The following is a 112,539-nucleotide window of genomic DNA, read 5'->3' on the forward strand; positions in this document are numbered from 1 at the left end:
GGGCTTCGGTCTGCAACAGCTCCAACAATTGTTGCGCTGGAGCAAAGTCGTCGATGATCAGTTGCAATAAATGAGTGTCGTGCATGGCTGGCCTTGGGTCTTAAGCGTCCAAAAGCCTGGCGCAGGCGGGGGCCTAGCGCTGGGCTTCGAAGTTGAGCAGCTTGCTGGCTACACGGTTGCTGTCGACTTGATAGCTGCCATCGGCGATTGCTGCTTTCAACGCGGCCACGCGGGCGTTGTCGACGACAGGTTGATCGCGCAGCTTGTCAGTGACCTTCTGCAACTGTTGAGCCTCATTGCTGAGGTGTACCGATTCCCCGTTGCTGACAGTGGCGGCCTGGTCGGCTGGCTTGGATTTGTCGGTTTCGACGGTTTCCTTGCTGGCGCTGGTGCGCGCAGTGCCTGTCAGGGGCGAGGAGCTGTTTAAACGATTGAAATCGATGACCATGGTAAAAAACCTCTGGGTATTTGGACGCTTGCCATGTTTTCGGCCATCCCCAAAAAAACTTTAGGCTCATTTTTCAAATGAACGAGCGCACGTCCGCGCTTGCCTTCGTACAAGGCACAGTCTAGGGAACACCGAGGTCAAGCGCCAGCCTGTCTACCCTCCTTACAGCCTCTTACATAGCCACTTCCACCTGGCCAGGCGCTATCACCTGTGCCTTGATGACCCGTTGGGAATTGAGGTTTTTCACCCGAATCTGTTCGCGCATGCCACCGTTGGCCAGGGCCTCGCCGGGCATCCGCACGGCCAGGGTGCCGCTGCGAGCGGTGATGACCACCTGGTCGCCCTTGCGAACCACCTCGGCCTGTTCCAGATGCACCTGGGTCACCACCTGGTCGGCGACCATTGGTCGGACAAGTTTCTGCCCAATGGCCTCATCGACGGACGTCAGGAAACCCTGGCTGATCTGGCTGACGTCGCGCTCACGCAGCACCACGTCCTGCGGCTCGACGATCCCGGCCCGCTTGAGTGGGCGAGTGGTGGTGACAATTTCCCGGTACAGGCGCACTTGAGCGGGCACGAACACCGTCCAGGGCGCGGCGCTATCGCAACGAACCTTCACCGTGACGCGGCCCAGGGGCCTGGCCGGGCTCTCCAGCGAGGCAGTCAATTCCTTGTCGCACATCGGCATCCGCAGGCGCGGGTCGAGCTGGTTGACTTCAATCTCGTAGCGACCTTCGGTTTGACTGGTTGCCAGATAGTCTTCTACGGTGAACTCAAGAAAGCCCTGAGTGACGCCGATAAGGAGATCAGGCAAGGTTACCGCAGCGGCACCAAGGGCAGGACCGCCCGAAGCGAGCAGGCAGGCAGCCAGCAGTGCACCGAGCCAGTGGCGGCAGTGAGTGGTCAGGCGTCGAGAAAATGTCGTTTGTGCGTTCATGCCGGTTCAATAGCAAGCCCCGTGCCGTTTAGTGATGAATGCGCGTCGGACACATTAGCGTTAGGTAGGAGTCAGGGCATGGCGGGAGTGATGGATTCGGTAAACCAGCGCACACAGCTGGTGGGTCAGAATCGCCTGGAGCTGTTGTTGTTCCGTCTCGACGGCCGACAATTGTATGGGATCAACGTGTTCAAGGTTCGCGAGGTGCTGCAATGCCCCAAGCTGACCCTGATGCCGAAATCCAGTCCCGTCGTGTGCGGTGTGGCGAATATCCGGGGAGCGACCATCCCGATTCTCGACCTGGCGATGGCGACCGGTTCCGGCCGACTGCTGGACCAGAGCAATCCGTTTGTGATCATCACCGAGTACAACACCAAGACCCAAGGGTTCCTGGTGCGATCGGTGGAGCGCATCGTCAACATGAACTGGGAAGAGATCCATCCACCACCCAAGGGGACCGGCCGCGACCACTACCTCACGGCGGTGACCCGGGTCGATAACCAGTTGGTGGAAATCATCGACGTGGAGAAAATCCTCGCCGAAGTGGCGCCGACCCCGGAAACGATTTCCGTTGGCGTGATAGATGCCGAGACCCAGCACAAGGCGGTTTCCCTGCGGGTGCTGACCGTCGACGATTCCTCGGTGGCCCGTAAGCAGGTCACACGTTGCCTGCAAACGGTCGGCGTCGAAGTGATTGCGCTGAACGATGGGCGGCAAGCGCTGGATTACCTGCGCAACCTGGTCGACGAAGGCAAGAAGCCGGAAGAGGAGTTCCTGATGATGATCTCCGACATCGAGATGCCGGAGATGGACGGCTACACGCTGACATCGGAAATCCGCAGCGACCCGCGCATGCAAAAGCTGCACATCATCTTGCATACTTCGTTGTCTGGGGTGTTCAACCAGGCAATGGTCAAGAAGGTCGGCGCCGATGACTTCCTGGCCAAGTTCCGGCCCGATGACCTCGCTTCCCGAGTCGTCGAGCGAATCAAGTCAGCAGGCTAAAGGTCGGGCGCGTTGTGCGCCCGGCAAGTCAATACAGTGAAAAGAGGCGGTATTTTGTCTACGGGTAATTTGGATTTCGAACAGTTCCGGGTCTTCCTGGAAAAAGCCTGTGGCATCTTGCTTGGTGAAAACAAGCAGTACCTGGTGTCGAGCCGTCTCAATAAGTTGATGGAACAACAGGGCATCAAGTCATTGGGCGAGTTGGTTCAGCGTATCCAGACCCAGCCGCGCAGTGGCTTGCGCGAGATGGTCGTGGACGCCATGACCACCAACGAAACCCTGTGGTTTCGTGACACCTATCCCTTTGAGGTATTGAAGAACAAGGTATTGCCGGCGGCCATCAAGGCCAGCCCGGGCCAGCGCCTGCGGATCTGGTCGGCGGCCTGTTCGTCGGGGCAGGAACCTTATTCCTTGTCGATGTCCATTGATGAGTTCGAGCGCACCAACATTGGCCAGTTGAAAGGCGGCGTGCAGATCGTCGCCACCGACCTGTCCGGGACCATGCTCAACAACTGCAAGACCGGCGAGTACGACAGCCTGGCCATCGGCCGCGGCCTGTCGCCCGATCGCCTGCAACGTTATTTCGACGCCAAGGGACCGGGCAAATGGGTGGTCAAGGCGCCCATCAAGAGCCGCGTGGAGTTTCGCTCGTTCAACTTGCTGGACAGTTACGCCAGCCTGGGCAAGTTCGACATCGTGTTCTGCCGCAACGTGTTGATCTACTTTTCCGCTGAGGTGAAGAAGGACATCCTGACGCGCATCCACAGCACCCTGAAACCGGGTGGTTATCTGTTCCTGGGTGCATCCGAGGCGTTGAACGGCTTGCCGGACCATTACCAGATGGTCCAGTGCAGCCCGGGGATCATTTACCAGGCGAAGTGATTGGCTTGGATGGTAGAACGGGAGTCCCTAGGGGCTCCCGTTTTTTTTTGCGTGCTCATATTCAATCACCACTGTCCCCTGTGGGAGCGAGCTTGCTCGCGATAGCGGTATTGCAGACGACATCAACGTTGACTGACAGACCGCCATCGCGAGCAAGCTCGCTCCCACATTTTGATTTCCTTTGCCTGGATGAAAGCGGCAGAAAAGCGGCATCCGGCGGAAACCGATTGCCGCTTTTCTGGCATTGCCGCTTTGCCGTTGCCCGCAAAGCCCCGGTTTACGGGCTTTCGGAAAGTGGCACGGCGCTTGCTAAAGCCTTCGTACGTACATTCTGGTCACCCAAAGGTTTCCGACATGAGCATCAGCTTCGATAAAGCGCTCGGTATCCACGAACAGGCCCTGAGCTTCCGCGCCCAGCGTGCCGAAGTCCTGGCCAACAACATCGCCAACGCCGACACGCCGAACTACAAGGCCCGTGACCTGGACTTTTCCAAGGTACTCGCCGAGCAGAACGAGAAGACCAAGAACGGCCACTTCGCCTTGAACATGACCAACAGCCGTCATATCGAAGCCGAAGGCGTAGGCAGCGGCGACGAATCGTTGATGTATCGCACGCCGATGCAGCCCTCGGTCGACCAGAACACCGTGGACGCTCAACTGGAACAGTCCAACTACGCGGAAAACTCCGTGAACTTCCAGGCCAGCTTCACCCTGCTCAACAGTAAATTCAAAGGGCTGGTATCGGCCCTGCGTGGAGAGTAAGTCATGTCGATCGCGAGCGTTTTCAACATCGCCGGCAGTGCCATGAGTGCCCAGACCACTCGCCTGAACACCGTCGCCAGTAACATCGCCAACGCCGAGACCGTTTCGTCAAGCATCGACCAGACCTACCGCGCCCGTCACCCGGTGTTCGCCACCATGTTCCAGGGTGGCCAATCCGGCGGCAGCGATTCGCTGTTCCAGGACCAGGACGCGGCGGGGCAGGGCGTACAGGTGCTCGGCGTCGTTGAAGACCAGAGCAACCTCGAAGCACGTTACGAGCCAAACCATCCGGCCGCGGACGCCAAGGGTTATGTCTATTACCCGAACGTCAACGTCGTCGAAGAAATGGCCGACATGATTTCCGCCAGTCGTTCGTTCCAGACCAACGTCGAAATGATGAACACCGCCAAAACCATGATGCAGAAGGTCCTGACCCTCGGTCAGTGATAAGGGGCGATTCATATGAGCGTCACCAATACAACAGGCGGTTTGAGCCTCAACGAGATTCTGGCCAACTCCTCGGTCAAGACCAATACCAAGGCCGATGGCCTGGGTGCGGCGACCAATGCGGCGAGTGGCAACCAGGAATTGGGCAAGGATGCGTTCCTGCAACTGCTCGTGACCCAGCTGAAAAACCAGAACCCGCTGGAACCCCAGGACAACGGTGAGTTCGTGGCCCAACTGGCGCAATTCAGCAGCCTGGAAGGCATCACCACGCTCAACGAAACCGTGAGCGGCATTGCCGGCAACTACAACTCGTCACAAGCGTTGCAGGCTTCGTCCCTGGTCGGCCGCTCGGTGATCGCTCCGGGTGACAAGGCCGTGGTCGACACCTCCAAGAGCCTCAACGGCACCGTGGTGGTTCCGGCGGCGGTGTCCTCCCTCACCGTCAAGATCATGGACAAGGATGGCAAGACCGTCCGCACCATCGACCTGGGCAGCCAGAAGTCGGGCAACTCTGCCTTCATCTGGGACGGCAAGAACGACGCGGGCACGACGGTAGAGTCGGGCACGTACACCTTCGCGGCCTCGACCACCATCGATGGCAAGGCCACGTCGCTGATCACCAACCTGCCGGCCACGGTCAGCAGCGTGACGATCAGCCAGACGGGCGGTGAGCTGATGCTCAACCTGGCCGGGCTGGGCAGCATCGCCCTGTCCAAAGTACAAACTATTGGTATGTAGAGCCGACTAACCGGCAAAAGGAGTCAACATGTCTTTCAACATCGGCCTTAGCGGTCTCTATGCAGCCAACAAACAGCTGGACGTGACCGGCAACAACATCGCCAACGTGGCGACCACCGGTTTCAAATCGTCCCGCGCGGAATTCGAAGACGTCTACTCGGCCACCAAGCTGGGTTCGGGCAGCAAGACCGTCGGCAACGGCGTGCGCCTGGCCAACGTTTCCCAGCAGTTCGGCCAGGGTGACGTGAACAACACCGGCAACGTGCTGGACATGGGGATCCAGGGCCAGGGCTTCTTTGTCCTGAGCAACGACGGCTCCCTGAGCTACACCCGTGCCGGTACTTTCAAGACCGACAAGGAAGGCTACGTCACCAACAGCGATGGCACGGCTCGTTTGCAGGGCTATGGCGTGGATGCCAACGGCAAGATCCTCAACGGTATCCTGACCGACCTGCGCATCGACACCTCGAACCTGCCGCCGCAAGCCACCAGCCTGGTTTCGTCGACCATCAACCTGAACTCGACGGCGACGCCGATCACTGCCGCGTTCAACCCGGCTGACACGGCGACCTTTACCAAGCAGTTCACCACCCCGATCTACGACACCCAGGGTAACCAGCACTCGATGGACCAATACATGGTCAAGACAGGCTCCAATACCTGGAACGTCTATACCTTGATCGATGGTCGTAACCTCAATGGCAGCTTGCCGACCACGACCGGTGCGACCGCGCCTGTTCCTTCGACCATGAACTTCGATTCGAGCGGCAAGTTGACCACGGTCACCACTCCGCCAGCGACCGTCAATAGCGATCTGGTGTTGACCGGCTGGGTTCCGGGCACCGTGACCAACGGAACCTGGACCGCCAACGGCGCCGCCAGCGCACCGACCATCACGATTTCGATGGGCAACACCACTCAGTTCAACGCCGACACCGCTCGTTCGATTCCTGCCCAGAACGGCTACGCCACCGGCCAGATCACCAACCTGACCATCGATGGCAGCGGTGTGATGCTCGCCAACTTCAGCAACAACCAGACCAAGCCGATCGGCCAGATCGCCCTTGCCAGCTTCACCAACGAGCAAGGCCTGCAGCCAGTAGGCGGCACCAGCTGGAAGGAAACGTTCGCCTCGGGTATCCCGGGCTACGATGCTCCACAGACCGGCACCCTGGGGTCGATCGTCTCCAACTCCCTGGAGGAGTCCAACGTCAACCTGACCAACGAACTGGTCGAGCTGATCAAGGCGCAGAGCAACTACCAGGCGAACGCCAAGACCATCTCTACCCAGAGCACCATCATGCAGACCATCATTCAGATGGCTTGATGCCGAAGGTCGCTTGAAAGCTGCACAAGGAGCCCCTCGAAAGAGGGGCTTTTTCATGAGCTTCAGTTTTGTATTGTTTGGGCCTGCCTCTTCGCGAGCAGGCTCGCGAAGAGGCAGGCCCAGGCGCCTACTTTTCGCCAGGCAAAAGAAAACCCCCGATAAACCAGCGGTCTATCGGGGGCTTCTTTCAGCGGGCGCCTTTACGCGCCCACCCGCTCAGCTTATTGGCAAGCTTCGCAATCCGGCTCATCGATCGCGCAGGCTTTTGGCACTGGCGCAGGTCCTGCTGGAGCAGCCAGGACTGAGTCATCACCGTGGTTGCCGCCAGCGGAAACCGCGTTCAGCTTGCCGGTGTTGATGGTCGACTTCTCGGTGCTGGTGGCGGCCAAGGCACGGAGGTAGTAAGTCGTTTTCAGGCCACGGTACCAAGCCATGCGGTAGGTCACGTCCAGCTTCTTGCCCGAGGCGCCGGCGATGTACAGGTTCAGCGACTGAGCCTGGTCGATCCACTTCTGGCGACGGCTGGCGGCGTCTACGATCCACTTGGTGTCCACTTCGAACGCGGTCGCATAGAGCGCTTTGAGCTCTTGCGGGATGCGCTCGATCTGCTGCACCGAACCGTCGTAGTACTTCAAGTCGTTGATCATGACCGAGTCCCACAGGCCGCGGGCCTTGAGGTCGCGAACCAGGTACGGGTTGATCACGGTGAATTCGCCCGACAGGTTCGATTTCACGTACAGGTTCTGGTAGGTCGGTTCGATCGACTGCGACACGCCAGTGATGTTGGCGATGGTGGCGGTCGGTGCGATGGCCATGATGTTGGAGTTACGGATGCCTTTCTGCACACGGGCGCGAACCGGTGCCCAGTCCAGGGTTTCCTTCAGATCCACGTCGATGTACTTCTCGCCGCGCTGGGCGATCAGGATCTGTTGCGAGTCCAGCGGCAGGATGCCCTGGGACCACAGCGAACCCTGGAACGTCTCGTACGAACCGCGCTCGTCGGCCAGGTCGCAGGAAGCCTGGATCGCGTAGTAGCTGACCGCTTCCATGGACTTGTCGGCGAACTCGACCGCAGCGTCCGAACCGTACGGGATGTGCTGCAGGTACAGCGCGTCCTGGAAGCCCATGATGCCCAGGCCGACCGGACGGTGCTTGAAGTTGGAGTTCTTCGCTTGCGGCACCGAGTAGTAGTTGATGTCGATCACGTTGTCGAGCATGCGCACGGCGGTGTTCACGGTGCGTTGCAGCTTGGCGGTGTCCAGCTTGCCGTCGACGATGTGGTTCGGCAGGTTGATCGAGCCCAGGTTGCAGACCGCAATCTCGTCCTTGTTGGTGTTCAAGGTGATCTCGGTGCACAGGTTCGAGCTGTGGACCACGCCCACGTGCTGCTGCGGGCTGCGCAGGTTGCACGGGTCCTTGAAGGTCAGCCATGGGTGGCCGGTCTCGAACAGCATCGACAGCATCTTGCGCCACAGGTCTTTGGCCTGGACGACTTTGAACAGCTTGATCTTGTTGTACTCGGTCAGGGCTTCGTAGTACTCGTAGCGCTCTTCGAAGGCCTTGCCGGTCAGGTCATGCAGGTCCGGCACTTCGGACGGCGAGAACAGGGTCCACTTGCCGTCATCGAAGACGCGCTTCATGAACAGGTCAGGGATCCAGTTGGCGGTGTTCATGTCGTGGGTACGACGACGATCATCACCGGTGTTCTTGCGCAGCTCGATGAACTCTTCGATGTCCATGTGCCAGGTTTCCAGGTAGGCACAGACCGCGCCCTTGCGCTTGCCGCCCTGGTTGACCGCAACGGCGGTGTCGTTGACCACTTTGAGGAACGGCACGACGCCCTGGGATTTGCCGTTGGTGCCCTTGATGTACGAGCCCAATGCGCGGACCGGGGTCCAGTCGTTGCCCAGGCCACCGGCGAATTTGGACAGCATGGCGTTGTCGTGGATTGCGCCGTAGATGCCCGACAGGTCGTCCGGCACGGTGGTCAGGTAGCAGCTCGACAGCTGTGGACGCAGGGTGCCGGCGTTGAACAGGGTCGGGGTCGAGGCCATGTAGTCGAAGGACGACAACAGGTTGTAGAACTCGATCGCACGGTCTTCACGCTGCTTCTCTTCGATCGCCAGGCCCATGGCCACACGCATGAAGAAGACCTGCGGCAGTTCGAAGCGCACGCCATCCTTGTGGATGAAGTAACGGTCGTAAAGGGTTTGCAGGCCCAGGTAGGTGAATTGCTGGTCACGCTCGTGGTTGATCGCCTTGCCGAGTTTTTCCAGGTCGAATTCGGCCAGGACAGGGTTCAGCAACTCGTACTCGATACCCTTGGCGACATAGGCCGGCAGGGCCTTGGCGTACAGGTCGGCCATTTCGTGGTGGGTCGCGCTCTCGGCGACTTCCAGGAAGCTCAGGCCTTCGGCGCGCAGGGTGTCCATCAGCAGGCGCGCGGTCACGAACGAGTAGTTCGGCTCGCGTTCCACCAGGGTCCGCGCGGTCATCACCAGGGCGGTGTTGACGTCCTTGAGGGCGACGCCGTCATAGAGGTTCTTCAGGGTTTCGCGCTGGATCAGGTCGCCATCGACTTCTTCCAGACCTTCGCAGGCCTCGGTGACGATGGTGTTCAGGCGGCCCATGTCCAGCGGCGCGAGGCTGCCGTCGGCGCGTGCGATGCGGATCGAAGGGTGAGCCTGGACCGGCGCGTCGGCCGGCGCGCGGGTGGCGCGCTCCTTGGCGCGGGAGTCACGGTAGATCACGTAGTCGCGAGCCACTTTCTGCTCGCCGGCACGCATCAGGGCCAGTTCGACCTGGTCCTGGATTTCTTCGATGTGGATGGTGCCGCCCGAAGGCATGCGACGCTTGAAGGTCGCGGTGACCTGTTCGGTCAGGCGGGCGACGGTGTCGTGGATTCGCGACGAGGCGGCAGCGGTGCCGCCCTCAACTGCGAGGAACGCTTTGGTGATGGCGACGGTGATCTTGTCATCGGTGTAGGGAACGACAGTGCCGTTACGCTTGATCACGCGCAGTTGGCCCGGCGCGGTGGCGGACAGATCCGGGCTCGAATCGGCGGCCAGCGGCGCGGTGCCCTGCGGGTTCTCGCGAGTTGTGTCGGTGTGCATGGGTGTCTCCACGTTCTCTATGTTTATTTGGGCACCATCACGGTGCCCACCGTTCCGTCCTGAAGCACTACAACCGACTGGCGCCGGGTATAACAACTTCGGGACAGTAGGGCGCGGGCCTGCGGCGTCGCGTCCATCCGAAGTTCTTGGATCGCGAGCCTGGGCTCGGAACCTGGTTTATCAAGGTGGCAGCAAAGGACTGCAACACCCGTACCGTTCCGGTCGTTTTCGACCTTGGAAACGGTTGCCATCCGCAGGGGCGGTCTGGACTTGTGAAACAGCGGTGTTGCAGAAGGACAGAGGCGAGAAAAGCGCTTGAATTCTCTATCCGACTTGTGTTTGGTTTTTGGCCGAAAACCCTACATGTAGGGTTTTTTACGCGGCGGGCTACAAGATAATGCGTTTTCGGACATGAATCAACGTGCTGCCTGTGGATAAGCCTGTGCGTAATTTGTGTGCGAAACTAGGAACTCCTCTGTAGGCCGCGACCTAGCTGGAGCGAGCCTTTTTTCAACGATTCTGACGACTCGAAAACCGGCCGGAGTTTTTTGCGGGCGCGGACGTTACCACACAAATCCAACCCGACCGAACGCATTTGTCCGCTTGTTTTCTGCGCAAGCCGCGTTTATACAATCGGCCGGTGCATGGGCGTGTTTATCCTCCTTTAACATGACAAACGATGGAGGGGCGGTGGGCATTGTGGGAGCGAGCTTGCTCGCGATAGCGTCGGACCGGTAACGGTGATGCTGGCTGACCCACCGCCATCGCGAGCAAACTCGCTCCCACAGAGTTCCATGTGCCCCACAACAATAAGAGGCCCCCAGTGGAACAAGAAGCCTGGCAGATATTGATTGTCGAGGATGACCAGCGTCTGGCCGAGCTGACCCGCGAATACCTGGAAAGCAATGGCCTTCGCGTCGCCATCGAGGGCAACGGCGCGGTCGCGGCGCAGCGGATCATCGACGAGCAGCCGGACCTGGTGATCCTCGACCTGATGCTGCCCGGCGAAGATGGCCTGAGCATCTGCCGCAAAGTGCGCGAGCACTACGACGGCCCGATCCTCATGCTGACGGCGCGTACCGACGACACCGACCAGATCCAGGGCCTGGACCTTGGGGCTGATGACTACGTCTGCAAGCCGGTGCGGCCACGCCTGTTGCTGGCGCGCATCCAAGCCCTGTTGCGGCGCAGCGAGCCGGAGCCGTCCGTGCCGCAGAAACCGCGCCGCCTGGAGTTCGGGCCGCTGGTGGTCGACGACGCCTTGCGCGAAGCCTGGTTGCAGGACAAGGGGATCGAGCTGACCAGCGCCGAATTCGACCTGCTGTGGCTGCTGGTGTCCAATGCCGGACGCATCCTGTCTCGCGAGGAAATCTTCACTGCCCTGCGCGGGATCGGCTACGACGGCCAGGACCGCTCCATCGACGTGCGCATCTCGCGCATCCGCCCCAAGATCGGTGACGACCCCGACCATCCACGGTTGATCAAGACCATTCGCAGCAAAGGCTACCTGTTCGTTCCCGAAGCTTGCGTAGACGCCGCTCCGTGAACTCGATCTTCCTGCGCATCTATGGCGGCATGTGCGCGGCCTTGGTGTTGGTCGCGGTACTGGGCGTACTGGCGCTGCATCAGCTCAACCAGACGCGTGCCGAGCAGTACCGCGAGCGCCTGGCCCATGGCACGTTTTCCTTGATGGCCGATAATCTGCGGCCGATGAACGGCACGGAGCGCCGTCGTGCCCTGGCGGTGTGGGCGCGCCTGCTGGGCATCCCGCTGGAACTGCAGGCGCTCAGCCAGGCCGACCTCGACCTGGGCCAGCGCACCCGCGTGCTGCGCGGGCAGGTCCTGGTGGAACAGACCGGCCCCCACGCGGCGAAGGTCTATCGGCTGGTCAGCGACGGCGAGCAGTTGACATTGGTAGGGGAGGTTCGCCAGATCAGTGAGCAATTGGCCCGGGCGACAATCTATTTACTGGCCGACGAACTGGTGCGTTACCCGGTGGCCGAGCAGCCCGAGCGGCTTGCACAACTCAAACAGGAAAAGGGCTTCGGTTTCGATCTGCGCCTGATGACCGTCGACCAGGCGGACATGGACGAAGACCAGCGTCGTCGGGTGTCCGAGGGCGATACGGTGATGGCCCTGGGCAAGGGCGGCGACTCGATCCGGGTATTCGCCGGGATGGTTGGCACGCCGTGGGTCCTGGAAATCGGCCCCTTGTACCAGATGAATCCGTACCCGCCCGAATGGCTGGTGCTGATCGCGGCGCTGGGCTTGAGCCTGATCGGTTTGATCGTCTACCTGCTGGTACGCCAGTTGGAGCGACGGCTGCGCGGCCTGGAATCGGCCGCCACCCAGATTGCCCAGGGCAGCCTGGAGACCCGCGTGCCGGCCCGGGGCGCCGATTCGGTGGGGCGTCTGGCCGCTGCGTTCAACGCCATGGCCGAGCACTTGCAGCAGTTGTTGGCGATCCAGCGGGAGCTGGTGCGCGCGGTGTCCCACGAATTGCGCACACCGGTGGCGCGCCTGCGTTTCGGCCTGGAAATGCTCGGCAGCGCCAGCACGCCCGAGGCCCGGGACAAATACCTGGCGGGCATGGACCACGACATCGAAGACCTGGATCGGTTGGTGGATGAAATGCTGACGTATGCGCGCCTGGAGCAGGGGTCGCCGGCGTTGAACTTCCAGCGGGTGGATCTGGATGCGCTGGTCAATCAGGTCATAGAAGAACTGGGACCTTTACGCGCCGGGATCACGGTGGAGCGTGGCCTGTGCCTGTCGGCCGCCGATTGCGACGACGCCTGGGTCGAGGCTGAGCCGCGTTTCCTGCATCGCGCCCTGCAGAATCTGGTGGGCAACGCCATGCGCCATGCCCGATCACGGGTGACAGTGAGTTACCAGGTGGGCCAGTTGCGCTGCCGGGTCGACGTCGAGGATGACGGGCCGGGGGTGCCGGAGGCCGCGTGGGAACGGGTATTCAAGCCGTTCCTGCGCCTGGACGACAGCCGGGCCCGCGCCTCGGGTGGCCATGGATTGGGGCTGTCGATCGTGCGCCGGATCATTCATTGGCATGACGGCCGGGCCTTGATCAACAAGAGCAAAAGCCTGGGCGGGGCGTGTTTCAGCTTGAGTTGGCCGAGGCATCAGGATCGGTCCTGAAAGGTGCGGCGCCTATGCCGCCCCTTCGAGAGCAGGCACTGGAGGTCTCAGGCCTCGATCCCCACCAGGCTCAACAACTGCCCATCCCTCACCCCGAACTGCCCTTGCAACTCACTGCCATGGCGCCACTCGGGCGAAAGATCGGTCAGTAGTCGCAGCCGCACCTGCCCATCATGGGACCACTCCAGCACCTCGGCATGTTCGAAATAGAAACGTTGCCCAACGACCGGGTACAGCGCCTTGAACAGGCTTTCCTTGACCGAGAAGGTCAGCGTAACCAGCAGCGCACGATCATCGCGCGAGACGGTCGCCATGCGCAGCAGTTCCGCAGGCGTGAGGATTTCGCCCGCCAGGCGCTCGGCGCGTTCGGGGTCGAGCAGGTTTTCCAGGTCCATGCCCAGCCCTTGCCAACGCTGCTTCTTCGCGACAATGGCGGCCGCCCGGCCGGTACTGTGGGTGATCGAACCGCTGACATGGGCGGGCCACACCGGTGCGCGGTCTTCGCCGATGGCGGGAATACAGGCGATTCCATCAAGCCGATGCAAGGCCGCCCGGGCGCAGACTCGCCCGGCGAGGAACTCCGCCTGGCGCTTGGCCACCGAGCGCTGGATGCTCGCTGGCGGCTCGATAGCGCTGTTGGGGAAATCGGCGGCGACGAGCAGCAGCGGATCGAAACGCGTACTGAGCAGCACCGTATCGGCCAGGGCATCGGGCAGCAGCCACTGTTCATCCAGAGGCGAGCAGCAGGCGGGTAGGGCGGGGAGTGGGTTCATGCCCGGCATTTTGCCGGGTTGGCTTGAGGCTGGGTAGTGGGGGAGGCTGGGAGCCGGATGCTTTTGTGGCGAGGGAGCTTGCTCCCGCTGGGCTGCGAAGCGGCCCCAAGATTGTAGGCGACCGCTACGCAGTCGAGCGGGAGCAAGCTCCCTCGCCACAAGAACGGTATGTGTCAGAAAATCTTCTTGAAGAACTTCTGCATGTCCGCCCATGACTTCTCATCGGCTTCCTTGTTGTAGCCGATGTCCGGCCCGCCATGCTCGCCATGGCTCAGGCGGTCGGCGTCGGGGTTGCTGAAGCCGTGCTTGGCGCCGTCGAGGCTGACGAACTTATAGTCGGCGCCGGCCTTGTCCATCTCGCTCTTGAACGCGGTCACGTTGTCTTCGGTGACCATGCTGTCCAGCGCGCCGTGCTCCACCAGGATCTTGGCTTTGACACTGCCTGGGGTGGCCGGGGTTTTGGTGACGAGGGCGCCATGGAAACTCACCACGCCAGCCAATGGGACGCCCTGGCGAGCGGCGTCCAGCACCACCTTGCCACCGAAGCAATAGCCGATGGCGGCAAGTTTGTCCGGATCGGTCTGCGGTTGTTTCTTCAGGAGGTCGAGCCCGGCCTGAAAGCGCGCGCTAGCCGCCTTGCCGTCCTTGAGCGCGGCCTGCATGAAGGCCAGGGCGTCCTTGGGGTGCTCGGTATTCTTGCCGTCACCGTACATGTCGATCGCCAGGGCGCTGTAGCCCAGGCTGGCAAGGTCGCGGGCGCGGCGCTTGGCGTAATCATTCAGTCCCCACCATTCATGCACCACCACCACGCCCGGGCGCGGGCCCTTGACCGCGTCGTCGTAGGCGTAATAGCCGATCAGCTTCGTGCCGTCGGCACTGGTGTAGGGAATCTCCTGGGTCTGGATGGCGGCGTGGCTGGCGCTGCTCAAGGCCAGAAGTACAACGGCAAGCAATCTGCGCATGATCGATCTCCTTAAAAAAGTGGGTGCACACAGACTAGCCGATTCATTCAGCCCAGGTTCAGAGAACGTTCAAGGAGGGTTCAGGGAGCAATGGCTATCGTGGCGGCGACTTCACACAACCCTTGCTTCAAAAGGAACTGATCATGACTCATATGAAAAAACTGCTGCTTGCATTCACTGTATTGGGTGCCACTGCCATGGCCCATGCCGATGACAATTTCGCCAGCCTGACCCTCGGCCAGACCAGTGACAAGGTCAAGAAATCCAATGCGCTGGACCGGAACCTGGGCAATCCGAACGCCGATGGCGTCATTGGCAAGGACACCACCTACGGCCTGCGCCTGGGCCGGCAGAACGATCAAGGCCGCTACTACGCTACCTATGACAACGTGTCGGGGAGCCACAACGGCATCAAGTTGCGCCAGGAAAACCTGCTGGGTAGCTACGATGTGTTTTATCCAGTGACCAGCAGCACCAAATTGTTCGGCGGTGGCACGGCGGGGCTGACCAAGTTGACCCAGGACTCCCCGGGCTTCAGCCGCGACACCGACATCGGCTACGCCGTTGGCTTGCAGGGCGGCGTCCTGCAACAAATTTCGCGAAACACCTCGGTGGAACTGGGGTACCGTTACCTGCGCAGCAATGCCAGCACTGAGATGAGCCCGCACGGGGGCGCGAAGGTCGGCTCCCTGGACCTGACCAGCAGCGCCCAGACTTACCTGTCCGCGAACTACACGTTCTAGGCGGCAGGCAATGGAGACGTGCAGCCGGGTCGGCCCAAGACGACCCGGCGCCTTGTTCGATACCTGCTGTCTTGAATCGCCTGGGAGAGGCCCATGAAACTATTGGTTGTCGAAGACGAAGCGCTGTTGCGTCATCACCTGCAAACCCGTCTCACCGACAGCGGCCATGTGGTGCAGGCCGTGGCCAATGCCGAAGAGGCCTTGTATCAGGTCCGCGAGTTCAATCATGACCTGGCGGTGATCGACCTGGGCCTGCCGGGTATCAGCGGCCTGGAACTGATTCGCCGCCTGCGTTCCCAGGACAAGTCCTTCCCGATCCTGATCCTGACCGCCCGCGGCAACTGGCAGGACAAGGTCGAAGGCCTCGCCGCCGGGGCCGACGACTATGTGGTCAAGCCGTTCCAGTTCGAAGAGCTGGAGGCCCGGCTCAACGCCCTGCTGCGCCGCTCCAGCGGTTTCACCCAGTCGACCATCGTCGCCGGGCCATTGCTGCTCGACCTCAACCGCAAGCAGGCGTCCCTCGATGAAGAACCGCTGGCGCTGACGGCCTACGAATACCGCATCCTCGAATACCTGATGCGCCATCACCAGCAGGTCGTCGCCAAGGACCGCTTGATGGAGCAGTTGTACCCGGATGACGACGAGCGCGATCCCAATGTCATCGAAGTGTTGGTCGGCCGCTTGCGCCGCAAACTGGAAGCCCCGGCCGGCTTCAAACCGATCGACACCGTGCGGGGCCTGGGTTACCTGTTCAACGAGCGCTGCCAGTGATTCGTTCCCTGCGGCTGCGCTTGATGCTGGCCGCCATGACCCTGGCGGTGTTGTTCATGCTGGCGTTGCTGCCGGCGATGCAAGGCGCGTTCAGCCTGGCGTTGCAGGAATCCATCGAGCAACGCCTGGCGTCGGATGTGACCACGCTGATTTCCGCCGCCCGGGTGGAAAACAATCGACTGAAGATGCCGGCGCAATTGCCCGACGAACGCTACAACCTCGCCGATGCCCGGCTGTTGGGCTACATCTATGATCGCGACGGACGCCTGGTCTGGCGTTCGAAGGCGACCCAGGAAGAGCGCATCAATTACGTGCCGCGCTACGACGGGCAGGGCAACCAGTTCGCGCGGATCCGCGAGGATAACGGCCAGGAGTTCTTCGTCTATGACGTCGAGGTCAAGTTGTTGGGCGGCCAGAGCGCGGCGTTCAGCATCGTTACCCTGCAGCCGGTGCGCGATTATGAGGTCACCTTGCAAGGACTGCGGGACAATCTTTACCTGGGATTTGGCGCTGCCCTGGCGGTATTGCTGGCGCTGTTGTGGATCGGCCTGACCTGGGGGTTGCGCGCCTTGCGGCGCCTGAGCCAGGAGCTGGATGAAATCGAAGCAGGCACCCGCGAAAGCCTCAGCTCCGCTCACCCCCGCGAACTGTTGCGCCTGACCGGCTCCCTCAACCGCCTGTTGCACAGCGAGCGCGAGCAGCGCAGCCGTTATCGGGACTCCCTCGATGACCTGGCTCACAGCCTGAAGACCCCGCTGGCGGTGTTGCAAGGTGTCAGCGAAGACATGGCCCGGCGCCCCCAGGACCGCGGACAGGCGTGGGTGCTGCAAACCCAGATCGAACGCATGAGCCAGCAGATCGGCTATCAGTTGCAGCGCGCCAGCCTGCGTAAAAGCGGTCTGGTGCGGCACCAGGTGCCCTTGCGTCCAGTGCTGCAAAGCCTGTGCGACACCCTCGACAAGGTCTATTGCGACAAGCGCGTTCGGGTCGATTTCGATCTGCCTGAGCAGGGCCAGGTGCCGATCGAACAGGGCGCCCTCCTGGAGATGCTCGGCAACCTTTTGGAGAACGCTTATCGGCTATGCCTGGGGGAGGTTCGGGTCAGCATGCACCAGACCCTCGGCGGTACGGAGTTGAGCGTCGAGGACGACGGCCCGGGTGTGCCACCGGACCAGCGTGCGCGGATTCTCCAACGGGGCGAGCGATTGGATCGCCAGCATCCGGGGCAGGGAATCGGGTTGGCGGTGGTCAAGGACATCATCGAAAGCTACGGCGCGCGATTGACCCTGGGGGATTCGGAGTTGGGCGGCGCGGCGTTTCGGATTCTTTTTCCGGTGGTTTGAGTGGCGTTTCAGTGTGTCGCGGGCCCCTGTGGCGAGGGGATTTATCCCCGCTGGGCTACGCAGTAGCCCCAAATGGGTGGCGGTGGTGTGTCAGACAGAATGCAGGGGGCCGCTTCGCAGCCCAGCGGGGATAAATCCCCTCGCCACAGGGCAGCACACCACAGAAGTGGGATATCCCCCATCAGTTTTCCAACTCCCGATAAGCCCCCGGCGTCACCCCGGTCCACTTCTTGAACGCCCGATGAAACGCCGACGGCTCGGAGAATCCCAACTGTTCGGCAATCTGCTGCAACGACAGATCCGCCCGGCCCAAATGGTAGATGGCGATATCCCGCCGCAACTGATCCTTGAGCTCCTGAAAGCTGGTGCCTTCTTCGCGAAGGTGCCGGCGCAGCGTCTGGGCGCTGATGTGCAGGTGTGCGGCGACGGTGTCCAGGTCGGGCCAGCGCGCCGTGTCGCGGCTGAGGAGGCGGCGCAGTTGGCTGGTCAGGCTGTGGCCGTCGTCTGGGCGCGACAGCAGGTCGGCGGGGGAGCGTTCGAGAAAATGCTTGAGGGTTCGCTCGTCCTGCAGCAAGGGCATTTCCAGGTAGCGACCATGGAATAACAAGCTGCTGCGTCGGGCCTCGAAGACCAGCGGGCAAGGGAACAGCAGGTCGTATTCTGCGCCGTGGCTGGGCTTGGCGTAGCTGAAGGTGGCCTGTTCCAGGCCGATCCGTTGGCCGATCAGCCAACTGCCGAGGCGATGCCAGATGACCAGCAGGCTTTCCGCCAGGAAGTGATCAGGGTCGCGTAGCGTCGACTCGTCCAGGGTCAACCGTACCCGGTCGCCTTCGCTCTCCAGGATCAGGCTCGGCGCATCGGGAAACAGGCTGTAGAACAACAGGCCGCGTTGCAGGGCTTTGCCCAGGGTCCGACAGTGGATCAACGTGTGACACATCATGGCAAACGTCCCCGGTTTACTCGGGGCGCTGCCGAATCCCAGGTATTCGTCCCCCAACGCCACCCACAGCGCCTGCAACAGGCGGGCGAACTGCTCGGGCGCGATGCGTGCCCGCGGCTCGTCGAGCAACTCCGGGCTGATGCCCAGCTGTTGCAGCAGCGACGAATAGTCAAAGCCTTGCCGGCGCGCGCCACCCAGGGCTGCGCGGGCGAAATGGCTGGCAATTGTGCGTTGGCGCATGAGGCATAGATCCGTCCGTTAGGCGAGCGATGGTAGCAGGGCGTCTGCGCTGGACAAGGCGGATATCCGCCAAATCCAGGAGTGAGAAATGGAGTCTTGGCGGGAATCCGCCATCCTTCGCCACCTGTTTAATCGACGATGAATAAACAAAAACGTTATGGGACGCGGGTTGTAGGGCATTTCTTAAAAATGGCACGGGCCTTGCGATGTCCTGTGCAGGTCTGCCCCGTGCAGCCGACAAAACAAATCCCTCCAGTGCAGGAGGGTTCGCAATTGAGGTGTCGTGGACAACAGGTGGATGTTGTCATACGGGACTCTTGAGGAAGGTTTGCCATGACGACTCGTCAGCCCTTGTACAAATCCCTGTATTTCCAGGTAATCGTAGCCATTGCCATCGGCATTTTGCTCGGCCACTTCTACCCGCAGACCGGCGTTGCCCTCAAGCCGTTCGGTGACGGGTTCATCAAGTTAATCAAGATGGTCATCGCCCCGATCATCTTCTGTACCGTCGTCAGTGGTATCGGCGGCATGCAAAACATGAAGTCGGTCGGCAAGACCGGCGGCTACGCGCTGCTGTATTTCGAAATTGTCTCTACCATTGCCCTGCTGATCGGCCTGGTCGTGGTCAACGTCGTGCAACCGGGCAACGGCATGCACATCGACGTAACGACCCTGGACACCAGCAAGATCGCCGGCTTCATCAATGCCGGTAAAGACCAGAGCATCGTTGCCTTCATTCTCAACGTGATCCCTAACACCATCGTCGGCGCGTTCGCCAACGGTGACATCCTGCAAGTGCTGATGTTCTCGGTGCTCTTCGGTTTCGCCCTGCATCGCCTGGGTTCTTATGGCAAGCCGGTGCTGGACTTCATCGACCGTTTCGCCCACGTGATGTTCATCATCATCAACATGATCATGAAGCTGGCCCCGATCGGTGCGTTCGGCGCCATGGCCTTCACCATCGGCGCCTACGGTGTCGGTTCGCTGGTGCAACTGGGCCAGCTGATGATCTGCTTCTACATCACCTGCGTGGTCTTCGTGCTGGTGGTGCTGGGCGCCATCTGCCGCGCCCACGGCTTCAGCGTGGTCAAGCTGATCCGCTACATCCGTGAAGAACTGCTGATCGTGCTGGGTACCTCCTCCTCGGAATCGGCCCTGCCGCGCATGCTGATCAAGATGGAGCGCTTGGGTGCCAAGAAATCCGTGGTGGGTCTGGTGATCCCGACTGGCTACTCGTTCAACCTCGACGGTACTTCGATCTACCTGACCATGGCCGCGGTGTTCATCGCCCAGGCCACCGACACTCCAATGGACATCACGCATCAGATCACCCTGTTGCTGGTCCTGCTGCTGTCGTCCAAAGGCGCTGCCGGCGTGACCGGTAGTGGTTTCATCGTGCTGGCGGCAACCCTGTCGGCCGTGGGCCATCTGCCTGTGGCGGGCCTGGCGCTGATCCTGGGTATCGACCGCTTCATGTCCGAAGCCCGTGCCCTGACCAACCTGGTGGGCAACGCCGTTGCCACGATCGTGGTCGCCAAGTGGGTCAAGGAGCTGGACGAAGACCAGTTGCAGACCGAACTGGCCTCCGGTGGTCGCGGTATCTCCGACGTGCGTGAAGACGACGACGCGGTTGCAACGGCCGAAACCGCGCTGCCAACCAAGTAAGCTTCAGCCCGTAACAAGAAACCCGCTTCGGCGGGTTTTTTGTTGGGCCGTGCTTTCCGGGTGAAGTGCTTTTTGTGGCGAGGGAGCTTGCTCCCGCTGGGTTGCGGAGCGACCCCAGGATGTACCTGCCACTGAGGGGCTTCGTGTAATACGCAGGGGGCTGCTGCGCAGCCCAGCGGGAGCAAGCTCCCTCGCCACGACGGCCCTCTGGATTGAGCGGATTTGTCAGCCTAAACGACACGCTTGGTAATTGCCTCAACGCAAGCCCCTGCCTAGTCTTGGATGCACATCCGAAGCGGAGATTTTCCATGCAAGGCCCACTGGCATCGCTCAAGGTACTGGATTTCTCGACCCTGCTGCCGGGGCCGTTCGCCTCGCTGTTGCTGGCAGACATGGGCGCCGAGGTGCTGCGGATCGAGTCGCCGGACCGTCCGGATCTGTTGCGGATTCTGCCGCCCCATGACCAGGACGTCTCGGCCAGCCATGCCTACCTCAACCGCAACAAGCGCAGCCTGGCCCTGGACCTCAAGCAACCGGCTGCGCTGGAAATCATCAAGCGACTGTTGGACGACCATGACATCCTGCTCGAGCAGTTCCGTCCCGGCGTGATGGAGCGATTGGGGTTGGGGTATGAAGCCCTGAAGGCGATCAATCCGCGGCTGATCTATGTGTCGATTACCGGCTACGGCCAGACCGGCCCCTATCAGGCGCGTGCCGGTCATGACATCAACTACCTGGCATTGGCGGGTCTGGCGAGCCACACCGGGCGTGTCGGCAGCGGGCCGTTGCCGATGGGGATGCAAGTGGCCGACATCGCCGGCGGCTCTTTGCACGGGGTGATCGGGCTGTTGGCCGCGGTGATTGCACGTCAGCAGACCGGGCAGGGGCAACACTTGGACGTGAGCATGACCGATTGCGTCTTCAGCCTGAACGCACTGGCTGGCGCCGGTTACCTGGCCTGCGATGTGATGCCTGGGTGGGAGAATCATGTGCTCAACGGCGGCAGCTTCTATGACTATTACCGTACACGCGACGGGCGATGGATGTCGGTGGGCAGCCTGGAGCCGGTCTTCATGCGGGCCCTTTGCGAGACGCTGGGGCGGCCGGAACTGGCGGTCCAGGGGCTATCGCCCAACCTTGAACAGCAACAGGCCCTCAAACTGGCATTGCAAGCCGAGTTCGAGAAACACGACTTTGACGAGCTGTGCCGCTTGTTCGCGAGGGTCGACGCCTGCGTCGAGCCGGTGCTGAGCCTGGAGGAGGCCGTGGGGCATGCGCAATTGCAGGCTCGGGAATTGGTCAAGCAGGTGCCCCGAGGGGATGGTTCGACTCAGGCGCAGATGGCCTGTCCGTTGAAGTTTTCCGAAGGACTGCCCGAGCCTCGGCATATCGGCGCGAGGCTGGGAGCGCACACGGACCAGGTGTTGGGGGAGTTGGGGTTCAGTGAGGAGCGGATTGCCGGGCTGCGTGATGACAGGGTCGTTGTGTAGCGTCCTTTCTGGCCTCATCGCGAGCAGGCTCGCTCCCACAGGTGATTTGTGAACGCCGAAAATCCAGCGTGGTAGCGAGCCTGCTCGCGAAAGCGTCAGCCTGGACACTACAAGAAACAGCTACTCGACCCGCGTCTCCCCACTGAACACCAAAGTATTGCGGCAGCTACGGCACAAGTACCGCCGCCCCTGGCGCACCAGGCGGTGGCGTTGCGCCGTGAATGGGAAGTCGCTGCCGTCGCAAGGGCATTTGTAGATGTACCGGGTTGCGGTACGGCGTTTGATCTCGTAGGTGTGGCAACGGTTGGGTGGCAGTTCGTAGACCCCACGCATGATCAGTTGCCATTCCTCTCCATGGGCCTGGATACGGTCGCCAAACAGTTGGTGGGCGATCAGGTGCGCGACCTCATGGGCCACCGTCTGCTTGAGGAAATCCTCGGCGTTCTCCTGGTACAGCTGTGGATTGAAGCGCAGCAGATTTTCATGAAGGTGCGCGACACCGGCCTTTTGGCCGCGCAACTTGAGGCTGACCACCGGACGTTTGAAAGGACGTTTGAAAAAGGATTCAGCTTGTTGATAACACTCTTCGACGCGGGTATTGAGTTGCTCGAGCATGCTTTACGGGTCTCCAGAAAGCCGAGTATGCCGCAAGCGTTGGCCGTTGCGAATCGTTGAGGCGCCCAGCGGTCGTCCAGGCAGAACCACGCACAGAGGAAGGCCGCCTTGCGGCGGCCTGTGGTGGCAGATCGATTTTGGTTGGAGAGCCTTAATCCTTCAATAATCCTTCAATTGGTATAGACCGGGCCCACGCCCAGCCCCCAGACAATCACCGTGAACGCCATGATTGCCACCAGCACCACCAAACCCACGGCCAGCACCGAACTGGAAAACAGGAAACCTTCGTCCTGAGGGATGTTCATGAAGGTCGGCAGCCCTACGTACAACAGGTAGACCGTGTAGCAGATCGCCGCGGTCCCGACGATCATCCCCAGCCACATGTGGGGATAGAGCGCCGCCAGGCCGCCGATGAACAGCGGTGTCGCGGTGTACGTGGCGAACGCGACGCAGCGAGCCAGGCTCGGATTGGCGTCATAGGTGCGAGCCATCCAGTGGATGAACGCTCCCATCACCGCCACGCCGCCCAACATGGCCAGGTAAGACATGATGGTCATCCACAGGGCGCTTTCCTGGGTGAGCATGACCGGTGGACGATTGCCGATGACCCATCCTACCTGCGTGGTACCGATGAACGCCGATACCGCCGGGATGGCCGCCAGGATCAGCGTGTGGGTGAGGTACATGTGGCTGATGCTTTCCTCCTGATCGCCACGGATTTCCTTCCATTCTTGATCAGGGTGGGTAAAGAGCCCCACGACATGATGGATCATAGTCAGTCACTCCTTTGTTATTGCCATCGCCCCCCAACGGAGCGCCTACGAGCCAATTGGCCAGGTAAGTAAAGGTCTGTAAGTGTGTGCGACCTTATGCCGCAGTATAGGAAGGAGTGGCCCTCAAGGGGATGGGGCGCTTAGAGCAAATCGCGCTGTAGCGGGGAACGCTAATCGCCGTTAGGTCTGTGCGCAGGGTTGCGCAACCCGACGGGGATAAATCCCCTCGCCATAAAGGCACCTGTCGTCAGCCTTCGCCGACAGCCAGTTTTTTGCGTAAAATGCCGGCCTTTCGTCACACCTCACGGATTTCGCGTCATGGGCACTCTTACGGTCAACCAGAACAAACTGCAAAAGCGCCTGCGCCGCCTGGCCGGTGAGGCGGTCGCCGACTACAACATGATCGAGGACGGCGACAAGGTCATGGTCTGCCTGTCCGGCGGCAAGGACAGCTACACCTTGCTCGACGTGCTGATGCATTTACAGAAGGTTGCACCGATCAAGTTCGACATCGTCGCGGTCAACATGGACCAGAAGCAGCCTGGGTTCCCGGAACATGTGCTGCCGGCCTACCTCGAGTCGCTGGGCGTCGAGTACCACATCGTCGAGAAAGACACCTATTCGGTGGTCAAGGAACTGATTCCCGAAGGCAAGACCACTTGTTCGCTGTGCTCACGCTTGCGCCGCGGAACGCTCTACACGTTCGCCGACGAGATTGGCGCGACCAAAATGGCCCTGGGTCACCACCGCGACGACATCGTCGAGACCTTTTTCCTCAACATGTTCTACAACGGCTCGCTCAAGGCCATGCCACCCAAGCTGCGGGCCGACGATGGGCGCAACGTGGTGATTCGCCCGTTGGCGTATTGCAACGAGAAGGACATCCAGGCCTATTCGGATTTCAAGCAATTCCCGATCATCCCGTGCAACCTGTGCGGCTCCCAGGAAAACCTGCAGCGCCAGGTGGTCAAGGAAATGCTCCAGGAATGGGAGCGCAAGACTCCGGGCCGTACCGAGAGCATTTTCCGCGGGTTGCAGAACGTCATCCCGTCGCAACTGGCGGATCGCAACCTGTTCGACTTCACCAACCTGCGCATCGACGAAAACGCCACGCCGCGGTTCGTCAATGTGGTGAACCTGTAAGGTTGCCAACCGGTTTTATCCACGGCGCTTGCGAGCGCCGTTTCTTTTTCAATACCAGGAGAGGGCATGCGCGATTACAAGTGGCTGCACGAGTATTGTCTGAACCGCTTCGGTTCGGCGGCTGAACTGGAAGCCCACCTGCCTGTACCCAAGACCCCGGCGCAACTGCGCAAGATCAGCGACGACCGCTACCTCTCGACCATGGCCCTGCGGGTGTTTCGCGCCGGGCTCAAGCACAGCCTGGTGGACGCCAAGTGGCCGGCGTTTGAAGAGGTGTTCTTCAAATTTGATCCGGAGAAAGTCGTGCTGATGGGCGCCGAGCACCTGGAGCGGCTGATGCAGGACGCGCGGATCATTCGCCACCTGGGCAAGCTCAAGAGCGTACCGCGCAACGCGCAGTTGATCCTGGACGTGGCCCACGAAAAGGGCAGCTTTGGGGCGCTGGTCGCCGACTGGCCTGTGACTGACATCGTGGGCCTGTGGACTTATCTGAAGAAACACGGCCATCAACTGGGCGGCCTGTCGGCACCGCGTTTCCTGCGGATGATGGGCAAGGACACATTCGTGCCCAGTTATGACGTGGTAGCGGCGCTCAATGCCCAAGACATCATCGACAAAGCCCCCACGAGCCTTCGGGATCTTGCGACGGTGCAGGCAGCTTTCAATCAGTGGCACGAGGAGAGTGGCGGGCGGCCGATGTCACAGATTTCGATGATGCTGGCTTATACCGTGAATCATTGAGACCGGGTTGCGGCCATCGTCGGAACGCCGCCCGGAGCAAGCTCGCTTTCACAGGGGATTTTCGGCGTTTACAAGTCCACTGTGGGAGCGAGCCCTTCTCGCGAAGGCGGCGTATCAGGCGACGGCGATATCGCCTTCGCCAGCCAACCGCCGCTTCAACTGAAACCGCCAGCGTACGTACAGCAACGCCGAGCAGAACACCGCCACGCTCGCTGCCATTTCCAGCAAGCCGAACACATGCCGGTTCGGATCGTAGGCGGCCAGGGCGCCCTTGATGAAATACAGATTGACCACGAAACACATCCAGGAATGCCCGCGGGCGCTGCCGCTGAGCATGCCCGGCGCGAGGATCAGCAGGGGCACCAATTCGATCAGCAAGATCACCCACGGGCGCGCGCCGTGCAGGTCGGCGATGAGCAAGTAATACGCGCTGAGCAACCCCACCAAGCCGAAAAAGCACAGCAGGCTGACGGCGCGGGCGATGCGTACGCGTGGCTCCAGCCATTGGATGGGCGGCAGGATTTTCGGCTTCTTAGCCACGGCCGTTCTCCAGCAACAGGGCGGTTTTCGCCAGGCGCAATCCCAAGGCGCGGCACAAGGCAACTTCGTGTTCGTTCAAGCCGCTTTTGCCATCGGCGCCAGCATGGTGGCTCGGCCCGTAGGGCGTACCGCCGCCCTGGGTATCGATCAAGGCTGACTCGCTGTAAGGCAGGCCGGTGATCAGCATGCCGTGATGCAGCAGTGGCAGCATCATCGATAACAAGGTGGTTTCCTGGCCGCCATGCAGGCTCGCGGTGGAGGTAAACACGCCGGCGGGCTTGCCGACGAGGGCTCCGGTGAGCCAAAGGTTGCTGGTGCCGTCGAGGAAGTATTTCAGCGGCGCGGCCATGTTGCCGAAACGGGTCGGGCTGCCGAGGGCCAGGCCGGCGCAATTTTTCAAGTCATCGAGCGTGGCGTACAGCGGGCCTTGTTCCGGAATGTCCGGCGACACCGCCTCGCACTCGGCGGAGATCGCCGGCACCGTACGCAACCTCGCTTCCAGGCCGGCCTGCTCGACGCCCCGGGCAATCTGCCGGGCCATTTCGTTGGTGGAGCCGCTGCGGCTGTAATACAACACCAGGATGTACGGCGTGCTCACGGCAGGATCTCCAGAATCTTTTCCGGCGGACGGCCGATCACGGCTCTGTCGCCGGCTTCGAGGATCGGCCGTTCCATGAGCTTTGGATGGGCGACGATGGCAGCGATCAGATCGTCCTCGCCCAGGTTCTCGTTGGCCAGGTCCAGCGCCTTGTACTCGTCCTCGCCGGTGCGCAGCAATTGCCGCGCGCTGATGCCAAGCTTGCCCAGCAAGGCCTTGAGCTGCTCGGCGTCGAGCGGGGTTTCCAGATAACGAATGACAGTGGGCGTCAGGCCGCGGGCCTCCAACAGTTCCAGCGCACCGCGGGATTTGGAGCAGCGCGGGTTGTGATAAAGCGTCAGATCAGTCATGAGCAGGTCGCATCTTGCGTAAGGTGGCGGCTATTCTACTGTGCAGCGCGGCGCCTAGCACGTGATGGGCGGCCAGCGTTCACATTTCAGACAAGGATTGGCACATGACAAGGCGATTGGCGGCGGCACTGGCTTTTTTCGGCATTCTATTGCTCGCCGGCTGTGGAAACGATTATGGGGTGGACCAGAACGGCCAGCCGATCGCTTCGAAGCGGTTGGACAAACAATGGGTGGTGCTCAATTACTGGGCCGAATGGTGCGCACCCTGCCGCACTGAAATTCCGGAATTCAACGCGCTCGCCGAGCAGCTCAAGGGTCGAAACGTGGGCGTGTTCGGTGTCAACTTCGATCAGGTACAGGGTGAAGAGCTCAGGAGCGCCAGCGAAAAAATGGGGATTCGCTTCAGCGTATTGGCCCAGGACCCGGCCGAATTCTTCGATATCCCTCGCAGCGAAGGATTGCCGGTGACCTACATCATCGATAACCAGGGCAAGGTGCGTGAGCAATTGCTTGGGGAGCAGACGGCGGCGGCGGTGATGGCGAAGCTGGAGGCGTTGCAGGCGCTGAAATAGCGGGTTCAGTGGCGAGGGAGCAACTTCCTCGCCAGTGCCTGGTCAGGCAAGGCTTCAGCCTTCCTCCAACCACCAGCGCAGCGGCTTGCCCTGGGCGGGCCAGAAACGCATCTGTTCGATGGGGGAAACATCCCAGCGTTCGACTTTCTGTAGCGCCTGCAAGAATCGCGTCTCCTGCTCCATCACTGCCGGGGGGCAGAGTTTGCGGGTGCTGCCGATCTTGCCGAAACTCAGCCGGTCGCCTTCCAGGGTGTAGGGCGCAAACCAATGGTTGCAGCCGGCATTGCCATAGGCCCGGCCATCATCGCCGAGGGTGATGGTCAGGTGGCTGTAGTCCATCAATGGCCGCTCACCGATCCATTCAAGAATATAGCTGCGGTTTTGCTGCAGCTGCACCGGATCGGCGGCGCAACCCATCAGGCCAGCGCCGACCAGCGTGGCCAGGAACAGGCGTTTCATCAAGCGGCTTCCTGGCATTGGGGGCACAGATGCCTCTCGCCGACCGTCTGCCAGCCCAGCTCGGCAATGCGCGCGGTGGCGGCCGGTTTCTGGGCCTTGGTGCCGAGCTTGGCATCGACGGCGAATTCGAAGCTCAGTTCCTTGGTGCAGCGGTCGCAATTGACCTGCCAGGTGTGGATCGCCAGTTCGCCGAATACCGGGCCGGTAGTCATGGCGGTCCACTGGCCCATTGGCTTGAGCAGATGGCGAACGGTGTCCACGGTCAGGCGCATGGACAGGTCCTTGCTGCCCTTGAGGGTCACGAGCAATACGTCGTTGGCCTGGATCGAACCGCCATTGCCAGTGACCTGGTAACGGCCTGGGGCCAGGGCGCGGACCTCGGTCAAGGTGTGCTGCGGGTTCATCAGGGTGTAGCGAAAATCGTGTTCGGCCATGGGTCCTCCAAATAGGCGCGACATGCTAGCACGGGGCATGGCTGGGGCATGGACTCGATGAAAGGTTGGCCGACGAAACTCCATTCACTGTGGGAGCCAGCTTGCTCGCGATAGCGGTGTGTCAGTCACTTCAAAGCTGGCTGATCCATTGCTATCGCGAGCAAGCTCGCTTCAAAGAAAGGCGAGTCAGCTATCTATCAGGTTCTGCGGCGCGCCGGCGGCCCAGGCTGCGATGTTATCCAGTGTGGTCGTGGCGATGGCGGCCAACGCTTCGTGGGTCAGGCACTGATGCGAGCCTCGCTGGCCAGGCGATTGATGGCCAGCTCCAGGTCTTCCAGGGCCGCCGCGGCCTTCGGATCCTTCTGCTTGAGCAGGGTTTCGCTGCGCTGGCAGGCCGCGCGCAGTTGCGGTACGCCGCAGTAGCGCGTGGCACCGTGCAGGCGGTGGACCCGCTCGATCAGGGCGTTGTGATCGTTGGCTTCGCTGGCCTGGCGAATCGCCTCCCGGTCGGCTTCGAGGGATGCCAGCAGCATCGCCAGCATATCCGCCGCCAAGTCGGCCTTGCCGGCGGCCAGGCGCAGGCCTTCTTCATGATCGAGCACCAGCAGCTCACCGCTGCGATGGGCGTCCGCGCCCCGGTCCGGCACCTGGTTGCGCAAGGCCAGGCCGGTCCATTTGAGCACGACCTGGGCCAGCTGCCGCTCGCTGATGGGCTTGGTCAGGTAGTCATCCATACCGCTTTGCAGCAGGGCGCGTTTTTCGTTGGCCATGGCGTGGGCAGTGAGGGCAACGATCGGCAGCGGTGTGCAATGCCGCTCACTTTCCCATTGGCGGATCGCCTCGGTGCTCTGGCGACCGTCCATGCCGGGCATCTGCACATCCATCAGGACCAGGTCGAAGGTTTCCTGTTGCACCGCCTCGACCGCGGCGTACCCGCTTTCCACCGCCAGCACCCGGGCGCCCAGGTCCTCGAGCAGGGTTTGCACCAACAGCAGGTTCGCCGGGTTGTCGTCCACGCACAGCACCTTTGGCGCTCGGCTGGCCACCGGTTCATTGGGTTCGTTGCGCGTTGGGCGCGGGTTGACCAGGTCGGAAAGCGACCGCCGCAACTTGCGCGTGCAGGCCGGCTTGGCCTGCAATTGGCTGTGGGGGTTCGGGACGGAGAGGTGGTACAGCGTTTGTTCGGTGGTAGGGCACAGCACGAGGACTTTGCAGCCCAGGTGTTCCAAGTCCCAGATGTGCTGGTTCAAGCGCTCGGGTGGCATGTCGTTGCTGGTGATGCCGAGCACCGCCAGGTCGATGGCCTGTTCGGTCTGGTGAGCAACCGTGACCCCGTTGGTCAGGTTCTCCAGCGTGTTGAACGGCGTGACCTGCAAGCCACAGTCTTCGAGCTGGTGCTGCAAAGCCTGGCGCGCCAACTCGTGATTTTCCAGGACGGCCACCCGCCGGCCCAGCAACGGCGGGCCGGGGAGATCCTCGGCGTCGTCGCGGGTCTTGGGCAGGCGCAGGCTGATCCAGAACTCCGAGCCTTCGCCTGGCGTGCTGTCCACGCCGATCTCGCCGCCCATCTGTTCCACCAGCCGCTTGGAAATCACCAGGCCCAGCCCGGTGCCGCCGGGTTGCCGGGACAAGGAGTTGTCGGCCTGGCTGAACGCCTGGAACAACGCGCGAACGTCCTGGCTGGACAGGCCGATACCGGTGTCCTGGATGCTGATGCGCAGCTGCACGCTGTCTTCGTGCTCGTCTTCGAGCATCGCGCGGGCGACGATGGTGCCTTCCCGGGTGAACTTGATGGCGTTGCTCACCAGGTTGGTGAGGATCTGCTTGAGACGCAGCGGGTCGCCCACCAGCGACAGCGGCGTGTCCCGGTAGACCAGGCTCACCAATTCCAATTGCTTGGCATGGGCGGCGGGGGCGAGGATGGTCAGGGTGTCCTGCAACAGGTCCCGCAAGTTGAACGGGATGCTGTCGAGCACCAGCTTGCCGGCCTCGATCTTCGAGAAGTCGAGGATTTCGTTGATGATGCCCAGCAGGCTGTCGGCGGATTTTTCGATGGTGCCCAGGTAGTCGAGCTGGCGCGGGGTCAGTTCGCTTTTTTGCAATAGATGGGTGAAACCCAGGATGCCGTTGAGCGGCGTGCGGATCTCATGGCTCATGTTCGCCAGGAACTCGGATTTGATCCGGCTCGCTTCCAGGGCTTCCTTGCGGGCCAGGTCCAGCTCGATGTTCTGGATCTCGATGGTTTCCAGGTTCTGGCGCACGTCTTCGGTGGCCTGGTCGATGCTGTGTTGCAATTCCTCCTGGGCGTTCTGCAAGGTCCCGGCCATGCGATTGATGCCCGACGCCAATTCATCCAGCTCTTGACTGCCCAGCGGTGGCAGGCGGGTTTCCAGGTGCCCATCCTTGAGCTGCGCCACGGCCTGCTTGATCTGGCTCAGCGGACGGTTGATGGTGCGGCCCATGCGCAAGGCCAATAGCCCGGTGCATCCCAGCCCGGCGGCGATCAGGAGCAGGCTGGCGAACAGGCTGCGGTAACCGCGCAGCAACATGCCGCTGTGGGACAACTCCAGCTCGACCCAGCCCAGCAGGCGGTCGGCCTCTTCGGGGATCAGTTCGCCGGCCAGGTTGCGGTGCTTGCCGAACACCGGCAGCAGGTAGCGGGTGGCGTCGTTGCCGGTGCGTTGCAGCAGTTGACTGCTGTTGCCTTCCGGTGCCCGGTTGAGCATGGTCGGGCCGGCGTGGGCCAGCGGAGCGCGGTCGGGGGCCAGGAAGGTCACGGCCCGGACATCGGCTTGCTCGAGGGACTGGGTGGCGATGCGCTCCAGCAGTTCGGTGTCTTGGCGGCTAAGGGCGGGGGCGACCAGCGGCGCCAGCTGTTCGGCGATCATTTCGCCCCTTTGCAGCAGTTGGGCGTGCAGGTCCGATTGCTGCATCCAGGTGAAATAGCCGCCCAGAACCAGCGCCATCAGGCTGGTTGGCAACAGGGTCAGCAACAGCACGCGGCCTTTGATTCCCAGTTTCTTGAGCACACCTTGTCTCCTGCATCCAGCGGTCTGATTGAGCTTTGCGCGCATCCGGCACGCAACACCTGCGCAGTGTAGCGATTTGCAGGCGAGCCTTCTCCGTAAAATTCATGTCGCCGTGCATCCGCGTCGCTGCCAGGATTGAGCGGGGCGATACGCGGCGGTTGCCTGTAGGGAAGCGATCTTGAATAATTGCTCAACTGAGAATTATTTGCAGAAACTGATGAGCCCCCACGCCACCGTGCCGCCCCGTATCCTTTCCATAGAAGACGACCCCGTACTGGGTGCTTATGTTCATGAGCATCTGGGCCGCAGCGGGTTCGACGTCACTTGGTGCCAGAACGGCCAGGAAGGCCTGGAAATCGCCTGCCGGCAGGCTTTTGACGTCGTGTTGATGGACATCCTGCTGCCCGGCCTGGACGGTCTCGCGGTGTTGACGCATTTGCGCAAGCGCCAGGCGACGCCGGTGTTGCTGATGTCCGCGCTGGGCGCCGAAGCGGATCGCATCAGTGGCTTTCGCCTTGGTGCTGACGACTACTTGCCCAAGCCCTTCAGCATGGTGGAGCTACGGGTGCGCATCGAGGCCATCCTGCGGCGAGTCGCGCTGGACCGACGTCCGGCCCAGGTGGCGATCCTGCGCCAGAGCCAGGATCTGGGTTTCGACGAAGAGCGCAGCGATGTGCAGGTCCAGGGACAATGGGCGGGGTTGACGCGCAGCGAATATCGCTTGCTGGACGTGCTGCACCGCAGCGGCGAAGAAGTGTTGAGCAAGGCCTTCCTGTACCAGCACGTGTTACAGCGCGGTTACGCCCCCCACGATCGCAGCCTGGACATGCATGTCAGCCAGATACGCCGCAAGCTCAAGGCCATCGGCTATACCCAGCGCGAATTGCGCACGGTGTGGGGCAAAGGCTATGTCTTGAGTGTTGTCGATGAAATGGTCTGACCTGCCCGGCAGGCACTCGCTGTTCTGGAAGCTGGCATGCCTGCTGGTAGCGTTCTGCTTGCTGATGATCTGGCTGAGCTGGTCCTGGGGGCGCTACATGGAAGTGCGCAATCAGTTCCTTTCGGACGAAGCCCGCGGCACCCTCACGCGTTACGCCGCCGAAGCTGAGCAGGCGTGGCTGACCGATGGAAGCGCGGGCGTCGATCAATGGGTCTACGCTATGCAATATCGTGAAGCGAGCTGGGTAGGGGTGATTGGCGGTGACTTGCAGTCACTGAGCGAACACCCGCTCACGGACAGGGAAATCGAGCGCCTCACCTTTCTGCGCGGCCTCGATTGGCCCATCCACAAAAAGGGACGGCCGTGGTTGCGGGTGCCTTTCCCAGAGAATCCGTCCATCGGCAGCTTGGTGATCGAACTGCCCGAGCGTTTCCTGCCGGGACGTTATCGAGTGTTCTGGCGCGTGATCACCAACGGTGTCATTCCTGGGCTGTTTACCCTGCTGCTGTGTGTCGGGCTGTATCGCTTGCTGGTGGTGCCGCTCAATCAGCTGCGCGAACAGGCCAATGCCTGGCGCGCCGATCAGTTGAACGTGCGCCTGCCTGCCCGTACCACCGATCGCGCCGACGAACTGGGCGAACTGGGCCGCGCTTTCGATCAAATGTCCGAACGCCTGCAATCCACCGTCGCCCTGCAACAGCAACTGCTGCGAGACCTGTCCCATGAATTGCGCACGCCCTTGAGTCGCTTGCAGGTGGCGGGCGACAGTGAGCAGGACCTGATTCGCCTGCGCGAGCGCGTCGCCCGGGAAGTCGACTGCATGCAGGGGCTGGTCGAAGACACCTTGCAACTGGCCTGGCTCGATACCGACCGGGCGCCGTTGCCCGCCGAGGCGATCCAGGTCCAGGCGCTGTGGGAAATGCTCACCGAAAACGCCTGCTACGAAACCGGCTGGCCGGCGAGCCAGTTGCAATGCGCCGTCGACGCCAGCTGCTGGGTGCAAGGCAACCTCAATACTTTGGCTCAGGCCTTGGAAAACATCCTGCGTAACGCTATTCGCCATTCACCGCCCGGCGGCATTGTGCGCCTGGATGGTCGGCGTGAGGATGGGTTCTGGTTGCTGTGGCTGGAAGATGAAGGCGGCGGCGTGGCCGAGCAGGATCTCAACCGCATCTTTGATCCGTTCATCCGCCTGGATGGCTCCCGGCCAGGGAACGGCGGGTTTGGATTGGGGTTGAGTATCGCTCGCAACGCGGTGGAGCGCCAAGGCGGGCGGGTGTGGGCGCACAATGGCGTGAAAGGGTTGCGCTTGAATCTGCGGCTGCTGGCCGTTGAGCCGCACACCGCCGACGTGGCGAGGGAGCTTGTTCCCGCTGGGGCGCGAAGTGGCCCCTTAAAAACGGCCTGAAATACCGCGAAGTCCCGATTGGGGCGGCTTTGCCACTCAGCGGGAGCAAGCTCCCTCGCCACGGGACTGCACCGATTCCTAAAGGCTTATTCCCATAAGCCATAACCCCCTCACTTTGCGTGATATGGCCTCGCCCGGTTTGCCGGTATGATAGGCGCCCCCGCAGCCCGGATTGCGAATACGCCATGACTTTGCAGTACCCAACCATCGCCGATTGCGTCGGCAACACTCCGCTGGTTCGCCTGCAGCGCCTGCCTGGCGCGACCAGCAATACGCTTTTGCTCAAGCTCGAAGGGAATAACCCGGCGGGTTCGGTCAAGGACCGACCGGCGCTGTCGATGATCACCCGCGGCGAATTGCGGGGCCAGATCCAGCCCGGCGATACGCTGATCGAGGCGACGTCCGGCAATACCGGCATCGCCCTGGCGATGGCGGCGGCGATCAAGGGCTACAAGATGATCCTGATCATGCCCGACAATTCCAGCGCCGAGCGTAAGGCCGCGATGACAGCCTATGGCGCCGAATTGATCCTGGTAACCCAGGAAGAAGGCATGGAGGGCGCCCGGGACTTGGCCGAACGCATGCAGGCCGAGGGGCGTGGCAAAGTGTTGGATCAGTTCGCCAACGGCGACAATCCAGAAGCCCACTACACCACCACCGGCCCTGAGATCTGGCGCCAGACCGACGGCACGATCACCCATTTCGTCAGCTCGATGGGCACCACCGGCACCATCATGGGCACGTCGCGCTATTTGAAAGAACAGAACCCGAACGTACAGATCGTTGGCCTGCAACCAATGGAAGGCTCGGCCATCCCCGGCATCCGCCGCTGGCCCGAAGAGTATCTGCCGAAGATCTACCAGGCCGACCGCGTGGACCGCATCATCGACATGGCCCAGAGCGAAGCCGAGGACGTGACCCGGCGCCTGGCGCGAGAAGAAGGCATCTTCTGCGGCGTGTCTTCGGGCGGTGCCGTGGCGGGCATGCTGCGCCTGTCCCGGGAAGTCGAGAATGCGGTGATCGTCGCGATCATCTGCGACCGTGGCGACCGTTACCTGTCGACCGGCATTTTCGACGCGCCCAACTGATGGCCAAGCAAGAAAGAGGCTTGCGCTTCCAGCCCAGCGGCGGAAGCCGGGCCCCGCAAGTGCCCACCGGTAAAAAGCAGCGCTTGACCATCGAACGCCTGGCCAACGATGGCCGGGGCATTGCGTTTGTCGACGGGCGCACCTGGTTTGTCATCGGCGCCCTGGCCGGTGAAGAAGTCGAGGCGCGGGTGCTCGGTGCCCACGGCAAGGTGGTCGAGGCCCGCACTGAACGGGTGTTTTCGCCCAGCGAGCTGCGTCGTGCCGCGCCGTGTGTCCATGCCGGTCGCTGCGGTGGATGCAGCGTGCAGCATCTGCCCCACAACGAACAACTCGCCCTTAAACAGCGCATGCTCGCCGAGCAGCTGTCACGGGTGGCGGGCGTTGAGCCGCAAGAATGGGCCGAGCCCTTGAGCGGGCCGGAGTTTGGCTACCGGCGTCGAGCCCGCGTGGCAGTGCGTTGGGATCAGAAAGCGAAGAAGCTCGAAGTGGGTTTGCGTGCCGTCGGCAGCCAGGACATTGTCGCCATCGACCAATGTCCGGTGCTGGTACAGCCCTTGCAACCGATCATGAGCCGCTTGCCCCAGATGCTTCGTCGCCTGGGCAAGCCCCAGGCGCTGGGCCATGTGGAATTGTTCGCCGGCTCGTCCCTCGCGCTGCTGTTGCGGCATATGGCGCCACTGTCGGAAGCCGACCTGACGATTCTCAAGGATTTTTGTGCGTTCCACGAAGCACAACTGTGGCTGCATGGCGAAGGCGAGCCGCAACCGGTCGATCCGGGACGCTCCCTGGGCTATCGCCTGGAAACCTGGGACCTGGACCTGGCTTACCGGCCAGGGGACTTCATCCAGGTAAACGCCGCCGTCAACGAAGCGATGGTCGCCCAGGCCTTGCAATGGCTAGCGCCTCGCTCCGAAGAGCGGGTGCTGGACCTGTTCTGCGGCCTGGGCAACTTTGCCTTGCCACTGGCCAAAAGCGTGCGCGAGGTGGTGGCGGTGGAAGGCGTGCAAACCATGGTCGACCGTGCCGCGGCCAACGCCGTCAGCAACAATTTGCATAACACTGCTTTTTTTCAGGCCGATTTATCCCAGCCGTTGGCGGGTGCCGAATGGATCGGCGAAGGCTTTTCTGCGGTACTCTTGGACCCACCCCGTGACGGTGCTTTCGAGGTGGTGCGCAAGCTGGCATCCCTGGGTGCCAGACGGTTGGTTTATGTATCGTGCAACCCGGCAACTTTGGCGCGGGACACGGTCGAATTGATCAAGCAGGGCTACCGGTTAAAACGTGCCGGGATTCTCGATATGTTTCCTCAGACGGCGCATGTCGAGGCCATGGCGTTATTTGAAGCGAGCCAGGATGGCTTGTCCGACTGACCCGTTCGTGCACTCCGCCACGGCCCTGGGCGGAAACACGGGCAACGAAGGTCAGCGATGTTGACGCATTGAATCTGCGTCGTAGGGAAGGTAAGTAAAGATGGTACAGGTGAGAGCACACCAGCCGATCAACACTGACGGCAGTATCAATCTCGAGGCTTGGCTCGATCACGCGGTCAGTATCGACACGGCACTGGATCGCGAAGCCTTGAAGGCCGCTTGCGAGTTCGCTCGCGAGGCGGAGCAGCAACACAATGCGGCGAAGAACCTGTGGTCCGAAGGCACGTCGAGTTTCCAGACGGGCCTGGAGATCGCCGAGATCCTCGCCGACCTCAAGCTGGACCAGGATTCGCTGGTCGCCGCGGTGCTGTACCGCGGCGTGCGCGAAGGGCAGATCCAACTGCCGGTCGTCAGCCAGCGCTTCGGCACCGTGGTCGCCAAGCTGATCGACGGTGTGCTGCGCATGGCGGCAATCAGCGCCAGCCTCAGCCCGCGGCAGTCCATGGTGCTGGGCACCCAGGGCCAGGTGGAAAACCTGCGCAAGATGCTCGTTGCCATGGTCGACGACGTGCGTGTCGCGTTGATCAAGCTCGCCGAGCGCACCTGCGCGATCCGCGCCGTGAAATCCGCCGACGACGAGAAGCGCAATCGCGTTGCGCGGGAAGTATTCGACATCTACGCGCCGCTGGCTCATCGCCTGGGTATCGGTCACATCAAATGGGAGCTGGAGGATTTGTCCTTCCGCTACCTGGAGCCCGACCAGTACAAGCAGATCGCCAAGTTGCTGCACGAGCGACGCCTGGATCGCGAACGCTTCATCACCGACGTCATGACCCAGTTGCGCGAAGAGCTGCAGGCCACCGGCGTGGAAGCCGATATCAGCGGCCGGGCCAAGCATATCTATTCCATCTGGCGAAAAATGCAGCGCAAGGGCCTGGAATTCAGCCAGATCTACGACGTTCGCGCCGTTCGCGTGCTGGTCCCTGAAATGCGCGACTGCTACACCGCGCTGGGTATCGTCCACACGTTGTGGCGGCACATTCCGAAGGAATTCGACGACTACATCGCCAACCCCAAGGAAAACGGCTACCGCTCGTTGCACACCGCCGTGATCGGCCCGGAGGGCAAGGTGCTGGAAGTGCAGATCCGCACCCACGCCATGCACGAGGAAGCCGAGCTGGGGGTCTGTGCCCACTGGAAATACAAGGGTACCGACGTCAAGTCCGGCTCCAACCATTACGAAGAAAAAATCTCCTGGCTGCGCCAAGTGCTGGAATGGCACGAGGAACTGGGCGACATCGGCGGCCTCGCCGAGCAATTGCGGGTCGATATCGAACCGGACCGGGTCTACATCTTCACGCCTGACGGCCATGCCATCGACTTGCCCAAAGGCGCGACGCCGCTGGATTTCGCCTACCGGGTGCACACCGAGATCGGCCACAACTGCCGTGGCGCCAAGATCAACGGGCGGATCGTGCCGCTCAACTACAGCCTGCAAACCGGTGAGCAGGTCGAGATCATTACCAGCAAGCACGGCACGCCGAGCCGCGACTGGTTGAACCCGAACCTGGGCTACATCACCACCTCGCGGGCACGGGCGAAAATCGTCCATTGGTTCAAGTTGCAAGCCCGCGACCAGAACGTCGCCGCCGGCAAGACCTTGCTCGAGCGCGAGCTGAGTCGCCTGGGCCTGCCGCAGGTGGACTTCGACAAGCTGGCCGAAAAGGCCAACATGAAGACCGCCGAGGACATGTTCGCCGCCCTTGGTGCCGGCGACCTGCGCCTTGCGCAACTGGTCAACCTGGCCCAGCAGCTGGTGGAGCCGGAGCGGGGCAACGAGCAACTGGAGCTGATTCCGCGCAAGGCCACCGGCTACAAGCCGGGCAAACGCGGCGACATCCAGATCCAGGGCGTGGGCAACCTGATGACCCAGATGGCCGGTTGCTGCCAGCCGCTGCCGGGGGATGCGATCGTCGGCTACATCACCCAGGGTCGCGGCGTGAGTATCCACCGCCAGGACTGTGCGTCAGTGTTGCAATTGGCGGGTCGCGAACCGGAACGGATCATCCAGGTCAGCTGGGGCCCGGTGCCGGTGCTCACTTATCCAGTGGACATCGTCATCCGCGCCTACGACCGTTCCGGCTTGCTGCGTGACGTGTCCCAGGTATTGCTCAACGAGCGCATCAACGTGCTCGCGGTGAATACCCGCTCGAACAAGGAAGACAACACCGCGCTGATGTCCCTGACCATCGAGATTCCGGGGTTGGACGCGTTGGGGCGGTTGCTGGGGCGGATTTCCCAGTTGCCGAACATCATCGAGACCCGGCGTAATCGGACGCCGGGCTGATCGCTGGTTGTCTTGGTTGATGTGGGAGCTCGCTCCCACATGTTTTTTTGTGACGGGACGGATTGATGTACAGCCTCGAAGACCTGCTCCACCTGATGAACCGGCTGCGGGACCCGCAGTACGGTTGCCCCTGGGACATCAAGCAAACATACGCCACCATCGTTCCCCATACCCTGGAAGAAGCGTATGAAGTGGCTGACGCGATCGAGCGTGGCGATCTTGATCATTTGCAGGGTGAGTTGGGCGACCTGCTGTTCCAAGTGGTGTATTACAGCCAGTTGGCCCGGGAGGAGAACCGTTTCGAATTCGCCGGCGTGGTCGACAGCATCACCCGCAAGCTGATCCGTCGCCATCCCCACGTGTTTCCCACCGGCGAGTTGTATGCGCCCGTGGATATTCCGCGCCTGAGCGAAGAGCAGGTGAAGCAGCGCTGGGAGGAAATCAAGGCACAGGAGCGAGCTGAAAAGACGTCGGCGCCCGAGCAATTGTCACTGCTCGACGATGTGCCAGCGGCGCTGCCGGCCTTGTCCCGTTCGGCAAAGTTGCAGAAGCGTGCCGCACAGGTGGGGTTCGACTGGCCGGGGCCGTTGCCGGTACTGGACAAGGTTCGCGAGGAGCTGGACGAAGTGCTCGAAGCCATGGCGGACAATGATCCGGCTGCCATCAATGACGAGGTGGGTGACCTGTTGTTCAGCGTGGTCAACCTGGCGCGACACCTCAAGGTCGATCCCGAGACTGCCCTGCGTGGCGCCAACGCAAAGTTCGAGCGACGGTTCCGATTTATCGAACAGGCATTGCGCGACACCCGTCGTCCCATGGAAGATTGCACCCTCGAAGAGTTGGACGCCTTGTGGGGCGAAGCCAAACGTCAGGAAAAGAATTTGCCCAGCTGTGGCTGAGGCCGTTGCCTAAGTGAGTAAGCACCATGAGCCTTTCCCTTCGCGACCAGTTGCTCAAAGCAGGGCTGGTCAACCAAAAGCAGGCCAAGCAGGTCGGCAAAGAGAAACAGAAACAGCAGCGCCTGGCCCACAAAGGCCAGGTCGAACTGGATGATTCCCAGCAGCGGGCGGCTCAGGAAGCCATGGCCGAAAAGGTCAAGCGCGACCAGGAGCTCAACCGTCAGCAGCAGGAAAAGGCCGAGCAGAAAGCCCGTGCGGCGCAGATCAAGCAATTGATTGAAGTCTCGCGCCTGCCAAAGCTGACCACTGACGACTACTACAACTTTGTCGATGACAAGAAGGTCAAGCGCATTTCGGTCAACGCGCTGATGCGCAACAAGCTGAGCAGCGGTTCCCTGGCGATCGTCCACCACGCCGGCGGCTATGAAGTGATTCCGCGTGAAGCGGCGCTTAAAATCCAGGAGCGCGATCCCAAGCGCATCGTCCAGCTCAACACCCAGACTGAAGAAGTCGATGCCGATGATCCGTACGCGGCTTATCAGATTCCTGATGATTTGATGTGGTGAGGATGAACTGATCGCAAGACCTGTGGACGACCTGTGGGAGCGAGCCTGCTCGCGAAAGCAGTGTGTCAGCCAATACTGTTTGACTGATGTACCGCTTTCGCGAGCAGGCTCGCTCCCACATTAGGGTATATGTTGTTTTTCAGGATTGCGCGATCTCACGCAAGCGCTGCAGTTCCTCTCGCTCCAGCTCGGCCTTATAGCTGCGGGCATCTGTTTCGGAGTGGAACATCCCCACCAGCAAATCCTGTTGATGCACATCCCAGATCCGGATGCCGGCGGCAATGCCTTCGTGGGACATGTGGGCGTCGTCGCGTTCAGTTACTTTCACAGTCATCTTGCAAGCTCCAATCTCTGTTATCTGCAGCAAGGCGTGTGCAGGGTTTTGTTATAGATTTTGATAGCGTGCTAGGTAAATCCCTCGGTTCGTTAAGAAGTTTTCATGGAAAGTCCAACGATCCTGGAGGCCAGGCGGTGCGCGGCATTCGGTCGCAGGTGGTTTTTCATGAAGAAGTTTTCATGTCGTCAAGCAGGCTCGCTCCCACAGGGGTAGGTGGTGGGCTTGGAATAGCGAACAAAAAAAAGCCCCGCGTATGCGGGGCTTCGTGTTGTTGATGTGGATCAGCTGCCTTTAACAGCCTTGCCGTTGACCGTGCCGTCCTGGAGCATGATGTTGTACTCCTTGCCGTCAGTCTCGACCTGTTGCAGGCGTACCAGCAGGTAGTCCCAGTCCTTGGCGAACCAAAGCACGGTGATGCGCTTGCTCTGTGTCGGGTCGCGCACGCGCTCGACCTTGATCGCGTCGATCTGGCCGGCCTTGGTGTCGACTTTCTCCGAGCCCAGCACGCGGAAGTCATAGGTATCGACTTCGCCATCATCAACGACCTGGTAGCTCATGCTTTTCTTGCCGGCCGCGACGTCATGCTGAAGGGCGAGCTGATAAGTGGATTTGTCGACCATGCCCCGGTTCAGCGGGATCTTGACCGCGTCACCGCGATCGGTGCCGGTGACCATCTTGGTGTTCCAGTCGAAGTCCAGATCAGCCTTCTTTGCCTTGCCCAGACCACCGCGCTCGAAGTGGTAGGACTGTGGCAGGAGAGTGTCCTTGTCCAGGGTCAGGGTGCTTTCTTCGGTCAGGCTGGCGATCATCATCGAAGCCTTGAAGCTCAGCTTCCAGATGCCGTTGGCCTCTTTGGTCAGGCTGCGTTCGGCGGTGCCGCTCATGGGCAACTGCTTCCAGTCGGCGGTGTAGCTGGCGGAGAACGGTTGAAGGTCTGCCGCTTGTGCCAGGGGCAGGGCAAGCAGAGCGCAAGCGAAGAGCAGGGCGCGACGCATAAAATCTCCTAGTATCGAATCAAATGGCCGCTGGCGGCGAGCAACTGGCCGTCCAGTGAGGCTCCCCGATCGTCGAGGGCCAGCCGGCCTTCGGCAAACCAACGCACGGCCATCGGGTAGATCTGGTGCTCGCGGGCATGGACCCGTTGCGCCAGGCTTTGCGGCGTGTCGTGCAACTCTACCGGTATTACTGCCTGTACGACCAGTGGTCCGCCATCGAGTTCCTCGGTGACGAAGTGCACCGAGCAGCCATGCTCCGTGTCTCCGGCCTCCAGCGCCCGCTGGTGAGTGTGTAACCCTTTGTATTTGGGCAGCAGCGAAGGATGGATATTGAACAGGCGGCCTTGGTAATGACGCACGAAGCCGGCGCTGAGGATGCGCATGAAACCGGCCAATACCACCAGTTGCGGATTGAAGGCGTCGATCTGTTCGATCAACGCGGCATCGAAGGCTTCGCGGCCTTCGTATGCCTTGTGATCCAGGACGCGGGTGTCGATCCCTGCGTCCGTGGCACGTTGCAGGCCGTAGGCATCAGCGCGGTTGGAAATCACCGCGCGGATACGGACCGGGCTGTCGCCGGTCCGCGTGCTGTCGATCAGGGCCTGCAAGTTACTGCCGGTGCCGGACAGCAGCACCACCACGTCACAGGTTGCGGACATCAGTGTGCCTTAAGGTTTTGCAGCTCGACTTGCGCAGCGCCTTCGGCCGCGGTGGCGATCTGGCCGATGACCCAAGGCTGTTCGCCTGCGTCACGCAGCACGTTCAGGGCAGTCTCGACGTGCTCCTGGGCCACGCAGATGACCATGCCCACGCCGCAGTTCAACACGCGGTGCATTTCGGTTTCGTCGACGTTGCCTTTTTCCTGCAGCCAGTCGAATACCGCCGGGCGGGTCCAGCTCGCCACGTCGACCACGGCCTGGGCGCCTTTTGGCAGCACGCGCGGGATGTTGTCCAACAGGCCACCACCGGTGATGTGGGCCATGGCCTTGACGGCGCCGGTGTCCTTGATCAGCTTGAGCAGCGGCTTGACGTAGATGCGGGTGGGGGCCATCAGCAGGTCGGCCAGCGGCTTGCCGTCGAGCTGGGTGTTCTCGATGTCCGCGCCCGAGACTTCGATGATCTTGCGGATCAGCGAGTAGCCGTTGGAGTGCGGGCCGGAAGAAGGCAAGGCAAGCAGGGCATCGCCGGCGGCAACTTTCGAGCCGTCGATGATTTCGGCTTTTTCCACGACGCCTACGCAGAAACCGGCCAGGTCGTAGTCTTCGCCTTCATACATGCCAGGCATTTCAGCGGTTTCGCCGCCCACCAGGGAGCAGCCGGACAGCTCACAGCCGGCGCCGATGCCGGTCACGACCTGGGCAGCGGTGTCGACGTTCAGTTTGCCGGTGGCGTAGTAATCGAGGAAAAACAGCGGCTCGGCGCCGCAGACCACCAGGTCGTTCACGCACATGCCCACCAGGTCGATGCCGATGCTGTCGTGCTTGTTCAGGTTCAGGGCCAGGCGCAGCTTGGTGCCGACGCCGTCGGTGCCCGAGACCAGTACCGGTTGCTTGTAGCCGGCCGGGATCTCGCAGAGGGCGCCGAAACCGCCCAGGCCGCCCATGACTTCCGGGCGCGCAGTGCGCTTGGCGACGCTCTTGATGCGTTCGACCAATGCTTCACCGGCGTCGATGTCCACACCGGCGTCCTTGTAGCTCAGGGAAGGTTGCTTGCTCATGATCCAGGCCTTTAAAGGGGGGAATTCTGGGTAACGACCGATCGCCGGGGCCCTTGGATAACCGATGTACGATTATTCCGGATGCCCAGCCATTGCCGGTCTGCGAAGGCGCGCGATTTTATCAGGCTTGTGGGGCAGCGGCCATCCTCGCGCCGACGGGCAGGGTCATATCCGCCAAAAAAACCGATATTTCTTCTGTTGGTACTGCACGGTGCGTCTGTATAAGGTGTAGCGGTAAGCGACTGTGGTTGTGACGGTGTCGAAACTTGCCTCGGGCGGCTGAATGTTTTGCCGGGCGCCGTGTCACAGCCATGCTCAGTCTTCTCCACACGGCCGGTGCCAGCCGTTTTGTCCGGGAATTTTCCATGCGTTTGTTCAAACTCTTGTCTGTTGGCTGCCTGTCGCTGATCAGCCTGGCGAGCCATGCCGAAACCCTCAACAACCTTTATCAGGTACGTGAACCGGTCAGCAGCCAGGCACCGGACGAGCGTAACCAGGCAACATTGCGAGCGCTGGATACCCTGGTGCTGCGCCTGACCGGCGACGCCAAGGCCGCGCAGAACCCTGGCCTGGCGGCGATCCGCAAGGACCCGCAACAAATCATTCTTCAATATGGCTACGACGCCGGCCCGCCGGAAAGTCTGCAGGTGGATTTCGATCCCGCCAGCACCGACCGGGCGTTGCGTTCGGCGGGGTTGTCGCTGTGGGGCGCGAATCGCCCCTCGATCCTGGGCTGGTGGCTCAACGACTCGGTAGAAGGTTCCAGCCTGGTGGGGGATGGACAGGCCAGCGCCACGCCGTTGCGCCGCGCTGCCCAGCACCGGGGCTTGCCGCTGCACCTGCCGCTGGCGGACTTGAGCGAGCAGATTGTCGCCACTGCGCCGAACCTTGAAGGCAACGACCCGGCGCCGTTGCGCGAGGTGTCGGAGCGTTATGGTTCCGACGCGTTGCTGGCGGTCCACGCCAAGGAAGAGGGTGGGCAGTGGCAAGCGACGTGGCGCCTGTGGCTGGGCGACCAGCGCGAGCAGGGCAGTGCCCAGGGCGGCGATCCTGCCGCACTGGCCGACGCCGTGATGTTGGCGGTGAGCCAGCGCTTGGCGCCGCGCTTCGTGGCCAAGCCGGGGGTGGCGACGGAACAATTGCTCGAAGTGCAGGGCATGAACCTCGAACGTTACGCGGCGCTAGGGCGGTTGCTCGAACCGTTCGGTGGGCAGTTGCAGCGGGTCGAAGGCGACGTGATCGTCTACAAGGTCAATGGCAGCGCCGAGCAGTTGAAGGCACAACTGGCCTTGGCGAAACTCCAGGAAGTACCCGCCGGTGAGGTTGTCGCGCCGCCGCCCGTGGCTCAGCCTGCTGGCGATGGAACAATCTCGCCCGCGCAGCCAACACCGGCGCCGACCCCGAACCTGCGGTTTCGCTGGTAGGATTTCTTCCTTTATAGAGTCAGGAGTGGTTCATGGGCGATACGCGGCGTTGGTTCTGGTTGGGTGGGGTCGCCCTGCTGATTGCGTTTATCTACTTGCTGCACCCGATTCTCACGCCGTTCCTGGTTGCGCTGCTGTTGGCCTATCTGTTCGATCCGGTGGTGGATCGCCTGGAAAAACTCGGCTTGTCCAGGACGTGGGGCGTGGTGGCGGTGTTCGCGCTGTTCACCTTGATCGTCAGTGCCCTGTTGCTGGTATTGATCCCCATGCTCGCCAAGCAACTGTTGCGCCTGTATGAGCTGGCGCCGCAGATGCTTGATTGGCTGCAACACACCGCGGTGCCTTGGGTGCAGTCGAAACTGGGGCTGGCCGATGGCTTCTGGAAGTTCGACAAGGTCAAGGCGGCCATCAGCGAACATATGGGACAGACCACCGACATCGTCGGCGTGGTGTTGAGCCAGGCCACGGCTTCGAGCCTGGCGTTGATCGGCTGGCTGGCGAACCTGGTGCTCATTCCGGTGGTAGCTTTCTATCTGCTGCGCGACTGGGACCTGATGATGGCCAAGATCCGCAGCCTGCTGCCGCGTCACCGTGAAGAACGCATCATGACGCTCACCGGCGAATGCCATGAAGTGTTGGGGGCGTTCGTGCGCGGGCAACTGCTGGTCATGGTCGCGCTGGGCTTTATTTATGCGGCGGGGTTGATGCTGGTAGGGCTGGAGCTGGGGTTGCTGATTGGCATGATCGCCGGATTGGCGGCCATCGTGCCCTACATGGGCTTCGTCATTGGAATTGGCGCGGCGTTGATCGCCGGACTCTTCCAGTTTGGCGGGGACCTGTATCCCATGGTTGGTATCGTGGCGGTGTTCATGGTCGGGCAGGCCCTGGAAGGCATGGTGCTGACGCCGTTGCTGGTGGGTGATCGTATTGGCCTGCATCCGGTGGCGGTGATCTTTGCGATCCTGGCGGGGGGCGAGCTGTTCGGCTTTACCGGGATCCTGCTGGCGCTGCCGGTGGCGGCGGTGATCATGGTGCTGGTGCGGCATATGCACGATCTGTACAAGGATTCGGACATCTACAGCGGCGTTGAAGACCCCGAACTGTAGGTTAAATCCAGGGCGGGACGTCAGGGGAACTGACGCTTCGCTCCCTTGTCGCTGCAAACCTTTGATTTTGCTCGTGGTCCGGCGCATTGTGCGGTCTGCGTCACGGGTATAAACTTTGCAAACTTTACACAGAGGCCACTAATGGTTCCTTTGGAGCCGTTCAGTCAGCATGAAACCGATTCAGCTGCCCCTTGGTGTGCGTCTGCGTGATGACGCCACCTTTATCAACTACTACCCAGGCGCCAATGCCGCTGCACTCGGCTATGTCGAGCGGCTTTGCGAAGCCGACGCTGGCTGGACCGAAAGCCTGATCTACCTATGGGGCAAGGACGGAGTAGGGCGCACGCACCTTTTGCAGGCCGCCTGCTTGCGGTTCGAGCAGCTAGGCGAGCCGGCCGTCTACCTGCCGTTGGCGGAACTGATGGATCGCGGCGTTGAAATCCTCGACAACCTCGAGCAGTACGAACTGGTCTGCCTGGATGACCTGCAGGCCGTGGCCGGCAAGGCGGACTGGGAAGAGGCGCTGTTTCATTTGTTCAACCGACTGCGCGACAGCGGCCGACGCCTGTTGATCGCCGCATCGACCTCGCCACGGGAATTGCCGGTGAAGCTGGCGGACCTGAAATCGCGCCTGACCCTGGCGCTGATTTTCCAGATGCGTGCGCTTTCCGATGAGGACAAGCTACGGGCATTGCAACTGCGTGCTTCGCGACGTGGCCTGCACCTGACCGACGAGGTTGGTCATTTCATCCTCACCCGCGGCACGCGCAGCATGAGCGCGTTGTTCGAGTTGCTCGAACGCCTCGACCAGGCATCGCTCCAGGCCCAGCGCAAGCTGACTATTCCTTTTTTGAAAGAAACCTTGGGATGGTAGAACCACTATTCGTAGTGGCTGATGGCCTGCTCTGAATGCGACAAAACCCGCGGTCCTGCTGAACGGCAGGCCACGTGATGTTCAAAATGGGCTTAAGCGCTTAGATGTAAACGCAAAACCGAGAAGTCACATTTGCATCGATTGAATTTGCAAATGAGGTTGATAGAAGGCATAGTCTCGCCATCTTTACTACTTCAGCCACGGTCGTGCCCATGCTCAGTCGCTTCGCACCCCTCGTGCCTCTCGCACTCGTTACCCTGTTGTTCGGTTGCGCTGCCCACTCTCCAGTGTCCCAGCAAGCGCAGCAACCCCAAGTCAAGAGTTCTGTAACTGCCCAATCTTCCTCCGTTGCGTTCCAGGAAGAAGTGGCCTCCGATAAAGAGCTGGCAGACTTCGCCGGCAGCAAGCCTTATCAGCTTCCGGTGCTGGCGGACAGCATCCTGGAACGCGGCATGTCCTTGATTGGCACTCGTTACCGTTTTGGCGGTACCTCCGAGGCCGGCTTCGATTGCAGTGGCTTCATCGGTTACCTGTTTCGTGAAGAGGCGGGCATGAACCTGCCCCGTTCCACCCGCGAAATGATCAACGTAAATGCCCCGCTGGTTGCTCGCAACCAGCTTGAGCCTGGCGACCTGTTGTTTTTCAGCACCAATGGTCGTCGCGGTCGGGTCAGTCACGCCGGTATCTACCTGGGCGACAACCAGTTCATCCACTCCAGCAGCCGCCGCAGCGGTGGGGTGCGAATCGACAGCCTGGGCGACAGCTACTGGAGCAAGACCTTCATCGAAGCCAAGCGTGCCCTTGCCATGGCACCGACCGTGGTCACGGCTCGCAAGTAAGCGCACAGTTTGTAGGGCAAACTTAAAGTCTTACTTGAAGTTTGTCCCATAGCCGCTAGAATCCTAGATCATTGATTGATGGCAATCCGCCTGCGTACTACGCGGGCGGATTTGTTTCCATCTCCACGGCAGAAAAGCCGCATCCAGATCAGGATTGTTCCGCATATGTCGACGTCGGCCCGCCTCGTTCTGATTGTTCTTGCCGCGCTGCTAAGCGCCTGCGCCAGTCGCACCCCACCGCCCGCGCCGGTGCGGGCTCCAGTGGTATTCGCACCCTCCCAGACTTTTTCTCCCGCCGCTGAAGACGTGCTTTTCCGTGCGCTGGGCTTGGTGGGGACGCCCTATCGTTGGGGTGGCAACACGCCGGACTCAGGTTTCGATTGCAGCGGTTTGATCGGCTATGTGTACCGTGACGCTGCCGGGATCTCTTTGCCGCGTTCCACCCGCGAAATGATCAGCATGCACGCGCCAGAGGTCGGCAAAGATGCGTTGCAGACGGGCGACCTGGTGTTCTTCGCCACCAATGGTGGATCCCAGGTCAGCCATGCCGGGATTTATGTAGGGGAGGGACGTTTCGTCCACGCACCGGCCACCGGCGGCACGGTCAAGCTCGACAGTCTGTCCAAGGCCTATTGGCAGAAGGCCTACCTCGGTGCCAAGCGGGTGTTGCAACCGGAACATCTGGCGCGTAATCCCTGACCCTGACGATTGATTTTTTGCGACGCTGGATCGCTCTTGTGGCGAGGTAGCTTGCTCCCTCGCCACGGGGATCGGTTTGAGCGTTAATTTTTCGATACCCGCCAGATCTTGTTCCCTACGTCATCAGCCACCAACAACCCACCTTGTTTATCGATCACCACGCCCACCGGCCGCCCCTGGGCTTTTTCGTCTGCGTTGAGGAAACCGGTCAGCACGTCCACGGGCTGGCCCACGGGTTTGCCGGCATTGAACGGGACGAAGATTACTTTGTAACCACTGTGGGGCTTGCGGTTCCAGGAGCCGTGTTGCCCGATGAAGGCGCCTTCTGTAAACGGCGCGGGCAATGTGCTGCCTTCGGCGAAGGTCAGGCCCAATGAAGCCGTATGAGGGCCGACGGCATAGTCGGGAGCAATGGCCTTGGCCACAAGTTCGGGATTTTGCGGCTCGACGCGCACGTCGATGTTCTGCCCGTAGTAGCTGTACGGCCAGCCATAAAAGCCGCCGTCCTTCACCGAGGTGATGTAGTCCGGCACCAAGTCGCTGCCGATCTCATCCCGTTCGTTGACCGCCGTCCACAGGGCGCCGCTGCGAGGCTCCCAGGCCAGGCCGTTGGGGTTGCGCAGCCCTGAGGCGAAGATGCGGTGACTGCCGGTGGCCCGATCCACCTCCCAGATGGCCGCGCGGCCTTCTTCCGCGTCCATGCCATTTTCCGCGACGTTGCTGTTGGAGCCGGTCGTGACGTACAACTTGCTACCGTCCCGGCTGGCAATGACGTTCTTGGTCCAGTGGTGGTTGAGGGGGCCGCCGGGCAAATCGACAACCTTGGTGGGTTGCGCCTTTATTTGCGTATCGCCTTCCTTGTAAGGGAAACGGATCAACCGGTCGGTGTCGGCCACATAGAGGTCATTGCCCACAAGCGTCATGCCGAACGGGGAATTGAGGTTTTCCAGGAAAATCGTCCGGGTTTCGGCGACGCCGTCGTGATTGGCGTCCCGCAGCAGGGTGATGCGATTGGGGCTGGGGACGCCAGCGCCGGCGCGGTCCATGACTTTCTTCATGACCCAGCCACGAATGCCTTGGGTATCGTCGGGCTTGGGGGGAGCGTTGGTTTCGGCCACCAGCACATCGCCGTTGGGTAGCACGTAAAGCCAGCGCGGATGATCCAGGCCTTCGGCAAAGGCAACCACCTTCAGGCCTGGGGCCGGGGTTGGCTTGGCGCCGTCCGGCCATCCGATGGCTTCAGCGATGTTCACCGTGGGCATCAGGGTCTTGTTCGGCTCGGGCAGTTTCGGTGACGGGCCGATGCCGTCGGAAACCTGCAATGTCGACGACTCGCCGCAAGCGACAAGCCCTGTAGCAAGGGCGGCGATCAACAGGTGATTTGGCTTGAGCATGCGGACTTCCCTATGAGTGCATGTGATTACTCATAGAGAAGCGTAGACGTGGGATGGTTCAACGGTGGGTCGACCCGCCTGGCAAACGAATTTCCTGAGGGAGCGAGCCTGCTCGCGAAAGCAGGTCAACCTGGCAGTGAAATGCGGGTTGCTCCCCCGTCTAGCGAGCAGGCTCGCTGCCACAATCAACCATGAGCCTGCTTGAACAGCACCGCGACCCCTGGGTGATAGTGTCCGGCCTCGTTGCGCAACTTGCGGTAGGCATAAGGGAAGTACCAGGCCACGGCGCAGGTGTTTTCCTTTTGCAGGTCATCGATCATGTCCTGCAACTCTTCTGGCGTCGCGCTTTGCTGGGCTTTTTGCGGGGCGATGAACAGGCAACCCAGTTTCAGGTCGCTGGCGTAGCTGATCCGCTTGGCGTCGCTGGTGGCTTCCAGCAACGGTTGGGTCAGGTTCAGGTTGTTGACCTTCGGCCAGCGCTGCGTGCTCTGGATGTAGGCGCGTTCATCGCTGCTGGCAATCAACAGATCGGCGCTGACATTACGTTCGCCTTCTTCATTCTGCTTGCGAGTCGCTGCGTCCTGCAGCGTGACCATCTCCGCCATCCAGGCTGCGGCCGACAGCAGACCGAGATTGGCTTTTTCATTGTGCCAATAGGGTGTGTCGTTATCGCCGCGCACGGCGTTGTAGCGGTCGATACAATCGAACCAGCGTTCCAGCACCGGGCGCAGGAATTCCAGTTTCGGATTGCTGATGATCATGCCTTGCATCGCATTTGCCCTCTTGTTCTTGTGATATCGGGTCGTAGTGTCTCTTTGATATCACTTGCCGCAGGATCACACAAGATTGACGTCAGCTTATTGATCCCGGCCAATATCCATTGCGCTGCCCATCGCGGCTTTAATTGACGCTCAACCCCCAACCCTCTAACCTTCGCGGCTTGTTTCAGGTGCTCTATGGCAATGGCCGATAGGGTGAAACAGGGAAGCCGGTGCGTGCACACAAACCCGGCGCTGCCCCCGCAACGGTAGATGAGTCAAGGCTGCGTATAGGCCACTGTGTCGCATGACATGGGAAGGCGCACAGCCAGGCGTTACGCCGCTCATGAGCCCGGAGACCGGCCTGATTCATCCAACGGCATCACGGTGGGCGATGCCAGGCTCGTTGCCGTCCTTTTTTATGCCCGCCCGCCGTTATCCAGTCCCAACGGAGAGCTCCCCCATGACCGACACGCCCGATCGCGACGAACGCCACCTGGCGCGCATGCTGCGCAAGAAAGCCGTGATTGACGAGCGCATCGCCAATTCGCCCAACGAGTGCGGCCTTCTGCTGGTGCTGACCGGCAACGGCAAGGGCAAGAGCAGTTCTGCGTTCGGCATGCTGGCCCGGGCCATGGGGCACGGCATGCAATGTGGCGTGGTGCAATTCATCAAGGGTCGCAACAGCACCGGCGAGGAGCTGTTTTTCCGCCGCTTCCCGGAGCAGGTGCGCTTCCATGTCATGGGAGAGGGCTTTACCTGGGAAACCCAGGATCGCCAGCGCGACATTGCCGCCGCCGAAGCCGCGTGGGCGGTGTCCCGTGAGTTGCTCAGCGACCCGTCCATTGGGCTGGTGGTGCTCGACGAACTGAACATCGCCCTCAAGCACGGTTACCTCGACCTGGATCAGGTCTTGAGTGATCTGCAGGCTCGTCCGCCCATGCAACATGTGATCGTGACAGGCCGCGGCGCCAAGCCCGAGATGATCGAGCTGGCCGACACCGTGACCGAAATGGGCATGATCAAGCACGCTTTCCAGGCCGGGATAAAGGCGCAGAAAGGCGTCGAACTGTGAGCCGAGTGTCGACCGCCAGCCGCCATTGCCCGGCGGTCTTGATTGCCGCCCCGGCTTCAGGCCAGGGCAAGACCACCGTCACCGCGGCTCTGGCCCGGTTGCACCGCAACCAGGGGCGCAAGGTGCGCGTGTTCAAGTGTGGTCCCGACTTCCTCGATCCAATGATCCTTGAGCGAGCCAGTGGCGCGCCGGTCTATCAGTTGGACATGTGGATGGTCGGAGAGCAGGAAAGTCGCCGGTTGTTGTGGGAAGCCGCCGCAGAAGCGGACCTGATTTTGATTGAAGGCGTGATGGGGCTGTTCGACGGCACACCGTCTAGCGCCGACCTGGCCCGGCATTTCGGCGTGCCGGTGCTGGCGGTTATCGATGGCACGGCCATGGCCCAGACATTCGGTGCCTTGGCCTTGGGCCTGGCACGGTATCAGCCGGATTTGCCCTTCGCTGGGGTCTTGGCCAATCGGGTCGGCACCTTGCGCCACGCGCAATTGCTCGAAGGGAGCCTGACCGAAGGCTTGCGCTGGTACGGCGCGCTTTCGCGGGAAACCGGCATCGAGCTGCCGAGCCGCCATCTTGGTCTGGTGCAGGCCAGCGAATTGAATGACCTGGACGTGCGTCTCGATGCCGCCGCCGAGGCGCTGGCGGGCAGTTGTGAAGTAGCATTGCCGCCTTCGGTGGAGTTCGCGGCGCCGGAACTGACGGCCGTTGAGCGGTGGCTCGACGGCGTCCGCATTGCCGTGGCCCGTGACGAGGCATTTGCCTTTACCTATGGCGCCAGCCTCGATCTGCTGCAAGCCATGGGCGCGCAGTTGAGTTTCTTTTCGCCGATCCACGACACCCAATTGCCCGAGGCGGACAGCCTCTATCTACCCGGTGGATATCCCGAGCTGCACCACGTTGCCCTGGCGCAAAACGCGCCCATGCTGGCGGCGATCCGTGCCCACCATGCATCCGATAAACCCTTGCTCGCCGAATGCGGCGGCATGCTGTATCTGCTCGATTCACTCACCGACGTCGACGGCACGCGCGCCGAACTGGTGGGTATGTTGAGCGGCGATGCGCAGATGCAAAAACGCTTGGCGGCCCTCGCGCTGCAATCGGTGGATCTGCCGGAAGGCAACCTGCGCGGGCATACCTATCATCATTCCTTGACCAGCACCACGCTTGAGCCGATTGCCCGTGGGCATAGCCCCAATGGCGGGCGAGGGGCGGAGGCGGTTTTCCGACAAGGGCGGATGACGGCTTCGTACGTGCATTTTTATTTTCCGTCCAATCCGAGGGCGACTGCCGCTTTGTTTGCGCCGGACCGAGAAGCAGCCTTCGCGAACAGGCTCGCTCTCACAGGGGATGGTGTGATCTCCAGTACGACGCCTGCCAGTGTGGGAGCGAGCCTGCTCGCGAATCGGCCATGACAGACAGCACTTTTTCCCAGGCCGAACGCGAGGCCGTCTACCGCGCCATCGCCGAACGCCGAGACATGCGTCATTTCATCGGCGGCAGCGTCGAGCCGCAATTGCTGCGCCGGCTGCTCGAAGCCGCGCACCAGGCGCCTAGCGTCGGGCTGATGCAGCCGTGGCGGTTTCTGCGCATCAGCGATCGCGCCTTGCGCGGCGAAATCCAGAACCTGGTGGAAGAAGAGCGCATTCGCACCGCCGAAGCCCTGGGCGAGCGTAGTGATGAATTCATGAAGCTCAAGGTGGAAGGTATCCACGACTGCGCCGAAGTGCTGGTGGCCGCGTTGATGGACGACCGCGAGCGGCACATTTTCGGTCGCCGGACCTTGCCGGAAATGGACTTGGCCTCGCTGTCCTGCGCGATCCAGAATCTGTGGCTGGCGGCCCGCGTCGAAGGGCTGGGGATGGGCTGGGTGTCGTTGTTCGAGCCCCAGGCCATGGCCGATCTGTTGGGCCTGCCGGAGGGCGCAAAGCCCCTGGCGATTCTGTGCCTGGGGCCGGTCGAGGGCTTTTACCCAGCGCCCATGCTCGCCTTGGAAGGCTGGGCGAAACCGCGGCCGCTCGAGGAACTGATTTATGAAAATCGCTGGGGAGTGCGTCCATGAGCGTAGCGTTGCTCAGTGCCGCCGCGGTGGCGCTGGATGCGTTGCTGGGCGAGCCCCGGCGCTGGCATCCTCTGGTCGCGTTCGGCCGTCTTGCCAATCGTATCGAACAGCGTTTCAACTCCGGTGGACGGGGCTGGCGCAGTCACGGTGTCACGGCGTGGATCATCGCCGTGCTGCCCTTGACGTTGCTGGCCACAGCCTTGTCCTGGGCGCCCCTGGTAGGGTGGCTGGTGGACATTCTCGCGTTGTATTGCGCCCTCGGCTTGCGCAGCCTTGGTGAACATGTCGAGCCAGTGGCCCGGGCGTTGCGCAGTGGCGATCTGGACGAGGCACGCCAGCGGGTGAGTTATCTGGTCAGCCGCGAAACCGCCGAGTTGGATGAAAACGCCGTGGCCCGCGCCGCCACCGAGTCGGTGCTGGAAAACGGCAGCGACGCGGTGTTCGCCGCCTTGTTCTGGTTCGCGGTGGCTGGCGCGCCTGGCGTGGTGTTGTATCGGTTGAGCAATACCCTCGACGCCATGTGGGGTTATCGCAACGAGCGCTTCGAACGTTTTGGCTGGGCGGCGGCAAAGATCGACGACCTGCTCAACTACATTCCCGCGCGCCTGGTGGCCCTGACCTACGCGTTGCTCGGCAAGACCCGACTGGCGTTCAGATGCTGGCGCACCCAGGGGCCAACCTGGGACAGCCCCAATGCCGGGCCGGTGATGGCCGCCGGCGCCGGAGCGCTGGGCGTGGAACTGGGCGGCGCGGCGATCTACCACGGCGAGCTGCATCAACGTCCGCCCTTGGGCGAAGGCGTGCCGGCCAGTGCCGATTCCATTGATCGCGGCTGGCAATTGGTGCAACGCGGCGTATGGTTATGGCTGCTGATTCTCTGCCTCGGAGCCGAGTTTTATGCTTGAGCATGGTGGACGACTGCGCAAGGCTTCCCGGCAATATGGCATTGCCGAGGCCGACTGGCTCGACCTGTCCAGCGGCCTGGCGCCCTGGCCGTTCGACGTTCCGCCGATCCCGCTGCGGGCCTGGGCGCGCCTGCCCGAGGCCGAAGATGGATTGGAGCAGGCCGCCTGCGATTATTACGAAGCGACGCACGTGTTGCCGGTGGCCGGTTCGCAGATGGCCATCCAGCTGTTGCCGCGCCTGCGCCGGGCCGGCAAGGTGGGTGTTTTGTCGCCCTGTTACGCCGAGCACGCCGAAGCCTGGCGCCGCAGCGGGTACATCGTGCGCGAAGTGCTGGAGACGGAAGTCGATTTTTTCCTCGACAGCCTCGACGTGCTGGTGGTGGTCAATCCGAACAACCCCACGGGCCTGAGCCTGAGCCCCGAACGCTTGCTGAATTGGCACGCACGGTTGGCCCAGCGCGGTGGCTGGCTGGTGGTGGATGAAGCGTTCATGGACATGACACCGCATCTGAGCCTCAGCGCCCACGCCCATCAGGTCGGGCTGATTGTATTGCGATCGTTTGGCAAGTTCTTTGGCCTGGCCGGGGTTCGCCTGGGGTTTGTCCTGGCGGAGCGGCGTTTGCTCAAGCTGCTCGCCGAGCAAGTCGGACCCTGGGCGGTGAGCGGGCCGACCCGGGTCCTGGGCGAGGCGTGTCTTCTGGATACCGAGGCCCAGGTTCGTCAACGACAGCGCTGCGAAGAAACCAGCCAACGCCTGGCATCGACGCTGCAACGCTTCGGCTTCAAGCCCCAGGGCGGCTGCGCATTGTTCCAGTGGCTGGTCACCCCGCACGCCCAGGCCCTGTATGAATTCATGGCCCATCGCGGCATTCTGCTGCGCCTGTTCACCCACACCAGCAGCCTGCGTTTCGGGTTGCCCGCCGATGATGCCGGGTTCCTGCGCCTCGAGCAGGCTTTCGAGGCCTACGCCAAGGACATTCGATGACAACCTTGATGGTGCAGGGCACCACCTCCGATGCCGGCAAAAGTACCCTGGTCACGGCGCTCTGCCGTTGGGTTACGCGCCAGGGTGTGAAGGTGGTGCCGTTCAAGCCGCAGAACATGGCGCTCAACAGCGCGGTGACCGCCGACGGTGGCGAAATCGGCCGGGCCCAGGCTGTCCAGGCACAGGCCTGTGGCCTCGAGCCCCATACCGACATGAATCCGGTGCTGCTCAAGCCCAACAGCGATACGGGCGCCCAGGTCATCATCCATGGCCGTGCCGTGACCACCATGAACGCGGTGGCCTATCACGATTACAAAGCCATCGCGATGCAAGCGGTACTGGCCTCCCACGCGCGCTTGAGCGCGACATACCCGGTCGTCATGGTGGAAGGCGCGGGATCGCCGGCGGAGATCAACCTGCGGGCCGGGGACATCGCCAATATGGGCTTTGCCGAGGCGGTGGACTGCCCGGTGCTGCTGATCGCCGACATCAATCGTGGCGGGGTTTTCGCCCATCTGGTCGGCACACTGGAGTTGCTTTCGCCCAGCGAGCAGGCGCGGGTAAAGGGTTTCATCATCAATCGTTTTCGCGGCGATATCGCCTTGCTGCAGCCGGGGCTGGATTGGTTGGAAACGCGCACTGGCAAACCGGTGATCGGCGTGTTGCCGTATGTAATGGACCTGCACCTGGAGGCCGAGGATGGCCTCGACCAGCGCCAGGCCGACAAGGCTGAACAGGTGCTCAAGGTGGTGGTGCCGGTGCTGCCGCGAATCAGCAACCACACCGATTTCGACCCGCTGCGCCTGCATCCGCAGGTCGACCTGCAATTCATCGGCCCTGGCCAGGCCATCCCGCCTGCCGACCTGATTATCCTGCCCGGGTCCAAAAGCGTGCGCAGCGATTTGGCCTACCTGCGGGCTAATGGCTGGGAAACGGCCATCCAGCGCCACTTGCGCTACGGCGGCAAGTTATTGGGTATCTGCGGCGGTTTGCAGATGCTCGGCCAGCAGGTCCACGATCCGCTCGGGCTGGAAGGCGTGGCGGGTTCCAGCGCCGGGTTGGGCTTGTTGGATTTCGAAACGACCCTGGAGCGCGAAAAGCAACTGCGCAACGTCCGCGGGCGACTGAACCTGGAAGACGCCGAGGTCAGCGGCTATGAAATCCACGCGGGCGTCACCGTCGGCGCGGCCCTGGAACATGCGGCGGTGTGCTTGGACGATGGCCGTTGCGATGGCGCCCAGAGCCGCGATGGGCAGATTTTTGGTACTTATCTGCATGGGCTCTTTGAGTCGCCGGCAGCCAGCAGTGCATTGCTGCGTTGGTCGGGTCTGGAGGACGTACAGACGGTGGATTACCACGGCTTGCGCGAGCGAGATATCGAACGGTTGGCGGATTTGGTGGAGCGGCATCTGGACACCGGGCTGCTGCGTGAGCTCTGTGGGATCTAGGGTGGCTGGGCTGGCGTCATCGCGAGCAGGCTCGCTTCCACATTGGTCTTGCGGCGCACAGAGATCCTGTGGGAGCGGGCCTGCTCGCGAAGGGGCCGGCACCCACACCGCCTATTTTGAAAGGGTATGAACATGCTCCAACTGATCCTCGGCGGCGCCCGCTCGGGCAAGAGTCGCCTGGCCGAAAAACTCGCCGCGAGCACAGGCTTGCCGGTGACTTACATCGCCACCAGCCAACCCCTGGACGGCGAAATGAACGAGCGTGTCGCCCAGCACCGCGCCCGGCGCCCCGCCGAATGGGCGCTGGTGGAGGAACCGTTGGCGCTGGCGCGGGTGCTGGAAGAAAACGCCGCACATGATCAATGCCTGTTGGTGGATTGCCTGACGCTCTGGCTCACCAACCTGCTGATGCTTGATGACGCCGACCGGCTGGTCGCCGAGCGTGAAGCGCTGCTGGATTGCATCAGTGCGCTTCCTGGCGAGGTCATATTCGTCAGCAACGAGACCGGCATGGGCGTCGTGCCGCTGGGGGAGTTGACCCGTCGTTATGTCGATGAAGCCGGTTGGCTGCATCAAGCCCTGGCCGAACGTTGTCAGCGCGTCGTGTTGACCGTCGCCGGCTTGCCCCTGACCCTTAAAGGAACTGCGTTATGAATCACCGCTGGTGGCTGGACCCGTGCAAGCCCGTCGATACCCAAGCGCTGGAACAGGCCGCGGCCCGTCAGCAACAGCTGACCAAACCGGCCGGCTCCCTGGGGCGACTGGAATCGATGGCGGTGCAACTGGCGGGCCTGCAAGGGCAGGTCAAACCGAACCTTGACCGGTTGTGGGTTGCGATTTTCGCCGGTGATCATGGCGTCGTGGCCGAAGGTGTCTCGGCGTATCCCCAGGAAGTCACCGGGCAGATGTTGCTCAACTTCGTCAACGGCGGCGCGGCCATCAGCGTTCTGACGCGGCAATTGGGCGCGTCCCTGGAAGTGATCGACCTGGGCACTGTAACGCCTTCGCTGAATTTGCACGGCGTGCGCCATTTGAACCTGGGTCCTGGCACGGCGAATTTCGTCCGGGGGCCGGCGATGACCCTGGCGCAAGGCGAACAGGCCCTGCAAGCCGGACGCGACAGCGTGGCGCGCGCGGTCGCGGCTGGAACGCAATTGTTCATCGGCGGCGAGATGGGCATCGGTAATACCACTGCCGCCAGTGCCCTGGCCTGTGCCTTGCTCGATTGCCCGGTGACGCACTTGGTCGGGCCGGGCACGGGCTTGGACGCGGCAGGTGTCAGCCGCAAGGCCCAGGTGATCGAGCGGGCCCTGGCGTTGCACGGTGGTGCGAGCGGCGACCCGTTGCAGACATTGTTCAACCTCGGCGGTTTCGAAATCGCGGCGTTGGTCGGTGCGTACCTGGCCTGCGCTCAGCAGGGCGTCGCCGTGCTGGTGGATGGGTTTATCTGCAGCGTAGCGGCGCTGGTGGCGGTGCGGCTCAATCCCGGATGCCGCCCATGGCTGCTGTTCGGTCATCGCGGTGCCGAGCCGGGTCACCGGCACGTGCTGGAAACTCTCGGCGCCGAACCGCTGCTGGACTTGGGCTTGCGCCTGGGCGAGGGCAGTGGCGCGGCGCTGGCGGTGCCGTTGTTGCGCCTGGCCTGTGACCTTCACGGGCAGATGGCGACGTTTGCCGAAGCGGCCGTGGCGGATCGCCCGGCATGATCTCGCGCCTGGACCTGCTGCGTCACGGTGAAACCGAGCTGGGCGGCGGCTTGCGCGGCAGCCTCGACGACGCCCTGACGGCCAGGGGCTGGGAGCAGATGCACGAGGCGGTCGCCCAAGGCGGGCCGTGGGATCGCCTGGTGTGCTCGCCATTGCAGCGATGCGCTCGTTTCGCCGAACAACTTGGCGCCCGGCTTGGCGTTCCGGTGCAGGCGGACAAAGACTTGCAAGAGTTGCATTTCGGCGCCTGGGAAGGTCGCAGCGCGGCGGCATTGATGGAGACCGACGCCGAGGCCCTCGGTCGCTTTTGGGCCGATCCTTACGCCTTCACACCTCCCGGAGGTGAGCCGGTATTGGCGTTTTCGGCGCGGGTGCTGGCGGCGGTCGAGCGCTTGCACCTCGCATATGCCGGTCAGCGCGTGTTGCTGGTCAGTCATGGCGGCGTGATGCGCTTGCTACTGGCCCAGGCCCGGGGGTTGCCACGCGAGCAATTACTGAATGTCGAAGTCGGCCATGGTGCGCTGTTTTCCCTGGCGGTGTCCTCCGGCCCCGTGCTTAGAGAGGCTGGCTGAGCATGTTGCCCTTCTGGATCGCCCTGCAATTTCTCAGCAGCTTGCCGATTCGCTTGCCGGGCATGCCTGAGCCCCGCGAGCTGGGGCGTTCGCTGTTGTTCTATCCCGTGGTGGGGCTGTTGTTCGGCGGTTTGCTGTGGTTGCTCGATGCGCTGTTGGCGGGCGCGCCGGTGATGCTGCATGCCGCGCTGCTACTGATGGCGTGGGTGCTGCTCAGCGGCGGGCTGCACCTGGACGGCCTGGCCGACAGCGCCGATGCCTGGCTCGGCGGTTTCGGCGATCGTGAGCGTACGTTGCTGATAATGAAGGATCCACGCAGCGGGCCGATCGCCGTGGTCACGCTGGTGCTGGTGTTGCTGCTCAAATGGACCGCGCTGGTGGCGCTGATCGAGCAGGAGGATGCGTTGGCCTTGCTCGTTGTGCCGGTGCTGGGGCGTAGCGCCTTGCTGGGGTTGTTCCTCACCACGCCGTATGTGCGTGCCGGTGGGCTGGGCCAAGCGTTGGCCGATCATTTGCCGCGCCGCTCGGGCTGGCAGGTGTTGTGGGCCGGAGCGCTGGGGTGCGTGCTGGTGATGGGATGGGCGGGGCTGTGGACGTTGGCGGTCGCCGTGCTGGTATTTATCGGTTTGCGCCACATCATGCTGCGCAGGCTGCAGGGATGCACCGGCGACACGGCGGGCGCCTTGCTGGAATTGCTGGAAATGGCGGTTCTGGTGGCGTTGGCGTTGAGCTGAATCCCGGCTTGTCAGCGGTCAGGGCCTCATTTAAATTTGCATTCATTTAGTCGCGGGTATATACACGCATCATGCTTCCTTCCCAATGTCTGTGCATCAACCTGCGTCGCGCCGCGCGTGGCGTCAGCAGGTACTACGACGGCGCTCTCGATGGCTTCGGGATCAACGTTGCCCAGTATTCTTTGCTCAATAACCTGGCGCGCCTGGACCAGCCGAGCATTTCGTCCCTGGCCGAGGCCATGGGCCTGGACCGCAGCACCCTAGGGCGCAACCTACGGGTGCTGGAAGGCGAGGGGTTGGTGAAGTTGGCTGAGGGCGACGATTTGCGCAACCGCATCGTTGTGCTCACCGAGGCGGGAAATGCCCGGTTGGCGGCGGCATTGCCGGCCTGGGAAGCGGCACAACAGAAATTGATCGACAAGCTCGGTGCCGAAAAGCGCGCGACCTTGCTCGCCTTGCTGGATGAGTTGGCGTGACGCCGGTTCGTCCGATGATAAGTGGGTCTATACCCGCGACCGGAGAATAAGAATGACATCGATGTGGCGTACCTGTGGTTGGGTCCTGGTGGGCAGTGCGCTGATCCTGGCGTTGTCCCTGGGCGTGCGGCATGGCTTCGGGTTGTTCCTGGCGCCGATGAGCGCCGAATTCGGCTGGGGCCGGGAGGTGTTTGCCTTCGCCATCGCTTTGCAGAACCTGATCTGGGGCCTGGCGCAGCCTTTCACGGGCGCCCTGGCGGATCGCTTCGGTGCGGCAAAAGTGGTGTTGATCGGTGGTGTCCTGTATGCGGTCGGCCTGGTCTTCATGGGCATGGCCGACTCGCCCTGGTCATTGTCGTTGAGCGCCGGCCTGTTGATCGGCATCGGCCTGTCCGGCACTTCGTTCTCGGTGATTCTTGGTGTGGTCGGGCGGGCCGTGCCGCCAGAGAAACGCAGCCTGGGCATGGGCATCGCCAGCGCGGCCGGCTCGTTTGGCCAGTTCGCGATGTTGCCGGGCACGCTGGGGCTGATTGGTTGGCTCGGCTGGTCCGCGGCGCTGTTGGCGCTGGGCCTGCTGGTGGCGTTGATCGTGCCCTTGGTCAGTATGCTCAAGGATGCACCGGCACCCCTGAGCGGCAACGAGCAGACCTTGTCCGAAGCGTTGCGCGAGGCGTGTAGTCATTCCGGTTTCTGGCTGTTGGCGGTCGGTTTTTTTGTCTGCGGTTTCCAGGTGGTGTTCATCGGCGTGCATCTGCCGGCCTATCTGGTGGACCAGCACCTGCCGGCCAGCGTCGGCACCACCGTGTTGGCACTGGTCGGTCTGTTCAATATCTTCGGCACCTACACCGCCGGCTGGCTGGGCGGGCGCATGTCCAAGCCGCGCCTGCTGACTGGCCTGTACCTGGTGCGGGCGGTGGTGATCGGCCTGTTCCTGTGGTTGCCAGTGACGACGACCACGGCTTATCTGTTCGGCATGGCGATGGGTTTTCTCTGGTTATCGACGGTGCCATTGACCAACGGGACGGTCGCCACGTTGTTCGGTGTACGAAATCTCTCGATGCTGGGTGGGATCGTGTTCCTGTTCCACCAGTTGGGCTCGTTCCTCGGTGGTTGGCTGGGCGGCGTCGTGTACGACCGCACGGGCAGCTACGACTTGATCTGGCAGGTGTCGATTTTGCTCAGCCTGCTCGCGGCTGCGTTGAACTGGCCGGTGCGTGAGCGCCCGGTTGCCCGCCTGCAAGCCCAGGCGGGTGCGGCATGAGCCGCGTCGGCCCATGGTTGATCGCAGCCGGCGCCGCCGCGCTGCTGGCGGTCGCCTGGTGGGGCTGGCGCCAGGGCGGGTTGGCTTTGATGCAGCTGGGCATGGGCAGCTGCTGACGTATGGACGGCATCGGGCGCGCGGAGTAACGTCGTGGTCTGACAGGCTTACAAGGAAAATCCGACATGATGCGTTGGTTTGCTGTTCCCACCCTGTTGCTGGCTATGACCGGGCATGTATGGGCGGCTGAATGCCCGTCACTCTTGGAGGGTTCGCTGCCCAAGCTGCGGGCCAAGGAAACCGTCGATTTGTGCCAGCGTTTCGCTGGCAAACCCTTGGTGGTGGTCAACACGGCCAGCTTCTGTGGGTTCGCTCCACAATTCAAAGGGCTCGAGGCGCTTAACCAGCGCTATAAAAGTGAAGGGTTGGAAGTGCTGGGCGTGCCGTCCAACGACTTCAAGCAGGAATCCAAGGACGGCGCGGAGACCGCCAAGGTTTGCTACGTCAACTATGGCGTGACCTTTACCATGACCGAACCGCAACCGGTACGGGGCGCGGATGCCATTCCCTTGTTCAAGCACCTGGCAGAACAGTCCAGCGCGCCGAAATGGAATTTCTACAAATACGTCGTGGATCGCCAGGGCAAGGTAGTTGGCAGCTTTTCCAGTCGGATAAAACCCGACGATCCTGATTTCATCAAGGCGGTGGAGACGGCTATCGCTTCCAAACCCTGATCCTCAACCACGAAAAAGCCCCGCTTTCTTTACAGAGAGCGGGGCTTTTTTTTGCTTCAGGTGGCGACCGGCTGTTTATGCCTGCTCGCCGTGGATCATCAGAAGCGGTAGGTTGCGCCGACGCCGAAGCCGTTGGCGCTGTTTTCGTATTCAGCGTTGTAAGCCTGGCCCAGGGCGTTGGCTCTGTTGACGTTGACTTTTTCTTCCTTGAGATAGGAATAGGCCACGTCGATGGTCAGGTCGTCGGTTGGGCTCCAGCCGGCACCCAGGCTGAAGATGGTCCGGTCGCCGGTAGGAATGCGAGGCGAACGGTCGGCGTTGTTGGTCGGCGACTGGTCGAAGGACAGGCCGGTGCGCAGTACCCATTGCTTGTTCAACTGGTAGGAGGTACCGATGGCGTAGGCCCAGGTGTCGTGCCAGTTCTGTTCTTCGGTGATGGTGCCGAAGAGGGTTGGGTTCAAAGCGCCGCCGCCGGTGATGTCGTTGTTCACGGTGATGTCTTTCAGGCGGCTCCAGCGAGTCCAGGTACTACCGGCATAGACAGTCCAGGCATCGTTGATTTCCTGGGTTACCGAGAAATCGACCGATTCTGGGGTAGTGATGTCGAGGGAGGCGTCATAACGAGCACCGATGAGAACACCAGGAAACGCGGGGGTGCCGCCTGGGCTCACTTCTGTATGACCATCCAGCTTGTATTTAACCTTGGAGTGGTAGGTGAGGCCGACGCGGGTGGTATCGGTGGCCTGGACCAGCAAACCGATGTTATAGCCATAGCCGATGTCATCGCCCTTGATCTTCACGTCGCCGTTGGAAGAGAACCCAGTGACGTCCAGAGACGACTCTAATGAACCCGAAATCCTGTTGATAGTCGGGCCAAAACCGATCGACACCTTGTCATTGAAGGCGTAGCTGATGGTTGGCTGGAAGGTCACGACCTTCACTTCGCTCTTGCTGCCGAAATTGCGGCCCTGGAAGCTGCTTTCGTAGTCGGTGATCAGGCCAAAGGGGGCGTAGACGCCCAGGCCGAATGCCCATTGATCGTCGATTGGCTTGACGTAGTAGCCCATCGGAACGCCGGTGAACGGGACCATGTCGCCATCGTTCGTACCGGACTGGGTGCCGCTGGCATCGTTGATGTCGGTGGATGCGTCGATGACGGCGAAGCCGCCGGTGACTTGTTGGCGCTTGAGGCGCGACATGCCGGCAGGGTTGCCAAACACGGTGCTCGCATCATCGGCAGAAGAAGAACGACCCGCGAAGCCAGTGCCCATGCCACTGATGCTTTGTTCGTTCAAGGCAAAGCCACTGGCGAAAATTTGGGTGGATGCCAAGGTAACGGCAAGGCCAAGGGTGGTTTTGAGCATCATTTTTTTCATTGTTAGAACTCCAGGTGATCACCGGGGCGAAAATTACCAACATTTTTGCCCAAGCGCTATAGCTTGTATGGCTTGATTTAGAGGGGTTTTGTAGGACAATCCGACCAAAATCGTCGCAGTTGTAGGAAGTTTCCTTTTTTCCATTCAGCAAGCGACCTGGTTCAAGGGTGAAACACAGTTTTGCCACGCGCAGGTGAAGTCCCGCAGGCGACCAGTGGGATGAAAAACCTGGCGCCAGATGCGGGCCATGGCCAGCAAATCGTTTGAATCGGGAAGCGGGGTGGCGTGTTCCTCCACCAGCAACCAAGCGATGGCCGTGGCGTAGCGCAAATTGACGGTCAATTCCTGATGAGGGCCGCTCAGGAAAGCATGCTGGCTCGCCAGGCCTCGCACCAGGCTGGCTCGTTCCGGATCCAACGCCAGGTAATCGTCCCACAGGGCTTGATGGCGCGGTTCAGTGATGCGGTACAAGCCGTGCCCACGACGATCGTGCAACGCGGCGCCCAGGCCTGATTGACTGGCGGCGATCCCCAGCAACAGGTTTTCCGCCGTTGTGCTGTGGCTCCCCAGGTAAAGGAGCGTCGGGCGGATCACATAACGACACAGTTCGCTGGCAGCGATACCCATAAAATCCTCGAAACGGGAAATGGGCGGAGCCTGACGGTGTGGGCTTGGCAGCGGGTGGATCGGATCAGGCTCCGCCGAAGCGGATCATGCCGCTCGAGTTGAAGTGTAGTGTCATATCTGCGCTGTAAAGGCCTGTTTTTAAACCATGTTCATCGAACGGTTATGACCGTTATAGCTGTTTGTGCTTAAGCCGTTGCGCTTTATCGAGAAATGCCGGGCAATAAAAAGCCCCGCGTTTTGGGCGGGGCCTTGGATGCTTCAGTGTCCTGGCGTGTCAGGCAACGAGTGCCTGACGGGTACGCTCGATGACCGCCTGCAGCGGTTCTGCGCTGGAGTACTGGTCGGGATACAAGCGTTCGCTGTGACGGGCGATGCCGTGTTCGTTGACCAGCGTGAAGCTGAAGCAGCCTTTGCGAGCGGCCATGATCAGGCAGTTCATTGGAGCAAAGGCGTTGGTTAGGGTGCGGATGGCATCCTGTGTCTGGATTTGATTAGACATGTTATGGGTGTTCCTACAAATGACACGATTAAGAACCGTGCAACGTTAAAACGTTCCAGTAACGTCGACCACTATTGGTCGAACGAAGAACCCGACTGGAACAAAGCAGCCAGTTTGAGCGCTATAAAAGGGCGCGCTTGGGCTGGCAGGTAGGTACTTAGGAGGGCAGGCAACACATCGAGGGCAAAGGTTCTGGGCCCGGGGTGAAGATCCTGATCAATTTGCAGGTTGGTTCGGTCAGAATAATGAGCCTGGCGGCAGCTTCGGATTCGTTCGAAGTGCGCAGCGCGAGCATTACCTGGAAACCATCGAGGGGGGCGGTCTCTTTTTCGGCAGGCTTCCCGTGGGGATAGCTGACCGCTGAGATGTTTCCGACCCGGAATTGACTTTCAGCTTGGTACTAACGCCGCGGATACTATCGAATCAAGCCGCTTTAGGGAAGGCCGTTGGTCAGAAAAATGCCGGTGCTGCCGCTGGGGCGCGAAAGCGCGCAGCGTGTAAAAGTCTGGGATCGGGGCTTTTCCACAGGGTCTTGAGCGCCAGATGCGTCAAAAAAGCGCAGCGATATAACCACTTCAGCTGTTACTTGTACACACTCCTATTGGCCGCTGTCACCGTATTGTCATCTTTGAACAATCCGGGGCGGGTGCCTGTATCCAAAATTCAAGTCAATGAAAAACATCGCTTTTTTTTACTGGTGAAAAAATCGACAGTTTGAGCGCAGGCCCCGTTCCATAGGGCTTGCGGCGAGTTCAGGGTAGGTTGTCCACTGAGTTATCCACAGCTTCTGTGGATTGTCCCAAGCGCTTGCTCTAGAACGGGCGTGCCGGTTTTTTTCGACTTTACCCGTACGAAAAAAGGAGTAGAGTGGCGCGCCTTCCGATCTGTCCCGTAGTGCGTTATGAAGTTTCGCTCAGTATCAAATCCTGTTACCTCCGTACCCTCAGGTGTTACCCCTCCCAAGCGCATATCGATGCGAGTTGCCGAGTGGCTGCTGGACAGCCCGAGCCTGGGAGAGCGTCCCAGCGTCAAGCACCTGGCTGGACGCCTGCTCAAACAACCGGCGCGCGAAGGCGTGGTGGCCGCACAAAGTCGCCTCGGTCAGCTGATGTGCCGCGAATGCGGCAATGCACGGGACCGGCGTATTGGCCAGGACCTGCTGCGCCAGGCCGCGCGGGCCGGCGATCACCGTGCCCGCCAGGCATTGGGCGAGATCGAAGACTGAGCTGGGCAACGCCGGGTTGCTTGGTTAACCTTCGGGCTTTATCTCTTGCGCGGGAATTGTCATGGCGATGGATTTGACCAGCCTGTTGCTTGGCCTGGCAGGCGCTGCGGTGCCGCTGTTGGCATTGGCCTGGCACCTGCAACGCCAGGCAAGCGCGGCACAGACCGAGCTGGCGTTGATGGAAGAACGCCTGGCGACCGCCCACATGGCACACGATGGGTTGAATGCCCAGCTCGATGCCTGCCGCGACGAAATCAGTGACTTGGGCCAGGCCAATGCCGCCAGGCAAGCCGAGCTTGCGGCTGCGTGTCGCGAGGTCGAACTGCTGCAGATCGAGCGTGACAACGCAAGGGACGCGGCGCATGCCTGGAACCTGGAGCGTGCCAATAAGGAAGCTGAATTGCGACGCCTGGATGCCCAGGCTGCTTCGTTGCAGGCCGAATTGCGCGAACAGCAGGAGAGCCATCAGCAGCGCCTGGACGATCTTCAAGGCTCGCGGGACGCATTGCGGGCCCAGTTCGCCGAGCTGGCGGGAAAAATCTTCGACGAGCGTGAACAGCGTTTCGCCGAAACCAGCCAGCAGCGCTTGGGTCAGTTGCTCGACCCACTGAAGGAACGCATCCAGTCCTTTGAAAAACGCGTCGAGGAAAGCTACCAGGCCGAGGCCCGGGAGCGATTTTCCCTGGGCAAGGAACTGGAGCGCCTGCAACAGCTGAACCTGCGCCTGAGCGATGAAGCCACCAACCTGACTCGTGCGCTCAAGGGTCAGAAGACCCAGGGCAACTGGGGCGAGTTGATTCTCGAGCGGGTCCTGGAACATGCCGGCTTGGAGAAGGGCCGCGAATACCAGACCCAGGTCAGTCTCAAGGGGCCGGATGGCGAACGGTTCCAGCCGGACGTATTGATTTATCTGCCCGGCGACAAGCAGGTGGTGGTCGATTCGAAGGTCAGCCTCACGGCCTACCAGCAATATGTGGCGGCCGAAGACAATGCCATCGGCCAGTTGGCTCTCAAGCAGCACGTCGTGTCATTGCGAGCCCACGTCAAAGGCTTGGCCGGCAAGGACTACAAGCGTCTGGACGGTCTGCACAGCCTGGATTTCGTCTTGCTGTTCGTGCCGATCGAAGCGGCATTTTCCGCAGCCTTGCAAGCCGAGCCGAACCTGTTCCAGGAAGCTTTCGACCGCAACATCGTGATCGTCAGCCCGACCACGCTGCTGGCGACGCTGCGGGTGATCGACAGCTTGTGGAAGCAAGAGCGCCAGAGCCAGAACGCCCGGGAAATCGCCGAACGGGCGGGGTGGCTGTATGACAAGTTCGTCCTGTTTATCCAGGACCTGGACGAAATCGGCAGTCGCTTGCAGCAGTTGGACAAAGCCTACAGCGCCGCACGCAATAAGCTGACGGAAGGGCGCGGCAACTTGGTCAGCCGCAGCGAGCAGTTGAAACTGCTCGGCGCCAGGGCGAGCAAGAGCTTGCCTACGGAGTTGCTTGAACGGGCGATGGCGGACGTGGATGGGTTGCCAGAGGAGACCGGCGAAGAAAGCCAGGGTCAGTAGCCTCCAAGGTTTGCACCGGACCCCTGTGGCGAGAGAGCTTGCTCCCTCGCCACAGGGGTTTACTTATGCCCGTATTACAACGGCAAGTGCCGGCTCAACAACGCCCTCAACGCCGCCGGCTTCACCGGCTTGGCCAAGTAATCCAATCCCGCCGCATGCACCTGTGCCACGGTCTCGGGCCGGCCATCGGCACTGATCACCACTCCGGGCACCGGCTCGCCCATGCGCGTGCGCAACCAGGCCATCAGTTCGGTCCCGGTTTCGCCGTCGTCCAGGTGAAAATCCACCAGCGCCAGTTGCGGCCGCCCGCCCTGGGCGAGCCAGCGCTCGCATTCTTCACGATTACGCGCCGTCCATACGCGGCACCCCCAGCGGGTCAGCAGGCTGTTCATGCCGATCAGGATGCTGTCTTCGTTATCGACACACAGCACCTGTGCGCCGCTGGGCAAATGGCCGTTGGCTTCGATCACGACAGTGGGCTCGACGGCTTGGCTACTGGCCAATGGCACGCTGACGCTGAACACGCTGCCGCGCCCTGGCCAGGAACGCACGCGCAAGGTATGGCCGAGCACGCGACACAGTCCATCGGCAATTGCCAGGCCGAGGCCGAGCCCTTTTTCGGCCCGGGTCTGATGGCTGTCCAGGCGTTTGAATTCTTCGAAGATGACCTGCAGCTTGTCTTCGGCGATCCCCGGCCCGCGGTCCCAGACCTCCAGACACAGCTCGCCGTTGCCCCGGCGCACGCCTAGCAGCACCGGGCCCTTGGCGTAGCGGAAGGCATTGGTGAGGAAGTTCTGCAGCACGCGGCGCAGCAGCTTGATGTCGCTGTCGATCCGCAGCCGCGAGCCGCGAACCCGGAATTTCAAGCCTTGCTCTCGAGCCAGCACGGTGAACTCGGCGCCGAGGGTATCGAATAGATCATTGAGGACAAACGGCTTGCGGTCGGGGTTGATCTTGCCGTTTTCCAATCGGGAGATGTCCAGCAGGTCCGTGATCAAGTCCTCGGCCGAGCGCAACGAGCTGTCCAGATGTTGCACCAACTGCCGGGCTTCGCTCGGCAAGCCGTCGTGCTGATGGGAAAGCGCGGCGGAGAACAGGCGCGCGGCGTTGAGAGGCTGCATCAAGTCATGGCTGACAGCGGCCAGAAAGCGGGTCTTGGACTGGTACGCGGCTTCGGCCGTGCTCTTGGCTTCGGTCAGCGCGAGGTTGAGTTGCGACAGTTCGCGGGTGCGTTCGGCCACCCGCTGTTCCAGCCCTTCGTTGGCTTCGGTCAAGGCCTGTTCGGCTTCGCGGTAAGCAGTGATGTCCGTGAAACTCATGACGAAACCGCCGCCGGGCATCGGGTTGCCGATCAGCTCGATCACACGGCCGTTGGGGAACAGGCGTTCCGAGGTGTGCGCGCGGCCCTGGCGCATCCAGTGCAGGCGCCGGGCGACATGGACTTCGGCCTCGCCCGGGCCACAAAGGCCGCGCTCGGCGTTGTAACGGATGATGTCGGCGATCGGCCGACCGACGCTGATCAAGCCGTCGGGGTAGTTGAACAGTTCCAGGTATCGACGGTTCCAGGCCACCAGCCTGAGGGACTGGTCGACCACGCTGATGCCCTGGGTGATGTTTTCGATGGCGCCTTGCAGCAGCGCTCGGTTGAATTGCAGCACTTCGGACGCTTCGTCGGCGATCCGCACGACGTCTTCCAGTTGCATCTCGCGGCCTTCGATGGCCGCTTTCACCACGGCTCGCGTCGACGACGCGCCGAGTACACCGGCCAGCAGCCGCTCGGTATGGGCGATCCATTCGCTGTCGGCGTTCTGGCTCGGGTTGAAGCCTTTGCCTTGGCGATAGGCAAAGCGAATGAAGCTCTGGCGCGCCCGTTCTTCGCCGACGAAGCGGGCCGCCAGCTGCAACAGATCCTCGATCTGGACCGCCAGCATCGAGCGAGGATTGGGTCGGGCGCTGATCTCCTGACCGATGAAGCGTCCAGCCTGCCAATGCTCCGACACACGTGTGCGCGACAGGACCGAAACCCAGGCGAACAATATGAAATTGCCCGCCAGGGACAGGACGACACCTTGGGTAAGCGGCGTGATCGGCAAATCCAGCGGATTGCCATGCAGCCAGGCCAGGCCGGGGAAGCTGCTCAGTGACCAGCCCAGGCTATGGGCGGCGATCGGCAGCACCAGCGTGTAGAACCACAGGAATATGCCCATGGCGAGGCCGGCGAACACGCCGCGTCGATTCGCCTGTTTCCAGTACAGCGCGCCGATCATGGCGGGTGCCAGTTGCGTCACGGCGGCGAAGGCGATCTGGCCGATGGTGGCCAGGCTCGCGGTCGAACCCAGCAGCCGGTAGCTGACATAAGCCAATAGGAGAATCGCAACGATGCTCACCCGGCGTACCGACAGCATCCATTGGCGGAACACTTCGAAAGGCCGCTCGGCGTTGTTGCGGCGCAATAGCCATGGCAGCAGCATGTCGTTGGAGACCATGGTCGACAGGGCGACACTCGCCACGATGACCATGCCGGTGGCGGCCGAGGCGCCGCCGATGAAGGCCAGCACCGCCAGCGCCGGATGGGCCTGGGCGAGTGGCAGGCTGATGACGAACGAATCCGGCAGTACCGAGCTGGGCAACATCATTTGCCCGGCGAGGGCGATCGGCACCACGAACAGGGCGGCCAGGGCCAGGTAGGCGGGGAACACCCATTTGGCCAGGCGCAGGTCCTGGGGTTCGATGTTCTCCACCACGGTGACGTGGAACTGCCGTGGCAGGCAGATGATCGCCATCATCGCCACGCCGGTTTGCACCACCATGGACGGCCAGTTGATGGTCTCCTTCCAATATTGCTCCAACCGTGGCGCGAGCATCGCCTGGTTGAACAGGTCGTCGAAGCCGTCATAAAGGCCAAACGTGACGAACGCGCCAACCGCCAGGAAGGCGAACAGCTTGACCAGCGATTCAAAGGCAATCGCCAACACCATGCCGCGGTGGTGCTCGGTGGCGTCGAGGTTGCGAGTGCCGAAGACGATGGTGAACAGCGCCAGGATCAGCGAGACGATCAACGCAGTATCCTGCGCTCGGGTGCCCATGGCGTCGGCACCGGCGCCGATCAACAGGTTCACGCCGAGCACGATGCCCTTTAGCTGCAAGGCAATGTAAGGCAGCACGCCGACCAGGCAGATCAGGGCGACCACCACTGCCAGTGATTGTGATTTGCCGTAGCGGGCGGCGATGAAGTCGGCGATGGAGGTGATGTTCTCCTGCTTGCTGATCATCACCATCTTCTGCAAGACCCACGGCGCCAGTACCAGCAGCAGGATCGGCCCGAGGTAGATCGGCAGGAATGACCAGAGCTGTTCGGCGGCCTGGCCCACGGCGCCGAAAAACGTCCAGCTGGTGCAATACACCGCCAGCGACAGGCTGTAGACCCACGCGCGCACACGTGGTGGCAGCGGTGTGCTGCGTCGGTCGCCGTAAAAGGCGATGGCAAACATGATGGCCATATAGGCCAGGGCGACAACGGCGATCAGCCCGCTGGACAGCGACATGGAAACTCCCAGACAAATACGCCCGGGCTTGGGCCCGGCAAGACAGTCTCGCACGCCCGCTCGGGTTCGTCAGTGTCGACCAAGGTCGAGGCGTGGCGGGGTGTCGCGGGTGGGATTTTTTTATGCAGCGATGTTGCCGGCCTCATCGCGAGCAAGCTCGCTCCCACAATGGCTATTTATCGAATACAAGATTTGTGGCACACCGAAATCCAATGTGGGAGCGAGCTTGCTCGCGATGGCATTTTCACTGATCCAACGCCATATCCACCAACCGATACAGCTCCTCGACCTCCAGCGGCGCAGTGGCGAAGAGGATGCGAAACACCGTCGGCGCCACGATCACGTTCACCAACCGCTCGATCCCGGGATTCGGCTCGTCGGGATAACGATCCAGGATGATCTGCAACTGGCCGCTGATAATGCCCACGCAATACCCCGGCGTGGCGCAAGCCTGGATGTCACGCATCATATTGCGGCCAGGTTCTGAACTCATCTCGTCGAGGTATTGCTCGGCCCAGGCGCGCAGGTCGCCGCGCAGGCTGCCGGTGTTGGCTGGCTCGCTGTCCGGGCGCATGCGCGCGATGGCAACGTCGGCCAACAGCGCCGGCAGATCGCCCCAGCGTCGGTAGATGGTGGACGGCGTGACCCCGGCGCGCGCGGCGATCTGCGGCACGGTCAAGGTGGCGCGGTCCTGCTCCTGGAGCAGGGCGCGTACCGCCGAGTGAATCGACTCCTGAACCCGGGCACTTCTGCCGCCGGGGCGTAAACCTTCTTTAATAGCCATGCATCGGACCTTAACACAAAGAATTTGCTTTAAGCGCATGCCGGTAGCACACTCCGCAAAAGCAAAAAATTAGCTTTTATGAATCTCCTCGTGGAGCGTGCCCATGTCTCGTCCAGCTTCGACCCGCGCCAGTCTCATCTTCCTGGCGATCACCTTGCTCGGTTTTCTGGCGGCCTCCAGCGCGCCGACGCCGTTGTACCACCTCTACCAGGAACATCTGCAGTTCTCTTCGGCGATCCTCACGCTGATCTTCGGTGTGTATGCGTTCAGTCTGTTGGCGGCCTTGCTGGTCGTCGGCTCGTTGTCCGATTACCTCGGTCGCAGACCGGTGATCTTCGCGGCATTATTGCTCAACATGCTAGCGATGCTGCTATTCATCAATGCCGACAGTGTGGGCTGGTTGATGGGCGCGCGACTGATACAAGGCTTCGCCACCGGCATGGCCACCAGTGTGCTGGGCGCCGCGTTGCTCGACTTCGATCGCCAGCAAGGCCCCCTGGTCACCAGCGTTGCGCCCCTGCTGGGCATGGCGTGTGGCGCGATGGGGTGTGGCCTGCTGGCAGAATTTGCGCCGATGCCGTTGCAACTGACTTATTGGCTGCTGCTGGCGTTGTTTCTGGTCCAGGCGGTTTATCTCTGGCGCCTGGCCGAAAGCGTTAGCCCGCAGCCCGGGGCCTGGCGGTCGTTGCGCCCCACCTTGCATGTGCCGGTCCAGGCGCGGCGCGCGTTGTGGCTGATCCTGCCGCTGGACCTGGCGGCCTGGGCGGTCGGTGGTTTCTATCTGTCCCTGGCGCCGTCCCTGGTTCGCGCCGCCACCGGTTCGACATCGAACCTGATCGGCGGCTCGCTGGTGGCCGTGCTGACACTCAGCGGCGCATTGTCGATCTACATGTTGCGTAACCGCGCCGCGCAAATGATGCTGCGTCTTGGCGCGACGCTGCTGGTGCTTGGCCTGGCCCTGGTGTTGATGGCCGTACACGCGGCCAGCCTGCCGTTGTTTTTCATCGGCACGCTGGTGACCGGCAGCGGTTTCGGCGCGGGATTCATCGGCGCGCTGCGCAGCATCATGCCCTTGGCCTTGCCCCACGAGCGGGCTGGCTTGATGTCGGCGTTCTATGTGCTCAGCTATCTGGCCTTCAGCCTGCCATCGTTGCTGGCGGGGAATCTGACCCGTATTTTCGGCCTGATTCCGACCACGGACGGCTACGGCGCGGTGTTGATTGTCATGGCCGCCGGCGCGCTGGTGGGCTTGTTGCGTGAACCCGCACGGCCGCTGGCGGACGGGCTTCGGCCCTGATTGCTTATCAATAGAACAGAATAGATATAGAGAAATTACCCGTTATATAGATATTCGATCCGGTTCTAGCATAGCGCCACCTCATCCGAGGAGAGGAGTGATCATGACCTGCTTTGCTGAAAACCGTTTTCGACCGCTGAGCCATTTGCCGGGGCCATTGGAAGTCGTCCGCCAATTCACGCCGAACTGGTTTGCCGCGACCATGGGCACCGGTGTGCTGGCGTTGGCCCTGGCACAACTGCCTGGGGCCAACCCTGGCGTATATGCGATTGCGCAAGGATTGTGGCTGTTCAATATCGTCCTGTTTGCCCTGTTCACCGGGCTCTACACTGCTCGCTGGGTGCTGTTCTTCGACGAGGCCCGGCGGATTTTCGGGCATTCAACCGTGTCGATGTTCTTCGGCACGATCCCGATGGGGCTGGCAACGATCATCAACGGTTTCCTGGTGTTCGGCGTACCGCGCTGGGGCGAGGGCGTGTTGTCGCTGGTCGAGGCGTTGTGGTGGACTGACGTGGCGATGTCGCTGGCCTGCGGTGTGCTGATTCCGTTCCTGATGTTCACCCGCCAGGAACACCGCATCGACCAGATGACCGCCGTGTGGCTGTTGCCCGTGGTGGCCGCCGAAGTCGCCGCCGTCAGCGGTGGCCTGCTGGCGCCGCACCTGGCTGACGTGCATTCGCAACTGATCATATTGGTCACCAGCTACATACTCTGGGCATTTTCCCTACCGGTGGCGTTCAGCATTCTGACCATCCTGCTGTTGCGCATGGCCTTGCACAAACTGCCCCACGAGAACATGGCCGCTTCGAGCTGGCTGGCCCTCGGCCCCATCGGAACCGGCGCACTGGGCATGTTGGTGCTGGGCGGCGATGCGCCGGTGATTCTTGCCGCCAATGGCCTGCCGGGCGTGGGCGAGGTTGCATCGGGCCTGGGGTTGGTCGCCGGTATCACCCTGTGGGGCTTCGGATTCTGGTGGATGTTGATGGCGCTATTGATCACCGCGCGCTATTTGCGTGAAGGCATCCCGTTCAACCTCGGCTGGTGGGGCTTCACCTTTCCCTTGGGCGTGTATGCGCTGACGACGCTGAAGCTGGCAAGCCTTCTGGACCTGGATTTCTTCAGCGTGTTCGGCTGCGGGCTGGTGGCGCTGCTGGTGGTGATGTGGCTGATCGTCAGCTGGCGCACGCTGGTCGGCGCCTGGCATGGCGAGTTGTTTGTGTCGCCGTGCCTAGTGTCCTGTACCTCAAATACTGCTCCTTCTTGACTGCGTCTGTTGTCGTCATGCAGCGTTGCCGCTCCTCGCCATAACCGGCTATGACTCTTTGCTACACCTTGCCTGACGACAACAGCCACTCGCCAAAAAGAAACGTATTTGCGAAACAGGACACTCGCAGTGCTGGGGAAATAATCGCCAAAGACAGGTAATGTGTGGCCTGGATCGAAAAAGCGTCATTCCAATAAGCGTCCACGCCACTCAGGAACATGGAAGATGAGTCACCCTTCACAGTTCACCTTGCTTCGCACGCGGCGCTTCCTGCCGTTCTTCGTTACGCAGTCCCTTGGCGCGTTCAACGACAACGTCTTCAAGCAATCATTGATCCTCGCCATCCTCTACAAACTGGCCATCGAGGGCGACCGCTCGATCTGGGTCAACCTTTGCGCGCTGTTGTTCATTCTGCCGTTCTTCCTGTTCTCGGCGCTGGCGGGGCAGTTTGGGGAGAAGTTCGCCAAGGACGCCTTGATCCGCCTGATCAAACTGGGCGAAATCGCGATCATGGCGGTCGGCGCGGTGGGTTTCCTGTTCGATCACCTGTGGCTGATGCTGGTGGCGCTGTTCGCCATGGGCACCCACTCGGCATTGTTCGGGCCGGTGAAATATTCGATCCTGCCGCAAGCCCTGCGCGAAGACGAACTGGTCGGTGGCAATGGCCTGGTGGAAATGGGTACATTCCTGGCCATCCTGGCGGGGACCATCGGTGCGGGGATCATGATGTCTTCGGCGCACTACGCGCCGGTGGTGTCGGTGGCCATTGTCGGCATTGCCGTGGCCGGTTACCTCGCCAGTCGCGGCATCCCACGGGCGGCGGCGGCCTCGCCGCAGATGCGTTTGAACTGGAATATTATCAGCCAATCGTGGGCGACCTTGAAGCTGGGCCTCGGGCAGACTCCGGCGGTGTCCCGCTCCATTGTCGGCAACTCTTGGTTCTGGTTCGTCGGGGCGATCTACCTGACGCAGATTCCCGCGTACGCCAAGGAATGGATGCACGGCGACGAAACCGTGGTGACCCTGATTCTCACGGTTTTTTCAGTAGGGATTGCCCTGGGTTCGATGCTCTGCGAAAGACTGTCAGGGCGCAAAGTGGAAATCGGCCTGGTGCCGTTCGGTTCGTTCGGGCTGACGGTGTTCGGCCTGCTGCTGTGGTGGCACTCCGGTGGAATCCCCGACAGCGCCGACGGCCATGGCTGGCTGCAGATTCTCGGGTTTGGCCACGCCTGGCTGGTCCTGATCGATATCCTCGGCCTGGGTATCTTTGGCGGCTTCTACATCGTGCCGCTGTATGCGCTGATCCAGTCGCGTACCGTTGAAAACGAGCGGGCGCGGGTGATCGCCGCCAACAATATTCTCAACGCCTTGTTCATGGTGGTCTCGGCGATCGTTTCCATCGTCCTGCTGAGCCTGGCCAAGCTGTCGATCCCACAGCTGTTTTTAGTGGTGTCGCTGCTGAACATTGGCGTCAACGCCTACATCTTCAAGATCGTCCCCGAGTTCAGCATGCGCTTCATGATCTGGCTGCTCAGCCATTCCATGTACCGTGTGGAGCATCGCAACCTGGAGGCGATTCCCGATGAGGGTGCCGCGCTGCTGGTGTGCAATCACGTGTCGTTTGTCGATGCCTTGTTGATTGGCGGTGCGGTGCGTCGGCCGATTCGCTTCGTGATGTACTACAAGATCTACAACCTGCCGGTCCTGAACTTTATCTTTCGAACCGCTGGGACGATTCCGATTGCCGGACGCCAGGAAGATATTCATATCTACGAAAAGGCCTTCAGCCGCATCGCCCAATATTTGGAAAACGGCGAGTTGGTGTGCATCTTCCCTGAAGGAAAGTTGACCGCCGACGGTGAGATCAATGAATTCAGGAGCGGCTTGACGCGCATCCTTCAGGAAACGCCGGTGCCGGTGATTCCGCTGGCGTTGCAGGGGTTGTGGGGGAGTTTCTTCAGTCGCGACCCAGGTAAAGGGATGTTCCGTCGGTTCTGGTCCCGCGTGACCTTGGTGGCGGGGACGGCGGTAGCGGTCGAGTCGGCTGAGCCTGCGAAGTTGCAGGCGTTGGTGGGCGAGTTGCGTGGGGCTGTCAGGTAATAGCTGTTATTTTGCGGGCCTCTTCGCGAGCAGGCTCGCTCCCACAATGGACCGCATTCACTCGGTCGACTGTGGGAGCGAGCGTGCTCGCGAAGGCGGTGGAGGCTTAAGCGCTGGCCTTGAGCCCGATCAGCCCGGCAATGATCAACGCGACGCTGGCCAATCGGATCAGTGCCATCGATTCACCAAACAGAATGATCCCGGCGATCACCGTGCCTACGGCACCGACCCCGGTCCAGATTGCGTAGGCCGTGCCCAGCGGCAGTTCCTTCATGGCAAGGCCCAGCAGGCCAAGGCTGATCGCCATGGCCGCGATGGTCAATGCGGTAGGAAGCGGGCGGCTGAAGCCGTCGGTGTATTTAAGGCCGACAGCCCAGCCGACTTCGAACAGGCCGGCAAAAAACAGAATGATCCAGGACATCACACACCTCATCGATGGATGGGGTCGTCCCCGGACAAAAACGCTATGGCGCGCAGGGTCGTCCCCGCATCGGGCGCCAGAATGCCCAATGCTGACTGTTCGGTCAAGTCCGCCTATCAGTCCGCCGTCTGCCGGGAGAGCTCTTCTCTGTCCTGCTTTTCGCTCATGCGACGGAACCAGGTCGAGAGCAGGGCGCCGGAGATGTTGTGCCAGACGCTGAACAAAGCGCTGGGCACCGCCGCCAGCGGCGAGAAGTGCGCACTGGCCAATGCCGCGCCTAGGCCGGAGTTCTGCATGCCTACTTCCAGGGACAAGGTTTTACGCTGGGCCAGTGGCAATCCAAACAGCCGACCGGTGAAATACCCCAGCAGATAACCGAAGCTGTTATGCAGGATGACGATAGCCATGATCAACAGGCCGGATTCGGCGATTTTCGCCTGGCTGGCCGCCACCACGGCGGCGACGATGATCACGATACTGACTACCGATACCAGCGGCAGGACTTCTACGGCGTGACGTACCCGCGCACCCAACAAGCGCTGGGCAACGATGCCCAAGGCAATGGGTAGCAACACGATTTGCAGGATCGACCAGAACAAGGCGGAGAACGACACCGGCAACCAGGCCGACGCCAGCAGCCAGATCAGCGCCGGGGTCAGCAAAGGGGCAAGCAGGGTGGTGATGGCGGAAATCGCCACGGCCAGCGCCAGGTCACCGCGTGCGAGCCAGGTCATGACGTTGGACGAGGTTCCACTCGGGCAGCAACCCACCAGAATGACCCCGACGGCGATTTCCGGCGGCAGGCTGAACGCTTGGCAGAGCAGCCACGCGGTGCCCGGCATGATCACGAACTGGGCAATCACGCCCAGGGCCACGCGTCCTGGACGACGAGCCACTTCGGCGAAGTCTTCCAGCTTGAGTGCCAGGCCCATGCCGAACATCACCAGTCCCAGCAGTGGCACGATGGCGACTTTCAAATCGACGAACCATTGCGGTTGCATGAACGCCAGCACCGCAAAGAACAGCACCCAATAAGCGAATGTATTGCCGACAAAGCGGCTTAACGCAGCCAACGCACGCATGACCTGATCCTTATTATTAAGAACACCAAATACTAATGTGGGAGCGAGCTTGCTCGCGATAGCGGCGTGTCAGTCAACACCTCGGTGGCTGTCATACCGCTATCGCGAGCAGGCTCGCTCCCACAGGGCAATCGTTACTTCTTAGATCCCCTGCGGAATCTCTTCCCCACCCAGCGCTTCAACCAACGCCGGCAGGAATTCGCCGAACGTCAGCATCATGAGGGTAAAGCTGGCATCCAGTTGGCCGAGGGCTTCATCGCCGCCATCCTGCTCCGCCTGGTCCTGCAACAGGTCTTCGAACTTGAGGCGCTTGACCACCATCTTGTCGTCGAGCACGAAGGACAGCTTGTCCTGCCAGGCCAGCGACAGCTGCGTCACCACCTTGCCGGTGTTCAAGTGCAGTTGGATCTCGTCACTGGTCAGGTCCTGGCGCTTGCAACGGACGATGCCACCGTCTTCATGGGTATCGCGCAGCTCACATTCGTCCAGCACGTAGAAATCATCCGCGGCTTTCTGCGTCTTGACCCAGTCGGTCATGATCGCGGTAGGCGCTGTCTTCACTGTGAGTGGGCGTACCGGCAGTGAGCCGATGACTTCGCGCAGGGTGGAGAGCAGGTCTTCGGCACGTTTCGGGCTGGCGGAGTTGACCAGAATCAGGCCCTGTTTTGGCGCGATGGCGGCAAAGGTAGACGAGCGTCGGATAAACGCACGAGGCAGGAACGCCTGGATGATTTCATCCTTGATCTGGTCCCGTTCCTTTTTATAGACCTTGCGCATTTGCTCGGCTTCGATCTCTTCGACCTTTTCCTTGACCGCGTCGCGCACGACGCTGCCCGGCAGGATGCGTTCTTCCTTGCGTGCGGCGATCAACAGGAAGTCCTGGCTGACGTGGACCAGGGGGGCGTCTTCGCCTTTGCCAAATGGCGCGACGAAACCGTAAGTGGTCAACTCCTGGCTTGCACAGGGGCGCGCCAGTTTGCTCGCCAGTGCAGTTTCCAACGCCTCGGCATCAAAAGGCAGATCTTGGGTCAGGCGATAGATAAGCAGGTTCTTGAACCACATGGGGTGAGTCTCTCCTTTATACAAAGGGGGGCATTATTCTCTTCGCGGCGTCATAGGCCAACCCTTCGCTAAGCCTTTGGAAGACCTGAAAAAATTAATTTAAAAAGTGCTTGCCAGGTCGGGGAGTGCTCCGTAGAATGCGCGCCACACCGAAAGTGAAGGGTGATTAGCTCAGCCGGGAGAGCGTCTGCCTTACAAGCAGAATGTCGGCGGTTCGATCCCGTCATCACCCACCATTCGCTTCCAGTGTTACGCGCAGCGGTAGTTCAGTCGGTTAGAATACCGGCCTGTCACGCCGGGGGTCGCGGGTTCGAGTCCCGTCCGCTGCGCCATATTCGGTTACCTGGAACACTGAACACCAGGTCACCACAGAAAGCCCGCTAACGCGGGCTTTTTGCTGTTTGCAGTTACCGCGGTGCGTGTGAATCACATTTTTTTGCTGAATTTATCAATTAAATCAGCACGTTATAAAAAACTGTGAGAGAATGCGCCCCGCATCGAAAGTGAAGGGTGATTAGCTCAGCTGGGAGAGCGTCTGCCTTACAAGCAGAATGTCGGCGGTTCGATCCCGTCATCACCCACCAAACTTTCAATGTTACGCGCAGCGGTAGTTCAGTCGGTTAGAATACCGGCCTGTCACGCCGGGGGTCGCGGGTTCGAGTCCCGTCCGCTGCGCCATATTCGGCACTTGGAACACTGAACGCCAAGTGCTAACCAAAAAGCCCGCTCATTGAGCGGGCTTTTTGTTGCCTGTCATTTGGCCCCTTGCTACTGCTCAGCGTTCCGGCTGTGGCGGTAATCGCTGACCGCCTCGTACACTGCCTTGCGCAAACGGTTGATCCCACCAATGGGGCGATGGGCCTCGATGCCAAACCAAGGGTTGAAAGACTGGTTGTCACACGCCAGGTTCAGCTTGGGCGTATCGAAATCCTGTGCCGGAACCTTGATCCGCGCCACCGTTTCGAACGGCGCATCGCTTTCCTTCCATTCAATACTGGTGTCTTCGATCGGCATGTATTTGCTCGGGTCCTGGCGCTGGATCTGCAAGACAAAACAGGCCGGCACGCGATCGGTGGATAACTGCTGATTCAGCGCGCTACGCAAGAAATTCGGCAGATCCTGGTTTTGGGGCGGCAAGGTGTAGCCTGGGCAACTGTCCGGATCCGGCGCGACGCGAAACTTGGCATTGGCTTCGCCGAACTTGTAAGGCGAAACCGAAAAATAGGTGGTCTGGGTCGGGCTTGCCGGAGGCGGCGAAAGTGTCGCCAGGGCGATAAACAGATGGCGGATCTGCCAAGTGCGTGGGTCCAGGCTTGGAAAGAACGCCATTGCCTTTTTTCCATCGGCTTGCGCGGCCACATTCTGACGGTACTCGGCGACATCACTGACGAAGAAATTCGGATGATTGAACATCACGAAATCCTGCTCGCCCTGTGTTTGCCGATCAGCCAGCAGTTGCTTGCCGGGCACGTCCCGCAGTTTGATCGCCATCCCCCGCGCATCGCGCAGGCTGTCGAACTGGGGATAAGCGTTGCCATTGGAGAGGCGGATCGTTGCCTGCCAGGTCTTGCCCGGTTCAGCGAACACACCCTGGCGCAATGGCGCAGGCAGGTCACTGGGCACCTGGACTTCGGCCATGACGCAACCGTGGGCTTTGGCATGGGCATCGCGCAGGTAGCGGGTACCTTCGCGGTGCTGGTCGACGATGCGGATGGCGGTCTGGATGATGTCCTGGGTCATGGCGCTTTCGTCGGGCGGTATCTGTTCCTTGTCCGGGACCGGTCCGCTGTGTTGCCAGGCGAACCAAGCGGCAGCCAGGGCCCAGCCGAGCAGCCCGATGCCCAGCAGCCATAGAAGCGTCTTGCCCAAAAAGGCGCCGAGGCGCAGCCAGAGCGTGATCAGCATGCAAACATCCTTTTACCTGTGGGGTTCGTCATTACAGTTGCGACTCCAGTGGCCCGCCGAGCACTTTTAAATACTCCAGCAAGGCCCAGCGCTCTTGCGGTTGCAGCAAGCGACCGATAACGCCATTGCCTCGCTCGCCCGCGCGGAACTCATGGCCGCTGTTGTGATTGCCAGTGACCCGCGTATCGAAGAGAAATCGATTGGCAAAGGCCTCCGTGCGATAGCCCAGGTGTCGCGGATCGTACTCGAAGCTGCCTTTATAGAAGGTGGTGGCCCGCTCAGCCTGGGGCGACAACAATTGATAGAGGGTTGGCACGGAGCCGTTGTGCAGGAAGGGCGGGGTGGCCCAGACGCCCGCCAGCGGTCGCGCTTTGTAGGCGCGCAGTTCACGCACGCCGATGGGCAGGCCAAAACCATCCAGGGCCGGGCGCTCGGCTGGCGTGACGCCGGCGTCGCGATAGGCGCGGTTTTCGACGAATGCCGTGACATAGGCCAGGCCCTTGGCGACCGAGACCCGGCTAAGGTCCAGTGGCTCTGTCGGGGTCGGGTGCAGTTGTACATCCAGCTTCGCCAGTTCGGCCGGATCCCATTGCAGACTGGTCAGATTGAAACGGTGGTCGGCGATATTGTTCGCAGTGCCGGGGTCGGTGCCGATCACTTTCACCGGCAGCATGTGCAATTGCTGGACCGGTCTGTCGGGGCCCTGGATAACCTTGGGCACATGGCAGCCGGCACAGTTTTCGGTAAACAGCTCCCGGCCTTTTGCGGCCAACGGCTTGTCGATCGAGCCCAGCAATGCTTCCGGCCACGCTGGGGGCTTGAGCAGTTGCAGGGTTTCTTCGATCTTGTTCAGGTCGCGCACGCGTACGCTGGATGGATAGCGTGCGTCGCCCTGTAGCGGTTTGCCCTGGGCGTCGAAGAAGCTCAACGTGGCACCGACGCCCAACGCTTCGCCGACATTGCGGGCCATCGGTTGCTGGGCCGAGCCGTTCCATTGCACCCAGTCGAATGTCCACATTTCCCATAATTGCGGGTAATCCACCGGCGCGTTGGCGACCCGGTAGTTTTCTGCCGAGATGGCATCGCCAAAGCTTGCATTGGCGATACGGCCGAAGGCGTCGGTACGGCCAGGGCCTTCCTCGGTAGGGTAGAGGCCGCGGTGGGTGTCGTTCCAGGCCGTGCGCAGAAAAGTGTTCAGGGACACCTTGAACGCCTTGCGCAACTCTTCATGGCGGGCGTCGTAGTCGTTGCCCAACACCTGGCGGGCGAAGCGTTCGAATTTCCATGGGTTGTAGTAAGTCGAGGCGAGACTCCCGACCAATGCCTGTCCGAAACTACCTCCGCGCAGCGTCGGAACAGTCGATGGCAACACGTGCTGGGCTGAACCGCCGTCGATCCGTATCGCTTGGCCCTTGAAGCGCAATTCGCCGGTGTGGCAGGCCGCGCAGGTGATGTCCAGATATTGCTCGCTGCTGCTCGCATTTTGGTGCCGCGTGAAGCCTACCGGCAGGTTGCCGGGGTTTTCCGGCGTGGCCTTCTGCGCCGGATCGACGAGGAAACCGAAGCGCGCCAGGTACTCCGGCGAAGCGAAGCGCTGTTGCGAAAAAGGAAGTTCCAAGGCGGTGAACCAGTCATAGCGCAGGCCTTTGACCTGGGTGCCCTGGGGCGTGAAGTAGTAGGTTTGGCGCTCGGCGGGGCTCCATTGCTCCAGGTAATGCACCTGTTCGACAGGTGTATAGGCGGGCAGGCGCGGGTTGGCGACGTAATAAAGCACCACGGCCGCGGCGACGACAAGCAGTGTGAGGATCAGCAAAAGAATGCGAGAGAGGAGGCGCACGGTAACGTCCTTGTTTTTTTTGATATGCCCTTATGCCTCAGTGCCGCTTGGCCGGCAAGTGGCCATTACCCTGGGCTGGCGGCGGGGCGGCTATTTGTCCCGGTTCGTAATAGATGACAGATGCTTCATCTGCCCAGGATTAAAAAGCGTTTGCCGGCCTGAACTTATCATCACTTTGCGGCTCACATGCCGGTAGCCATTGGTCGTGGCCGCCTGATAAGCTCGCGGCTTTACTCGATTGCCCTTTAGGCGCATGAACAAGGAAATAGCATGAAACAGCATCGGTTGGCGGCGGCGGTTGCCCTGGTTGGCCTGGTACTGGCGGGTTGCGACTCGCAGACCAGCGTAGAGCTGAAAACCCCGGCGCAGAAAGCTTCCTACGGTATCGGCCTGAACATGGGCAAGAGCCTGGCTCAGGAAGGTATGGATGACCTGGACTCCAAAGCAGTGGCCCAGGGCATCGAAGATGCCGTCGGCAAGAAAGAACAGAAGCTGAAAGACGAAGAGTTGGTCGAGGCCTTTGCCGCACTGCAAAAACGTGCCGAAGAGCGCATGGCCAAGATGAGCGAAGAGTCGGCTGCGGCTGGCAAGAAATTCCTCGAAGAAAATGGCAAGAAGGCCGGCGTGACCACCACCGCTTCGGGCCTGCAGTATGAAGTCGTCAAGAAAGCCGACGGCGCGCAGCCCAAGCCGACCGACGTGGTGACTGTTCACTACACCGGCAAGCTGACCAACGGTACTGTCTTCGACAGTTCCGTGGAGCGTGGTAGCCCGATTGACCTGCCGGTCAGCGGTGTGATCCCAGGTTGGGTCGAAGGCCTGCAATTGATGCACGTCGGTGAGAAGTACAAGCTGTACATCCCAAGTGACCTGGCGTACGGCGCCCAGAGCCCGAGCCCGGCGATCCCTGCCAACTCGGTCCTGGTGTTCGACCTGGAGCTGCTGGCCATCAAGGACCCGGCAAAAGAAGACGCAGCCAAGTAATCGCGTCTGCTATAAAGACAACGCCTCGCTCATGCGGGGCGTTGTTGCATTCGGCTTTCGGTAAATGAGCAAAAAAACCGAACGCCCGGCAGCGACCACAGTCATAGGCAGTACAGGCGTCGTGCTAGACCCAGTCGGCCAATCAAGTCAATGAAATATTGGGTTTTTTTATGTGAGTAAAAAACGCCCGATCTAAGCCGAGCCCTTATGAACCGTGGGCTTCAGCGGTGAAATGCAGCTCTGTTCACAAGGTTATCCACAATTTGTGTGGATAACATTTCAGTGGGAGAAGAAATGAAGGCGCCGTGGAATTTCACGAGATTTCTGCCCCTGGCGGGACGGCTTTTGGCCCGCGGCCGATTGCCGACATTACTGTTTGCCGTCGCCAGCAAGGGCGCGCGTGAAGGAGGGCGGCTAGGCAAGCTCAAGGACGACCTGCGCTTGCTTCAGGCGTTGTGCCTGGCTTACTGGCGTGGTGAATACCGGGCAGTCAGCGCCAAGTCGTTGCTTTCGATAGTGGCCGGGCTCATGTATTTCCTGAGTCCCTTGGACGCGATTCCGGACTTGCTGCCCATGCTCGGCATGTTCGACGACATCGCCGTGCTGGCGTGGATCATGAAGACACTCGACGACGAACTGAGCCCCTTCCGTGCCTGGCGAGACCGGCAGTCACCCGAGAAGCTCGCGTTGGTGGAAAGACTTCCCGATACCCCGGAACAACTTCAGCTCCAACGCCCGAAAAAGATCTGATCCAGCCCTATCCCTTCAGAAGATCATCGCCCCCGCGACCTTAGCCGCTATTTAGGATTACACTTCCTAGGAAAAAAGCTGACTCGCTAAGTGTTGTTGTCCTACGGGGTAGTCATGGATATTCAAGTAATCACACGCGACGGAGAGCCCGAGTACGCGGTTTTACCGTGGGATCAATACCAGTCGTTATTGAAGGCAGCAGGCATTAAACAAGCTCCGCCGCGCGAGGCAGACGTCCAGCCTGCGGCGGCACCCGGCCAGGTTCTCCCTGGTCTGGATCAATTGCGCAGTCTGCGCGAAGGGAAGGGCATCGCCATCGAGGCGTTGGCCCGCACGGTAGGCATCAGCCCGTCTTATCTGGCCATGATCGAGAGTGGTGAGCGTCAGCCCGACGCCGCTATCAAGCGCAGTCTGGCCTGGGAACTGACGGTGCCGGGTTGGAGGGATGAATCGTGAGTGTACGCATCAGTCGGCAACATTGGGACGGATTGTTGGGTGAGTTGGACCAGGCGCGGCGCCAGCGCCATTTGTTGACCTATCGCGCCTTGCTGGAACGCTTGCAACTCCCCAGCCCGGCCATGCAGACCTTGACCGCAGCGCTTGAACACCTGGCCGCGCTGGACGCCCGCGCCGAACAACCGCTGCGCAGTTCGCTGGTCATCAGCCAAGGCGCCAGCCGGCTGCCGCGTACTGGATTTTTCGAATGTGTCGAGCGTCTTGGGCGCTTTTCCGGTCCTTCCGACGGCGTAGCCGCCGCGTCCTGGCATGCTTCGGAAGTGGTCCGGGTGTTCGAGTACGAATATCCCGAATCGGCGGAAGCCTAGTGCTCTGGCGTATCAAGGCCCGGGCTGGTTATTGGCTCGCGCGCCGGTTGTTTCATTGGCCATGGTTCGTTCGACAGCCGCGTGGCTGGGCCTGGCTCGAAGGTCAGTTCGCACGCATGGCGAACCTGGGCGACGTTGGCGCCCAGAGTTTCTACGGGCACATCCTGACATTTCGTGGCCAAGGGCTGGGCGCCCGGGAAGAGGGCATTCGCTTGCTGCGCCTCGCCGCACTGGCCGGCGATGGCAAAGCCGCATACCAGCTCGGTGTCATCAGCCTTGCCGGCAGCACCACTGGCGCGCCGGATCCGGTGGAAGCGGCTCGCTGGTGGACCTTGGCCGCAAAGGCTGGGCACCCACTGGCTGAAATAAAGCTCAAGTCGCTCAAGGGCCAGGAACCTTAGTTTCCTCAGTCTTATTCCCCCGTTCTGAGGGGGATTGCCCTGCGGGGCTAATCAAAGAATTGTCCTACGCGCTCCGCCTCCTTATCTGACTTATTTCCCAAGCCGTCCCCGGCAAAGTCTCGCGCTCCGATTTCTTGCGAGACGCTTGCCCATGCCCGATCGTTTTCTCCTGCCGGTTCTTGATCGAGCCATGCGCTGATGGATCAGGCGCGCCGCATCGAGGCTGAACTCGACAGCTTCCAGGACACCCTTTCGCTTTATCGCGAGCAGCTTGATCGTTGGTATAGCCGGGCTGCGGATCGCGTCAGCCAAGCGGCCGACCTGCCTTCGCTGATGGGCATGGAACGACTGATTCGTTTCGGCCAAAGCACTACGGCAGTCGACGTCCGGGACAGGGACTTTCTATCCGTCGTCGTCCAGTGCCCGCAAGGCGGGATCATGACGATCGAGAGCAAGCTCGAGTCCGTGTACGACATCCCGCTGGGCGATATCGTGGTGGATGTGGTGGCGGTGGACACGGGCGAGGCCACGCCGGTCACGCTGGATGCTCAGGGCGTGGGTCGCTTCAAGGGCGAGGCGGGGCGGTCTTACCGGGTGCGTGTCCAGGGCGAAGTGTCCCCCAAGCGAATCGATGAGCTGTTTTCTTCCTACGACGGCCTGACGAATGATCTGACGGACTGGCTTCGCGGCGAGTGGCAGGGCTTCAAGCCGCAGTGGGCCCAGCAGTCATTGGCGACTTCGGCGGCAGCGGTGGGCAATGGCTTGCTCGCCGGCGGTTGGGCGGCGATCGAAGGCGTGTGGGACAGCATCAGTTTGCTGTCGGACATCCTCAAGGATCCCTCCCGGTTCGGCGGACGGTTGGGCAGCAGCGCAGCCGAGCTGGCCCAGCTTGCCGAGTCGGCGCCGCTGGTCATGGCGAAGCTGCAATTGCTCGCCAGCGACGAAGCGGCGCTGTGCTTGTTGGTGCGCACCGCCAGTCTCTGGCTGGACATGCTGCCCCCCAGTGAACTGGCGGGCGACACGGCGACGGTGTTATCCACAGTGGTCGTGCAGTTGGTCATCGACCTGTTGATCGGCGTGGTGCTGACCTTCGTCGGGGCAGGCGCGGGCATTGCTTATCTCTCGATGCGCCTGGGCCGGCACGGTGCTCGTCTGCTGGATGCCGTGAAGCGTTTTATCAGTGCCATTTTCGAGCTGGTGAACGGCTTCATGGGCTACGTTGACCGCTACAAGGCTGTGGCCGCGCGGGGCATTGCCGCCGGCGTAAAGAAGGGGCGCATGCAGTTGCGCTGGGATGCGCAGCGCAACACCACGCTGAAAAAGCAAGAACACCACGACGACGCCCCCACGCAGTCGAAAAACCCCAACGGCGACCCCGCCGACAGCGCCGCCCAGACCCGCACCGACGGTTGCCCGGTGTCCATGGTCACCGGCGAAGAGCTGCTCACCCTCGAAGACGGCACCCTCGACGGACGCTTGCCCTTCGTCTTCACCCGCCTCTACCGCACCAGCGCCGCCGACCTGGACATCGGGCTCGGCCGCGGATGGACCCATGCCCTGGCCCATCGCCTGTTGATCGACGGCGAGCAGGTGACCTGGATCGACCAGGAAAACCGCCGCACCACGTTTCCCCGGCCCAGCCTGCAACGCCCAGCCATCCACAACAGCCTGGCCCGCGCGGCGATTTATCTGAGCAACGAGCCGGACGAATTGATCGTCGCCCAGCCCGGCGAAGACGCTCCTTTCCTACATTTTCGCGACGGTCATCTGACGGCCCTGAGCGATCGGTACGACAACCGCCTGACCGTCCAACGCAACATCTACGGCGACATCAGCCGTCTGGACAACGGTGCCGGCCGCTGTTTGCGTTTGCGCTACGAGCATCGGCACCTGGTCGCCATCGACTATCAGAGCTTTCACCCGGCGCTGACCCTCGACGAAGCCTGGCGCACCGAACAGACCCTGGTGACCTACCGCTACGATGCGCGTTTACGCCTCATCGAAGCGACCAACGCCGCCGGCGAGAGCGAGCGCTACGACTACGACGACCAGCACGTCATCCTCCAGCGGCAACTGGCCGGGGGCGCGAGTTTCTACTGGGAGTGGCAAGGCCTCGGCCCGGCGGCGCGCTGTGTCCGGCATTGGGCCTCGTTCGCGCAGATGGACAGCCGCTACACCTGGGGCGACGACGGCAGCGTCACGGTCCGGCATATCGATGGCAGCCAGGACGTGTATGTCCACGACGACCACGCGCGGCTGGTGCGCCAGGTCGATCCCGCCGGCGGCGAACACCTCAAGGCTTATGACGAACAGGGCCGGCTGATCGCCGAGCAAGACCCGCTGGGCGCCGTCACCGAATACCGCTACGACGAAGTCGGACGGCTGGTGGCGCTGATTCCGCCGGAAGGCGAGCCCACGTCCTACGAATACCGAAACGGTTTCCTACACGCCCGGACTCGCGGCAAGGCCGTGTGGACCTACTGGCGCAATGCCCAGGGCGACATCATCGAAGTCGTCGACCCGGCTCGCCAAAGCACCTGGTATCACTACGACGACCAGGGGCAACTGAACACCATCAGCTACCCGGACGGCGGTGCCCATCATTTTGTGCGAAACCCGTTGGGCCAACTGACGGAAGAAATCCTGCCGGACGACGGCCAGCGAGTTTTTTCCTACGACGCCCTGGGCCGTCTGCTGACCCGTCAAGACGAACGCGGCGCCGTCACCCATTACCAATGGGACGCCGTGGGCCGCTTGCTACAGACCACCCTGCCCACCGGCGCGACCCGTGCATGGAGCTACAACGCCTACGGCAAGGTCACCGCGGAGCGGGACGAACTGGGGCGCATCACCCGCTACGAATACGCCGACGATCTGCACCTGGTCAGCCGCCGCCTCAACCCCGACGGCAGTGAACTGAAGTACCGCTACGACTCGGCGCGGCTGTTGCTGACCGAAATCGAGAACGAATCCGGCGAAAAATATCAGCTGGACTACACGCCCAACGGACTGATCCGACAGGAAACCGGCTTCGACGGCCAGCGCACCGGCTACGCCTACGACCTCAACGGCCACCTGCTGGAAAAGACCGAGTTCGGCGCCGACGGCAGCCAGCGGATCACCGCCTACCAACGCGACACCGCCGGCCGCCTGCTGCGCAAGACCTTGCCCGACGGTGCCACAGTCGAGTACGGCTACGACGCCCTCGGGCGACTGATCAGCGTTGAAGACGGCCATTGGCCGCTGGCCTACGAATACGACAACCAGGACCGCCTCGTCGCCGAACATCAGGGTTGGGCGAGCCAGCATTATCGCTACGACAATGTCGGCCGGTTGGTCCATTGTCGCCTGCCCGATCGCAGCACCCTGGATTACCGCCACCTGCGAGGCGGGGCGCTGATCGCCATCGACCTCAACGGCACGTGCCTGACCGAACACCGCTTCAAGGGCGGCCGCGAACGCCAGCGCCAGCAGGGCCAGCTGCTCAGCGACTACAGCTACGACGAACAGGGTCGCCTCAAGGCCCAGACCGTGTGGCAAAGCCAGCAAAAACAACTGTTCTGGCGCGACTATTCCTACACCGCCAACGGCAACCTCGCCGCGCTTTCCGACACGCGAAACCGACGCGGCTACCAGTACGACGCGCTGGATCGCCTGGTGCGCATCGACTACGCCCACAGCCAACCCCCGGAACATTTTTCCCACGACCCGGCCGGCAATGTGTTGTTCAACGACCGTCCCGGCCCGACCACCCTCAAGGGCAACCGCCTACTGATGGAGGGCGATCGTCACTATGACTACGACGCCTACGGCAACCTGGTCCGCGAACGCCGCGGCCATGCCCAGTGCCTCGTCACGCAATACCGCTACGACAGCCAACATCGGCTCATCGGCGTCACCACCCCCGACGGAAGCGAAACCTCCTACCGCTACGACGCCTTCGGCCGACGCATCGAAAAGACCGTGGACGGCCTCACCACGGAATTCATCTGGCAGGGCGACCAGGTCATCGCTGAAAGCAGCGACCGTCACTACCAGAGCTACGTCTATGAGCCCGGCACCTTCCGCCCCCTGGCCCTGCTGGAAGGCGCAGGCCCGGAAAAAGCCACGCCGTTCTACTACCACCTCGACCACCTCGGCACTCCCCAGGAACTGACCAGCCACCAAGGCGAAGTCGTCTGGGCCGCGCGCTACAACGGCTACGGCAAACTCACCGAACTGCGCCACGGCGACGGCAAGCGCCTGGAACAACCGCTGCGCTTTCAGGGGCAATACCACGACCGGGAAAGCGGCCTGCATTACAACCGGCACCGGTACTACAATCCGGAGACGGGGCGGTATCTGACGCTGGATCCGAGCAAGCTCAAGGGTGGGCTCAATGGGTATCGGTACACCCTGAACCCGACGGGGTGGGTGGATCCGTTGGGGTTGGAAGGTTGCCCTGGCGACGGATGTAAAAAACCTGCCATTGGTAAACAAGACCCGGCGACTAAGGTTGGGGTGGATGAGGGTGAGCCTGCGCTGCCGATGACGGCGGAGCAGCGGAGGGCTCGGATTGATGCGTTGGCGGAAGCGAATGCTTATCGGCGTTTGGATGAGATGGAGCGATCGATACCAGGCGCGCATTTCCTACAGAAACATGGTGCTCAGACTACTACGGAGGCTCAGTTGGAGCGCGTTACGACAGGGCGAAATCCTGGCACTGGGCAAATCGATGTATATCACAGTGGAAGTAATGCAGGGCTACCTGCTATTCCGTCTGCCGCAACTCGTTTCCTTAATCATCGTGATCAGCTCAATGCTATTTATCGAGCTCAATTGATTTTCAGGCGAGCAGGAATCGCCGAGTCTAAAGAACCAATTGAAATGGGGCGGGTAATTGGTGAGGGTTATAAAAGAGATGGTTTGGAGTATATACAGCAAACTAAGGCGATTGTTATTCTTGATACAAGTGGCCTACCTAAGACAGCTTATACAGGACCGAGCACATGAAAAAACCGTTTGATTTGCACTGTATTTGGGGGTTGCTTTTTGTTTTTAGTATTGAGAATACTAATGATGTGGCGCGTGAGGAAATAATAACTTCAAAAAATGTAAATGATGACGAGGAATTGAGCCAGCTATTTGACTTGTTGATTCGTCCGGATTTTTTATGTCACACTTCAAAAGAGCAGATTTTACTAATTGATACTCTTGCCTATTTCTTAGGGTGCGATGACAGTTTTGATAGAGTTTTTTTAAATTTGGATACATACTTCGATCAGAAGGTTGAAGATCAGCGCAGATTTATGAGGGTTCTACTGGCTTCTTTAATGAAGTATAGAGCCGAGGCAATCTGATTAAGTTAGGGTTGGTTATAAATCTAGAAACAGCCTACGCAATTAACCAGACACACAACGTTTTCCATAAGAGGGGCTGCTACGCAGCCCAGCGGGAGCAAGCTCCCTCGCCACAGGATTTGTAGCTGCCATGCCGTTGGGGTGAAGGCACCCATTTTCACACCGACAGCCCCAACTCCAGGACCGGTACCTGCTCGATCGCACCATTAATCAAGTACAAACTCCCCCCAACAATTTCCTTGGCATGATGCTTGGCCTGGGAAGCGAGTTCGGCCAGCTGACTGGCATCCAGCCCCGCACAAGCCTCCGAGCGCAGGTGCACCACCCCAATCGACAGCGACAGCAACGCAAATTCCTGCCGCACCCCCTGTCGGTTCAGCGCAGTAAAACAACCAGCCTCCAAGTGCTCGGGCCGGTAGAAGCGGCGGCAGTGGTTCTGGAAGTCTTTCAATAATTGGGTCAGGCGTTTGCGCCAATCATCCGGGCCGAGGACCAGTAGGAAGTCGTCGCCGCCGATGTGGCCGACGAAGTCGCGGCTGGGGTCGATGCGTTCGTTCAGGCATTGCGCCAGGCACAGTAGGACTTCGTCCCCGCGACCGTAGCCGTAGATGTCGTTGAAGGGTTTGAAGCTGTCGATGTCGACGTAGCAGATTACCGACTCCTGACGCTGCTGCAGCAAGCGGGTAAGGCATTGCTGGATCGGCACGTTGCCGGGCAGCAAGGTCAGCGGGTTGGCGTAGCGGGCCTGTTGGATCTTCAGTTCGGTGATGAGCTTGAGCACGTCGATCACGCGCCCCAATCCCATGTAGCTGCCATTGAGGGTGATGATGAAATCTTCTTCGATGCGTTGTCGGGCGCGGCTGGTGATCAGGCGGCTGACTTGTTGCAAGGATTGGTTGAGTTCCACCGCGAGGAAGTCGTCGCTCATCAGGCGGCTGATGGGCTTGCGCGCGAAGAGGTCGGTGGCGAAGGGTTTGAGCAGCGCGTCCGAGAGCGAATGACGATGGACGATGCCGCACGGCTGGGCACGGTCATCCAACACTGCTAGGGAGTTGAGGTTGGCCTGGCGGCGGAACGCATCCAGGACTGCCGCCGTCGGGGTGTCGTGGGCCACCGCCGGTTGTTCGTTGAGCAGGGCGCCGAGGTCGCTCACTTCATCGCCCAAGGGCACCACCCCGCTGTCCTGCCGGGGCATCAGCGCTTTGGCATCCTGGCACGGGTGTTCCTGGGGCCGGGCAAGCAGATAACCCTGGACCAGATCGACGCCCATCTCGATCAGCACGGCCAGTTCTTCCGGCAGTTCTATTCCCTCGGCGATCACTTGGGCCCGTGATGCCTGGGCGATTTTCAGGATGGAACCCACGAATTCTCGCTTGAGCGCGTCCTGGTGAATGCCATCGATGAAGTGCCGGTCGATCTTCACGTAATCGGGGCGCAGTTCCGACCAGAGCCGCAGGCTTGAATAACCGGCGCCAAGGTCGTCCAGCGCAATGGAAAAACCCATCGCCCGATAATGATGCAGAGCGGTTTGCAGGAGCTGGAAATCATCGATCGGGGTTTGTTCGGTCAGTTCGATGACGACCTGGCTGGGCGGGATGCCGAAGTCCTGCAACAACTGCAACGTACGACCGGTCTGGTGTGCCGATTCAAGCAGGGATTCGGGCGAGACGTTGAGAAACAGCTTGCCCGGCAGTTTTTGCTCATTGAAGCGCTGGCAGGCGCTGCGACGGCAGGCCAGCTCCAGTTCGCTGAGTCGCCCGGCCTGGCGAGCCACCGACAGCAATGCGACAGGGGAGTGCAAGGGGCTGTTGGACGGGCCGCGAGTCAACGCTTCGTAACCCAGGATGCGTCGTTCGGAGAGGCACACGATGGGTTGGAACAGACTGTGCAAACCGCTGTGACTCAGGATCGAGCTCAAGGCACCCAGCTGTTCTATCGTGGTCATGGCAGTCTCTGGCGATAAAAAAAGGACGGGCGCAACCCCTGCTGGGGCGCGCCCGGTCCTGTATTTCACGACAGACTGATGTCAGTTTGATGACACTCCGACGAGCATCACCATTAAATGGCCATCATCTCAGTGCTTGGCGACCGCCGTGTTGAGTTTCAGGTAATCCAAAAGGATTCGCCCGGTTTCACTCAGGTAGGCATCATCTTCCGGCTTGGTCTTTTCCGGCTCGGTAATCAGGTCTTCGTCTTCTTTCTTCAGTTCTTTGAGCGGCTCTTCGCCCTTGGCTTTGCGACGCAGGTTTTCCATCGCCAGTTGCTTGGCCTCGATGTCGGCATGCTGTGCGCGGCGGTCGGCTTCGTTGAGTGTGACGGTTTTTTCGGTCATCAATTTTTGCGCCAAGGCCAGCTTGTCGCGAATGAACACGAATTCAGCGTCCTGGGCGGTGCGGGTGTCATGTTCGGACTTGAGCTGGGCCAGGAATGGCTTGAATGGGTCCACGGCCGGCTTGATCGCGGGACGGATGGTGTCCCACGGCATGGCTTCGGGCAGGGCGCTTTCACCGATTTCCTTGGTGTCGATGATCGACGGGTAATCGATATCAGGCAGCACGCCCTGATGCTGAGTGCTCTGGCCGGAAACACGGTAGAACTTCGCCAGGGTCAGTTTCAGTTCGCCGTGGTTCAACGGCTGGATGGTCTGCACGGTGCCCTTGCCGAAAGTCTGGCCGCCGATGATCAAGGCGCGGTGGTAGTCCTGCATGGCACCGGCGAAAATCTCCGAGGCCGAAGCGGACAGTCGATTGACCAGCAAGGCCATCGGGCCTTTGTAGAATGCGCCCGGGTTCTCATCTTCCAGCACATCGACCCGGCCATCGGCATTGCGCACGAGCACGGTCGGGCCTTTGTCGATGAACAGGCTGGTCAATTCGGTGGCTTCCTGCAGCGAGCCGCCGCCGTTGTTGCGCAAATCGATGACGACGCCGTCGACCTTTTCCTTTTGCAGTTCGGTCAGCAGCTTCTTGACGTCGCGCGTGGTGCTCTTGTAGTCCGGATCTCCGGCGCGGAAAGCCTTGAAGTCCAGGTAGAACGCCGGGATCTCGATGATGCCGAGCTTGTAGTCCTTGCCGTCCTGCTTGAGTTTCAGGACCGATTTCTTCGCGGCCTGTTCTTCCAGCTTCACTGCTTCACGGGTGATGGACACGACTTTGCTGGTCTGGTCATTTGGCGCATTGCTGGCCGGAATGACCTCCAGGCGGACCACCGAGCCTTTCGGGCCACGGATCAGCTTGACCACTTCATCCAGGCGCCAGCCGACCACGTCGACCATTTCCTTGTTGCCTTGGGCGACACCAATGATCTTGTCCGCCGGACCGACCTGCTTGGTCTTGTCCGCCGGGCCCGCGGGCACCAGGCGCACGATTTTGACCTGGTCGTTGTCGCTTTGCAGGACCGCGCCGATGCCTTCCAGGGACAAGCTCATGTTGATGTCGAAGTTCTCCGCGTTATCCGGCGACAGATAATTGGTGTGCGGGTCGTAGGACATTGCAAAGGTATTGATGTAGGCCTGGAAGATATCCTCGGCTCGGGTCTGGTCCAGACGCGCCAATTGGTTCTTGTAGCGCTTGGTCAGGGTTTCCTGGATCTGCTTGGGATCCTTTCCGGCGATCTTCATGCGCAGCACTTCGTCCTTGACGCGTTTGCGCCACAGGTCGTCGAGTTCGGCCGTACTTTTGAGCCAAGGCGCGTCCTTGCGGTCGACCAGCAAGGTTTCCTTGGCATTGAAATCGATTTTGTCGACACCCTTGTTCAATTCGGCAAGGGCGTAATCCAGGCGCGCCTTGACGCGGTCCAGGTAGCGCTTGTAGATAATGAACCCGGCGTTCAGGTCGCCGCTTTTGAGGAAGTCGTCGAATTGAGTCTTCCACTTGTCGAATTCGGCAATGTCACTGGCCAGGAAATAGCTGCGCGACGGATCAAGCAGCTTCAGGTAGCTGTCATAGATGATGACAGAGCGCGCGTCATCAAGCGGCGGCTTGCTGTAGTGATGACGCTTGAGCAACTCAACGACGTTAAGGCTGGCGATCACCTCGTCGCGATCGGGCTGAAGCTTGTCCCAGCTGTTGGCCGCGAGCGCAGTGCTCGAAAGCGTCGAAACGCCGAGGCCAATGAAGAGGGCAAGTGCAGTACTGGGGAACAAGTGCTTCATGCTGATTCGACGCAGGGACAATTGATAACGCATATTAGGCCGTCTTTGAAGTCGCCGGTTCCATGTGGCCCGGGCGCATAATGCAAGAAAGCCCGGCGTTATAGCAGCGGGCCCAGTCGAGACTCACTATGGAGGCACCGTGAAAGCATTGCAAGGCGTTGAAGGCCAAGTGGTATGGGCAGATGAGCCAAGTCCGGCCTGCGATGCGGGCCAAGTTCGCATCCGCGTGGCTGCCGCCGGCCTGAATCGGGCCGATTTGCTGCAAAAAGCCGGGCATTATCCACCGCCACCCGGCGCGAGCCAGGTGTTGGGGCTGGAATGTTCGGGAGTGATCAGTGAAGTCGGGCCGGGCTCCTCCTGGCAGGTCGGTGACCGGGTCTGCGCGTTGCTGGCTGGCGGGGGAATGGCCGAAGAGGTAGTGGTCGATGGCCGCCATGTCTTGCCCGTGCCGGAAGGCCTGTCGATGGCCGAAGCGGCCGCGCTGCCTGAGGTCTACGGCACCGCGTGGCTGAATCTGTTCCAGCTTGCCGGCCTGCGGCCAGGCGAAAAAGTGTTGCTGCATGCCGGCGCCAGTGGCGTCGGTTCGGCGGCGATCCAGCTCTGCAAGGCGTTTGGCAACCCGTGCTGGGTCAGCGTCGGTTCGGCGGATCGCCTGGCCTATTGCGAAGCATTGGGGGCCCAGGGCGGCGTGGTTCGTACCGACGATATCAACAGCCTGAACGACTTCGCGCCCTTCGACGTCATTCTCGATCCGGTCGGCGCGAACTACGCCGGCCTCAACGTGAAACTTTTGTCAGTTGACGGCCGCTGGGTGCTGATCGGCCTCATGGGCGGCCGCACGACCGAACTCGACCTGGCCCAGGTGCTGGGCAAGCGCATCCAACTGCTGGGTTCGACCCTGCGCAGTCGCAACGATCAGTTCAAGGCTGACTTGATCAGCGAATTGGGGCAGAACGTATGGCCGCTGTTTACCGATAAACGCCTGAGTCCGCAGCTGGCCAGGACGTTTGCAATCACCGATGCCGAGGCGGCGTTTGCGGAGCTGGCGACCAATCAGGTGTCCGGGAAGTTGGTGTTGGTGATCGACGAGAGCTTGAGCTGATCGGTCCCCTGTGGCGAGGGAGCAAGCTCCCTCGCCACAAAGCCACAAAGCCACAAAAAGCCATAAACGCTTCAGGTGTTCTGGAGTTGATCCGCTTCACTTCCAGGTATGAATCGGCCAACCAGCCAACTCAGCGTGAGCTTTCAACACCGGGTCTGGATTCACCACATGCGGGTAATCCACCCGCAGCAGCAACGGCAGGTCATTGCGCGAATCGGAGTAAAAACTGGCGCCTTCGAGGTTCTCTTCCTCGGCATCCAGCCAATCCAGCAAGCGGGAAATTTTGCCCTCACGGTAGGTCAGGGTGCCCACGGTCTTGCCGCTGTACACCCCATGGGCCACTTCGAGGTCGATCGCCAGGATCTCATCGATGCCCAGGCGCTCGGCAATCGGCTTGACCAGGTGCGTGCCCGAAGCCGAGATCACCAGGATCCGGTCGCCGGCCTTGCGGTGTTCGGCGATGGCCTTGGTGGCGTCGCTGAAGATGATCGGCTCGATGAAATCTTCCACCCACGGTGTCACCAGGTGCTCGATCTCTTCGGGCGTGCGGCCGATCATCGGTTCCAGGCTGAAGTCCATGTACTCTTCCATGCGCAATTTGCCGTGGCTGTAGGCATCCATCAGCTCGTTGTTGCGACGCATGAACGACTCGGGATCGACCCAACCCAGGCGCCCCATCTGTTCGCTCCAGAGGGTGGCGCAGTCGCCGTGGATCAGGGTTTCGTCCAGATCAAAAATTGCCAGGGCCATCAGCGCGTTTTCCTTCTCAAGATCAGCTTCAAAAATCAACAAGGCCGTCAGGCTACCTCACACAGCGCCGACGGATCGATGGAAAGTGCCAACCGCGCACCGTCAGGATGCAGGTCGGCGGCCGAACGGTTGAGCACATCGACCACCAGCTCCACGCCACGGGCCTCGACCCGGTAGCGGATGACGTTGCCCAGCAGGCTGTGGCTGCGGATCAGTGCATCGGGCTCTCCATTGCGACTCAGTTCGATGGCTTCCGGGCGAATGGCGATGCGACCGTTCACTGGGCGTTGCAGCAGCTTCGTGGCGCTGTCGGCGTCCAGCAGGTTGTAGTTGCCGATGAAGCCGGCGGCAAAGACGTCGACTGGCGCAGTGTAAAGGGTCTCGGCATCGCCGCTCTGTACGATCTTTCCCTGGTTCATTAGGAAAATCCGGTCAGACATGGTCAGGGCTTCTTCCTGATCGTGTGTGACGAAGATCGTGGTCAAGCCCAGTTCGCGCTGGATCTGTCGGATCTGTTCACGCAGGTGTTTGCGAATCCGTGCGTCGAGGGCCGAGAGGGGTTCGTCCAGCAGCAACAGGCGCGGCCGGGTCACCAGGGAGCGGGCAAGGGCGACACGCTGGCATTGGCCTCCTGAAAGCTGGTGGGGATAGCGCGCTGCAAAATCATGCAACTCCACCAGACGCAGGATCTCCAGTACACGCTGACGGCTGTCCGAGGCATCCACCTTTTGCATGCGCAGGCCGAAGGCGACGTTCTGTTCCACGGTCATGTTCGGGAACAAGGCGTAGCTCTGGAAGACCATGCCGATCCCACGCTTCTGCGGGCTCAACGGGACGATGTCCTGGCCGTCCAGCAGGATCTTGCCGTCATCCACCGCCGTCAGGCCGGCAATGCAGCGCAACAATGTGGACTTGCCGCAGCCCGAGGGGCCGAGAAGGGTGACGAATTCGCCCTTCTGGATTTCGCAGTTGATGTCGCTGAACACCGGCGTGCCGGCGTAGCTTTTTTGCAGGTGTTGGACGCTGACGTAGCTCATTGGCTTTTGTCCTTGTTCAAGATGTTGGCCGCCCAGGTCAGGACCAGTACGAAGAAAAAGTAGGAAATCACCAGCGCACTGGTGAAGTGGCCGCTGCTGTTGCGCATGTTGTTCAGGTACACCTGCAGGGTTTCATAGCGGGTGCCGACGAGGATGTTGGCGAACACGAACTCGCCGAACAGGAACGAGAAGGACAGCAACAACGCCACCATCAGGCCCTTGCGCAGGTTCGGCAGCACCACCAGCAGTGCGGCCTGGAAAGTACTGGCGCCGAGCAGTTGGGCAGCGTCCATCAGGTCACGCAGGTTGATGGCTTGCAGGTTGTTGGTGATTGCTCGGTACATGAACGGCAGGGCGACGGTGAAATAGCAGCCGATCAGGATCCACGGCGTGCCAACCATCGCCAGAGGGCCGGAACCATAGAGTTGCAACAGCCCCACCGACGACACCACCGGCGGCACCGCGAAGGGGAGCAGGATGAGGATGTTCATCAGCGCATCGAGCTTGGGAAAGTGGTAATGCACCACGAACAGCAGCGGCAGGATCAGCACCACCGAGAGCACCAGCGCCCCCACACAGACGACCAGCGATTGGCCGAAAGCATGGAGAAAGCGCGGATCGCTCCACAACTGCACGTACCATTTGAAGGTAAAGCCGCTGGGTAACACGGTGGCCGACCAGCTGCTAGCGATGGAGTAGACCAGTGTCCCGACCAGGGGCAGCAACAGAATGGCGAACAGCAGGTACACCACCGCTCGATGATAGAGCCCGACGGAGCCCGATTCAGCGCGAGACATGGTAGCTCCTCTTGAGCAGCAATTGATGGACGATGGTTACCAGAGTCATCAGCGCCACCAGCACCACGGCCAATGCACTGGCCATGTTCGGGTCAAGGGAAATGTCGCCGGAGACCATGGCGGCGATGCGAATCGGCAGGACGTTGAAGTTGCCGGTGGTCAATGCATAGACCGTCGCGTAGGCGCCGAGAGCATTTGCCAGCAGGATCACGAACGTGCCCAGCAGCGCCGGGGTCAGCACCGGCAAGCCGATGTGCCGCCAGAACTGCCAGCCGCTGGCGCCCAACAGGGCGGCGGACTCACGCCAGTCTTCACGCAGCGCGTCGAACGCCGGGTAAAGCAGCAGTACGCCCAGGGGAATCTGGAAATAGGTGTAGAGAATGATCAACCCGGTTTTCGAGTACAGGTTGAAATCCTCGATGATGCCCGCCTGCTTGAGCATGATCGTGATACTGCCGTTGAACCCCAGCAAGATGATGAAGGCGAAAGCCAGGGGCACGCCGGCGAAGTTGCTGGTCATGTTGGCGAATGCGTTGACGAAGTTGCGCAGCCGCGAATCCACTCGACGCAGGGAGTAGCTGCCGAGCACGGCGATAACGATGCCGAACACGCTGGACCAGAAGCTGATTTCCAGGCTGTGCTGGATCGCTTGCCGATAAAACTTCGAACTGAAGATCTTGCTGAAGTTGGCCAGGCCCCAGCCGAACTCTTCCGATTCCAAGCTGTTGACCAGCACCCAGAGCAGCGGGGCGATCTGGAAGACGATGAAGAATATCGCGAAGGGCACCAGGCACAACGCTGCCAGCCATTTGCCGCGCGTCATGGCGTTCACTTGAGCAACTCCTGGCAAAAGGGTTTGTCGTGGGCGATGCCAAGCAATTGGCAAATCGTGCCGCACAGTTCGGTTTGCAGGGGAGCCGCGTCGGCGTTCAGGCTGAAACCATCCCCGAGGACAAAGAGCGGCACTTCCCGTTCTTCCGCCAGCAGCCCGTTGTGGGAGCGATCGTTGTTCATGCCATGGTCGGACGTCACCAGCACTTGGTAACCGGCGTCGAGCCAGGCTTGCAGGTAGACGGCCAGGTTGATGTCGGCCGAGCGGGCACTGTTGCGGTATTGCGCAGTGTCGAGGCCGTGCTTGTGGCCGGCGTCGTCGATGTTCATCGGATGCACCAACAGAAAATTCGGCAAGTAGCGCTGCCGCAGGTGTTCGGCATCAGCGAACAGGTGGGAATCGGGGTAGTGGTCGTTCCAGTAGAAATGGCCGTATTGGATCGGCAGGTCGGAGTTATGTGTATGGCGGTCGCGACCGGCAACGAAGGGCGAAACGTTATAGAGCTCGCTGACCCAATGGTAGGCAGCGGCCGCCGTGCTAAGGCCGGCCTCGGTGGCGTAATGGAAAATGCTGCGCTGGTTCGACAGGCGCGAGACGTTGTTGTGCACGATTCCACTGTCGATAGGCACGACGCCGGTGAGTATGCATTCATAGAGCGGGCGGGACAGTGCGGGCAATTCACATTCCAGTTTGTAGAGCGCCGCGCGTCCTGCGCCGACATATGCCTGCAAATGTCCCATGGCATGCCGGGCGACCTCGTAGTTGAGACCGTCGAGCACCACCAGGATGACGTTGTGCTTCATGGGGACCGGGACTCCGGGCAAGAACCAAAAAACCGGGTTCACCAAGCGTCCAATGTGGGAGCGAGCCTGCTCGCGATTGCGGTGTGTCAGCCAATATTCATGTCGACTGATACTCCCTCATCGCGAGCAAGCTCGCTCCCACAATGGATCAGCGGTGATCCGGGAGTGGAAGCTAGCGCCTCACTTCATCTCGACGATGACTTCTTCATTCCACTGCTGCGGCAGTGCCTTGGAGGTCTTCTCCCACGCATCCGCATCCTTGATCGGGGTCACGCCTTTGTACTGCTCGTTCGGCAGCAGCTTTGCCTGGACCTCTTCCGGCAGTTTCAGGTGCTCGGCGCGAATCGGGCGGGCGTTACCCTTGGCAAGGTTGATCTGGCCGGCGTCGCTGAAGATGTATTCGCGGGTCAGCTTGGCGGCGTTCGGGTGCTTGGCGTATTTGTTGATGATGGTGGTGTAGCCGGAGATCACCGAGCCGTCGGACGGGATCAACACGACGTAGTCATCCGGGTTGGCCATCTTGGCCTTGTAGCTCAGGCCGTTGAAATCCCAGACCACGCCGACTTCGACTTCACCTTTTTCCATCGTGGCAATGGTCGGGTTGGCCATGGACAGGCGCCCTTGCTTGGCAATCTCGGCGAACATCAACAGCGCGGGCTTGATGTTCTTCTCGTCGCCACCGTTTGCCAGGGCCGCGGCCAGCACACCGTTCGCCGCCTGGGCAGCGGTGCTCACGTCACCAATCGAGACTTTGTATTTACCGGTTTTCAGGTCGGCCCATTTGGTCGGGACGTCGGAGCCATGCAGCAGCTTCTTGTTGACGATGAAGGCGATGGTGCCGGTGTAGGCCAGGGCCCAGTTGCCGTCCTTATCCTTGGCCCAGTCCGGCACCTGTTCCCAGGTGCTTGGCTTGTAGGGCTGGACCACGCCCTGCTTGACCGCAATCGGGCCGAAAGCGGCACCGACGTCGCCGATGTCGGCGCTGGCGTTGTCTTTCTCGGCCGCGAATTTGGCGATTTCCTGGGCGGAGCTCATGTCGGTGTCGATGTGCTTCAAGCCATAGAGCTTGGCCAGGTCGTCCCAGGTGCCTTTCCAGTTCGCCCAGTCATCGGGCATGCCGACGCTGTTTACGGCGCCTTCCGCTTTCGCAGCGGCTTCCAGTGTTTTCAGATCGGTATCAGCGGCCATGGCGGCTGTGCACATGGCGATGGTCGAGCCTAACATTGATGCCAGGAAAAGCTGTTTCATCCGAAGCTCCTATGGGCGTTTTCAACGCTGCGATTGCGGTTGTGTTGGTCTAGGTCAGCAATACCTGAGCCAATGTAGGTGTCTCCCATGACATTTTGATGTCGACTGCAAGCGCGCCAGCAATCGTCGGGCTCACGGAGGGTCGCTGCGTCATAAGCGTAGACCATGAGTAAACAACTGATCTGCAAGGACTTGGCCGTTTAATTGCAAGCCAGCAAATAGACCGTTCAGCGGTTGTGTCATCTCTCAGTCATGCTCAGCGCCTAGGCTTGCAGGCATGCGATACGGATCGAAGCGGCAAAGATCCCGCCCCGAAACAGTGCTGGTCTAGTCCAGATAGGTAACGTTGATGCGCGTTGAGGCAACCAAAGCGGTGACATCCATCGGACAAGTCCTGCAAGAGCAGATCGACCACGGCTTGCTGGCGGCCGGCAACAAATTGCCAGCCGAGCGCAAACTCAGCGAACTGTTCGGCACCACTCGGATTACCGTGCGCGAGGCATTGTTGCAGTTGGAAGCCCAAGGGCAGATTTACCGCGAGGAACGTCGGGGCTGGTTCGTTTCGCCACCGCGGCTGGCCTACAACCTGATGCAGCGCAGCCATTTCCACGCGATGGTTGCCGCTCAAGGCCGGGTGCCGCGCACCGAAGTCATATCGGCCCGCTTGCAACCCGCCTCGGCGGCAATCTGCGCCTGGCTTCAACTGCCGGCGCTGTCCAGCGTCATCCAGATCTGTCGCACCCGGCGTATCGATGAAAGACTGGTGCTTTATGTGGAGCATTATCTGAACCCGTCGTACTTTCCGGACATTCTCGCGTTCGATCTCAACCAGTCCATGACCGAGCTGTACGCCCGCCATTACGACTTGCATTACGGACGGGTGAAATTCGACATCGTGCCTACCTCGCTGCAACCCGAGGCCGCGGCGGCGCTGAAAGTGTCGGTCGGCAGCCCCGGGCTGCGGATTGCTCGGGTCAACTATGACCAGCACCAACGGCTGATCGATTGTGACTTGGAATTCTGGCGGCACGACGCGATCCACGTTGGCGTGGACGTGCCGGAACAACCCGCCTGAGGCGTATTCAGGAGGACTCGTTGAGCTTCGCCATAATCCTGAACAGCACTGTGATAAGGATCAGCAACATGCCGATCCACATGGCGAACACCCCGACATTTTTGTCTCGGAAGTTGAAGCCAATGGCCAGCAGGATCATGCCGGCGATGATGGGCACGAGCATGGCGTTGAACGAGGACATGGAGATCATTGCGACGGCCTTGTCGGGAGGGATAAGGTCAGTCTAGTTCGGGTTTGCTTGGGGTGTGGTGAGGTGTGTCATGAGTTATCCAGACCTTTTCGCTGGATACCCTTGTGGCGAGGGAGCTTGCTCCCGCTCCAGTGCGCAGCACTGGCAAAACCGGTTTGGGGTGGCTGCGCCACCCAGCGGGAGCAAGCTCCCTCGCCACGAAGGCTTTATGGCAACTCGCGAGAAGCGTAGAACGCGCTCAGCACTTTCACCAGGTGCGCCAGGTCTTGGCTACCGCACAGTTCGCGGATCGAATGCATGGCAAAGGTCGGCAGGCCAATGTCCACGGTGCGCACACCCAGTTGACTGGCGGTGATCGGGCCGATGGTCGAGCCGCAACCCATGTCGCTGCGCACCACGAAACTCTGCACCGGTACTTCTTCGGCCATGCACAGGTGGCGGAAGAAGCCGGCGGTTTCGCTGTTGGTGGCGTAGCGCTGGTTGGTGTTGACCTTGATCACCGGGCCGGCGTTGAGCTTGGGGCCATGATTGGCGTCGTGCTTGTCGGCATAGTTGGGGTGTACGCCGTGGGCGTTGTCTGCGGAGACCAGCAGGGATTTCTGAATGGTGCGTACGAAATCTTCACCGTCGGGCAGCAGACGGCGCAGGGTCTGTTCGAGCATCGGGCCGTCCGCGCCACACGCCGAAGTAGAACCGACCTCTTCGTGGTCGTTGCACACCAGCACGCAGGTTTCTTCGGTGTCGGCGGTCAGCAAGGCTTGCAGGCCGGCATAGCAGGAGAGCAGGTTGTCCAGTCGCGCGCCGGTGATGAAATCACCATGCAAACCGATGACCGCTGCGCTTTGGGTGTCATAGAAGCTCAGCTCGTAATCGAGCACCACGTCGGCGTTCAAGCCGTGTTCCCGGGCCAACTGGTCAGTGAGCACGGCGCGGAAGTCGACGCGTTCGTCGCCAGCAAACTGGGCGAGGATCGGCGGCAGCTCGTTCTGCGGATTGATCGCCCAGCCTTGGTTGGCTTCACGGTTGAGATGAATGGCCAGGTTTGGAATCGTGGCGATCGGCGCCTTGAAATCGATCAGCTGACTCTCGACCTTGCCGTCACGGCGGAAGGTCACGCGGCCGGCCAGCGACAAGTCGCGGTCGAACCACGGCGCCAGCAGTGCGCCGCCGTACACTTCCACGCCCAGTTGCCAGAATCCCTGGCGTTGCAGTTCCGGCTGGGGCTTGACCCGCAGGCAAGGGCTGTCGGTGTGGGCGCCGACCAGGCGGATGCCGTCGTGTAGCGCAGAGTTGCGGCCCAGTTTGAAAGCGATGATCGAGGAATCGTTGCGCGTGACGTAATAGCGGCCGTTGGCCTCGGTGGCCCAGGTTTCGCGCTCATCGAGACGCTGGTAACCCGCCGCCTCCAGGCGCTGGGCAAGGCTGGCGGTAGCATGGAACGGGGTGGGGGAGGCCTTGAGGAAGTCGATCAGGCCCTGGTTCAACTCTGCGCGCATAAATAACTCCAGACAGCAATGGGCGCAAGTTTACCCCATCGGGCAGCGACATAGCAGGGCCAATGCCGCGCCCCGAATGGCTCAGTCAAGCAGGAGCCGGCCTTGCAGGAACACTTCTCGGCGCTCCTTGCGGCCCAGGTGGCAGTGCTTGCTGACCTGATACACCTTGTTGAAGTTTTCCATCGAGACCGTTGGCTTGCGATCGAGGTATTCCTCGACCAGGCTGTCGTACCGTGCTTCGGTGATGTACCGGTAGATTTCACGGTGGTACAGGAACCCGAGCTGGAAGCCGAGTGTTTCGCTGTGAAACGGCGTCGGCCGGGAAAAACAGTTCTCGAAATCGATCGCCATCAGCGGACGTTGTGGATCAGCCGGGTGCATGAGATTGCCAGCCCAGAAATCCATGTGGCTTATGTTCCTGCTTGTCAGGGAATCCAGCAGTTCGAAGGCTTTGTGGGTGAATGTTTCAATTTGTCCGGGATGTTCCGCCAGCCATTTTGCGCCGTCGGTGTAATCCTCCAGCAACTCGGTGATCAGGAAGTAATCCTGGGCCAGGCCTAATCCACTCCTGGTGTAGCCAAACCCCTGGAGCGTCGGCATCCGGACGCCGCGATGCTGGGCCAGCAGCGTGTTCTGCAGCTCTTCCAGTGGCCAGTCAAAGCGCCCGTTGCGCTGGGGGGTGCCCAATGTGACGCGTACTTTGCTTCGCCAACTGCCCAGGCGCTGGACCTTGGCAAACAAAGCCTGTTTGCTGCCCGCAATGATTGCCGTCGCCCTGGTCACCGCGCGCTTGCGGCGATTGATGATGAGCTGGCGCAGCGCTTGCTCGGTGCGATGACAAGGTTCGTCCCGTAGATGTAAATCCGTATTCAAGAAGCGGAAGGTATAACGGTAGTCCTGCTGAAGCGGTGGAGAATCTGGCACGGGCGTCCTGGCCTTGGCTAAATGCCACCATCTTAAGCATATTCCATTGAATGTGAAGACTTTTCCTACACACGGTGTCCCGGTCGAGGCCTCTGGCGCGTATCGCCAGAAGGCTCGACTTCGTTTGATCCCTTGTTCAGAACGGTGCCGGGCACTCGAAACGCAAGCGCTCGCCGCTTTGCGGATGGGTAAAGCTGAGCATGCTGGCGTGCAGGCACAGGCGCGGCCAGGCCGCCAATGCCTGCGGATGGGCATAGAGTCCGTCGCCCAGCAACGGATGACCGATGGACAGCATGTGCACGCGCAACTGATGTGAGCGTCCGGTGATAGGCGTCAGTTCGACCCGACACCAGTCGCCGCAACGTTCGAGTACACGCCAGAACGTCAGGGCATGCTTGCCGTGCTCATGGTCCACGACGTGACGGGGCTTGGTCGGTGGGTCGTAGCGCAAGGGCAGATCGATGCTGCCACTGTCCAGCTCGGGCTGGCCCCAGCACAACGCGGTGTAGGCTTTTTCGGTTTCGCGGTCATGAAACTGGCGGGACAGTTCGCGATGGGTATCCGGATCGCGGGCTAGCAGGATGATGCCGGAGGTTTCCCAGTCGAGCCGGTGCACGATTCGCGCTTCCGGATAGCCGTTTTCCTGCAGGCGAGTGATCAGGCAATCTTTATTGTCGTCCGCCCGGCCAGGCACGGACAGGAGCAGGGTCGGCTTGTCGACCACGAGTACGGCGGCGTCCTGGTGGAGGATGCGGATGTTGGACAGGGGCATTAAACAGTCTCGTAACAAACGGCAACGGCGGCTCGGGCCCTTCTCCAATCCCAGGGGGAGAGGAGAGGGCCCGAGCCGCCGTGGCTCCCGCAGGGTCGATCAGCGATCCGGCAGGGTGATATTGAGTTCCAGAATCGAGCAGCTGCCCTGGCTTTCGAGCGCCACATGCACGTCATCGTTGCCGATGTTGACGTACTTGCGGATCACTTCCACCAGTTCCTTCTGCAAGGCCGGCAGGTAATCAGGGGTGCTGCGCTGGCCGCGTTCGTGCGCCACGATGATCTGTAGACGCTCTTTCGCGACCGAGGCGGTACTTGGCTTTTTGTTGGCACGAAAGAAGTCAAAAAGGTTCATTACCTACCTCCAAACAGGCGCTCGAAGAAACCTTTCTTCGTGACGTCGAGGAATCGATGTTCGACGGTTTTGCCCAGTAGACGATCGACTGCATCGCTGTACGCCTGGCCAGCGTCGCTCTGGTCGTCAAGAATGACCGGCACGCCGGAGTTCGAGGCCTTGAGTACCGCTTGGGATTCTGGAATCACGCCCAGCAGGGTGACCGCCAGGATTTCCTTGACGTCCTCGACGCCGAGCATTTCGCCGTCGCTGACGCGCTGAGGGTTGTAGCGGGTCAGAAGCAAGTGTTCCTTGATCGGCTCTTCGCCCTGCTCGGCGCGACGGGACTTGCTCGCCAGAAGGCCCAGCATGCGGTCGGAGTCACGCACCGACGACACTTCCGGGTTGGTCACGACGATCGCTTCGTCAGCGAAGTACATGGCCAGGTGGGCACCTTTTTCGATACCGGCCGGGGAGTCGCAGACCACGAATTCGAAGTCTTCCTTGAGCTGCATCAGCACCTTTTCCACGCCTTCCTGGGTCAGCGCGTCTTTGTCGCGGGTCTGGCTGGCGGCCAGCACGTACAGGTTCTCAAGGCGCTTGTCCTTGATCAGGGCTTGTTGCAGGTTCGCTTCGCCATTGACCACGTTGACGAAGTCATAGACCACGCGACGCTCGCAACCCATGATCAGGTCGAGGTTACGCAGGCCGACGTCGAAGTCGACGATGACTGTTTTGTGGCCGCGCAAGGCGAGGCCGGTACCGATAGCGGCGCTGGTGGTGGTCTTACCCACACCACCCTTGCCGGATGTAACCACGAGAATCTTGGCCAAGGTGTTTCACCCCTAAGGAAAAAGGACTTTGTCAGCCCCTGAAAAACATCTCTGGAAAACTGCTGCAACTGCACAGGCTTGGCTGGAATAGGACATTGGGCCGGGTCTACTTCTGGTAAACACTGCCTGATCCTTTTTCCTACGTCGTTAAGCTGTTTTCGCTACGTTTTAGAGATGCTTGGAAAATGCGGCAGTATCCGTTAAAGCCGAATGATGTTCAACACGTCGCCCGACAGGCTGACCTGGACGCCAGCCCCCCACAACGGGTCGCGACGCAAATCCTCGGAAACCTTGTAATGCCCGGCGATGGAGACCAGTTCGGCGCTCAACTGCTGACAGAAGATCCTTGCCTTGGTGTCGCCCTTGACACCGGCCAGCGCACGGCCGCGCATCGGGCCGTATACATGGATGTTGCCATCGGCCAGAAGTTCCGCGCCCGGACTGACCGAGGACACGACGACCAGATCGCCACCCTGGGCATAAATCTGCTGTCCGCCGCGTACCGGCGTGGTGATCACACGGGTTGGCTTGACGGTGGGCTCTGCTGGTTTCTCGGGTTTCTTCGGTTCGGCCGGGCTCAGTTCCAGCACCCGCTCACGAGCACCGGAAGGCGGTAGCACCGGGATGTCAATGGCGATGGCGGCGGCGATGTCTTCGATGCGGCTGGCGCGGATCGCCAGCGTGCGCAGGCCGTGTTGGCGGCAGACGCGCATCAGGCCAGGCAAGTCCACTGAACCTTCGCCGGCAGGCAGCTTGTCCAGTGCCAGTACCAGGGGGGCATTGCTGAAAAAATTCGGGGCCTGGGCGACTTTCGCCGCCAACTGCCGGTCAAGACCTTCCAGGTCGTTACGGGCCAGTTCCAGCACCGTAATGGCGAGCATGCTGCCCTTCAGCTGGAACACGGGATCTTGGTCTAGCGGTTCGGTTTGGCTCATGGTCGGCGTACAACGACTTGTCACTAAAAGTGCCGAGACTTATAACGAGATCGCCCGTCAGCCGCAACCCGGGTCGAACAATGTAGAATGCGCGGCCCAAGTCTTTGTGGAAGCTGTAATGGATCGCCCGCGTCTTCGAGCTGCATTTTTTCATCCGCGTTTCTGGCTGCTGTGGTGCGGCCTGGGGCTGTTGTGGCTGATCGTTCAGTTGCCGTATCCGTTGCTGCTGCGGATCGGCCGGGCGCTGGGCGCGCTGATGTACCGGGTGGCCGGCGACCGGCGGCGCATCGCCAGTCGCAACCTGGAACTGTGTTTTCCCGAGAAGTCCGCCGCTGAGCGCAAGCGCTTGCTCAAGGAAAACTTCGCCTCCACCGGCATCGCGTTCTTCGAAATGGCCATGAGCTGGTGGTGGTCGCGTTCGCGCCTGGCGAAGCTGGCCCATGTCGAAGGGCTGGAGCATCTCAAGCAGGCCCAGCGCGAGGGCCGGGGTGTGATCCTGATGGCGCTGCATTTCACCACGCTGGAAATCGGCGCGGCGTTGTTGGGCCAACAGCACACCATCGATGGCATGTACCGCGAGCACAAGAACCCGTTGTTCGACTATATCCAGCGCCGCGGTCGCGAACGGCACAACCTCGATTCCCTCGCGGTGGAACGCGATGATGTGCGCGGCATGCTCAAGTTGCTGCGCGCGGGCCGGGCGATCTGGTATGCACCGGACCAGGACTACGGCGCCAAGCAAAGTGTATTCGTGCCATTGTTCGGCATCCAGGCGGCGACGGTCACCGCCACCAGCAAATTTGCGCGCTTGGGCAAGGCACTGGTCGTGCCGTTCGTCCAGGAGCGCCTGGCTGATGGCAGCGGCTATCGTCTGGTGATCCAGGCGCCGCTGGAGGATTTTCCGGGTCAGACCGAGGAAGCCGATTGCATTCGCATCAACCAGTGGGTAGAAAAATCGGTCAGCCAATGCCCCGGGCAATATCTCTGGGCCCATCGGCGCTTCAAGACCCGTCCGCCGGGTGAGCCGAAGTTGTACGAAAAACGCGGTTGAAATGTAGCCTAATTGACTGAGCACGGAGCATCGCGATGACCCCAGCTGAACCGGTAACAGGTTTGATTCTTTCCGGCGGCGGGGCTCGAGCGGCATATCAGGTGGGCGTATTGGCGGCCATCGCCGAGTTATTGCCAGACGGCGCAGACAACCCGTTCCCGGTGATCGTCGGCACGTCGGCTGGCGCGATCAACGCGGTCAGCCTGGCAAGCGGTGCGATGGATTTCAAAAGCGCCATCGAGCGGCTGACGGCGTTCTGGCAAGCGGTGCGCAGCCACCAGGTGATGCGCAGCGATTGGCGTGGCGTGCTCGTCCAGGCGACGCGTTTCATAACGCACAGCCTGTTGGGCCTGGGGGCCAAGTTGCCGGTGGCGCTGGTCGACAGTTCACCGTTGCGCGAATTGCTCCGGGCACAATTCCATGCGTCGGGTATCGAGCAGGCGATCGCCGAGCACCAGCTGCGAGCGGTGGCGGTGACCGCGTTCGGCTACGAGTCCGGACAGGCGGTGACGTTCTATCAAGGTCGCGGCACTATAGATGCCTGGTTGCGGCACCGGCGCATCGGTGTCCCGACGCAGTTGTCGGTGGAGCATCTGCTGGCCAGTTCCGCGATCCCCTTGCTGTTCGCACCGGTCAAGATCGGCCCCCAGTACTTCGGCGACGGCGCGGTGCGCCAATCGGCGCCGATCAGTCCAGCCCTGCACCTGGGAGCCAATCGTGTGTTGGTCATCGGCGTCAGTGGCAACCCCCGCGGCGCGGGTGGGCAAACGCCCCAGGAGCGCAGCTACACCGGCCAGCAACCCACCCTGGCGCAGATCGGCGGACACATGCTCAACAGCACGTTCATCGACAGCCTGGAAAGCGACATCGAGTTGCTTGGGCGCCTCAACCAGTTCAGTCACCTCCTGCCCGAGGGCGTGCCTGCCCATACCCTCGGTGCGGCACCGGTGGAGGTGTTGGTGATTTCGCCAAGCCAACCGATCGACGAGATCGCCGCCCGTCATCGCCAGGAACTGCCCCGCGCGTTGCGGGTGTTCCTGCGCGGGCCGGGCGCGACCAAGACCAGCGGGGCTGGGGTGTTGAGCTATCTGCTGTTCGAGGCGGGGTACTGCGGCGAGCTGATCGAGCTGGGGCGCCAGGATGCGTTGGCGCAGCGTGAGGCGTTGAGCCGGTTCCTGGGCTTGGCTCAGGAGTAGCGGGTCTGACGCCATCGCGAGCAGGCTCGCTCCCACAAGGAATTCCCTGTGGATGCTGAGCGGGTTTCCGCTCCGGGAATCACTGTGGCAGCGAGCCTTGGTCGATCAGAAATGGTACTTCAGCAAGAAACTGGTATTGCTCTGGTTGGTCTTGAAACTACCGCTGTCTTCGATCGCGTATTTGTTTTTCCAGTAGTCGTATTCCACACCGACATACAGTTGCTTGGCGCCCAGTTTCAAGGCCTTGCCCAAGTCATATTTGATCTGCGGGACGATGTGCAGGTTGGCGTGGTAGGTGCCCTTTGAGTTGGTGTCGTTGTCCACGACCCAGTCGATGAAACCATCGATCAGGATATCGGACGACCCCACGGGCACGGTGTAGGCCCAGGCCGGTGTGATCTGCCAGACGTTGTCGCCGGCACGCGAGCCTTCGGTCTGGCGGTTGTAGAAATTGAGCTGGAAATAATCGAAACCGGGAATGGCCAGGTCGAAACCCGGGCCGATCAGGTAAGACTCGTTGTCGCCTTCGCCAAACTCATAGGTCATCGCCAGCAGCACGTCCTTGATCGGACCCAGTTCGAGCTTCTGGTCAAAAATCTTGCCGAACGACAAGCGTGGGCTGAACTCGCCGTAATAGGTATTCGGGCCGGACTGGCTGTCGTCCTGGCCGTTGTAGAAGATCCGGTCGAGGAAGAAAAAGTTGTCGCCGTATTTCCACGCATCGGCATGCTCGAACGTCACGGTCTGCTGGATGCGTGGGTTGATCTGGAAATCCTTGCCATACAGGTAGCTCAGGCTGTTGCTCTGCCATTGGAGCAGGTCGCCTGCCACGGCCTGTCCCCCTGCCAACAAAGATCCCGCAACGATCAGGTTGGTGCACGTGCGTTTCATTCGGTTTGCTCCCAAAGGTAAGTGGTATCGCGTTTCTTGTCGTCAGCGCTCTGGTGTGGCGCTTTTTCTACGGATAAACATCCGTTCGGTCAGCTTTTTGTTTGTGACAAGAGCTGAAAACAGCGGCGTCGGTCAGGATCCGATTGTTATTTGGAGACGTCCGGATTCGAACGGCCGCGCAGGATACGGGCTTGCATGGAGGGGCTCAAGTGCGTTGCGACAGCGCATGGGCAACGGATGCGGGGCGTGAGTGTGGAAAGTGTGCATGGGGTGCTTTCCTCTTGTTGTTATTGTTGAGGCGCAGGCGGCCGCTGACGGGCGACCGGCGTGTGCCGGTCTGCCCGTCAGCGGTATTGCTGTGGATCGAGGCTTGCTCGGGTGGACTAGTTGGTCCGTGCACCTTGGGTGATCCAGGCGCCAATCAAATCGCGCTCCTGCTGGGTCATCTGGGTGATATTGCCCAGTGGCATGATCTGGGTGGTCACGGCCTGGGCCTGGATGCGCGCGGCTTCCTGCTGGATCTGCTGTGGCGTATCGAACATCACCCCGCCCGGCGCCGCGCTGAACAGCGGGCTGGTGGGCTTGGCCGAATGGCAGACCGAGCAGCGTTCCTGGATCACGCTGTGGACTTTATCGAATGACGGGCCCTGGGCATTGGCAGCCTGGGCAGGCGCGGGCGCCTGCGCTGGTACTGCGGGTTTGGCGCCGCCGCCCACCGCCGTCTCCGGCAGTGGCTGATACTCGATCACGCCGGGAACCTTCGCGACTTCCGGCGCGCCAGGCATCGGCTTGGGACCTGTGACATAAGCCAGGCAGATCATCGCCAAGGCGCCCACCGGCAACGTCCAGGCAAACCGATTGCTGTCATGACGCGTGTTGAAGTAATGCCGCACCAACACCGCCGCCACTGCGATACCCGCCAGGATCAGCCAGTTGTATTGGCTGCCGTAGGTGCTTGGGAAGTGGTTGCTGATCATGATGAACAGCACCGGCAGGGTGAAGTAGTTGTTGTGGCGCGAACGCAACAGGCCTTTGGCCGGCAGCGCCGGGTCGGGGGTGCGGTTCTCGGCGATAGCCGCCACCAGCGCACGCTGGGCCGGCATGATGATGCGGAACACGTTGCCGACCATGATCGTACCGATGACGGCACCGACATGCAGGTAGGCGCCGCGACCGCTGAACACCTTGCTGAAGCCATAGGCCGCGGCGATCAACAGCACGAACAGAATCAGGCCGAGCAGGGCGGGGCGCTTGCCCAGGGCCGAATCGCAGAGAAAGGAATAGATGAACCAGCCGACCAACAACGAGCCGAGGCCCAGGGCGACGCCTTCAGGGCCGCTCAGGCTGCTGCCGGGGGCCAGCAGGTAGACGGTCGGGTTCCAATAGAACACCACGCACAACAGTGCGATGCCCGACATCCAGGTGAAGTAGGCTTCCCACTTGAACCAGTGCAGGTTGTCCGGCATGGCCGGTGGTGCGAGTTTGTATTTTTCCAGGTGATAGATACCGCCACCGTGGATGGCCCACAAGTCGCCGGC

The 112,539-nt window shown here is 61.2% G+C and carries 105 protein-coding genes, 4 tRNA genes, 1 pseudogene and 1 riboswitch (2 of these 111 running past the window's edge); of the genes and pseudogenes, 61 read left to right on the forward strand and 49 right to left on the reverse strand.

Annotated elements, in window-relative coordinates:
• The 3 genes from J3Q04_RS06620 to flgA all read right to left on the reverse strand — a co-directional run.
• Positions 1–85, reverse strand: partial view of a flagella synthesis protein FlgN gene (locus J3Q04_RS06620; RefSeq protein WP_420767487.1) — the 5' portion only. The gene continues 383 nt to the left of window position 1, outside the view; only the first 85 of its 468 coding nucleotides appear in the window; its start codon is at positions 83–85; its stop codon lies off the left edge, out of view.
• Positions 86–133: 48 nt separating this feature from the next.
• The gene (gene flgM, locus J3Q04_RS06625) at positions 134–448 is read right to left on the reverse strand and encodes a flagellar biosynthesis anti-sigma factor FlgM (protein WP_420767486.1); all 315 of its coding nucleotides are present in this window, start codon (positions 446–448) and stop codon (positions 134–136) included.
• Positions 449–620: 172 nt separating this feature from the next.
• A complete protein-coding gene (gene flgA, locus J3Q04_RS06630; RefSeq protein ID WP_420767485.1) occupies positions 621–1,385 on the reverse strand; it encodes a flagellar basal body P-ring formation chaperone FlgA in 765 nt (254 codons plus the stop codon).
• A 78-nt stretch (positions 1,386–1,463) separates the two neighbouring features.
• Between flgA and J3Q04_RS06635 the strand changes: the two genes are divergently transcribed.
• The 6 genes from J3Q04_RS06635 (at position 1,464) to flgE (ending at position 6,546) form a co-directional block, all read left to right on the forward strand.
• Positions 1,464–2,390 (forward strand): chemotaxis protein CheV, encoded by a 927-nt coding sequence (locus J3Q04_RS06635; protein ID WP_420767484.1) that lies wholly within the window; start codon positions 1,464–1,466, stop codon positions 2,388–2,390.
• Between the two features lie 54 nt (positions 2,391–2,444).
• Positions 2,445–3,272, forward strand: a complete 828-nt coding sequence (gene cheR / locus J3Q04_RS06640) for a protein-glutamate O-methyltransferase CheR (protein WP_434607332.1) — start codon at positions 2,445–2,447, stop codon at positions 3,270–3,272.
• A gap of 354 nt (positions 3,273–3,626) precedes the next feature.
• Positions 3,627–4,034 carry a flagellar basal body rod protein FlgB gene (flgB, locus tag J3Q04_RS06645; RefSeq protein ID WP_420767482.1) on the forward strand — a complete coding sequence of 136 codons (408 nt, stop codon included), beginning with the start codon at positions 3,627–3,629 and terminating at the stop codon, positions 4,032–4,034.
• Between the two features lie 3 nt (positions 4,035–4,037).
• Positions 4,038–4,481 (forward strand): flagellar basal body rod protein FlgC, encoded by a 444-nt coding sequence (gene flgC, locus J3Q04_RS06650; protein ID WP_039591882.1) that lies wholly within the window; start codon positions 4,038–4,040, stop codon positions 4,479–4,481.
• Between the two features lie 15 nt (positions 4,482–4,496).
• A complete protein-coding gene (gene flgD / locus J3Q04_RS06655; protein WP_420767481.1) occupies positions 4,497–5,219 on the forward strand; it encodes a flagellar hook assembly protein FlgD in 723 nt (240 codons plus the stop codon).
• Between the two features lie 28 nt (positions 5,220–5,247).
• Positions 5,248–6,546: a flagellar hook protein FlgE gene (flgE, locus tag J3Q04_RS06660; protein WP_434607330.1), complete on the forward strand. Its 1,299-nt coding sequence runs from the start codon at positions 5,248–5,250 to the stop codon at positions 6,544–6,546.
• Between the two features lie 221 nt (positions 6,547–6,767).
• Here flgE and J3Q04_RS06665 read toward each other — a convergent pair whose 3' ends face one another.
• Positions 6,768–9,659, reverse strand: coding sequence for a ribonucleoside-diphosphate reductase subunit alpha (locus tag J3Q04_RS06665; protein ID WP_420767479.1), 2,892 nt, complete (start codon positions 9,657–9,659; stop codon positions 6,768–6,770).
• 823 nt (positions 9,660–10,482) lie between these two features.
• Between J3Q04_RS06665 and J3Q04_RS06670 the strand changes: the two genes are divergently transcribed.
• The gene (locus J3Q04_RS06670; RefSeq protein WP_420767478.1) at positions 10,483–11,205 is read left to right on the forward strand and encodes a response regulator; all 723 of its coding nucleotides are present in this window, start codon (positions 10,483–10,485) and stop codon (positions 11,203–11,205) included.
• A complete protein-coding gene (locus J3Q04_RS06675) occupies positions 11,202–12,812 on the forward strand; it encodes an ATP-binding protein (protein ID WP_420767477.1) in 1,611 nt (536 codons plus the stop codon). Before J3Q04_RS06670 ends, J3Q04_RS06675 begins: the two co-directional genes overlap by 4 nt.
• A 47-nt stretch (positions 12,813–12,859) precedes the next feature.
• Here the strand turns inward: J3Q04_RS06675 and J3Q04_RS06680 are convergent, their stop codons facing one another.
• Positions 12,860–13,585 carry a 4'-phosphopantetheinyl transferase family protein gene (locus tag J3Q04_RS06680; protein ID WP_434607326.1) on the reverse strand — a complete coding sequence of 242 codons (726 nt, stop codon included), beginning with the start codon at positions 13,583–13,585 and terminating at the stop codon, positions 12,860–12,862.
• 173 nt (positions 13,586–13,758) lie between these two features.
• Positions 13,759–14,547, reverse strand: coding sequence for a dienelactone hydrolase family protein (locus J3Q04_RS06685; protein WP_434607323.1), 789 nt, complete (start codon positions 14,545–14,547; stop codon positions 13,759–13,761).
• Between the two features lie 143 nt (positions 14,548–14,690).
• On the opposite strand from J3Q04_RS06685, the gene J3Q04_RS06690 reads away from it, so the two are divergent.
• The 3 genes from J3Q04_RS06690 (at position 14,691) to J3Q04_RS06700 (ending at position 17,404) form a co-directional block, all read left to right on the forward strand.
• Positions 14,691–15,290 (forward strand): hypothetical protein, encoded by a 600-nt coding sequence (locus J3Q04_RS06690; RefSeq protein ID WP_420767474.1) that lies wholly within the window; start codon positions 14,691–14,693, stop codon positions 15,288–15,290.
• Between the two features lie 93 nt (positions 15,291–15,383).
• Positions 15,384–16,061, forward strand: coding sequence for a response regulator (locus tag J3Q04_RS06695; RefSeq protein ID WP_434560215.1), 678 nt, complete (start codon positions 15,384–15,386; stop codon positions 16,059–16,061).
• Complete coding sequence (locus tag J3Q04_RS06700) at positions 16,058–17,404, forward strand: ATP-binding protein (protein ID WP_434607320.1); 1,347 nt, start codon at positions 16,058–16,060, stop codon at positions 17,402–17,404. The genes J3Q04_RS06695 and J3Q04_RS06700 overlap by 4 nt, the downstream gene beginning before the upstream one ends.
• Before the next feature lie 181 nt (positions 17,405–17,585).
• Here the strand turns inward: J3Q04_RS06700 and J3Q04_RS06705 are convergent, their stop codons facing one another.
• The gene (locus J3Q04_RS06705; protein WP_420767471.1) at positions 17,586–18,584 is read right to left on the reverse strand and encodes an AraC family transcriptional regulator; all 999 of its coding nucleotides are present in this window, start codon (positions 18,582–18,584) and stop codon (positions 17,586–17,588) included.
• A 333-nt stretch (positions 18,585–18,917) separates the two neighbouring features.
• Between J3Q04_RS06705 and J3Q04_RS06710 the strand changes: the two genes are divergently transcribed.
• A complete protein-coding gene (locus J3Q04_RS06710) occupies positions 18,918–20,249 on the forward strand; it encodes a dicarboxylate/amino acid:cation symporter (protein WP_420767470.1) in 1,332 nt (443 codons plus the stop codon).
• A gap of 308 nt (positions 20,250–20,557) precedes the next feature.
• Complete coding sequence (locus tag J3Q04_RS06715; RefSeq protein WP_434607316.1) at positions 20,558–21,739, forward strand: CaiB/BaiF CoA transferase family protein; 1,182 nt, start codon at positions 20,558–20,560, stop codon at positions 21,737–21,739.
• 120 nt (positions 21,740–21,859) lie between these two features.
• Here the strand turns inward: J3Q04_RS06715 and J3Q04_RS06720 are convergent, their stop codons facing one another.
• Together J3Q04_RS06720 and J3Q04_RS06725 are read right to left on the reverse strand one after the other, a co-directional pair.
• Complete coding sequence (locus tag J3Q04_RS06720; protein ID WP_030142420.1) at positions 21,860–22,354, reverse strand: SprT family zinc-dependent metalloprotease; 495 nt, start codon at positions 22,352–22,354, stop codon at positions 21,860–21,862.
• A 170-nt stretch (positions 22,355–22,524) separates the two neighbouring features.
• Positions 22,525–23,127: a Yip1 family protein gene (locus J3Q04_RS06725; RefSeq protein WP_039591896.1), complete on the reverse strand. Its 603-nt coding sequence runs from the start codon at positions 23,125–23,127 to the stop codon at positions 22,525–22,527.
• Positions 23,128–23,445: 318 nt separating this feature from the next.
• Between J3Q04_RS06725 and ttcA the strand changes: the two genes are divergently transcribed.
• Together ttcA and J3Q04_RS06735 are read left to right on the forward strand one after the other, a co-directional pair.
• Positions 23,446–24,270 (forward strand): tRNA 2-thiocytidine(32) synthetase TtcA, encoded by an 825-nt coding sequence (ttcA, locus tag J3Q04_RS06730; protein WP_030142418.1) that lies wholly within the window; start codon positions 23,446–23,448, stop codon positions 24,268–24,270.
• A gap of 66 nt (positions 24,271–24,336) precedes the next feature.
• Positions 24,337–25,011, forward strand: coding sequence for a DNA-3-methyladenine glycosylase I (locus J3Q04_RS06735; RefSeq protein WP_420767466.1), 675 nt, complete (start codon positions 24,337–24,339; stop codon positions 25,009–25,011).
• Between the two features lie 114 nt (positions 25,012–25,125).
• Here the strand turns inward: J3Q04_RS06735 and J3Q04_RS06740 are convergent, their stop codons facing one another.
• The 3 genes from J3Q04_RS06740 to arsC are packed head-to-tail and all read right to left on the reverse strand — an operon-like array spanning position 25,126 to position 26,499.
• Entirely contained in the window at positions 25,126–25,551 is a 426-nt protein-coding gene (locus tag J3Q04_RS06740) for a DUF2069 domain-containing protein (RefSeq protein ID WP_434607309.1), read from the reverse strand.
• A complete protein-coding gene (wrbA, locus tag J3Q04_RS06745; protein WP_420767464.1) occupies positions 25,544–26,149 on the reverse strand; it encodes an NAD(P)H:quinone oxidoreductase in 606 nt (201 codons plus the stop codon). The genes J3Q04_RS06740 and wrbA overlap by 8 nt, the downstream gene beginning before the upstream one ends.
• On the reverse strand, positions 26,146–26,499 hold the full coding sequence (gene arsC / locus J3Q04_RS06750; RefSeq protein WP_434607305.1) for an arsenate reductase (glutaredoxin): 354 nt from the start codon (positions 26,497–26,499) through the stop codon (positions 26,146–26,148). Before arsC ends, wrbA begins: the two co-directional genes overlap by 4 nt.
• Before the next feature lie 104 nt (positions 26,500–26,603).
• On the opposite strand from arsC, the gene J3Q04_RS06755 reads away from it, so the two are divergent.
• Positions 26,604–27,071 (forward strand): TlpA family protein disulfide reductase, encoded by a 468-nt coding sequence (locus tag J3Q04_RS06755; protein WP_434560205.1) that lies wholly within the window; start codon positions 26,604–26,606, stop codon positions 27,069–27,071.
• A gap of 54 nt (positions 27,072–27,125) precedes the next feature.
• Here the strand turns inward: J3Q04_RS06755 and J3Q04_RS06760 are convergent, their stop codons facing one another.
• From J3Q04_RS06760 to J3Q04_RS06775, 4 genes and pseudogenes are all read right to left on the reverse strand, one after another.
• Positions 27,126–27,530, reverse strand: a complete 405-nt coding sequence (locus J3Q04_RS06760; protein WP_420767461.1) for an META domain-containing protein — start codon at positions 27,528–27,530, stop codon at positions 27,126–27,128.
• Positions 27,530–27,964 carry a hypothetical protein gene (locus J3Q04_RS06765; protein ID WP_434607300.1) on the reverse strand — a complete coding sequence of 145 codons (435 nt, stop codon included), beginning with the start codon at positions 27,962–27,964 and terminating at the stop codon, positions 27,530–27,532. Before J3Q04_RS06765 ends, J3Q04_RS06760 begins: the two co-directional genes overlap by 1 nt.
• 186 nt (positions 27,965–28,150) lie before the next feature.
• Positions 28,151–28,258: pseudogene (locus J3Q04_RS06770) on the reverse strand (2-hydroxyacid dehydrogenase); the annotation flags it as partial.
• Complete coding sequence (locus J3Q04_RS06775; protein WP_434560203.1) at positions 28,243–30,993, reverse strand: response regulator; 2,751 nt, start codon at positions 30,991–30,993, stop codon at positions 28,243–28,245. The pseudogene J3Q04_RS06770 and the gene J3Q04_RS06775, both read right to left, overlap by 16 nt.
• A 217-nt stretch (positions 30,994–31,210) precedes the next feature.
• On the opposite strand from J3Q04_RS06775, the gene J3Q04_RS06780 reads away from it, so the two are divergent.
• From J3Q04_RS06780 to J3Q04_RS06810, 7 genes are all read left to right on the forward strand, one after another.
• Complete coding sequence (locus J3Q04_RS06780) at positions 31,211–31,933, forward strand: response regulator transcription factor (RefSeq protein WP_434611645.1); 723 nt, start codon at positions 31,211–31,213, stop codon at positions 31,931–31,933.
• Positions 31,920–33,341: a histidine kinase sensor domain-containing protein gene (locus J3Q04_RS06785; protein WP_434607297.1), complete on the forward strand. Its 1,422-nt coding sequence runs from the start codon at positions 31,920–31,922 to the stop codon at positions 33,339–33,341. Before J3Q04_RS06780 ends, J3Q04_RS06785 begins: the two co-directional genes overlap by 14 nt.
• A gap of 185 nt (positions 33,342–33,526) precedes the next feature.
• Positions 33,527–34,429 (forward strand): cysteine synthase CysM, encoded by a 903-nt coding sequence (gene cysM, locus J3Q04_RS06790; protein WP_420767457.1) that lies wholly within the window; start codon positions 33,527–33,529, stop codon positions 34,427–34,429.
• Positions 34,429–35,799: a 23S rRNA (uracil(1939)-C(5))-methyltransferase RlmD gene (gene rlmD / locus J3Q04_RS06795; RefSeq protein WP_434607295.1), complete on the forward strand. Its 1,371-nt coding sequence runs from the start codon at positions 34,429–34,431 to the stop codon at positions 35,797–35,799. Before cysM ends, rlmD begins: the two co-directional genes overlap by 1 nt.
• A 100-nt stretch (positions 35,800–35,899) precedes the next feature.
• Positions 35,900–38,146 (forward strand): GTP diphosphokinase, encoded by a 2,247-nt coding sequence (gene relA, locus J3Q04_RS06800; RefSeq protein WP_030142406.1) that lies wholly within the window; start codon positions 35,900–35,902, stop codon positions 38,144–38,146.
• 65 nt (positions 38,147–38,211) lie between these two features.
• Positions 38,212–39,045 carry a nucleoside triphosphate pyrophosphohydrolase gene (gene mazG / locus J3Q04_RS06805; protein WP_420767455.1) on the forward strand — a complete coding sequence of 278 codons (834 nt, stop codon included), beginning with the start codon at positions 38,212–38,214 and terminating at the stop codon, positions 39,043–39,045.
• Between the two features lie 26 nt (positions 39,046–39,071).
• On the forward strand, positions 39,072–39,611 hold the full coding sequence (locus J3Q04_RS06810; RefSeq protein ID WP_420767454.1) for a DUF2058 domain-containing protein: 540 nt from the start codon (positions 39,072–39,074) through the stop codon (positions 39,609–39,611).
• A gap of 139 nt (positions 39,612–39,750) precedes the next feature.
• On the opposite strand, the gene J3Q04_RS06815 is transcribed toward J3Q04_RS06810, so the two are convergent.
• The 4 genes from J3Q04_RS06815 to purM all read right to left on the reverse strand — a co-directional run bounded on the left by J3Q04_RS06815 (position 39,751) and on the right by purM (position 42,660).
• The gene (locus tag J3Q04_RS06815) at positions 39,751–39,945 is read right to left on the reverse strand and encodes a hypothetical protein (RefSeq protein WP_434607292.1); all 195 of its coding nucleotides are present in this window, start codon (positions 39,943–39,945) and stop codon (positions 39,751–39,753) included.
• A gap of 284 nt (positions 39,946–40,229) precedes the next feature.
• Positions 40,230–40,943, reverse strand: coding sequence for a DUF3108 domain-containing protein (locus J3Q04_RS06820; protein WP_420767452.1), 714 nt, complete (start codon positions 40,941–40,943; stop codon positions 40,230–40,232).
• Positions 40,944–40,951: 8 nt separating this feature from the next.
• Positions 40,952–41,602, reverse strand: coding sequence for a phosphoribosylglycinamide formyltransferase (gene purN / locus J3Q04_RS06825; protein ID WP_434560195.1), 651 nt, complete (start codon positions 41,600–41,602; stop codon positions 40,952–40,954).
• Positions 41,602–42,660, reverse strand: coding sequence for a phosphoribosylformylglycinamidine cyclo-ligase (gene purM / locus J3Q04_RS06830; protein WP_434607289.1), 1,059 nt, complete (start codon positions 42,658–42,660; stop codon positions 41,602–41,604). Before purM ends, purN begins: the two co-directional genes overlap by 1 nt.
• Before the next feature lie 365 nt (positions 42,661–43,025).
• Between purM and J3Q04_RS06835 the strand changes: the two genes are divergently transcribed.
• The 5 genes from J3Q04_RS06835 (at position 43,026) to J3Q04_RS06855 (ending at position 47,602) form a co-directional block, all read left to right on the forward strand.
• Complete coding sequence (locus J3Q04_RS06835; protein ID WP_434607287.1) at positions 43,026–44,084, forward strand: DUF2066 domain-containing protein; 1,059 nt, start codon at positions 43,026–43,028, stop codon at positions 44,082–44,084.
• Positions 44,085–44,116: 32 nt separating this feature from the next.
• Positions 44,117–45,190, forward strand: a complete 1,074-nt coding sequence (locus J3Q04_RS06840) for an AI-2E family transporter (RefSeq protein ID WP_420767448.1) — start codon at positions 44,117–44,119, stop codon at positions 45,188–45,190.
• Between the two features lie 169 nt (positions 45,191–45,359).
• Complete coding sequence (hda, locus tag J3Q04_RS06845) at positions 45,360–46,064, forward strand: DnaA regulatory inactivator Hda (protein ID WP_420767447.1); 705 nt, start codon at positions 45,360–45,362, stop codon at positions 46,062–46,064.
• 212 nt (positions 46,065–46,276) lie between these two features.
• Complete coding sequence (locus J3Q04_RS06850; RefSeq protein WP_420767446.1) at positions 46,277–46,903, forward strand: C40 family peptidase; 627 nt, start codon at positions 46,277–46,279, stop codon at positions 46,901–46,903.
• A 165-nt stretch (positions 46,904–47,068) separates the two neighbouring features.
• On the forward strand, positions 47,069–47,602 hold the full coding sequence (locus J3Q04_RS06855) for a C40 family peptidase (RefSeq protein WP_434560191.1): 534 nt from the start codon (positions 47,069–47,071) through the stop codon (positions 47,600–47,602).
• A gap of 83 nt (positions 47,603–47,685) precedes the next feature.
• Here the strand turns inward: J3Q04_RS06855 and J3Q04_RS06860 are convergent, their stop codons facing one another.
• Positions 47,686–48,996: a PQQ-dependent sugar dehydrogenase gene (locus J3Q04_RS06860; RefSeq protein WP_434607284.1), complete on the reverse strand. Its 1,311-nt coding sequence runs from the start codon at positions 48,994–48,996 to the stop codon at positions 47,686–47,688.
• 185 nt (positions 48,997–49,181) lie between these two features.
• Positions 49,182–49,766 (reverse strand): hypothetical protein, encoded by a 585-nt coding sequence (locus tag J3Q04_RS06865; protein WP_434560187.1) that lies wholly within the window; start codon positions 49,764–49,766, stop codon positions 49,182–49,184.
• Between the two features lie 160 nt (positions 49,767–49,926).
• A riboswitch (cobalamin riboswitch) is annotated at positions 49,927–50,136 on the forward strand.
• Positions 50,137–50,217: 81 nt separating this feature from the next.
• Here J3Q04_RS06865 and cobO point away from each other — a divergent pair.
• The 13 genes from cobO (at position 50,218) to J3Q04_RS06930 (ending at position 61,703) form a co-directional block, all read left to right on the forward strand.
• Positions 50,218–50,829 carry a cob(I)yrinic acid a,c-diamide adenosyltransferase gene (gene cobO / locus J3Q04_RS06870; protein ID WP_420767442.1) on the forward strand — a complete coding sequence of 204 codons (612 nt, stop codon included), beginning with the start codon at positions 50,218–50,220 and terminating at the stop codon, positions 50,827–50,829.
• Positions 50,826–52,238: a cobyrinate a,c-diamide synthase gene (locus J3Q04_RS06875; protein ID WP_434607281.1), complete on the forward strand. Its 1,413-nt coding sequence runs from the start codon at positions 50,826–50,828 to the stop codon at positions 52,236–52,238. The genes cobO and J3Q04_RS06875 overlap by 4 nt, the downstream gene beginning before the upstream one ends.
• Positions 52,235–52,885 (forward strand): 5,6-dimethylbenzimidazole synthase, encoded by a 651-nt coding sequence (bluB, locus tag J3Q04_RS06880; protein ID WP_434607278.1) that lies wholly within the window; start codon positions 52,235–52,237, stop codon positions 52,883–52,885. Before J3Q04_RS06875 ends, bluB begins: the two co-directional genes overlap by 4 nt.
• Positions 52,882–53,790, forward strand: a complete 909-nt coding sequence (gene cbiB / locus J3Q04_RS06885; protein ID WP_434607275.1) for an adenosylcobinamide-phosphate synthase CbiB — start codon at positions 52,882–52,884, stop codon at positions 53,788–53,790. Before bluB ends, cbiB begins: the two co-directional genes overlap by 4 nt.
• Positions 53,783–54,775, forward strand: coding sequence for a threonine-phosphate decarboxylase CobD (cobD, locus tag J3Q04_RS06890; protein ID WP_434607273.1), 993 nt, complete (start codon positions 53,783–53,785; stop codon positions 54,773–54,775). The genes cbiB and cobD overlap by 8 nt, the downstream gene beginning before the upstream one ends.
• Positions 54,772–56,223 carry a cobyric acid synthase gene (locus tag J3Q04_RS06895; protein WP_434607271.1) on the forward strand — a complete coding sequence of 484 codons (1,452 nt, stop codon included), beginning with the start codon at positions 54,772–54,774 and terminating at the stop codon, positions 56,221–56,223. Before cobD ends, J3Q04_RS06895 begins: the two co-directional genes overlap by 4 nt.
• A gap of 132 nt (positions 56,224–56,355) precedes the next feature.
• Positions 56,356–56,877 (forward strand): bifunctional adenosylcobinamide kinase/adenosylcobinamide-phosphate guanylyltransferase, encoded by a 522-nt coding sequence (gene cobU / locus J3Q04_RS06900; protein ID WP_420767519.1) that lies wholly within the window; start codon positions 56,356–56,358, stop codon positions 56,875–56,877.
• The gene (gene cobT, locus J3Q04_RS06905) at positions 56,874–57,929 is read left to right on the forward strand and encodes a nicotinate-nucleotide--dimethylbenzimidazole phosphoribosyltransferase (RefSeq protein ID WP_434607268.1); all 1,056 of its coding nucleotides are present in this window, start codon (positions 56,874–56,876) and stop codon (positions 57,927–57,929) included. Before cobU ends, cobT begins: the two co-directional genes overlap by 4 nt.
• Positions 57,926–58,501 carry an alpha-ribazole phosphatase family protein gene (gene cobC / locus J3Q04_RS06910; RefSeq protein ID WP_434607266.1) on the forward strand — a complete coding sequence of 192 codons (576 nt, stop codon included), beginning with the start codon at positions 57,926–57,928 and terminating at the stop codon, positions 58,499–58,501. Before cobT ends, cobC begins: the two co-directional genes overlap by 4 nt.
• 2 nt (positions 58,502–58,503) lie before the next feature.
• A complete protein-coding gene (locus J3Q04_RS06915) occupies positions 58,504–59,235 on the forward strand; it encodes an adenosylcobinamide-GDP ribazoletransferase (protein ID WP_434607264.1) in 732 nt (243 codons plus the stop codon).
• Positions 59,236–59,306: 71 nt separating this feature from the next.
• Positions 59,307–59,711 (forward strand): MarR family winged helix-turn-helix transcriptional regulator, encoded by a 405-nt coding sequence (locus tag J3Q04_RS06920; protein ID WP_030142382.1) that lies wholly within the window; start codon positions 59,307–59,309, stop codon positions 59,709–59,711.
• A gap of 52 nt (positions 59,712–59,763) precedes the next feature.
• Positions 59,764–60,972 (forward strand): MFS transporter, encoded by a 1,209-nt coding sequence (locus J3Q04_RS06925; protein ID WP_434560169.1) that lies wholly within the window; start codon positions 59,764–59,766, stop codon positions 60,970–60,972.
• Positions 60,973–61,154: 182 nt separating this feature from the next.
• Positions 61,155–61,703: a glutathione peroxidase gene (locus J3Q04_RS06930; RefSeq protein WP_420767432.1), complete on the forward strand. Its 549-nt coding sequence runs from the start codon at positions 61,155–61,157 to the stop codon at positions 61,701–61,703.
• 98 nt (positions 61,704–61,801) lie between these two features.
• Here J3Q04_RS06930 and J3Q04_RS06935 read toward each other — a convergent pair whose 3' ends face one another.
• The 3 genes from J3Q04_RS06935 to J3Q04_RS06945 form a co-directional block, all read right to left on the reverse strand.
• Entirely contained in the window at positions 61,802–63,079 is a 1,278-nt protein-coding gene (locus tag J3Q04_RS06935; RefSeq protein ID WP_434607261.1) for an OmpP1/FadL family transporter, read from the reverse strand.
• Positions 63,080–63,223: 144 nt separating this feature from the next.
• Positions 63,224–63,706, reverse strand: a complete 483-nt coding sequence (locus J3Q04_RS06940; protein ID WP_420767882.1) for a hypothetical protein — start codon at positions 63,704–63,706, stop codon at positions 63,224–63,226.
• Positions 63,707–63,980: 274 nt separating this feature from the next.
• Positions 63,981–64,205 carry a hypothetical protein gene (locus J3Q04_RS06945; protein ID WP_249875763.1) on the reverse strand — a complete coding sequence of 75 codons (225 nt, stop codon included), beginning with the start codon at positions 64,203–64,205 and terminating at the stop codon, positions 63,981–63,983.
• A gap of 901 nt (positions 64,206–65,106) precedes the next feature.
• Between J3Q04_RS06945 and J3Q04_RS06950 the strand changes: the two genes are divergently transcribed.
• A complete protein-coding gene (locus J3Q04_RS06950) occupies positions 65,107–65,430 on the forward strand; it encodes a hypothetical protein (RefSeq protein ID WP_080942569.1) in 324 nt (107 codons plus the stop codon).
• A gap of 175 nt (positions 65,431–65,605) precedes the next feature.
• Entirely contained in the window at positions 65,606–66,988 is a 1,383-nt protein-coding gene (gene rmuC, locus J3Q04_RS06955) for a DNA recombination protein RmuC (RefSeq protein ID WP_434611644.1), read from the forward strand.
• Between the two features lie 74 nt (positions 66,989–67,062).
• On the opposite strand, the gene J3Q04_RS06960 is transcribed toward rmuC, so the two are convergent.
• Together J3Q04_RS06960 and J3Q04_RS06965 are read right to left on the reverse strand one after the other, a co-directional pair.
• Complete coding sequence (locus J3Q04_RS06960) at positions 67,063–70,533, reverse strand: hybrid sensor histidine kinase/response regulator (protein WP_434607257.1); 3,471 nt, start codon at positions 70,531–70,533, stop codon at positions 67,063–67,065.
• A gap of 244 nt (positions 70,534–70,777) precedes the next feature.
• Positions 70,778–71,317: a TetR/AcrR family transcriptional regulator gene (locus J3Q04_RS06965; protein ID WP_420767880.1), complete on the reverse strand. Its 540-nt coding sequence runs from the start codon at positions 71,315–71,317 to the stop codon at positions 70,778–70,780.
• A gap of 103 nt (positions 71,318–71,420) precedes the next feature.
• Here J3Q04_RS06965 and J3Q04_RS06970 point away from each other — a divergent pair, with 103 nt between their 5' ends.
• The 3 genes from J3Q04_RS06970 (at position 71,421) to J3Q04_RS06980 (ending at position 75,978) form a co-directional block, all read left to right on the forward strand.
• Positions 71,421–72,614, forward strand: a complete 1,194-nt coding sequence (locus tag J3Q04_RS06970) for an MFS transporter (protein ID WP_434607254.1) — start codon at positions 71,421–71,423, stop codon at positions 72,612–72,614.
• A 103-nt stretch (positions 72,615–72,717) separates the two neighbouring features.
• Positions 72,718–73,878 (forward strand): TDT family transporter, encoded by a 1,161-nt coding sequence (locus J3Q04_RS06975; protein WP_434607252.1) that lies wholly within the window; start codon positions 72,718–72,720, stop codon positions 73,876–73,878.
• A gap of 225 nt (positions 73,879–74,103) precedes the next feature.
• Entirely contained in the window at positions 74,104–75,978 is a 1,875-nt protein-coding gene (locus J3Q04_RS06980) for an MFS transporter (protein WP_434607249.1), read from the forward strand.
• Positions 75,979–76,084: 106 nt separating this feature from the next.
• Here J3Q04_RS06980 and sugE read toward each other — a convergent pair whose 3' ends face one another.
• The 3 genes from sugE to rdgC form a co-directional block, all read right to left on the reverse strand.
• A complete protein-coding gene (gene sugE, locus J3Q04_RS06985; RefSeq protein ID WP_420767876.1) occupies positions 76,085–76,399 on the reverse strand; it encodes a quaternary ammonium compound efflux SMR transporter SugE in 315 nt (104 codons plus the stop codon).
• A gap of 116 nt (positions 76,400–76,515) precedes the next feature.
• A complete protein-coding gene (locus tag J3Q04_RS06990) occupies positions 76,516–77,481 on the reverse strand; it encodes a bile acid:sodium symporter family protein (protein ID WP_420767875.1) in 966 nt (321 codons plus the stop codon).
• A gap of 141 nt (positions 77,482–77,622) precedes the next feature.
• A complete protein-coding gene (gene rdgC, locus J3Q04_RS06995; protein ID WP_434560149.1) occupies positions 77,623–78,543 on the reverse strand; it encodes a recombination-associated protein RdgC in 921 nt (306 codons plus the stop codon).
• A 160-nt stretch (positions 78,544–78,703) separates the two neighbouring features.
• Between rdgC and J3Q04_RS07000 the strand changes: the two genes are divergently transcribed.
• The 4 genes from J3Q04_RS07000 (at position 78,704) to J3Q04_RS07015 (ending at position 79,221) form a co-directional block, all read left to right on the forward strand.
• Positions 78,704–78,779, forward strand: a tRNA-Val gene (locus J3Q04_RS07000).
• A 19-nt stretch (positions 78,780–78,798) separates the two neighbouring features.
• Positions 78,799–78,875, forward strand: a tRNA-Asp gene (locus J3Q04_RS07005).
• A 176-nt stretch (positions 78,876–79,051) separates the two neighbouring features.
• Positions 79,052–79,127: transfer RNA gene (locus J3Q04_RS07010), tRNA-Val, on the forward strand.
• A gap of 17 nt (positions 79,128–79,144) precedes the next feature.
• Positions 79,145–79,221: transfer RNA gene (locus tag J3Q04_RS07015), tRNA-Asp, on the forward strand.
• 90 nt (positions 79,222–79,311) lie between these two features.
• On the opposite strand, the gene J3Q04_RS07020 is transcribed toward J3Q04_RS07015, so the two are convergent.
• On the reverse strand, positions 79,312–80,448 hold the full coding sequence (locus J3Q04_RS07020; RefSeq protein WP_434607246.1) for a catalase family protein: 1,137 nt from the start codon (positions 80,446–80,448) through the stop codon (positions 79,312–79,314).
• A gap of 31 nt (positions 80,449–80,479) precedes the next feature.
• Positions 80,480–82,285 (reverse strand): di-heme-cytochrome C peroxidase, encoded by a 1,806-nt coding sequence (locus tag J3Q04_RS07025; RefSeq protein WP_434607244.1) that lies wholly within the window; start codon positions 82,283–82,285, stop codon positions 80,480–80,482.
• 270 nt (positions 82,286–82,555) lie between these two features.
• Between J3Q04_RS07025 and J3Q04_RS07030 the strand changes: the two genes are divergently transcribed.
• The 7 genes from J3Q04_RS07030 (at position 82,556) to J3Q04_RS07060 (ending at position 90,583) form a co-directional block, all read left to right on the forward strand.
• Positions 82,556–83,269, forward strand: coding sequence for an FKBP-type peptidyl-prolyl cis-trans isomerase (locus J3Q04_RS07030; protein WP_030142016.1), 714 nt, complete (start codon positions 82,556–82,558; stop codon positions 83,267–83,269).
• Positions 83,270–83,563: 294 nt separating this feature from the next.
• Positions 83,564–84,019, forward strand: coding sequence for a YkvA family protein (locus J3Q04_RS07035; protein WP_434607242.1), 456 nt, complete (start codon positions 83,564–83,566; stop codon positions 84,017–84,019).
• A gap of 114 nt (positions 84,020–84,133) precedes the next feature.
• Positions 84,134–84,475, forward strand: coding sequence for a helix-turn-helix domain-containing protein (locus J3Q04_RS07040; protein WP_434560143.1), 342 nt, complete (start codon positions 84,134–84,136; stop codon positions 84,473–84,475).
• The gene (locus J3Q04_RS07045) at positions 84,472–84,843 is read left to right on the forward strand and encodes a hypothetical protein (protein ID WP_003179080.1); all 372 of its coding nucleotides are present in this window, start codon (positions 84,472–84,474) and stop codon (positions 84,841–84,843) included. Before J3Q04_RS07040 ends, J3Q04_RS07045 begins: the two co-directional genes overlap by 4 nt.
• The gene (locus J3Q04_RS07050) at positions 84,843–85,244 is read left to right on the forward strand and encodes a sel1 repeat family protein (protein WP_434560141.1); all 402 of its coding nucleotides are present in this window, start codon (positions 84,843–84,845) and stop codon (positions 85,242–85,244) included. Before J3Q04_RS07045 ends, J3Q04_RS07050 begins: the two co-directional genes overlap by 1 nt.
• A 198-nt stretch (positions 85,245–85,442) precedes the next feature.
• Positions 85,443–90,236 carry an RHS repeat-associated core domain-containing protein gene (locus J3Q04_RS07055; RefSeq protein ID WP_434607239.1) on the forward strand — a complete coding sequence of 1,598 codons (4,794 nt, stop codon included), beginning with the start codon at positions 85,443–85,445 and terminating at the stop codon, positions 90,234–90,236.
• Entirely contained in the window at positions 90,233–90,583 is a 351-nt protein-coding gene (locus J3Q04_RS07060; protein WP_420766993.1) for a hypothetical protein, read from the forward strand. Before J3Q04_RS07055 ends, J3Q04_RS07060 begins: the two co-directional genes overlap by 4 nt.
• 157 nt (positions 90,584–90,740) lie before the next feature.
• Here the strand turns inward: J3Q04_RS07060 and J3Q04_RS07065 are convergent, their stop codons facing one another.
• Complete coding sequence (locus tag J3Q04_RS07065) at positions 90,741–92,528, reverse strand: bifunctional diguanylate cyclase/phosphodiesterase (RefSeq protein ID WP_434607235.1); 1,788 nt, start codon at positions 92,526–92,528, stop codon at positions 90,741–90,743.
• A 129-nt stretch (positions 92,529–92,657) separates the two neighbouring features.
• Positions 92,658–94,736, reverse strand: coding sequence for a carboxy terminal-processing peptidase (locus tag J3Q04_RS07070; protein ID WP_434564134.1), 2,079 nt, complete (start codon positions 94,734–94,736; stop codon positions 92,658–92,660).
• A gap of 139 nt (positions 94,737–94,875) precedes the next feature.
• Here J3Q04_RS07070 and J3Q04_RS07075 point away from each other — a divergent pair, with 139 nt between their 5' ends.
• Positions 94,876–95,838 carry a zinc-binding dehydrogenase gene (locus J3Q04_RS07075; protein ID WP_434607232.1) on the forward strand — a complete coding sequence of 321 codons (963 nt, stop codon included), beginning with the start codon at positions 94,876–94,878 and terminating at the stop codon, positions 95,836–95,838.
• A gap of 96 nt (positions 95,839–95,934) precedes the next feature.
• Here J3Q04_RS07075 and J3Q04_RS07080 read toward each other — a convergent pair whose 3' ends face one another.
• The 6 genes from J3Q04_RS07080 to J3Q04_RS07105 form a co-directional block, all read right to left on the reverse strand.
• Entirely contained in the window at positions 95,935–96,588 is a 654-nt protein-coding gene (locus J3Q04_RS07080) for an HAD family hydrolase (protein WP_434607229.1), read from the reverse strand.
• 47 nt (positions 96,589–96,635) lie between these two features.
• On the reverse strand, positions 96,636–97,625 hold the full coding sequence (locus J3Q04_RS07085; protein WP_420766989.1) for an ABC transporter ATP-binding protein: 990 nt from the start codon (positions 97,623–97,625) through the stop codon (positions 96,636–96,638).
• Positions 97,622–98,422 carry an ABC transporter permease gene (locus tag J3Q04_RS07090; protein ID WP_420766988.1) on the reverse strand — a complete coding sequence of 267 codons (801 nt, stop codon included), beginning with the start codon at positions 98,420–98,422 and terminating at the stop codon, positions 97,622–97,624. Before J3Q04_RS07090 ends, J3Q04_RS07085 begins: the two co-directional genes overlap by 4 nt.
• Positions 98,409–99,245, reverse strand: a complete 837-nt coding sequence (locus J3Q04_RS07095) for an ABC transporter permease (RefSeq protein WP_420766999.1) — start codon at positions 99,243–99,245, stop codon at positions 98,409–98,411. Before J3Q04_RS07095 ends, J3Q04_RS07090 begins: the two co-directional genes overlap by 14 nt.
• 5 nt (positions 99,246–99,250) lie before the next feature.
• Positions 99,251–100,057 carry an alkaline phosphatase family protein gene (locus tag J3Q04_RS07100; protein WP_434607225.1) on the reverse strand — a complete coding sequence of 269 codons (807 nt, stop codon included), beginning with the start codon at positions 100,055–100,057 and terminating at the stop codon, positions 99,251–99,253.
• Between the two features lie 180 nt (positions 100,058–100,237).
• Positions 100,238–101,305, reverse strand: a complete 1,068-nt coding sequence (locus J3Q04_RS07105) for an ABC transporter substrate-binding protein (protein WP_434607223.1) — start codon at positions 101,303–101,305, stop codon at positions 100,238–100,240.
• A gap of 349 nt (positions 101,306–101,654) precedes the next feature.
• Between J3Q04_RS07105 and J3Q04_RS07110 the strand changes: the two genes are divergently transcribed.
• Positions 101,655–102,380, forward strand: a complete 726-nt coding sequence (locus J3Q04_RS07110; RefSeq protein WP_420766985.1) for a UTRA domain-containing protein — start codon at positions 101,655–101,657, stop codon at positions 102,378–102,380.
• Positions 102,381–102,387: 7 nt separating this feature from the next.
• Here the strand turns inward: J3Q04_RS07110 and J3Q04_RS07115 are convergent, their stop codons facing one another.
• The 7 genes from J3Q04_RS07115 to minC all read right to left on the reverse strand — a co-directional run bounded on the left by J3Q04_RS07115 (position 102,388) and on the right by minC (position 107,863).
• Positions 102,388–102,570, reverse strand: a complete 183-nt coding sequence (locus tag J3Q04_RS07115) for a hypothetical protein (protein WP_420766984.1) — start codon at positions 102,568–102,570, stop codon at positions 102,388–102,390.
• Positions 102,571–102,776: 206 nt separating this feature from the next.
• Complete coding sequence (locus J3Q04_RS07120) at positions 102,777–104,066, reverse strand: M18 family aminopeptidase (RefSeq protein ID WP_420766983.1); 1,290 nt, start codon at positions 104,064–104,066, stop codon at positions 102,777–102,779.
• Positions 104,067–104,147: 81 nt separating this feature from the next.
• The gene (locus J3Q04_RS07125; RefSeq protein ID WP_434607221.1) at positions 104,148–104,990 is read right to left on the reverse strand and encodes a lipopolysaccharide kinase InaA family protein; all 843 of its coding nucleotides are present in this window, start codon (positions 104,988–104,990) and stop codon (positions 104,148–104,150) included.
• Positions 104,991–105,126: 136 nt separating this feature from the next.
• A complete protein-coding gene (locus J3Q04_RS07130; RefSeq protein ID WP_420766981.1) occupies positions 105,127–105,762 on the reverse strand; it encodes an RluA family pseudouridine synthase in 636 nt (211 codons plus the stop codon).
• Between the two features lie 99 nt (positions 105,763–105,861).
• Positions 105,862–106,116 (reverse strand): cell division topological specificity factor MinE, encoded by a 255-nt coding sequence (gene minE, locus J3Q04_RS07135; protein WP_039594520.1) that lies wholly within the window; start codon positions 106,114–106,116, stop codon positions 105,862–105,864.
• Positions 106,116–106,928, reverse strand: coding sequence for a septum site-determining protein MinD (gene minD / locus J3Q04_RS07140; RefSeq protein WP_025214989.1), 813 nt, complete (start codon positions 106,926–106,928; stop codon positions 106,116–106,118). Before minD ends, minE begins: the two co-directional genes overlap by 1 nt.
• A gap of 200 nt (positions 106,929–107,128) precedes the next feature.
• Positions 107,129–107,863 carry a septum site-determining protein MinC gene (gene minC, locus J3Q04_RS07145; protein ID WP_420766980.1) on the reverse strand — a complete coding sequence of 245 codons (735 nt, stop codon included), beginning with the start codon at positions 107,861–107,863 and terminating at the stop codon, positions 107,129–107,131.
• 118 nt (positions 107,864–107,981) lie between these two features.
• On the opposite strand from minC, the gene J3Q04_RS07150 reads away from it, so the two are divergent.
• Positions 107,982–108,914 (forward strand): lipid A biosynthesis lauroyl acyltransferase, encoded by a 933-nt coding sequence (locus tag J3Q04_RS07150; protein WP_434607218.1) that lies wholly within the window; start codon positions 107,982–107,984, stop codon positions 108,912–108,914.
• Between the two features lie 35 nt (positions 108,915–108,949).
• Positions 108,950–110,110 (forward strand): patatin-like phospholipase family protein, encoded by a 1,161-nt coding sequence (locus tag J3Q04_RS07155; RefSeq protein ID WP_420766978.1) that lies wholly within the window; start codon positions 108,950–108,952, stop codon positions 110,108–110,110.
• Between the two features lie 105 nt (positions 110,111–110,215).
• Here J3Q04_RS07155 and J3Q04_RS07160 read toward each other — a convergent pair whose 3' ends face one another.
• Positions 110,216–111,001, reverse strand: a complete 786-nt coding sequence (locus J3Q04_RS07160) for an outer membrane protein OmpK (protein WP_434560121.1) — start codon at positions 110,999–111,001, stop codon at positions 110,216–110,218.
• A gap of 383 nt (positions 111,002–111,384) precedes the next feature.
• Positions 111,385–112,539: the 3' portion of a urate hydroxylase PuuD gene (locus J3Q04_RS07165; RefSeq protein ID WP_434607215.1), read on the reverse strand. Its footprint extends 141 nt past the window's final position; only the last 1,155 of its 1,296 coding nucleotides appear in the window; the start codon falls outside the window, past its right edge; its stop codon occupies positions 111,385–111,387.

Source organism: Pseudomonas sp. D4-21 (assembly GCF_051132125.1).
Classification (GTDB): Bacteria; Pseudomonadota; Gammaproteobacteria; order Pseudomonadales; family Pseudomonadaceae; genus Aquipseudomonas.

Coding starts and splice junctions, on each gene's coding strand:
- flgM (WP_420767486.1), bottom strand. CDS start 448: ATGGTCATCGATTTCAATCGTTTAAACAGCTCCTCGCCCCTGACAGGC.
- flgA (WP_420767485.1), bottom strand. CDS start 1,385: ATGAACGCACAAACGACATTTTCTCGACGCCTGACCACTCACTGCCGC.
- J3Q04_RS06635 (WP_420767484.1), top strand. CDS start 1,464: ATGGCGGGAGTGATGGATTCGGTAAACCAGCGCACACAGCTGGTGGGT.
- flgB (WP_420767482.1), top strand. CDS start 3,627: ATGAGCATCAGCTTCGATAAAGCGCTCGGTATCCACGAACAGGCCCTG.
- flgC (WP_039591882.1), top strand. CDS start 4,038: ATGTCGATCGCGAGCGTTTTCAACATCGCCGGCAGTGCCATGAGTGCC.
- flgD (WP_420767481.1), top strand. CDS start 4,497: ATGAGCGTCACCAATACAACAGGCGGTTTGAGCCTCAACGAGATTCTG.
- flgE (WP_434607330.1), top strand. CDS start 5,248: ATGTCTTTCAACATCGGCCTTAGCGGTCTCTATGCAGCCAACAAACAG.
- J3Q04_RS06665 (WP_420767479.1), bottom strand. CDS start 9,659: ATGCACACCGACACAACTCGCGAGAACCCGCAGGGCACCGCGCCGCTG.
- J3Q04_RS06680 (WP_434607326.1), bottom strand. CDS start 13,585: ATGAACCCACTCCCCGCCCTACCCGCCTGCTGCTCGCCTCTGGATGAA.
- J3Q04_RS06685 (WP_434607323.1), bottom strand. CDS start 14,547: ATGCGCAGATTGCTTGCCGTTGTACTTCTGGCCTTGAGCAGCGCCAGC.
- J3Q04_RS06690 (WP_420767474.1), top strand. CDS start 14,691: ATGACTCATATGAAAAAACTGCTGCTTGCATTCACTGTATTGGGTGCC.
- J3Q04_RS06695 (WP_434560215.1), top strand. CDS start 15,384: ATGAAACTATTGGTTGTCGAAGACGAAGCGCTGTTGCGTCATCACCTG.
- J3Q04_RS06705 (WP_420767471.1), bottom strand. CDS start 18,584: ATGCGCCAACGCACAATTGCCAGCCATTTCGCCCGCGCAGCCCTGGGT.
- J3Q04_RS06710 (WP_420767470.1), top strand. CDS start 18,918: ATGACGACTCGTCAGCCCTTGTACAAATCCCTGTATTTCCAGGTAATC.
- J3Q04_RS06715 (WP_434607316.1), top strand. CDS start 20,558: ATGCAAGGCCCACTGGCATCGCTCAAGGTACTGGATTTCTCGACCCTG.
- J3Q04_RS06720 (WP_030142420.1), bottom strand. CDS start 22,354: ATGCTCGAGCAACTCAATACCCGCGTCGAAGAGTGTTATCAACAAGCT.
- J3Q04_RS06725 (WP_039591896.1), bottom strand. CDS start 23,127: ATGATCCATCATGTCGTGGGGCTCTTTACCCACCCTGATCAAGAATGG.
- ttcA (WP_030142418.1), top strand. CDS start 23,446: ATGGGCACTCTTACGGTCAACCAGAACAAACTGCAAAAGCGCCTGCGC.
- J3Q04_RS06735 (WP_420767466.1), top strand. CDS start 24,337: ATGCGCGATTACAAGTGGCTGCACGAGTATTGTCTGAACCGCTTCGGT.
- arsC (WP_434607305.1), bottom strand. CDS start 26,499: ATGACTGATCTGACGCTTTATCACAACCCGCGCTGCTCCAAATCCCGC.
- J3Q04_RS06755 (WP_434560205.1), top strand. CDS start 26,604: ATGACAAGGCGATTGGCGGCGGCACTGGCTTTTTTCGGCATTCTATTG.
- J3Q04_RS06760 (WP_420767461.1), bottom strand. CDS start 27,530: ATGAAACGCCTGTTCCTGGCCACGCTGGTCGGCGCTGGCCTGATGGGT.
- J3Q04_RS06765 (WP_434607300.1), bottom strand. CDS start 27,964: ATGGCCGAACACGATTTTCGCTACACCCTGATGAACCCGCAGCACACC.
- J3Q04_RS06780 (WP_434611645.1), top strand. CDS start 31,211: ATGAGCCCCCACGCCACCGTGCCGCCCCGTATCCTTTCCATAGAAGAC.
- J3Q04_RS06785 (WP_434607297.1), top strand. CDS start 31,920: ATGAAATGGTCTGACCTGCCCGGCAGGCACTCGCTGTTCTGGAAGCTG.
- cysM (WP_420767457.1), top strand. CDS start 33,527: ATGACTTTGCAGTACCCAACCATCGCCGATTGCGTCGGCAACACTCCG.
- rlmD (WP_434607295.1), top strand. CDS start 34,429: ATGGCCAAGCAAGAAAGAGGCTTGCGCTTCCAGCCCAGCGGCGGAAGC.
- relA (WP_030142406.1), top strand. CDS start 35,900: ATGGTACAGGTGAGAGCACACCAGCCGATCAACACTGACGGCAGTATC.
- mazG (WP_420767455.1), top strand. CDS start 38,212: ATGTACAGCCTCGAAGACCTGCTCCACCTGATGAACCGGCTGCGGGAC.
- J3Q04_RS06810 (WP_420767454.1), top strand. CDS start 39,072: ATGAGCCTTTCCCTTCGCGACCAGTTGCTCAAAGCAGGGCTGGTCAAC.
- J3Q04_RS06815 (WP_434607292.1), bottom strand. CDS start 39,945: ATGACTGTGAAAGTAACTGAACGCGACGACGCCCACATGTCCCACGAA.
- J3Q04_RS06820 (WP_420767452.1), bottom strand. CDS start 40,943: ATGCGTCGCGCCCTGCTCTTCGCTTGCGCTCTGCTTGCCCTGCCCCTG.
- purN (WP_434560195.1), bottom strand. CDS start 41,602: ATGTCCGCAACCTGTGACGTGGTGGTGCTGCTGTCCGGCACCGGCAGT.
- purM (WP_434607289.1), bottom strand. CDS start 42,660: ATGAGCAAGCAACCTTCCCTGAGCTACAAGGACGCCGGTGTGGACATC.
- J3Q04_RS06835 (WP_434607287.1), top strand. CDS start 43,026: ATGCGTTTGTTCAAACTCTTGTCTGTTGGCTGCCTGTCGCTGATCAGC.
- J3Q04_RS06840 (WP_420767448.1), top strand. CDS start 44,117: ATGGGCGATACGCGGCGTTGGTTCTGGTTGGGTGGGGTCGCCCTGCTG.
- hda (WP_420767447.1), top strand. CDS start 45,360: ATGAAACCGATTCAGCTGCCCCTTGGTGTGCGTCTGCGTGATGACGCC.
- J3Q04_RS06850 (WP_420767446.1), top strand. CDS start 46,277: ATGCTCAGTCGCTTCGCACCCCTCGTGCCTCTCGCACTCGTTACCCTG.
- J3Q04_RS06855 (WP_434560191.1), top strand. CDS start 47,069: ATGTCGACGTCGGCCCGCCTCGTTCTGATTGTTCTTGCCGCGCTGCTA.
- J3Q04_RS06860 (WP_434607284.1), bottom strand. CDS start 48,996: ATGCTCAAGCCAAATCACCTGTTGATCGCCGCCCTTGCTACAGGGCTT.
- J3Q04_RS06865 (WP_434560187.1), bottom strand. CDS start 49,766: ATGCAAGGCATGATCATCAGCAATCCGAAACTGGAATTCCTGCGCCCG.
- cobO (WP_420767442.1), top strand. CDS start 50,218: ATGACCGACACGCCCGATCGCGACGAACGCCACCTGGCGCGCATGCTG.
- bluB (WP_434607278.1), top strand. CDS start 52,235: ATGACAGACAGCACTTTTTCCCAGGCCGAACGCGAGGCCGTCTACCGC.
- cbiB (WP_434607275.1), top strand. CDS start 52,882: ATGAGCGTAGCGTTGCTCAGTGCCGCCGCGGTGGCGCTGGATGCGTTG.
- cobD (WP_434607273.1), top strand. CDS start 53,783: ATGCTTGAGCATGGTGGACGACTGCGCAAGGCTTCCCGGCAATATGGC.
- J3Q04_RS06895 (WP_434607271.1), top strand. CDS start 54,772: ATGACAACCTTGATGGTGCAGGGCACCACCTCCGATGCCGGCAAAAGT.
- cobU (WP_420767519.1), top strand. CDS start 56,356: ATGCTCCAACTGATCCTCGGCGGCGCCCGCTCGGGCAAGAGTCGCCTG.
- cobT (WP_434607268.1), top strand. CDS start 56,874: ATGAATCACCGCTGGTGGCTGGACCCGTGCAAGCCCGTCGATACCCAA.
- cobC (WP_434607266.1), top strand. CDS start 57,926: ATGATCTCGCGCCTGGACCTGCTGCGTCACGGTGAAACCGAGCTGGGC.
- J3Q04_RS06915 (WP_434607264.1), top strand. CDS start 58,504: ATGTTGCCCTTCTGGATCGCCCTGCAATTTCTCAGCAGCTTGCCGATT.
- J3Q04_RS06920 (WP_030142382.1), top strand. CDS start 59,307: ATGCTTCCTTCCCAATGTCTGTGCATCAACCTGCGTCGCGCCGCGCGT.
- J3Q04_RS06925 (WP_434560169.1), top strand. CDS start 59,764: ATGACATCGATGTGGCGTACCTGTGGTTGGGTCCTGGTGGGCAGTGCG.
- J3Q04_RS06930 (WP_420767432.1), top strand. CDS start 61,155: ATGATGCGTTGGTTTGCTGTTCCCACCCTGTTGCTGGCTATGACCGGG.
- J3Q04_RS06935 (WP_434607261.1), bottom strand. CDS start 63,079: ATGAAAAAAATGATGCTCAAAACCACCCTTGGCCTTGCCGTTACCTTG.
- J3Q04_RS06940 (WP_420767882.1), bottom strand. CDS start 63,706: ATGGGTATCGCTGCCAGCGAACTGTGTCGTTATGTGATCCGCCCGACG.
- J3Q04_RS06945 (WP_249875763.1), bottom strand. CDS start 64,205: ATGTCTAATCAAATCCAGACACAGGATGCCATCCGCACCCTAACCAAC.
- J3Q04_RS06950 (WP_080942569.1), top strand. CDS start 65,107: ATGAAGTTTCGCTCAGTATCAAATCCTGTTACCTCCGTACCCTCAGGT.
- J3Q04_RS06960 (WP_434607257.1), bottom strand. CDS start 70,533: ATGTCGCTGTCCAGCGGGCTGATCGCCGTTGTCGCCCTGGCCTATATG.
- J3Q04_RS06965 (WP_420767880.1), bottom strand. CDS start 71,317: ATGGCTATTAAAGAAGGTTTACGCCCCGGCGGCAGAAGTGCCCGGGTT.
- J3Q04_RS06970 (WP_434607254.1), top strand. CDS start 71,421: ATGTCTCGTCCAGCTTCGACCCGCGCCAGTCTCATCTTCCTGGCGATC.
- J3Q04_RS06975 (WP_434607252.1), top strand. CDS start 72,718: ATGACCTGCTTTGCTGAAAACCGTTTTCGACCGCTGAGCCATTTGCCG.
- J3Q04_RS06980 (WP_434607249.1), top strand. CDS start 74,104: ATGAGTCACCCTTCACAGTTCACCTTGCTTCGCACGCGGCGCTTCCTG.
- sugE (WP_420767876.1), bottom strand. CDS start 76,399: ATGTCCTGGATCATTCTGTTTTTTGCCGGCCTGTTCGAAGTCGGCTGG.
- J3Q04_RS06990 (WP_420767875.1), bottom strand. CDS start 77,481: ATGCGTGCGTTGGCTGCGTTAAGCCGCTTTGTCGGCAATACATTCGCT.
- rdgC (WP_434560149.1), bottom strand. CDS start 78,543: ATGTGGTTCAAGAACCTGCTTATCTATCGCCTGACCCAAGATCTGCCT.
- J3Q04_RS07020 (WP_434607246.1), bottom strand. CDS start 80,448: ATGCTGATCACGCTCTGGCTGCGCCTCGGCGCCTTTTTGGGCAAGACG.
- J3Q04_RS07030 (WP_030142016.1), top strand. CDS start 82,556: ATGAAACAGCATCGGTTGGCGGCGGCGGTTGCCCTGGTTGGCCTGGTA.
- J3Q04_RS07035 (WP_434607242.1), top strand. CDS start 83,564: ATGAAGGCGCCGTGGAATTTCACGAGATTTCTGCCCCTGGCGGGACGG.
- J3Q04_RS07040 (WP_434560143.1), top strand. CDS start 84,134: ATGGATATTCAAGTAATCACACGCGACGGAGAGCCCGAGTACGCGGTT.
- J3Q04_RS07055 (WP_434607239.1), top strand. CDS start 85,443: ATGGATCAGGCGCGCCGCATCGAGGCTGAACTCGACAGCTTCCAGGAC.
- J3Q04_RS07060 (WP_420766993.1), top strand. CDS start 90,233: ATGAAAAAACCGTTTGATTTGCACTGTATTTGGGGGTTGCTTTTTGTT.
- J3Q04_RS07065 (WP_434607235.1), bottom strand. CDS start 92,528: ATGACCACGATAGAACAGCTGGGTGCCTTGAGCTCGATCCTGAGTCAC.
- J3Q04_RS07070 (WP_434564134.1), bottom strand. CDS start 94,736: ATGAAGCACTTGTTCCCCAGTACTGCACTTGCCCTCTTCATTGGCCTC.
- J3Q04_RS07080 (WP_434607229.1), bottom strand. CDS start 96,588: ATGGCCCTGGCAATTTTTGATCTGGACGAAACCCTGATCCACGGCGAC.
- J3Q04_RS07085 (WP_420766989.1), bottom strand. CDS start 97,625: ATGAGCTACGTCAGCGTCCAACACCTGCAAAAAAGCTACGCCGGCACG.
- J3Q04_RS07090 (WP_420766988.1), bottom strand. CDS start 98,422: ATGTCTCGCGCTGAATCGGGCTCCGTCGGGCTCTATCATCGAGCGGTG.
- J3Q04_RS07095 (WP_420766999.1), bottom strand. CDS start 99,245: ATGACGCGCGGCAAATGGCTGGCAGCGTTGTGCCTGGTGCCCTTCGCG.
- J3Q04_RS07100 (WP_434607225.1), bottom strand. CDS start 100,057: ATGAAGCACAACGTCATCCTGGTGGTGCTCGACGGTCTCAACTACGAG.
- J3Q04_RS07105 (WP_434607223.1), bottom strand. CDS start 101,305: ATGAAACAGCTTTTCCTGGCATCAATGTTAGGCTCGACCATCGCCATG.
- J3Q04_RS07110 (WP_420766985.1), top strand. CDS start 101,655: ATGCGCGTTGAGGCAACCAAAGCGGTGACATCCATCGGACAAGTCCTG.
- J3Q04_RS07115 (WP_420766984.1), bottom strand. CDS start 102,570: ATGATCTCCATGTCCTCGTTCAACGCCATGCTCGTGCCCATCATCGCC.
- J3Q04_RS07120 (WP_420766983.1), bottom strand. CDS start 104,066: ATGCGCGCAGAGTTGAACCAGGGCCTGATCGACTTCCTCAAGGCCTCC.
- J3Q04_RS07130 (WP_420766981.1), bottom strand. CDS start 105,762: ATGCCCCTGTCCAACATCCGCATCCTCCACCAGGACGCCGCCGTACTC.
- minE (WP_039594520.1), bottom strand. CDS start 106,116: ATGAACCTTTTTGACTTCTTTCGTGCCAACAAAAAGCCAAGTACCGCC.
- minC (WP_420766980.1), bottom strand. CDS start 107,863: ATGAGCCAAACCGAACCGCTAGACCAAGATCCCGTGTTCCAGCTGAAG.
- J3Q04_RS07150 (WP_434607218.1), top strand. CDS start 107,982: ATGGATCGCCCGCGTCTTCGAGCTGCATTTTTTCATCCGCGTTTCTGG.
- J3Q04_RS07155 (WP_420766978.1), top strand. CDS start 108,950: ATGACCCCAGCTGAACCGGTAACAGGTTTGATTCTTTCCGGCGGCGGG.
- J3Q04_RS07160 (WP_434560121.1), bottom strand. CDS start 111,001: ATGAAACGCACGTGCACCAACCTGATCGTTGCGGGATCTTTGTTGGCA.